Origin of the sequence: Streptomyces sp. MI02-7b, assembly GCF_033793585.1 — a bacterium.
Lineage (GTDB): Bacteria > Actinomycetota > Actinomycetes > Streptomycetales > Streptomycetaceae > Actinacidiphila.
Map to the genome: position 1 here is coordinate 57,672 of NZ_JARAWX010000005.1, position 115,343 is coordinate 173,014.

97 protein-coding genes (2 of these 97 cut by a window edge) are annotated in these 115,343 nt (G+C 72.7%); 33 read left to right on the top strand and 64 right to left on the bottom strand.

Going from position 1 to position 115,343, the window contains the following annotated elements:
- Positions 1-971 carry the 3' portion of an aldo/keto reductase gene (locus PV364_RS09360; RefSeq protein ID WP_319659304.1) on the top strand. The gene continues 37 nt to the left of window position 1, outside the view, so the window shows 971 of its 1,008 coding nt (coding positions 38-1,008); its start codon lies beyond the left edge, outside the window; its stop codon occupies positions 969-971.
- Positions 972-1,032: 61 nt separating this feature from the next.
- Here PV364_RS09360 and PV364_RS09365 read toward each other — a convergent pair whose 3' ends face one another.
- From PV364_RS09365 to PV364_RS09375, 3 genes are all read right to left on the bottom strand, one after another.
- Positions 1,033-1,566, bottom strand: a complete 534-nt coding sequence (locus PV364_RS09365; RefSeq protein WP_319659305.1) for an AAA family ATPase — start codon at positions 1,564-1,566, stop codon at positions 1,033-1,035.
- Between the two features lie 64 nt (positions 1,567-1,630).
- The gene (locus PV364_RS09370; RefSeq protein WP_319659306.1) at positions 1,631-2,245 is read right to left on the bottom strand and encodes an FMN reductase; all 615 of its coding nucleotides are present in this window, start codon (positions 2,243-2,245) and stop codon (positions 1,631-1,633) included.
- Complete coding sequence (locus PV364_RS09375) at positions 2,242-3,315, bottom strand: CE1758 family FMN-dependent luciferase-like monooxygenase (protein WP_319659307.1); 1,074 nt, start codon at positions 3,313-3,315, stop codon at positions 2,242-2,244. The genes PV364_RS09370 and PV364_RS09375 overlap by 4 nt, the downstream gene beginning before the upstream one ends.
- Positions 3,316-3,386: 71 nt before the next feature.
- On the opposite strand from PV364_RS09375, the gene PV364_RS09380 reads away from it, so the two are divergent.
- Positions 3,387-3,863 carry a MarR family winged helix-turn-helix transcriptional regulator gene (locus tag PV364_RS09380; protein WP_319659308.1) on the top strand — a complete coding sequence of 159 codons (477 nt, stop codon included), beginning with the start codon at positions 3,387-3,389 and terminating at the stop codon, positions 3,861-3,863.
- A 50-nt stretch (positions 3,864-3,913) separates the two neighbouring features.
- Here PV364_RS09380 and PV364_RS09385 read toward each other — a convergent pair whose 3' ends face one another.
- On the bottom strand, positions 3,914-5,194 hold the full coding sequence (locus tag PV364_RS09385; protein WP_319659309.1) for an MFS transporter: 1,281 nt from the start codon (positions 5,192-5,194) through the stop codon (positions 3,914-3,916).
- Between the two features lie 269 nt (positions 5,195-5,463).
- On the opposite strand from PV364_RS09385, the gene PV364_RS09390 reads away from it, so the two are divergent.
- The 6 genes from PV364_RS09390 to PV364_RS09415 all read left to right on the top strand — a co-directional run bounded on the left by PV364_RS09390 (position 5,464) and on the right by PV364_RS09415 (position 15,910).
- Positions 5,464-6,468 carry a LacI family DNA-binding transcriptional regulator gene (locus tag PV364_RS09390; protein ID WP_319659310.1) on the top strand — a complete coding sequence of 335 codons (1,005 nt, stop codon included), beginning with the start codon at positions 5,464-5,466 and terminating at the stop codon, positions 6,466-6,468.
- 278 nt (positions 6,469-6,746) lie between these two features.
- Positions 6,747-8,093, top strand: a complete 1,347-nt coding sequence (locus PV364_RS09395) for an extracellular solute-binding protein (RefSeq protein ID WP_319659311.1) — start codon at positions 6,747-6,749, stop codon at positions 8,091-8,093.
- Positions 8,094-8,100: 7 nt separating this feature from the next.
- Positions 8,101-9,048 (top strand): sugar ABC transporter permease, encoded by a 948-nt coding sequence (locus tag PV364_RS09400; RefSeq protein ID WP_319659312.1) that lies wholly within the window; start codon positions 8,101-8,103, stop codon positions 9,046-9,048.
- Positions 9,045-9,902 (top strand): carbohydrate ABC transporter permease, encoded by an 858-nt coding sequence (locus PV364_RS09405; protein WP_319659313.1) that lies wholly within the window; start codon positions 9,045-9,047, stop codon positions 9,900-9,902. Before PV364_RS09400 ends, PV364_RS09405 begins: the two co-directional genes overlap by 4 nt.
- Positions 9,903-10,023: 121 nt before the next feature.
- Entirely contained in the window at positions 10,024-12,762 is a 2,739-nt protein-coding gene (locus PV364_RS09410) for a glycoside hydrolase family 38 C-terminal domain-containing protein (RefSeq protein ID WP_319659314.1), read from the top strand.
- Positions 12,763-12,877: 115 nt separating this feature from the next.
- Positions 12,878-15,910 (top strand): glycoside hydrolase family 2 TIM barrel-domain containing protein, encoded by a 3,033-nt coding sequence (locus tag PV364_RS09415; protein ID WP_319659315.1) that lies wholly within the window; start codon positions 12,878-12,880, stop codon positions 15,908-15,910.
- A 154-nt stretch (positions 15,911-16,064) separates the two neighbouring features.
- Here PV364_RS09415 and PV364_RS09420 read toward each other — a convergent pair whose 3' ends face one another.
- Complete coding sequence (locus tag PV364_RS09420) at positions 16,065-16,670, bottom strand: hypothetical protein (protein ID WP_319659316.1); 606 nt, start codon at positions 16,668-16,670, stop codon at positions 16,065-16,067.
- Between the two features lie 243 nt (positions 16,671-16,913).
- Between PV364_RS09420 and PV364_RS09425 the strand changes: the two genes are divergently transcribed.
- Positions 16,914-18,233, top strand: coding sequence for a M14 family zinc carboxypeptidase (locus PV364_RS09425; RefSeq protein WP_319659317.1), 1,320 nt, complete (start codon positions 16,914-16,916; stop codon positions 18,231-18,233).
- 30 nt (positions 18,234-18,263) lie between these two features.
- Here the strand turns inward: PV364_RS09425 and PV364_RS09430 are convergent, their stop codons facing one another.
- The 3 genes from PV364_RS09430 to PV364_RS09440 all read right to left on the bottom strand — a co-directional run bounded on the left by PV364_RS09430 (position 18,264) and on the right by PV364_RS09440 (position 20,571).
- Positions 18,264-19,013: a YciI family protein gene (locus tag PV364_RS09430; protein WP_319659318.1), complete on the bottom strand. Its 750-nt coding sequence runs from the start codon at positions 19,011-19,013 to the stop codon at positions 18,264-18,266.
- A 55-nt stretch (positions 19,014-19,068) separates the two neighbouring features.
- Positions 19,069-19,503, bottom strand: coding sequence for a protein-tyrosine phosphatase family protein (locus PV364_RS09435; protein ID WP_319659319.1), 435 nt, complete (start codon positions 19,501-19,503; stop codon positions 19,069-19,071).
- Positions 19,504-19,848: 345 nt separating this feature from the next.
- Entirely contained in the window at positions 19,849-20,571 is a 723-nt protein-coding gene (locus PV364_RS09440) for an FAD binding domain-containing protein (RefSeq protein WP_319659320.1), read from the bottom strand.
- Positions 20,572-21,226: 655 nt separating this feature from the next.
- On the opposite strand from PV364_RS09440, the gene PV364_RS09445 reads away from it, so the two are divergent.
- The 3 genes from PV364_RS09445 to PV364_RS09455 all read left to right on the top strand — a co-directional run bounded on the left by PV364_RS09445 (position 21,227) and on the right by PV364_RS09455 (position 25,515).
- The gene (locus PV364_RS09445; RefSeq protein WP_319659321.1) at positions 21,227-21,787 is read left to right on the top strand and encodes an NAD(P)H-dependent oxidoreductase; all 561 of its coding nucleotides are present in this window, start codon (positions 21,227-21,229) and stop codon (positions 21,785-21,787) included.
- Between the two features lie 178 nt (positions 21,788-21,965).
- Complete coding sequence (locus PV364_RS09450) at positions 21,966-24,326, top strand: SpoIIE family protein phosphatase (protein ID WP_319659322.1); 2,361 nt, start codon at positions 21,966-21,968, stop codon at positions 24,324-24,326.
- Positions 24,327-24,357: 31 nt separating this feature from the next.
- Positions 24,358-25,515 carry a methyltransferase gene (locus tag PV364_RS09455; protein ID WP_319659323.1) on the top strand — a complete coding sequence of 386 codons (1,158 nt, stop codon included), beginning with the start codon at positions 24,358-24,360 and terminating at the stop codon, positions 25,513-25,515.
- Positions 25,516-25,605: 90 nt separating this feature from the next.
- Here PV364_RS09455 and PV364_RS09460 read toward each other — a convergent pair whose 3' ends face one another.
- Positions 25,606-26,100: a hypothetical protein gene (locus PV364_RS09460; protein ID WP_319659324.1), complete on the bottom strand. Its 495-nt coding sequence runs from the start codon at positions 26,098-26,100 to the stop codon at positions 25,606-25,608.
- 170 nt (positions 26,101-26,270) lie between these two features.
- On the bottom strand, positions 26,271-27,347 hold the full coding sequence (locus PV364_RS09465; RefSeq protein ID WP_319659325.1) for an adenosine deaminase: 1,077 nt from the start codon (positions 27,345-27,347) through the stop codon (positions 26,271-26,273).
- A gap of 460 nt (positions 27,348-27,807) precedes the next feature.
- On the opposite strand from PV364_RS09465, the gene PV364_RS09470 reads away from it, so the two are divergent.
- From PV364_RS09470 to PV364_RS09485, 4 genes are all read left to right on the top strand, one after another.
- Positions 27,808-28,968, top strand: coding sequence for an acyl-CoA dehydrogenase family protein (locus PV364_RS09470; protein WP_319659326.1), 1,161 nt, complete (start codon positions 27,808-27,810; stop codon positions 28,966-28,968).
- Positions 28,965-29,819, top strand: a complete 855-nt coding sequence (locus PV364_RS09475) for a phosphate/phosphite/phosphonate ABC transporter substrate-binding protein (RefSeq protein WP_319659327.1) — start codon at positions 28,965-28,967, stop codon at positions 29,817-29,819. Before PV364_RS09470 ends, PV364_RS09475 begins: the two co-directional genes overlap by 4 nt.
- Complete coding sequence (locus PV364_RS09480) at positions 29,816-31,033, top strand: ferritin-like domain-containing protein (protein WP_319659328.1); 1,218 nt, start codon at positions 29,816-29,818, stop codon at positions 31,031-31,033. The genes PV364_RS09475 and PV364_RS09480 overlap by 4 nt, the downstream gene beginning before the upstream one ends.
- A gap of 175 nt (positions 31,034-31,208) precedes the next feature.
- Positions 31,209-31,631, top strand: a complete 423-nt coding sequence (locus PV364_RS09485; RefSeq protein ID WP_319659329.1) for a hypothetical protein — start codon at positions 31,209-31,211, stop codon at positions 31,629-31,631.
- A 22-nt stretch (positions 31,632-31,653) separates the two neighbouring features.
- Here PV364_RS09485 and PV364_RS09490 read toward each other — a convergent pair whose 3' ends face one another.
- Together PV364_RS09490 and PV364_RS09495 are read right to left on the bottom strand one after the other, a co-directional pair.
- A complete protein-coding gene (locus PV364_RS09490) occupies positions 31,654-32,025 on the bottom strand; it encodes a ClpX C4-type zinc finger protein (RefSeq protein ID WP_319659330.1) in 372 nt (123 codons plus the stop codon).
- Positions 32,026-32,172: 147 nt separating this feature from the next.
- Positions 32,173-32,376 carry a cold-shock protein gene (locus PV364_RS09495; RefSeq protein ID WP_037915390.1) on the bottom strand — a complete coding sequence of 68 codons (204 nt, stop codon included), beginning with the start codon at positions 32,374-32,376 and terminating at the stop codon, positions 32,173-32,175.
- A gap of 301 nt (positions 32,377-32,677) precedes the next feature.
- On the opposite strand from PV364_RS09495, the gene PV364_RS09500 reads away from it, so the two are divergent.
- Positions 32,678-32,926, top strand: coding sequence for an SCO5918 family protein (locus PV364_RS09500; RefSeq protein WP_319659331.1), 249 nt, complete (start codon positions 32,678-32,680; stop codon positions 32,924-32,926).
- Positions 32,927-32,938: 12 nt separating this feature from the next.
- Here the strand turns inward: PV364_RS09500 and PV364_RS09505 are convergent, their stop codons facing one another.
- Positions 32,939-33,304, bottom strand: coding sequence for a DUF5994 family protein (locus tag PV364_RS09505; protein WP_319659332.1), 366 nt, complete (start codon positions 33,302-33,304; stop codon positions 32,939-32,941).
- A 70-nt stretch (positions 33,305-33,374) separates the two neighbouring features.
- A complete protein-coding gene (locus tag PV364_RS09510) occupies positions 33,375-33,626 on the bottom strand; it encodes a hypothetical protein (protein WP_319659333.1) in 252 nt (83 codons plus the stop codon).
- 911 nt (positions 33,627-34,537) lie between these two features.
- Here PV364_RS09510 and PV364_RS09515 point away from each other — a divergent pair.
- The gene (locus tag PV364_RS09515) at positions 34,538-36,274 is read left to right on the top strand and encodes an MFS transporter (protein ID WP_319659334.1); all 1,737 of its coding nucleotides are present in this window, start codon (positions 34,538-34,540) and stop codon (positions 36,272-36,274) included.
- A 56-nt stretch (positions 36,275-36,330) separates the two neighbouring features.
- On the opposite strand, the gene PV364_RS09520 is transcribed toward PV364_RS09515, so the two are convergent.
- The 8 genes from PV364_RS09520 to PV364_RS09555 all read right to left on the bottom strand — a co-directional run bounded on the left by PV364_RS09520 (position 36,331) and on the right by PV364_RS09555 (position 45,452).
- Complete coding sequence (locus PV364_RS09520; protein WP_319659335.1) at positions 36,331-36,915, bottom strand: helix-turn-helix domain-containing protein; 585 nt, start codon at positions 36,913-36,915, stop codon at positions 36,331-36,333.
- Positions 36,912-37,583: a hemerythrin domain-containing protein gene (locus tag PV364_RS09525; protein ID WP_319659336.1), complete on the bottom strand. Its 672-nt coding sequence runs from the start codon at positions 37,581-37,583 to the stop codon at positions 36,912-36,914. Before PV364_RS09525 ends, PV364_RS09520 begins: the two co-directional genes overlap by 4 nt.
- Positions 37,584-37,641: 58 nt before the next feature.
- A complete protein-coding gene (locus tag PV364_RS09530) occupies positions 37,642-38,067 on the bottom strand; it encodes an OsmC family peroxiredoxin (RefSeq protein WP_319659337.1) in 426 nt (141 codons plus the stop codon).
- Between the two features lie 234 nt (positions 38,068-38,301).
- Entirely contained in the window at positions 38,302-39,582 is a 1,281-nt protein-coding gene (locus PV364_RS09535) for a DUF2201 family putative metallopeptidase (RefSeq protein ID WP_319659338.1), read from the bottom strand.
- The gene (locus tag PV364_RS09540) at positions 39,579-40,808 is read right to left on the bottom strand and encodes an AAA family ATPase (RefSeq protein WP_401977002.1); all 1,230 of its coding nucleotides are present in this window, start codon (positions 40,806-40,808) and stop codon (positions 39,579-39,581) included. The genes PV364_RS09535 and PV364_RS09540 overlap by 4 nt, the downstream gene beginning before the upstream one ends.
- 92 nt (positions 40,809-40,900) lie before the next feature.
- The gene (locus tag PV364_RS09545; RefSeq protein WP_319659340.1) at positions 40,901-42,217 is read right to left on the bottom strand and encodes a hypothetical protein; all 1,317 of its coding nucleotides are present in this window, start codon (positions 42,215-42,217) and stop codon (positions 40,901-40,903) included.
- A gap of 183 nt (positions 42,218-42,400) precedes the next feature.
- A complete protein-coding gene (locus PV364_RS09550; RefSeq protein ID WP_319659341.1) occupies positions 42,401-43,963 on the bottom strand; it encodes a hypothetical protein in 1,563 nt (520 codons plus the stop codon).
- A 304-nt stretch (positions 43,964-44,267) separates the two neighbouring features.
- The gene (locus PV364_RS09555) at positions 44,268-45,452 is read right to left on the bottom strand and encodes an MFS transporter (RefSeq protein ID WP_319659342.1); all 1,185 of its coding nucleotides are present in this window, start codon (positions 45,450-45,452) and stop codon (positions 44,268-44,270) included.
- 73 nt (positions 45,453-45,525) lie between these two features.
- On the opposite strand from PV364_RS09555, the gene PV364_RS09560 reads away from it, so the two are divergent.
- Positions 45,526-46,500 carry a transcriptional regulator gene (locus PV364_RS09560; protein ID WP_319659343.1) on the top strand — a complete coding sequence of 325 codons (975 nt, stop codon included), beginning with the start codon at positions 45,526-45,528 and terminating at the stop codon, positions 46,498-46,500.
- Positions 46,501-46,602: 102 nt separating this feature from the next.
- Here PV364_RS09560 and PV364_RS09565 read toward each other — a convergent pair whose 3' ends face one another.
- The 9 genes from PV364_RS09565 to PV364_RS09605 all read right to left on the bottom strand — a co-directional run bounded on the left by PV364_RS09565 (position 46,603) and on the right by PV364_RS09605 (position 58,624).
- The gene (locus PV364_RS09565) at positions 46,603-48,234 is read right to left on the bottom strand and encodes a glycoside hydrolase family 13 protein (protein ID WP_319659344.1); all 1,632 of its coding nucleotides are present in this window, start codon (positions 48,232-48,234) and stop codon (positions 46,603-46,605) included.
- Positions 48,231-49,448, bottom strand: a complete 1,218-nt coding sequence (locus PV364_RS09570; protein WP_319659345.1) for a Gfo/Idh/MocA family oxidoreductase — start codon at positions 49,446-49,448, stop codon at positions 48,231-48,233. Before PV364_RS09570 ends, PV364_RS09565 begins: the two co-directional genes overlap by 4 nt.
- A complete protein-coding gene (locus tag PV364_RS09575) occupies positions 49,445-50,461 on the bottom strand; it encodes a glycosidase (RefSeq protein ID WP_319659655.1) in 1,017 nt (338 codons plus the stop codon). Before PV364_RS09575 ends, PV364_RS09570 begins: the two co-directional genes overlap by 4 nt.
- A 69-nt stretch (positions 50,462-50,530) precedes the next feature.
- Positions 50,531-51,403, bottom strand: a complete 873-nt coding sequence (locus PV364_RS09580) for a carbohydrate ABC transporter permease (protein ID WP_319659656.1) — start codon at positions 51,401-51,403, stop codon at positions 50,531-50,533.
- Between the two features lie 28 nt (positions 51,404-51,431).
- Complete coding sequence (locus PV364_RS09585; protein WP_319659346.1) at positions 51,432-52,394, bottom strand: sugar ABC transporter permease; 963 nt, start codon at positions 52,392-52,394, stop codon at positions 51,432-51,434.
- A gap of 9 nt (positions 52,395-52,403) precedes the next feature.
- The gene (locus PV364_RS09590; RefSeq protein ID WP_319659347.1) at positions 52,404-53,675 is read right to left on the bottom strand and encodes an extracellular solute-binding protein; all 1,272 of its coding nucleotides are present in this window, start codon (positions 53,673-53,675) and stop codon (positions 52,404-52,406) included.
- 111 nt (positions 53,676-53,786) lie between these two features.
- Positions 53,787-54,818 (bottom strand): LacI family DNA-binding transcriptional regulator, encoded by a 1,032-nt coding sequence (locus PV364_RS09595; RefSeq protein ID WP_319659348.1) that lies wholly within the window; start codon positions 54,816-54,818, stop codon positions 53,787-53,789.
- A gap of 444 nt (positions 54,819-55,262) precedes the next feature.
- Positions 55,263-58,217, bottom strand: a complete 2,955-nt coding sequence (locus PV364_RS09600) for a M14 family metallopeptidase (RefSeq protein ID WP_319659349.1) — start codon at positions 58,215-58,217, stop codon at positions 55,263-55,265.
- Between the two features lie 206 nt (positions 58,218-58,423).
- Positions 58,424-58,624, bottom strand: a complete 201-nt coding sequence (locus PV364_RS09605) for a cold-shock protein (protein ID WP_319659350.1) — start codon at positions 58,622-58,624, stop codon at positions 58,424-58,426.
- Positions 58,625-58,847: 223 nt separating this feature from the next.
- Between PV364_RS09605 and PV364_RS09610 the strand changes: the two genes are divergently transcribed.
- Positions 58,848-59,285 (top strand): hypothetical protein, encoded by a 438-nt coding sequence (locus PV364_RS09610; protein WP_319659351.1) that lies wholly within the window; start codon positions 58,848-58,850, stop codon positions 59,283-59,285.
- A 19-nt stretch (positions 59,286-59,304) separates the two neighbouring features.
- On the opposite strand, the gene PV364_RS09615 is transcribed toward PV364_RS09610, so the two are convergent.
- From PV364_RS09615 to PV364_RS09680, 14 genes are all read right to left on the bottom strand, one after another.
- Positions 59,305-60,309 carry an amidohydrolase family protein gene (locus tag PV364_RS09615; protein WP_319659352.1) on the bottom strand — a complete coding sequence of 335 codons (1,005 nt, stop codon included), beginning with the start codon at positions 60,307-60,309 and terminating at the stop codon, positions 59,305-59,307.
- 54 nt (positions 60,310-60,363) lie between these two features.
- Positions 60,364-61,245, bottom strand: a complete 882-nt coding sequence (locus tag PV364_RS09620; RefSeq protein WP_319659353.1) for an enoyl-CoA hydratase/isomerase family protein — start codon at positions 61,243-61,245, stop codon at positions 60,364-60,366.
- On the bottom strand, positions 61,242-62,066 hold the full coding sequence (locus PV364_RS09625) for an SDR family oxidoreductase (protein WP_319659354.1): 825 nt from the start codon (positions 62,064-62,066) through the stop codon (positions 61,242-61,244). Before PV364_RS09625 ends, PV364_RS09620 begins: the two co-directional genes overlap by 4 nt.
- Positions 62,063-63,601, bottom strand: coding sequence for an SDR family NAD(P)-dependent oxidoreductase (locus tag PV364_RS09630; RefSeq protein WP_319659355.1), 1,539 nt, complete (start codon positions 63,599-63,601; stop codon positions 62,063-62,065). Before PV364_RS09630 ends, PV364_RS09625 begins: the two co-directional genes overlap by 4 nt.
- On the bottom strand, positions 63,598-64,887 hold the full coding sequence (locus PV364_RS09635) for a beta-ketoacyl synthase (RefSeq protein ID WP_319659356.1): 1,290 nt from the start codon (positions 64,885-64,887) through the stop codon (positions 63,598-63,600). Before PV364_RS09635 ends, PV364_RS09630 begins: the two co-directional genes overlap by 4 nt.
- A 4-nt stretch (positions 64,888-64,891) precedes the next feature.
- Positions 64,892-66,268 carry a beta-ketoacyl synthase N-terminal-like domain-containing protein gene (locus PV364_RS09640; protein ID WP_319659357.1) on the bottom strand — a complete coding sequence of 459 codons (1,377 nt, stop codon included), beginning with the start codon at positions 66,266-66,268 and terminating at the stop codon, positions 64,892-64,894.
- Entirely contained in the window at positions 66,265-67,089 is an 825-nt protein-coding gene (locus PV364_RS09645) for an SDR family NAD(P)-dependent oxidoreductase (RefSeq protein ID WP_319659358.1), read from the bottom strand. The genes PV364_RS09640 and PV364_RS09645 overlap by 4 nt, the downstream gene beginning before the upstream one ends.
- The gene (locus tag PV364_RS09650) at positions 67,086-68,000 is read right to left on the bottom strand and encodes an SDR family NAD(P)-dependent oxidoreductase (protein ID WP_319659359.1); all 915 of its coding nucleotides are present in this window, start codon (positions 67,998-68,000) and stop codon (positions 67,086-67,088) included. The genes PV364_RS09645 and PV364_RS09650 overlap by 4 nt, the downstream gene beginning before the upstream one ends.
- Positions 67,993-68,973: a ketoacyl-ACP synthase III gene (locus PV364_RS09655; RefSeq protein ID WP_319659360.1), complete on the bottom strand. Its 981-nt coding sequence runs from the start codon at positions 68,971-68,973 to the stop codon at positions 67,993-67,995. Before PV364_RS09655 ends, PV364_RS09650 begins: the two co-directional genes overlap by 8 nt.
- A gap of 53 nt (positions 68,974-69,026) precedes the next feature.
- Complete coding sequence (locus PV364_RS09660) at positions 69,027-70,055, bottom strand: ketoacyl-ACP synthase III (RefSeq protein WP_319659361.1); 1,029 nt, start codon at positions 70,053-70,055, stop codon at positions 69,027-69,029.
- Complete coding sequence (locus tag PV364_RS09665) at positions 70,052-71,812, bottom strand: CoA-transferase (RefSeq protein ID WP_319659362.1); 1,761 nt, start codon at positions 71,810-71,812, stop codon at positions 70,052-70,054. The genes PV364_RS09660 and PV364_RS09665 overlap by 4 nt, the downstream gene beginning before the upstream one ends.
- On the bottom strand, positions 71,809-73,101 hold the full coding sequence (locus tag PV364_RS09670) for a beta-ketoacyl-[acyl-carrier-protein] synthase family protein (RefSeq protein WP_319659364.1): 1,293 nt from the start codon (positions 73,099-73,101) through the stop codon (positions 71,809-71,811). The genes PV364_RS09665 and PV364_RS09670 overlap by 4 nt, the downstream gene beginning before the upstream one ends.
- Before the next feature lie 710 nt (positions 73,102-73,811).
- Positions 73,812-74,561 carry an enoyl-CoA hydratase/isomerase family protein gene (locus tag PV364_RS09675; RefSeq protein ID WP_319659365.1) on the bottom strand — a complete coding sequence of 250 codons (750 nt, stop codon included), beginning with the start codon at positions 74,559-74,561 and terminating at the stop codon, positions 73,812-73,814.
- 8 nt (positions 74,562-74,569) lie between these two features.
- On the bottom strand, positions 74,570-75,190 hold the full coding sequence (locus PV364_RS09680; RefSeq protein WP_319659366.1) for a response regulator transcription factor: 621 nt from the start codon (positions 75,188-75,190) through the stop codon (positions 74,570-74,572).
- A gap of 1,166 nt (positions 75,191-76,356) precedes the next feature.
- Here PV364_RS09680 and PV364_RS09685 point away from each other — a divergent pair.
- Complete coding sequence (locus tag PV364_RS09685; RefSeq protein WP_319659367.1) at positions 76,357-79,809, top strand: phosphodiester glycosidase family protein; 3,453 nt, start codon at positions 76,357-76,359, stop codon at positions 79,807-79,809.
- Positions 79,810-79,849: 40 nt separating this feature from the next.
- Here the strand turns inward: PV364_RS09685 and PV364_RS09690 are convergent, their stop codons facing one another.
- The 9 genes from PV364_RS09690 to PV364_RS09730 form a co-directional block, all read right to left on the bottom strand.
- The gene (locus PV364_RS09690) at positions 79,850-80,425 is read right to left on the bottom strand and encodes a hypothetical protein (protein WP_319659368.1); all 576 of its coding nucleotides are present in this window, start codon (positions 80,423-80,425) and stop codon (positions 79,850-79,852) included.
- Positions 80,422-81,138 (bottom strand): VOC family protein, encoded by a 717-nt coding sequence (locus tag PV364_RS09695; RefSeq protein WP_319659369.1) that lies wholly within the window; start codon positions 81,136-81,138, stop codon positions 80,422-80,424. The genes PV364_RS09690 and PV364_RS09695 overlap by 4 nt, the downstream gene beginning before the upstream one ends.
- Positions 81,139-81,202: 64 nt before the next feature.
- Positions 81,203-83,386 carry an alpha-galactosidase gene (locus PV364_RS09700; protein WP_319659370.1) on the bottom strand — a complete coding sequence of 728 codons (2,184 nt, stop codon included), beginning with the start codon at positions 83,384-83,386 and terminating at the stop codon, positions 81,203-81,205.
- 93 nt (positions 83,387-83,479) lie between these two features.
- The gene (locus PV364_RS09705; RefSeq protein ID WP_319659371.1) at positions 83,480-84,829 is read right to left on the bottom strand and encodes a sugar ABC transporter substrate-binding protein; all 1,350 of its coding nucleotides are present in this window, start codon (positions 84,827-84,829) and stop codon (positions 83,480-83,482) included.
- Entirely contained in the window at positions 84,826-85,836 is a 1,011-nt protein-coding gene (locus PV364_RS09710) for an acetylxylan esterase (RefSeq protein WP_319659372.1), read from the bottom strand. Before PV364_RS09710 ends, PV364_RS09705 begins: the two co-directional genes overlap by 4 nt.
- Positions 85,830-88,253, bottom strand: a complete 2,424-nt coding sequence (locus PV364_RS09715; protein WP_319659373.1) for a glycosyl hydrolase family 95 catalytic domain-containing protein — start codon at positions 88,251-88,253, stop codon at positions 85,830-85,832. The genes PV364_RS09710 and PV364_RS09715 overlap by 7 nt, the downstream gene beginning before the upstream one ends.
- Positions 88,254-88,282: 29 nt before the next feature.
- Positions 88,283-89,209, bottom strand: coding sequence for a carbohydrate ABC transporter permease (locus PV364_RS09720; protein ID WP_319659374.1), 927 nt, complete (start codon positions 89,207-89,209; stop codon positions 88,283-88,285).
- 11 nt (positions 89,210-89,220) lie between these two features.
- Positions 89,221-90,267, bottom strand: a complete 1,047-nt coding sequence (locus PV364_RS09725; RefSeq protein WP_319659375.1) for a sugar ABC transporter permease — start codon at positions 90,265-90,267, stop codon at positions 89,221-89,223.
- Positions 90,268-90,375: 108 nt separating this feature from the next.
- Complete coding sequence (locus PV364_RS09730) at positions 90,376-92,445, bottom strand: fibronectin type III domain-containing protein (RefSeq protein ID WP_319659376.1); 2,070 nt, start codon at positions 92,443-92,445, stop codon at positions 90,376-90,378.
- A 489-nt stretch (positions 92,446-92,934) separates the two neighbouring features.
- Between PV364_RS09730 and PV364_RS09735 the strand changes: the two genes are divergently transcribed.
- The 3 genes from PV364_RS09735 (at position 92,935) to PV364_RS09745 (ending at position 96,947) form a co-directional block, all read left to right on the top strand.
- The gene (locus tag PV364_RS09735; protein WP_319659377.1) at positions 92,935-94,089 is read left to right on the top strand and encodes an ROK family transcriptional regulator; all 1,155 of its coding nucleotides are present in this window, start codon (positions 92,935-92,937) and stop codon (positions 94,087-94,089) included.
- A 37-nt stretch (positions 94,090-94,126) separates the two neighbouring features.
- Positions 94,127-95,215, top strand: coding sequence for a mandelate racemase/muconate lactonizing enzyme family protein (locus PV364_RS09740; protein ID WP_319659378.1), 1,089 nt, complete (start codon positions 94,127-94,129; stop codon positions 95,213-95,215).
- Positions 95,216-95,432: 217 nt separating this feature from the next.
- A complete protein-coding gene (locus PV364_RS09745; protein WP_319659379.1) occupies positions 95,433-96,947 on the top strand; it encodes a hypothetical protein in 1,515 nt (504 codons plus the stop codon).
- 125 nt (positions 96,948-97,072) lie between these two features.
- Here PV364_RS09745 and PV364_RS09750 read toward each other — a convergent pair whose 3' ends face one another.
- Entirely contained in the window at positions 97,073-97,843 is a 771-nt protein-coding gene (locus PV364_RS09750; protein WP_319659380.1) for an SDR family oxidoreductase, read from the bottom strand.
- A gap of 126 nt (positions 97,844-97,969) precedes the next feature.
- Between PV364_RS09750 and PV364_RS09755 the strand changes: the two genes are divergently transcribed.
- Positions 97,970-98,650 carry an NADPH-dependent F420 reductase gene (locus tag PV364_RS09755; protein WP_319659381.1) on the top strand — a complete coding sequence of 227 codons (681 nt, stop codon included), beginning with the start codon at positions 97,970-97,972 and terminating at the stop codon, positions 98,648-98,650.
- A 226-nt stretch (positions 98,651-98,876) separates the two neighbouring features.
- Here PV364_RS09755 and PV364_RS09760 read toward each other — a convergent pair whose 3' ends face one another.
- Positions 98,877-99,629 carry an SGNH/GDSL hydrolase family protein gene (locus PV364_RS09760; protein ID WP_401976999.1) on the bottom strand — a complete coding sequence of 251 codons (753 nt, stop codon included), beginning with the start codon at positions 99,627-99,629 and terminating at the stop codon, positions 98,877-98,879.
- A 547-nt stretch (positions 99,630-100,176) separates the two neighbouring features.
- Here PV364_RS09760 and PV364_RS09765 point away from each other — a divergent pair.
- Complete coding sequence (locus PV364_RS09765) at positions 100,177-101,028, top strand: GNAT family N-acetyltransferase (RefSeq protein ID WP_319659383.1); 852 nt, start codon at positions 100,177-100,179, stop codon at positions 101,026-101,028.
- 75 nt (positions 101,029-101,103) lie between these two features.
- Here PV364_RS09765 and PV364_RS09770 read toward each other — a convergent pair whose 3' ends face one another.
- Positions 101,104-103,461: an alpha-L-fucosidase gene (locus PV364_RS09770; RefSeq protein WP_319659384.1), complete on the bottom strand. Its 2,358-nt coding sequence runs from the start codon at positions 103,459-103,461 to the stop codon at positions 101,104-101,106.
- Positions 103,462-103,673: 212 nt separating this feature from the next.
- On the opposite strand from PV364_RS09770, the gene PV364_RS09775 reads away from it, so the two are divergent.
- Complete coding sequence (locus tag PV364_RS09775) at positions 103,674-104,894, top strand: threonine synthase (RefSeq protein WP_319659385.1); 1,221 nt, start codon at positions 103,674-103,676, stop codon at positions 104,892-104,894.
- 57 nt (positions 104,895-104,951) lie between these two features.
- Here the strand turns inward: PV364_RS09775 and PV364_RS09780 are convergent, their stop codons facing one another.
- From PV364_RS09780 to PV364_RS09800, 5 genes are all read right to left on the bottom strand, one after another.
- Positions 104,952-105,542, bottom strand: a complete 591-nt coding sequence (locus PV364_RS09780) for a TetR/AcrR family transcriptional regulator (RefSeq protein WP_319659386.1) — start codon at positions 105,540-105,542, stop codon at positions 104,952-104,954.
- Positions 105,543-105,678: 136 nt separating this feature from the next.
- Positions 105,679-105,930, bottom strand: coding sequence for a hypothetical protein (locus tag PV364_RS09785; RefSeq protein ID WP_319659387.1), 252 nt, complete (start codon positions 105,928-105,930; stop codon positions 105,679-105,681).
- A 198-nt stretch (positions 105,931-106,128) separates the two neighbouring features.
- On the bottom strand, positions 106,129-106,956 hold the full coding sequence (locus PV364_RS09790; protein ID WP_401976885.1) for an SAM-dependent methyltransferase: 828 nt from the start codon (positions 106,954-106,956) through the stop codon (positions 106,129-106,131).
- 74 nt (positions 106,957-107,030) lie between these two features.
- A complete protein-coding gene (locus PV364_RS09795; protein WP_319659389.1) occupies positions 107,031-107,939 on the bottom strand; it encodes a helix-turn-helix transcriptional regulator in 909 nt (302 codons plus the stop codon).
- Positions 107,940-108,050: 111 nt separating this feature from the next.
- Positions 108,051-108,656: a helix-turn-helix transcriptional regulator gene (locus PV364_RS09800; RefSeq protein WP_319659391.1), complete on the bottom strand. Its 606-nt coding sequence runs from the start codon at positions 108,654-108,656 to the stop codon at positions 108,051-108,053.
- Positions 108,657-108,824: 168 nt separating this feature from the next.
- Between PV364_RS09800 and PV364_RS09805 the strand changes: the two genes are divergently transcribed.
- From PV364_RS09805 to PV364_RS09830, 6 genes are all read left to right on the top strand, one after another.
- Complete coding sequence (locus PV364_RS09805; protein ID WP_319659392.1) at positions 108,825-109,085, top strand: hypothetical protein; 261 nt, start codon at positions 108,825-108,827, stop codon at positions 109,083-109,085.
- Complete coding sequence (locus tag PV364_RS09810) at positions 109,082-109,855, top strand: polysaccharide deacetylase family protein (protein WP_319659393.1); 774 nt, start codon at positions 109,082-109,084, stop codon at positions 109,853-109,855. The genes PV364_RS09805 and PV364_RS09810 overlap by 4 nt, the downstream gene beginning before the upstream one ends.
- Positions 109,856-110,247: 392 nt before the next feature.
- Entirely contained in the window at positions 110,248-111,087 is an 840-nt protein-coding gene (locus tag PV364_RS09815) for a DUF1684 domain-containing protein (protein WP_319659394.1), read from the top strand.
- Positions 111,088-111,225: 138 nt separating this feature from the next.
- Complete coding sequence (locus PV364_RS09820) at positions 111,226-111,738, top strand: GNAT family N-acetyltransferase (protein ID WP_319659657.1); 513 nt, start codon at positions 111,226-111,228, stop codon at positions 111,736-111,738.
- Positions 111,738-112,229: a nucleotidyltransferase domain-containing protein gene (locus PV364_RS09825; RefSeq protein WP_319659658.1), complete on the top strand. Its 492-nt coding sequence runs from the start codon at positions 111,738-111,740 to the stop codon at positions 112,227-112,229. The genes PV364_RS09820 and PV364_RS09825 overlap by 1 nt, the downstream gene beginning before the upstream one ends.
- Before the next feature lie 427 nt (positions 112,230-112,656).
- Positions 112,657-113,142 carry a hypothetical protein gene (locus tag PV364_RS09830; protein WP_319659395.1) on the top strand — a complete coding sequence of 162 codons (486 nt, stop codon included), beginning with the start codon at positions 112,657-112,659 and terminating at the stop codon, positions 113,140-113,142.
- A gap of 25 nt (positions 113,143-113,167) precedes the next feature.
- Here PV364_RS09830 and PV364_RS09835 read toward each other — a convergent pair whose 3' ends face one another.
- Together PV364_RS09835 and PV364_RS09840 are read right to left on the bottom strand one after the other, a co-directional pair.
- Positions 113,168-114,523, bottom strand: coding sequence for a mycothione reductase (locus PV364_RS09835; RefSeq protein ID WP_319659396.1), 1,356 nt, complete (start codon positions 114,521-114,523; stop codon positions 113,168-113,170).
- 165 nt (positions 114,524-114,688) lie between these two features.
- On the bottom strand, positions 114,689-115,343 hold the 3' end of the coding sequence (locus PV364_RS09840) for a carboxypeptidase regulatory-like domain-containing protein (RefSeq protein WP_319659397.1). It continues 2,294 nt past the right edge of the window; the window shows 655 of its 2,949 coding nt (coding positions 2,295-2,949); the start codon falls outside the window, past its right edge — the gene reads right to left on this strand; its stop codon occupies positions 114,689-114,691.

The window sequence follows — 115,343 nt, forward strand, 5'->3', positions numbered from 1 at the left end:
TCACCGTCGGCGCCATCGGCTACGGAGCGATGAGCTTCGCCCGCCCCTACGGGCAGAGCGCGGAGCAGGCCACCGGCGGCACCGCCGACGCCCTGATCGGCCGGGCCGTCGAGCTCGGCGTCACCCTCATCGACACCGCCGACATCTACGCCGGCAGTGAGGAGATCATCGGCAAGGCGATCGCCGGGCGCCGCGACCAGGTGACCGTGGCGACCAAGTTCGGCATCGTCCGGCCGGTGACCGCCGAGGGCCCGCCCGTCATCAACGGGCGGCCCGAGTACGTCCGCGAGCGCATCGAGCGGTCCCTGACCGGGCTCGGCACCGACCACGTCGACCTGTACTACCAGCACCGCGTCGACCCGGACGTCCCCATCGAGGAGACCGTCGGCGCCATGGCCGAGCTCGTGGCGGAGGGCAAGGTCCGCCACCTCGGCCTGAGCGAGGCGGCCCCGGACACGATCCGCCGCGCCCACGCCGTGCACCCGATCAGCGCGGTCCAGACCGAGTGGTCGCTGTGGTCGCGCGACATCGAGCACGAGGTCTTCCCGCTCTGCCGCGAACTGGGCATCGGCGTCGTCCCGTACAGCCCGCTCGGCCGCGGCATGCTCACCGGACGGATCACCTCGCGCGAGGACCTGCCCGCCGACGACTACCGCCGCAAGATGCCCCGCTTCTCCCAGGAGGCCTTCGACGCGAATCTCGCGGCCGTCGAGACCGTGCGCGAGATCGCCGGGGCCCATGACGCCGCCCCCGGCCAGATCGCCCTGGCATGGCTCCTCGCCAAGGCCCCCGGAGTGGTCCCGATCCCCGGCACCCTGCACGTCTCCCGCCTGGAGGAGAACACCGCGGCTGCCGGACTCACGCTCACCGGGCAGGAGATCGCCCGCCTCGACGCACTCCCGGTCACCGGCGAGCGCGAGACCGAGATGGGCCACAACTGGTCGTACGGCGTCACCCCTCCCCGGAGCTGACGCCGCTCCCCCCCGCCTCCGGTCCGGGCCGCCGCCCGGGGCCCGGACCGTGACCCGCCCGTCAGGGCTCGAGCGCGGGAAGGCCGGCCAGGCCGCTGTCGAGCATGACGCGCTCGACGGTGGCGTCCAGGGCACTGCCGGCGTCGACGACGGTCTCGACGCCGCCCGGCAGGAGGTCGAGCGGCCGGTACCAGGACCGCAGCATGTCCGGCGGCACGTCGGCGGCGATCGGCTTGGTGGCGTGCCGGACGAGCGTCTCCTCGAACGGGACGTCGAAGTAGTAGCCGTGGGTCGGGCCACGGTGGTCGTCGCGGAGCCGGGCGAGCATCGCGCCGTAGTGGTGGGCGTAGAGGATGCCTTCGAGGACGACGTGGTACCCGGCGTCCAGGGCATAACGGGCCGTCAGATCGATCAGCCCGATGTTCGCCGCGCCGGGCCGGTCGCGGTCGCGCAGGACGACCCGGCGCAGGTTGTCCTGCCCGACCAGGGCAACGCCACGCCCGAACCTCTCCCGGATGCCGGCCGCGACGCTCGACTTCCCCGAGGCGCTGTTGCCGCGCAGGATCACGAGCCGGGTCTCTTCGGTGCCCACCATCACGGCGGTCACGCTACCGGCAGGCGCCGGCACCTCCCGCAAGAGCGCGCCGGTCCGGGCGGGTTCACCCTCCCTGGAGCATCCGGTCGAACGGCGTCGGGTCGTCGTACGGGTCGGTGACGGCCGGGCCGTCCCGCCGGTCCACCTCGCGCGCGAGTTCCCCGGCCGCCCGCGCGATCCGGTCCGCCAGCGACGCCTGGCCGGCGTCCCCGCCGCCCCAGTCCTCCGGCGCGGCGAAGACGCCGGTGGGCACGGCCACCGCGTGCAGGTACGCGAACATCGGGCGCAGCGCGTGCTCCAGGATCAGCGAGTGCCGTCCGGTGCCGCCGGTGGCGGCGACCAGCACCGGCGTGTCCGTCAGCGCCGTGTCGTCGAGGCAGTCGAAGAACATCTTGAACAGCCCGTTGTACGAACCGGTGAAGGTGGGCGTCACGGCGATCACCCCGTCCGCGCGCGCGACGGTGCCGAGCACCGCCTCCAGTTCCGGCGCCGGGTAGCCGGCCAGCAGGTGGTTGACCAGGTCGTGCGCGTGGTCGCGCACCTCGATGACGGTGATGTCGGTCTCGGCGCCGAGCCGTTCCAGCTCGCGCCGGGCGGCCTCGGCGAGCCGGTCGGCCAGCAGGCGGGTCGAGGAGGGCAGCCGCAGCCCGGCGGTCACGACGGCGAGGCGGCGTGTCATCGTGCCTCCGCGGTGAGGGTCGCGTGGGTCGGGGCGTCCGGGACGTGGGCGGGGCGGCCGACGGCGAACTCCTTGCGCAGCACCGGCACGATCTCGCCCAGCGTCTCGATCTGCTGGAGCACGGTCTTGCGGGGTACGCCGATGCCGTCCACGACGAACAGCTGGCGCTGGTAGTCGCCCACGGCGGCGTCACGGAAGGCCAGCACGCGGTCGATCACCTCCTGCGGGCTCCCGACGAGAACGGCGGTCCGGGCCGTCGTCTCCTCCAGCGACGGACCGTTCCCGTACGCCTGGGAGTTGTCGAAGTAGGGCCGGAACTCGCGCACGGCGTCCTGCGAGTTCTTCCGGACGAACAGGTGCGCGGCGAGGCCGACGATCGCCTGGTCGGCCGCGCCGTGCCCGTAGTGCTCGAACCGGCGCCGGTAGAGGCCCACCAGCCGCTGGACGTGCTCCTTGGGCCAGAAGAGGTTGTTGTGGAAGAAGCCGTCGCCGTAGTACGCGGCCTGCTCGGCGATCTCCGGGCTGCGGATCGAGGCGTGCCAGACGAACGGCGGGGTGCCGTCCAGCGGGCGGGGCGTCGAGGTGAACGACTGCAAGGGGGTGCGGAACCTGCCCTCCCAGTCGACGACGTCCTCCCGCCAGAGCCGGCGCAGCAGCGCGTAGTTCTCCACCGCGAGCGCGATGCCGTCGCGGATGTCCTGGCCGAACCAGGGGTAGACGGGCCCGGTGTTCCCGCGGCCCATCATCAGGTCGAGCCGGCCGTCCGCGAGGTGCTGGAGCATCGCGTAGTCCTCGGCGATCTTCACCGGGTCGTTCGTGGTGATCAGCGTGGTCGACGTGGACAGCACGATGCGTTCCGTCCGCGCCGCGACGTATCCGAGCAGCGTGGTGGGCGAGGACGGAACGAACGGCGGATTGTGGTGCTCGCCCATCGCGAAGACGTCCAGCCCCACGTCCTCCGCGAGCTTCGCGTACTCGACCACGGCCTTGATCCGCTCGTGCTCCGAGGGCGTCCGCCCGGACACGGGGTCGCGGGCCACGTCCCCCACACCGAAGATCCCGAACTGCATCTCACACCTCACATTATTTGCTGCGCAAAGCAAGCATAGAGCGTCCTTTGCCGGTCAAGTAAAATGGCGTTATGTCACAGGTCACACCGCCACCGGCGTCGCCCCCTCGAGGGCAGCAACCGCTCACCCCGGACGAAGAAGCCCTCGTACGGTCCCTCGCCCGGGTCATCTACGCCCTGCCGCGCGCCCTGGACACGGACCTGGTCCGCGAGCAGCGGATGCCGCTGATCGAGTACCTGACCTTGATGCACCTGTCCGAGGCTCCCGGCCGGCAGCTGCGGATGAGCGATCTCGCCGGCGTCTGCGAGCTGTCGCTCAGCGGCATGACACGCGTCGTGCAGCGGCTGGAGAAGCAGGGGATCGTGCAGCGGATCAGGTCCGAGCAGGACGCCCGCGGCTGGAACGCGGTCCTCACCGACTCCGGCTTCACGCGCCTGACCGAGGCCTGGCCGACCAACCTGGCCTCCGTGCGCCGGCACTTCCTCGACCACCTGGACGGACTCGACATCAAGGTGCTCGCCGCGGCCCTGGAGAACGTCGCGACCTGAGCGGGAGGGGTGCGCCCCACGGCCGCACCCCTCCCGCCCCGGCCCCGGCCTCAGCCGGCCGCGCCCGCGGCCTCGGCGGCGGCGCCCGGTCCGGTCCGTGCGATCGACCCCGCCCGCGGCGCCTGCCGGACGGCCCGGTTGGCCGTGGTGAGGACGGCCAGGGCGAGCAGCCAGGCCCCGCAGAGCCAGACCAGGGGCTTGGCCCCCACCGCGGCGATCAGCACGCCGCCCGCGAGCGTGCCGAGCGACAGGGCCCCCGTGGTCAGCGTCGCGACCGCACTGGTCGTCCGGCCCCGCAACCCGTCGGGAGTGATGGCCAGCTGATGGGCCGTCATGGCCACGGTGTACACCGGGGCCACCAGCGACTCGGCGGCCGCGACCACCGCCAGCAGCATCGGGTGGGGGGCCAGCGCGTACAGCGGGAACATCAGCGCCTCCAGCCACAGCATCACGATGGCGATCCGGCCGAGCGGGAATCGCCGCGTCACCCGGTCCGCCACCAGCGCCCCCGCCATCGCGCCGACGGCCGCGCCGCCGAAGACGACGCCGATCCACACCGGCGACGAGCCCAACTGCTGGGCCAGGGTGATGATCAGCAGGTATCCGGCGCCGTAACGCACCTTGTCGGCGGCCGACACCAAGGTGAGGAACCGGATGACAGGCCGGCGCCAGAGCCAGCCGAGCCCCTCCCGGATCTCCGAGGTGAGCCGGGCCGCCGGCCGCGTGTCCTGCCGGTCCGCCTGGAAGCGGACGCGCATCAGACGCAGCGACGCGGCGGACACCGCGAAGGACACCGCGTTGACGGCGAACGGCACGGTCCGTCCGGCGGCGTAGAGCGCACCGGCGAGCGGTGCCCCGAAGACGCCGACCGCGCCGACCGCGGACTGCTGCAGGCCCAGGGCGGTGGACAACTGCCGGGGATCGACCACGTTGGGCAGCGCCGCGGTGCTCGCGACCTGGAAGAGCGTGCTCAGGACACCGGTCAGCAGGGCCGTGGCGTACAGCTGGGGCATCGCCAGCCGGTCCAGCCACAGCGCGACGGCGACGCCGGCCGTGAGCACGGTCCGGCCGAGTTCGCACACGATCATCGTGCGCCTGCGGTCCCACCGGTCGGCGAGGGCGCCCGCGACCAGCCCGAACGCGAGGAAGGAGAGGGTGCCGAGGCCGAGGACGAAGCCGGCCTGGGCCGCCGACCCGGTGAGGGCCAGCACGATCAGCGGCAGTGCCATGAAGTGGGCCTGGTCGCCGACGGCGGATATCAGCTGGCCGCTCAGCAGCAGGGAGAAGTCCCGGTTCCGAAGCAGGCCGGGACCACGAAGGGTGTTGATCATCACTACGCTCCGTAACAGCTCTAGGACACAAGGGTGGCGTCGAAGCTGGTGTCCGAGCTAGGAGACACGGGGCGGCATGACCATGCGCGCGACCGTACCGAAGGCCCGAGCACGGGCGCAACGGAATTCACCGCGCGTGGCGAACGCGGGCCCCAAGCGCCCTGAGACCCAGGTCACGCCCCCGAGCGCGGATCGCCTCGCCGCGCGCGGGACAGGCATACTCGGGCCCTGCGGGAGCATCGGCACCCGCTGTCAGCGGGAGGTGCGCGATGGTGTCGTCGTCGGGGACGGAGCCGCGGAGGGTCACGATCCATGACGTCGCCCGGTCCGCCGGGGTGTCGCGGCAGACCGTGTCGCGGGCACTGAACGACAAGGACGAGATCGAGGGTTCCACCAAGCAGCGTGTGCTCGACGCCGCCCGCGAGCTCGGCTACCGGCCGAGCCGGTTCGCCCGGGGGCTGGTGCGGCAGGACACCACGACCATCGGCCTGGTGATCCCGGACCTGCTCAACCCGTTCTTCACCGAGGTCGCCGCCGCGGCGCTGGAGGCGGCGCGCGCCCGGGGCTGGCACGTCGTGGTCTACGACACGGCCGACCGCCCCGAGGAGGAACTCGGCACACTGCAGGTGATCGGGTCGCAGGTGGACGCGGTGGTCGGCTACTTCAGCTGCGCCGAGGACACCCTGGAGCGGTTCACCCGCGGCGTCCCGGTGGTGCTGATCGGCCGTGAGCACCACACGGCGCGGTTCAGCTCGATCCGGATCGACGGCGAGCGGGGCGTCCACGCCGCGGTCGCGCACCTGGTCGCCAAGGGGCACGCACGGATCGGCATGCTCGACCACGGCGGCCGGGCCGAGCCGAGCATCCGCCGTGACTGGTTCACCGCGGCCGCGGCGGCGTACGGGGTCGACGCCGGCACGGTGGTCGGCGCCGACCAGTCGGCCGACGGCGGCGGAGCGGCGCTCAGGACCCTGCTGGCGGCCCACCCGGACGTCACCGCGGTCTTCACCTTCAACGACATCATCGCGATCGGCGCCCTGCGCGAGGCACGCCGGCTGGGCAGGAGCGTGCCGGGCGAGTTCGCGGTGATCGGCTTCGACGGGCTTCAGCTCGGCGCGCTCGTCGAGCCTCCGCTCTCGAGTGTCGCGCTCGACACACGCAGACTCGGGGCGCTCGCCATCGACCAGGCCGCACGGTTGCTGACCGGCGCCGAACCGCTCGACGCGGACGCCCTGGTGGTCCGGGCCGAACTGCGGCTGGGCGGGTCCGCGTAACCTCCAGGACACATGTGTGACCGAATGTCTTGACACTCGACCGCGCCGGAGCGCACACTCTCGAACAATTCAGAACGTTCCCGTGAGCGTTCACGTGAACGCTCACGGGAGCGCTCACGAGAATCGAATGCTTGACTTGCTGATTTCCGCCACGGCGCCCGGCAGTTGCACCGCCGGCACCGTCGCGACCTGTCCCTTCCAGCCAGAAGGCATCCCGCCTGAGGTGTCAACGTCGACCCGCCTAGCGTCGTCGCTAGTCGTTCTCTGGTAAGGAAATAATGAGCACCACAGTCACGCGCATCCGCCTCGCGGCCATCGCCGCCGTCGCCGCGACCGCCAGCGTCGCCGTACTCGCCGGGTGTTCTTCGTCGCCCGACACCAAGGCCGATGCGGCCGCGGGCTCCTGTGAGCCGGCGAAGGGCAAGGTCACCCTCCAGTACTGGAACACCGTTCCGGGCATGGACCAGGTCGTCGCCCTCTGGAACAAGAAGAACCCGGACATCCAGGTTCAGATGAAGAACATCTCCAACGACCAGTACGGCACGATCGGCAACGCCCTCAAGGCGGGCAAGGCGCCGGAGCTGGCCCAGGTCGGCTACGACGAACTGCCCTTCCTGCGCACCCAGAACGCCTTCGTGGACGTCTCGGCCTGCAAGGACGCCACGGCCGCGAAGTCGAAGTTCGTGCCGTGGACCTGGTCGCAGACCAGTTTCGGTGACACCGGCGTGTTCGCCTTCCCGCAGGACACCGGTCCGATGGCCCTCTACGTGCGCAGCGACATCTTCAAGCAGCACAACATCGCGATACCTAAGACCTGGGACGAGTACGCCGCGGACGCCGAGAAGCTGCACAAGGCGGACCCCGACCTCAGCATGACGTTCTTCGACCCGAACAACGCCGAGTGGTTCAACGGGCTGCTCTGGCAGAACAACGCCGAGATGTACTCGTACGCCGGCGACAAGTGGCACGTCACCGTCGCGTCCGACCAGAGCAAGCAGGTCGCCGACTACTGGCAGAAGCTGATCGACGACAAGGCCGTCCGCACCGACCTCGCGCACGGTTCGACGCAGATGTACGCCGCGTACCAGAAGAACCAGATCGCCACCTACGTGGGCGCCGCCTGGGGCTACAGCATGTTCCGCGACAACCTGCCCAAGCAGTCAGGCAAGTGGTCGATCGTCCCGATGCCGACCTGGGGCTCGAACCCCGCGTCCGGCGACTGGGGCGGCTCCACCGTCGCGTTCATGAAGGGCAACACGCACCTGTACGAGTCGGTCAAGTTCAACGACTGGCTGAACACCGACCCCGAGGCGCTCGCGCTGGAGAACAAGCTCGGCGGCCTGTACCCGGCGGCCACCGCCGGCGCGCAGCTGCCCGCGCTCTCGGAGGGTGTGCCGTACTACAACAACGAGAAGATCTTCGACGTCTTCGCCGAGTCGTCCAAGAACATCGACACCAAGTTCTCCTGGGGTCCGACCCAGAAGACGGTGAACCTGGCGCTCCAGGACACGCTGGCCAAGGCGGCGGCCGGTGACGGCAAGCTCACCGACGCGCTCGACGCCGCCCAGGCGGCCGCGCTGAAGTCGATGAAGGATCAGGCGATCCCGGCTGTCGCGGGCAAGTGACCGCGGCATGACTGATATCGCGACCCGCGCGACGCGCGTGGTGGCGGCCGGAGGGGGCCGTCGTCGTCTCAACGGCGGCGGCCCCCGCGCGGGCACCATCATCGCGTTCCTCACCCCGTTCTTCCTCCCGTTCGTGCTCTTCTACCTGGTGCCGGTCGGCTACGCGGTCTGGCAGAGCTTCCTGGTCGTGCGCCGCACCGGGGGCCAGTACGGCACGTCGTACACGACCTTCGGCGGCTTCGAGCAGTACGTGCAGGTCTTCCAGAACACGGAGTTCTGGAACAGCATCGGGCGCATCGGGCTCTTCGGCGTCGTGCAGGTGCCGGTCATGCTCTTCGTCGCCCTGATCATGGCTCTGCTGCTCGACACCCCACTGCTGAAGCTCAAGTCGTTCTTCCGCATCACGGCGTTCATGCCGTACGCGGTGCCCGGCGTCATCGCCGCGATCATGTGGTCGTACCTGTACTCCCCACAGCTCAGCCCGCTCGTGGACGCGCTGAAGGGCATCGGCCTGCAGCCCGACTTCCTCGGCCCGGGCGCGGTGCTGTGGTCGGCGGCGAACGTCTCCACCTGGCTGTGGACCGGCTACAACATGCTGATCATGTACTCGGCACTGCAGTCGATCCCGCAGGAGCTCTACGAGGCCGCCAAGCTCGACGGCGCGAGCAACTGGGCGATCGCGTGGAAGATCAAGGTCCCGATCATCGCCCCGTCGATCATCCTGACCACGGTCTTCTCCATCATCGGCACCCTGCAGCTCTACGCGGAGCCGGCCGTGCTGCGTCAGATCTCGTCCAACATCTCCAGCACGTACACGCCGAACATGCTCGCCTACGCGGTGGCCTCCGGGAACAACTACCAGCAGGCTGCGGCGATCTCCGTGGTCATCGCCGTCATCACCTTCGTGTTGAGCTTCGGGTTCATGCGACTCACCTCGAAGAAGGCGGGACTGTGAGCAACCAGACCCTGATCCGCGAGAGCCGCGTCAGCCGCACGGCCGTCATGGCGTTGATGTTCCTCCTGGCGATCTACTTCCTGCTGCCGATCTACTTCCTGATCGTCGCGGCGACCAAACCGCAGGGCGACCTCGCCTCCACCAACGGACTGGCGTTCTCGCACTTCGACCTGTTCAGCAACCTGGGCACCCTGTTCAGCCGCAGCGACGGCATCTTCGGCCGGTGGGCCCTGAACAGCGTCATCTACGCGGTGCTGGGCGCGGCCGTCGGCACCCTGATCTCCGCACTGTGCGGCTACGCGCTCGCCAAGTTCAGGTTCAGAGGCCGCGAGTTCCTGTTCTCCGTCATTCTGGGCGGCGTCCTCGTTCCCACCACGGCGCTCGCGCTCCCGCTGTTCCTGCTCTTCTCGGCGACCGGGATCGTGAACACCTACCTCGCGGTGTTCCTGCCCAGCATCGTGAGCCCGTTCGGCGTCTACCTGGCCCGTATCTTCACCGCCGCCGCCGTCCCCGAGGAGATCCTCGAGTCGGCGCGCCTGGACGGCGCGGGAGAGTTCCGCACGTTCTTCTCGGTGGCGATCAAGCTGATGGCGCCGTCGCTGGTGACCATCTTCCTGTTCCAGTTCGTGGCCATCTGGAACAACTTCTTCCTGCCCATGGTGATGCTGCAGAAGGAGTCGCTCTTCCCGATCACCCTCGGCCTCTACGAGTGGAACGGTCAGACCGCCCGCGCCCCTCTGCTGCAGGAATCCGTGATCACCGGCTCACTGGTCTCGATCGTGCCCGTGATCATCGTGTTCATCCTGCTCCAGCGGTTCTGGCGCACCGGGCTCGCCTCCGGCTCGCTGAAGTAATTCGCGGCGCAGCTCCGGGGAATCGCCCGGTGTTCCTGCCGTTCCCGCTATTCCCGCTGTTCCCGCTGTTCCTGCTGTTCCTGCTTTTCCTGCCACCCCGCAACAGAAGGTCCCCCGCGCTATGCAGAACTCCGCCGACTCTGCCGTTTTTGTACCCCATTTCCACTGGGACCGGGAATGGTATGAGCCCTTCCAGGTGTTCCGGCACCGGCTGGTCGCCGCTCTCGACACCGTGCTGGAGACGGCCGAATCGAACCCGGACTTCCGGTTCACCGTCGACGGGCAGATGGCCGCGATCGAGGACTACCTGGAGATGCGGCCGGAGAACCGCGACCGGGTCAAGGCCCTGGTCGCCGACGGCCGGCTCGCCATCGGGCCGTGGCTGATCCTGCTCGACGAGTTCCTCTGCTCCGGCGAGACCATCGTGCGCAACCTGCAGATGGGCTGGGCGGCGGCGGCCGAGCTCGGCGGCTCCATGCCGATCGGCTACCTGCCGGACATGTTCGGCCACGTCGCGCAGATGCCGCAGATCCTGGCGCGCGCGGGAATCGAGCACGCGGCGCTGTGGCGCGGTGTCCCCGGCTCCGTCGACGGCCACGCCTTCCGCTGGCGCGCGCCCGACGGCTCCGAGGTGCGCACCGAGTTCCTGTTCGACGGCTACGACAACGGCCTGGACGTCCTGCTGGTGCCCGACCAGATCAGGCGCGCGCTCGGCGAGTACGCGGAGATGACTGCCGGGCGCTGGGGCAACGACCCGGTGCTCGCGATGGCCGGCACCGACCACAACGCCCCCGACCCGCAGTTGGCGGCCTGGCTGCGGCGCGCCTCCAGCGACGAGCGCGCGATCACCATCGCGACGCTCGACGAGTACATCCGCGAGCACGTGCGCGACGAGGTCTCCGCCGTCGTCACCGGTGAGCTGCGCAGCCACGTGCGGGGCAACATCCTGCCGGGCGTGCTCTCCGTACGGCTCGCGCTCAAGCAGCGGATGGCCGTCGCCGAGCGCACCGTCGAACACGCCGAGCGGGTGAACGCCCTGTGGTCCGGGCGGGACGACTCGCCGTTCCTCACGCTCGCCTGGCACAAGATCATCGAGTCCTCCGCGCACGACTCGGTCGTCGGCTCCGGCACCGACGAGACCTCCGACCAGGTCGAGGCGCGTCTGGCCGAGGCCGCACAGGCCGCGCGCGCGGTGCGGGACGCGGCCCTGGCCGAGCCCGCCGCCCTGGTGCCGAGCGACGGCTACCTGGTGGCCAACCCGCTGCCGTTCCCGCGCACCGCCCTCGCCGAGGTGGATGTCGTGGCCCCGCCCGAGGGCACCCATCTGGTCGCGACCGCCGCCGACGGCTCGGCGCACCCCGTGCAGCTGATCTCCCAAGCTCCGACGGTGCTCAGCGACGAGCGCATGGACGCCTCGCAGCTCGAGCGGGTGCTGCGCCGCATCCACCGCCGCGAGCTCTTCGGCCGGCTGATCGACCACTACGAACTCACCCCGGGTTCGCTGGTCTTCCACCTCGCCGAGGTCCCTGCCAGCGGGCCGTTCGACCTGCTGATCCTGCGCCGGGAGGTCGCCGCCGCGGCCGCCGCGCACCCCGGTGAGTGGCGGGTGCTCACGCTGGAGGAGGCCCGCGCGACGGCACTCGTGCCCGTGCGGGTGCCCGCCTCCGGGCTGGCCGGTTTCCGTGTCGCGCCGAGCGAGCGCACCGCGCCGCGGTCGACGGCGTACGCCCCCGCGACCGCCACGGACCGCACCCTGTCGAACGGCCTGGTCGAGGTGGCGGTCGCCGCCGACGGCACCCTGGACGTGACCGGGGCCGACGGCACCGTGCTGCACGGGGTCGGGCGCCTCGTCGACGGCGGTGACCGCGGCGACAGCTACAACTACGCTCCCCCGGCCCAGGACGTGCTCGTCTCCGAGCCGGCGGACGTCACCGCCGAACTCCTCGAGGACGGCCCGCTGCGTTCGAGGATCCGCGTCACCCGCGTCTACGAGTGGCCCGCCGAGCTCTCCTCGGAGCGCGACATCCGCAGCGCGCGGACCGTTCCGACCCCGGTCGAGACGCTGGTGGAGGTGCGCGCGGGCGAGCCGTTCGTGCGCGTCTCGACGTCCTTCCTGAACCAGTCCGCCGACCACCGCCTGCGCTTCCACGTTCCGCTGCCGCAGCCGGCCACCACCTCCGCCTCCGCCGGGCAGTTCGCCGTCACCGAGCGCGGGCTCACTTCCGAGGGCGGTTGGGGCGAGTATCCGATCCCGACCTTCCCCGCGACCGAGTTCGTGTCGGCCGGGGCCGCCACCGTCCTGCTCGACCACTCCAGCGAGTACGAACTCGTCGGTGACGGCTCCGAACTCGCCATCACCCTGCTGCGCGCGATCGGCTCGATCAGCGTCAACATCCACCCGCTGCGCGACGAGCCCGCGGCGAGCGAGATCCCGGTACCGGGCGCGCAGGACCTCGGTGTGCGCATCGAGAACCGCTTCGCCGTCGTGCCCTCGGCGACCGGCTGGCGGGGCGCCCACGCGGTGGCGCTCGCCGAGGAGTTCCGCAACGACGTGCTGGTCGCCCGGGGCACCGCGCCCGCCGGGGGCCAGCTGCCCCCCGACGCCACCGGACTGCGGGTCGAGGGGACGGACGTCCTCGTCTCCGGCATCCGCCGTGTCACCGGCGACGAGCGCGGTGCCGGCACCGAGGTGCGCCTGGTGGCCATGAGCGACACGGCGGCGACCGCGCGCGTGACCGGCACCTTCACCGAAGCCACCACGGTCGACCTGCTCGGCCGGCCGCTGTCCACGACGCGGGCCGAGGGCGAGCTCGAACTCCCCCTCGGCCCCTGGGAGATCCGGACGGTCGTGGTCCGGTAGCGGCCTCCTCCGCACCACGCCGGGTGACCGGGGCCACCGGGCCCCTGTCACCCGGGGTCGGCGCACCCCCTCCGGCGTCCGGATCGTTCTGTGAGCAAGAAAGAGTTGTGACCTCGTGCCCTCCCCCATTTCCGCGTACGTCACGGACACCGCGCCAGGGCGTGGAACGCTGCGCCCGGCGCGCTCGTGGCTGCACTCCGACGCCCCCTCTCTGTCGCTGAACGGGACGTGGCGTTTCCACCTGTCGCCGACGGTGCCCGCGGCGGAGGACTTCGCGGCCGAAGGCTTCGACGACGGCGGCTGGGACAGCATCCCCGTGCCCTCCCACTGGGTGCTCCAGGGCGACGGAGCCCACGGCCGGCCCATCTACACCAACGTGCAGTACCCCTTCCCGATCGACCCGCCCCACGTCCCCGACGAGAACCCCACCGGCGACTACCGCCGCCACTTCGAGGTCCCCGCCGACTGGTCACGGGCCGAGCGCGTCGTCCTGCGCTTCGACGGTGTCGAATCGCTCTTCAAGGTGTGGGTGAACGGCCAGGAGATCGGCGGCGCGAGCGGCAGCCGGCTGGCCCACGAGTTCGACGTGACCTCGTCCGTGCGCCCTGGCGACAACGTCATCGCCGTGCGCGTGCACCAGTGGTCGGCCGCCAGCTACGTCGAGGACCAGGACCAGTGGTGGCTGCCGGGCATCTTCCGTGACGTCACCGTCCTCGCCCGCCCGGCCGGCGGCATCGAGGACGTGTGGCTGCGCACCGGGTTCGACGGTGGACGCGGCCGGGTCGAGACCGAGATCACCGCCGAGGCGGCGGCGTTCCCGGTCACCCTGCGCGTCCCCGAACTCGGCGTCGAGAAGGTCTGGGCCTCGGCGGCCGACGTGGCACGGTTCGGCATCGACGACGTGGAGCCCTGGTCGGCCGAGCAGCCGCGCCTGTACGACGTGACCGTGTCGACGGCCGCGGAGACCATCGCCCTGCGCGTGGGCTTCCGCACCGTCGAGATCCGCGGCGACCGGTTCCTGGTCAACGGCCGCCGCGTCGTCTTCCACGGGATGAACCGCCACGAGACGCACCCCGAGCGCGGCCGCGTCTTCGACGAGGCGCACGCCCGCGAGGACCTGGCCCGCATGAAGCGGTTCAACGTGAACGCGATCCGCACCAGCCACTACCCGCCGCACCCGCGGCTGCTCGACCTCGCCGACGAACTCGGCTTCTGGGTCGTCCTCGAATGCGACCTGGAGACGCACGGCTTCGACAAACTCGGCTGGGTGGGCAACCCCAGTGACGACCCGGCGTGGCGTGCGGCCTACCTCGACCGCATCGAGCGCACCGTCGAACGGGACAAGAACCACCCCAGCGTCGTCATGTGGTCGCTGGGCAACGAAGCGGGGACCGGCTCCAACCTCGCCGCGATGTCCGCGTGGGTCCACGCCCGCGACCCCGAGCGGCCGGTGCACTACGAGGGCGACCACGCCGGCGAGTACACCGACGTCTACTCGCGCATGTACGCCACGGTGCCCGAGACCGAGCAGATCGGCACCGACGGTTCGCAGGCTCCGCTGCTCAACTGCACCCCCGCGCAGGGAGCCCGGCAGCGCACCAAGCCGTTCCTGCTCTGCGAGTACGCGCACGCGATGGGCAACGGCCCCGGAGCGCTCGACCAGTACGAGGAGCTGGTGCACCGGCACCCGCGGCTGCACGGCGGCTTCGTCTGGGAGTGGCGTGACCACGGCGTCCTGACGAAGACCCCGGACGGTACGCCCTACTACGCGTACGGCGGCGACTTCGGCGAGGTCGTGCACGACGGCAACTTCGTCATGGACGGCATGCTGCTCAGCGACGACGTCCCGACACCCGGCCTGCACGAGTACAAGGCCGTCGTGCAGCCGGTCCGCTTCACCTTCGACGGGCTCGACGGGCTCGGTGGGCTCGGTGGGCTCGAGGGCATCGACCCGCTCGACAACGACCACGTCGCGATCACCAACCTGCGGCACTCGGCCGACACTTCCGACCTGCGCTTCCGCTGGCGCGTCGAGCACGACGGGACGCTCGTGGACTCCGGGGAGCTGGACGTGCCGGTCGTCGCGGCGGGCGAGTCGGCGCGTGTGCCGCTGCCGGCGATCGCGGTGGCGCGGGACGCGGAGACCTGGCTCACGATCGACGCGGAACTGGCGGCCAAGACCGACTGGGCGCCCGAGGGGCATGTCATCGCGACCGCCCAGCTGGACCGTTCGGCACCGCGTCCCGCGCCCGCCGTTCGGCCGCGAGCCGACTGGCGGCCGGGCGACGGAACCCTGACGCTCGGTGTCGCGGAGTTCGAGGGCGGGTCCCTCGTACGCCTCGCGGGCCGCGACGTGGTGGGCCCGCGGCTGGAGCTGTTCCGTGCTCCCACCGACAACGACGAGGGCACGTCCGGGGAGAACGAGGAGAGCGACAGCACTGTCGCCGGCATCTCCCACGCCGAGCTGTGGCGTCGTGACGGCCTGGACCGGCTGACCTCGCGGCTGGTGTCCGTGGAGCACGCCGACGGGGCGCTGCGCACCGTCGCCACGGTCTCGGCGGCGGACTCCGCGCTGTCGGTGACGGTGGAGACCGTCTGGACGCTCGAGGGCGGAGAGCTCGATCTGCGTGTGGAGATCGAGCCCTCACGCGGCTGGTCGACGGTGTGGCCGCGGATCGGGATCCGTCTCGACCTGCCCGACGGCACGGCTCCCGTCGACGGCGCCGAGTGGTTCGGCCTCGGTCCGCTGGAGTCCTACCCCGACAGCATGCGCGCGGCACGCACCGGGCGTTTCTCCGCCACTGTTCGCGACCTGTCCGTCGACTACGCGCGGCCGCAGGAGACGGGGCACCGTTCCCAGGTGCGGGAGCTGACGCTGTCGAGCGGCGGCACCGGGGTCCTGCGCATCACGGCGGTCCCGGACGCGCGCGGTCGCCGGCCCGGCTTCACGCTCAGCCGCCACACCCCGCAGCAGGTCGCACGGGCCGCGCACCCCTTCGAGCTGCCGGATTCGACGACCAGTCACCTGTTCGTCGACGCGGCACAGCACGGCCTGGGTTCACGGGCCTGCGGGCCCGACGTATGGCCCGACTTCGCGCTCCGGCCCGAATCCCGCACGATCAGGCTGCGCATCGCGGCAGGTGCGTGACCGAGCCTGAGCGACGAGGGGCGCCCGCGCGGAACGGGCGCCCCTCGTCGTTCCACGACCGGCAACCGTGCGGAGCGGGGATGCGCCGGGTCGCACCGGCCACCGTCCACGAGTGCGGCGGCCCGGACTCAAGGTCGTCGCCCACGGGTCGCGGTCACGCCCGGCGCGAGGCTTTATGGCTGTTCGGTTGCCGGAGCAGTTTGGTGATTTCCTCGACATTGACGAGGTTCTGCGCGCGATCCACGGGCGCGCCATGAAATCGCGGACGACTTCGTACTTCGACCGTCGACAAAGGACCGGCCGAACGGACTGTGACTCTTATCACCTGCGCGTAGCCCTCTCCATCATGGGCCTTGCGCACTGCCGAGACCCGCCCCGAACCGGGGTACTCCGCGAGGAAGCGCACACCTTCGAGCCCTTCGAGGACCTTGTGTACGGCCCCGGCCGCGTAGGCGCTGCCGCCCCGCACCGACACGGTCCGCACCTGGCGCGGTGAGACGTTCGCGGGCGTCACCTCGTAACCGAGATCACGCACCCGCCGGACCTGGACGAAGAATCCGGCGCCCACATGGAGCGACAGGAACCCGGCGAAGACGATGCCGAAGGCCAAGCCCGCCGCCATCAGGTTCCCCCCAGGGGACCGCCCCGGGGAGCCCTCGGTCACGGCGGTGAAGCAGACGATGAGCGCCGTGATGAGCAGGGCGTGCACGGCGGCGTACACCGTCGAGTGGAGCAGAACGAAACGTACGGCCTTCTTCACGACTCTCTTTTGTGCTGCGCTAGGAGTGAGAGGGCACGGCCGGTGGCCGCGCCCCCACGGCGGAGCCCACCACCGACCGGATCGACCGAGCCTACGGCGACAGCGGACCGGGCCGCGAATCCCAGGACCGCGCTCTCGGTTTCATGCGCGGCGGAAAGCACCCGCTCCCTATTCTTCTCGTAACAGGAATGTCGCCCCGGCCGACGATCGACCCCGAATTTCCACCGGAGGAGGAGGCGTCGCATGAGAGCGCTTCCGGGACCGGAGGGGATCGACCTCGCGCCGTGGGCCGCGCGGCACGCGTTCCCGTCGCCGGGGGAGGTCGATGACGAACTCGCCCGTATCGCCGCCACCCACCCCCGTTGCCGTCTGGAGCGGCTCGGCCTGTCGCGCGGCGGCCGCCCCGTGACGATGCTGATCGTCCCCGGCGGCCCCCGGCACGTGGTGGTCGTCGGCGGTCCGCATCCCAACGAACCCGCCGGCCACCTGACGGTCCTCGCCCTCGCCCGCCTCCTGACCCGCGGCGACAACCTGACCAGCGGCATCGGCTGCACCTGGCACCTGGTGGGCTGCATCGACCCGGACGGTGCCGCCCTCAACCCGTGGACCGGGATGCCGTTGGACCTGACCGCCTACCACCGGCACTTCTACCGGCCGCCGCTGGCGGCCCAGCCGGAGTGGACGTTCCCCGCGCCCGGTTTCTCCCGCCCGCTGCCGGAGACCACGATCCTGCACGAACTCCTGACCGCGGTACGCCCCGAGGTCTACGTCGACCTGCACAACGCGGACTTCGGCGGCGCGTTCTTCGTGGTGAACCGCCCGCACCCCGCCCTCTCCGGGGCGCTGCGCGACGCCGCCGCCCGGCACCGGATCCCACTGGGCCACGAGGGGATCGACACCATCGGCTGGGCCAAGGACGGGCCCGCCGTCCATGTCATGCCGCCGGTCGGCGAACTCGTCATCACCCCGCCCGGCGCCGACGGGCCCTCGCACGGCGCGAGCAGTCTGCACCACCTCCCGCCGGGTGCGATCGGTGTCATGCCCGAAGTACCGCTGTGGCCGGCCCGCACGCTGCCCGCCCCGTCCACCGGCCCGGGCACCCCCGGCTACCCGGAGCTGATGCGGCGGACCGCCGCCTTGCTGCACGAGCGCTGCCACCTCCTTGAGGAGCTCCTGGACCGCGCGCTCCCCCATCTGCCCGGCGACGCTGCGGTGTTCACCGACGCCGCCGCCGACACCCTGAAGGCCGCCGCCTCATGCGCGGAACTGTGGCGCACCATGGCCGCGGGGCCGGTCACCCGCGACCAGTACGCGGCCGCGGCCGACGGCGCGGCATGCCTCCCCCTGCGCGCCGCCGGCATGCTGCTGCGCGCCACCGCGACGGTGCCCGTGCCCCTGAACTCCCGCCCGGCCTTCACGGGGGCCGAACGCACCGTGCCGACCGAGGCGTTCGAGAGCTGGGACAAGGACCTGCGGGCCACCGCACCCGCCCCGTACCCCCTGCACGCTGTCGTCGGCCTGCAGACCGCCACCGCCCTCACCGCGGCCGCGATCGGCCCCTGACCTGCGGGGACACGCCCGGTGCCTCTGGGGTCATTGAGGCGGGCGGGGCCAATGAGGCTGAGGCGGGCGGACCGGCACATTGCGCTCACCCCTCGCCCGGGTGCGGGCGCCATACGTGCGGGATAGGGTTTTGACGGCAAGCAAGGCGCTCCGCCGGCCGTTCCGGACGGACGTCACCACCGGACGCACCGACGGGACGCATCGAGCGGACGCATCGACCGCGGAGCACCTGCCCGGCTCGGAAACCTGCGAGTTCGCAATCCCACGTTCTCCATCGGGCAGGTGCTTCCGTGCGCGTTCAGTGAGGCGTCGCGCCTCGGGAGTTCGCCGGCCGGGACGGTGCTGGAGGGGGCACGGCACAACGGGCAGGGCAGGAGCGGCGTCGCGGTCCCGGGAACCCGCTACACAGCAGCCCGCGTCCATGCCGAACGCGTCGTGGACGGCCCGCACTTCGACCGCCACGACGTGGAAGTCCACGACCCGTGGGGCGATCTCCCGCGCCCGCTCCGGGCTCGCGCATTCGATCACGTAGTAGGCGGTCGGCTGCTCGGCCGCTCCCGTGAACGGCCCGTCCGTCGCGGCCGATCCCGATCCGTCCCCCCGCCACCGGATCGTCGTGGTGTCCTTCGGGTAGGCCGGCCCGGCTCCGTTCAGCATCTCACCGGTGCCCGCCAGGTCCTGGTGGAGCGCTTCGTGCCGGCGGACCACCTCGGCGCGCTGGGCCGCCGACATCGCCTCGGTCGCCGCGGGATCGGCGTACATCAGCGCCACGTACTTCATGCCCTCACACTGACACCGTACGCAGGCGCCGCACCAGACCGGGACGGCTCGTCCGTCACAGGTCCGGGAAGCGCCGTACGAACCGGCGTTGCCAGGGGGTCTCCACCGCGCGGCGGTCGTAGTGCCGGCGGACGTACGCCACGGCCTGGCCGGCCGGCACTCCGTCGAGGACCGCCATGCACGCCAGGGCCGTTCCCGTCCGGCCGTACCCACCCCCGCAGGCGATCTCGACGCGTTCGTGCGCCGCCCGGCTCAGGGCCTCCCGCAGCACCTCCCGCGCTTCCCCCGGGTCCCGGGGCAGCCAGAAATCGGGCCAGCCCAACCACCGGGCGTCCCACGCGGTCGGCGGAGGCCGCTTCCCGAGCAAGTACACGGCGAAGGCCGGCGCCGGCCCGGACGGCAGCGGACGACGCAGCCCCCGGCCCCGCACCAGCACGCCCGAGGGAAACCTCATGACCCCGCCCCCGGTCGGGCTCCAGCTCTGCGTCATGCAGGCACTGTAGCGACGTCCGACGCGGCGTCGGCTCCGATCCCGGATCGCCCGGTCGGCGAGGTGCGGGAAACGCCGTCGCGCGCCGCCACCGGCCCGGTTGCCCCTCGCCATCCGGGCACACGATCTGCGTCGGCTGGGCGCGTGCGGCTGCGGCGACGACTTCTGTCAGAGCATCCGGACGCAGACCACCCGCAAGGGCAGCCGTACGGAGCCGGGCACCGCTGCGTGCCGCTCCTGGCCGCCACCGGCGTGCTGCTGCTGGACGTCGTGGAACGCTGGATCGTGTACGCCGAGAACCTCGACCGGCCGCCCATGCGGCGTCAGGACGCGGCCGTCGCGGCCTCAGCCGCCGGCGGGCCGGGTGACGATGTCGCAGACCTGTCGGCGGACGACGTCCCGGGCCGCCGGGGGCAGCGAGCCGATCCCGGTCGGTTCCAGCGCGTGGAGGGCCTGTTCGGGGTCGGTGCCGCACGGGGTGGTCGCGGTCAGGACGTCGTAGCCGTCGCGGACGGCGACGCGGAGGTGGGTCCGCCCGGCGGTGTCGGCGTGCACCGCGGTGGCCACGACGAGGGGTGGCGGGCCACCCGCTTCGGCGGGCTGCTTGTGGTAGCCGCTGGTGACCGGTTCGCGCCAGCGGATGCCGAGCAGCAGGTGGCGCTTGCCGAGGGCGTCGGACAGGCCGGTCTCGTAGGTCCCGTCCGGTTCCAGGGTGACGGCGCGGGCGTCGAGGACGAGTGCGGCGGGCAGCAGGCAGCGCAGGGCGCTGCCGACGAGATTGCCGCCGACGGTGGCCGTCCGGCGAACGGCTCCCGTGCCGACACTCGCGGCCGCCCGTCGCAGTGCCTCCGGCACGCGGTCGTCGATCCGGTGCAGTACCACCGCCGCGCCCAGTGCCTCCCGTTCGATGGCGTTGGCCTCGGGCAACTCCCGCAGTGACATGGCGTGTTCGGGGAAGCCGTCGCGCTGCCAGCCGGCCCACACGAGCGTCGCCCCGCCGATCGGCACCGCATCCCGGGCCATGCACTCCTGGGCCTCGGTCACAGAGGTGGGCAGATGCAGGAGCACGGCGGTCGACCTGCTTTCCTGGAGAGCCGGCGATGGAAGGAGATCGCCTCACCTGTCCGATCGCCTCGCTTGCGTATTCTCCCCCGACATGCCGGAGCGCGTACAGGGCACGGGAGTTGAGCGGCCCGGTGCGGCTCCGTGGCGGCAGGCCGAGGTCGAGCGCGGCGCAGCGGGTGCCGGTGCCCTCGGCGACTCGGCCGCGCCGGGACGCCGTTGGCGGCCGGCGGTTCCTTCACCGGTGCGACGACGAGAGGGGGCCGCCACGGCTCGGCACGGTCGCCATGGAGGACGCCGGGCCCGGGGAGAATCGCTTCCCGCGGCGGGGGCGATGCTCCGCCCGGACCGCCCGCGCTCGCACGACCGGCATCGGGCACGAGGACCGCGCGGCAAGCCAGGTGCCGCGCTCGGCGCGCCCCGGTGATCACTGATCCGCTCCAGGAATGGCCGAGCACGAACGGCCACGCCCCCGGCGCGTCGACCGCGTCCGGGGCCGCGGCCGTGCCAGCGGGTCAGTGAGCACCAGGCGTCACACCGTCCGAACCAAGTACTTGCTTGACGCATCAAGCACATCCGACGTACTTTCCTTTCGCAAGCATCTACTTGATGAGGCAAGCATATGTTCAAGCTGTTCAAGACGAAGGAAACAGAGGCGCCCATGACCAGGATCGGCATCATCCTCGGCAGCACCCGCCCCGGCCGCAACGGCGAGGCCGTGGCCCGCTGGGTGCACGAGATCGCCGCGCAGCGCACCGACGCCGAGTTCGAGCTCGTGGACCTGGTGGACTACAAGCTGCCGCTGCTCGACGAGGCGTACCCGGCGGCGATGGGCCAGTACTCCCAGCCGCACACCCACGCCTGGGCGCAGAAGATCGCGTCCTTCGACGGCTTCGTCATCGTCACCCCCGAGTACAACCACTCCGTGCCCGGTGCGCTGAAGAACGCCATCGACTTCCTGCACGCCGAGTGGGTCGACAAGGCCGTCGGCTTCGTCAGCTACGGCTCGACCGGCGGCACCCGCGCCGTGGAGCACCTGCGCCTGATCGCCGGCGAGCTGCAGATGGCCGACGTCCGCTCCCAGGTGGCCCTCTCGCTCTTCACCGACTTCGAGAACTTCAGCACCTTCAAGCCGGCCGAGGGCCAGCGCGACACCCTCGCCACCACCTTCGACCAGGTCGTCAGGTGGGCCAACGCGCTCGCGCCGCTGCGCGCCAGCTGACCCGTCGCCGGCGGCACCGCGCGGAACCGGCGGAGGACCACGGGACGCTGCCCGTGGTCCTCCGCCGCCCCGCTTCGCCCTGGTGGGAACGGGGCTGAGCCGATCGGTGTAGCTGTCGGCCGGGCGGGCCTGCCGCCGGAAGGGGATGGGCAGGCATGGGGGGCGGAGGTGCTTTCGGATGCCCAGCGGTGACGTGCTCGCCCTCGTCGACGAGGGTGGCCGGGTGGTCGAGTGGGGGCCCGCAGCCGAGGAACGGTTCGGGCGGACCGCCGACGAGGCCGTCGGGCGGTCCGTGACCGCGCTCATGAGCGCGGTCACCGGGCCCGGCGCCGAAGGGCCACGACTCGAAGGGCTCGCCGACACCTCCGGGGTACTGGTCAGGCCGGTGCTGCGCGGCACGTCCGTCGCCTGGCAGGTGTTCTCGGCGGGCGGCGCCCGCCCGGGGCAGGACGCGGCGGTCCTGAAGGCCCTGTTCACGCACGCGCCGGTGGCGCTGCACGTCCTCGACGTCCGGCTGTGCGTGGTGCGCGCGAGCACCGCCGTCCGCGGGCCGCGTCCGGTGCCCGAGGATCGAGTGGTCGGGCGGCACTTCACCGAGGTGTGCGCCTTCGAGGCCCCCGGCGACGAAGCCGTCGTGGCGCAGGGGGTGCTCGACAGCGGGGTGCCCGTGGTGGACCGGCTCGTGCGGGGCGTCAGACCCTCGCCCGGACTTCGGCGCCCCATCCGCTCCGTCTCCTACTTCCGGCTGGAGGGCGCCGACGGCGAGGTGCTGGGCCTGGTGGCGTCGGCGGTGGACGTCACGGAGCGGGAGAACGCGCAGAATCGCCTCGCCTTCCTGGAGACGTTCCGTACCCGGGTAGGGCACCGCCTCAGCGTGGCCGCCGTCTGCTGGGAGGTGGTGGAGGCCCTGGTGCCCGCCTTCACCGGCATCGCGGTCGTCGACGTGATCGACGACGTCGTCCGCGGAGAGGAACCGCCCTCGATCCCCGTCCGCGAGGACGTTCCCCTGCGCCGGGCGGCCTTCAAGGGGCTCGTCGCGGGTCACCCGGTCGGAGACGTCCGCCCCCTGCCGGCCGGCACCCCCTTCTCCCACGTCCTGTCGGACCTGCGCCCGCGCCTCGTTCCGATCGACGAGGACAGCTCGTGGCTGGACACCGACGCGGACCGGGGAGATGCCATCCGGCGGTCCCTCGCCCACTCGCTGATCGTGGCGCCACTGCAGCTGCGCGGCCAGGTTCTCGGCGTGGTCAGCTTCTTCCGCCACGGGGACGAGGACCCCTTCGAGGACGACGACATCACGGTGGCGTCCGCCGTGTGCGCGCACGCCGCGCTGTGCATCGACAACGCCCGCCAGTACATGCGCGAGTGGATCATCGCCTCGACCGTCCAGCACCGGCTGCTCCCCCGGCAACCCGTCGCACCGGCCACCCTGGAGATCTCCCCGCTGCACCTTCCCGATCCGGAGGACGCCGGCGCGTGGTTCGACGCGATTCCGCTGCCCGGCGCCCGGACCGCGCTGATCGTCGGCGACGTCACCGGGCAGGGCATCACGACGCCCATCATGATGGGGCTGCTGCGCACGGCCGTGCACACGCTCGCCGCCCTGGACCTGCAGCCCGACGAGTTGCTGGCCCGCCTGAGCGACACCGCGTCGCGGCTCTCCGCCGCCGATGCCGCGCTGCCCCCCATGGACCCCATGCACCGCGGCCCCGTCACCGCCGGCTGCACCATCGCGATCTACGACCCGGTGGACCTCACGTGCACCGTCGCCCGCGCCGGCCTGCCGGAACTCGTCGCCATCCTTCCCGACGGCACCCCGGCCGGCCTGTCCGTCCCCCCGGGCCCGATGCTCACCGGGTCGGGCAGGGCCCCGTTCCCGGCGACCACCGTCAGCCTCCCCCAGGGAAGCACTCTGGCCATGGCCACGGGCGCGCTCGCGGACCAGGTCCTGACGCCGGCCGGCGCACTGCGTCCGCTGCTGGACCGCGCCCACACACGGCCCCTGTCCGACCTGCGCGACACCATCGCGTCGGCGGCCGCGGACGGCCACCTCTCCGGCGAGACCCTGATGCTGCTCGCCCGTACCAAGGCACTGCCCCCGGAACGGGTGCTGATCCTCCCGCTGCCCGCGGACGCCGGGGCCGCGCCGGTCGCCCGCGCCGCGACGCAGCGGCAGATGCGGCTGTGGGGCCTGGACGAGGAGACGGCGTTCACCACCGAGCTCATCGTCAGCGAGTTCGTGGGCAACGCGGTCCGCCACGGCGCGCCGCCGCTGCGTCTGCGCCTGATCCTGGACCGGATGCTGACCTGCGAGGTCAGCGACGGCGCACCCAGCTCGCCCCGGGTGAAGCACGCCCGCACCATCGACGAGACGGGCCGCGGGCTGTTCATCGTCGCGAGCCTCGCCGACCGGTGGGGCACCCGCCACCACGGGCGGGGAAAGACGGTCTGGGCCGAGCAGCCGACCGGGCGGTCCGCACCGGCCGCACCGGCCGCACCGGGGCCCGGAACGCCGGGCCCGGGGCCCGCGGGCGGGTGACGGTCCGCGCAGCCCGTACGCTGAGGAGGCGATGAACGTCTTCAGCACGCCGTCGGGCGCACTCGAACTGACACGCTTCCCGGCGGACCCGCGGGAGTCCCTGCGGGCATGGGACGCCGCGGACGACTATCTGCTGCGGCACCTGGCCGAGACCGGAACGGACCTGACGGGCGAGGTCACCGTGCTCGGGGACCGCTGGGGGGCGCTGGTGACGGCGCTGGCCGCGCACCGCCCGGCGCAGATCACCGACTCCCACCTCGGGCAGCAGGCCACCCGGGCCAACCTGCGGCGCAACGCGCCGCGGGCACAGGACGGGGTGCGGATGCTGACCACGCGCGACGACCCGCCCGCGCGCATCGACGTCCTGCTGGTCAGGGTGCCCAAGAGCCTGGCCCTGCTGGAGGACCAGCTGCACCGGCTGGCACCCGCGCTGCACGCCGGGACCGTCGTAGTGGGCACCGGCATGGTCACCGAGATCCACACCTCCACGCTGAAGCTTTTCGAACGGATCGTCGGACCGACGCGCACGTCGCTGGCCGTCCGCAAGGCCCGGCTGATCTTCAGCACACCCGACCCCTCGGCCCGGCACGGCGCGAACCCGTGGCCGCTGCGGTATGCGCTCCCCGACGGCATCGGCGTGCTGTCGGGCCGCACGGTCACCAACCACGCCGGGGTCTTCTGCGCCGACCACCTCGACATCGGCACCCGGTTCCTGCTCCGGCACCTGCCGGACCGGCACGGACCCGACAGCGTGATCGACCTGGGCTGCGGCAACGGCGTGGTGGGGACCGCGGTGGCACTCGCCAACCCCGGCGCCGACGTGCTGTTCGTCGACGAGTCGCACCAGGCCGTGGCCTCCGCCGAGGCGACGTTCCACGACAACGCGGGGCCCGGGGCAAAGGCCCGGTTCCTCGTCGGTGACGCCGCGGACGTCCTGACGGCGGTCCCGCCCGGCGGCGCCGACCTGGTGCTCAACAACCCGCCGTTCCACTCCCACCAGTCGGTCACCGACACCACCGCCCGCCGTATGTTCCACACCGCCAAGGACGCGCTGCGCACCGGCGGCGAGCTGCTGGTCATCGGCAACCGGCACCTGGGCTACCACGTACGGCTGCGGCGGCTGTTCGGCAACTGCGAAGTCCTCGCCTCCGACCCGAAGTTCGTCATCCTGCGGGCCGTCAAGAGCTGAGCGCCCCCGGCCGGGCCCCGGTGACGTGCTCACGCTCCGCGGCCCGCGCCGGTACGGGCCGCACGGCCCGCGGCTGAGGGCGCCGCCGGCTCACGCGAAGGCGGCCTCGTCGAACGAGCAGCCTCCGCGGTCCGCGGGCGGCAGGGCGTAACGGGACGTCAGCCGGGGCGTGCGGCGGAAGTACTGCCGGTAGCCGGACGCCCGGAACGCCAGGTCGAAGGCGTGGCCCTCGACATGCCAGTGCGGCAGGTCCTGCCGGTCGTCCTCCGGAGTCAGCCGGTGCAGGGCGTCGATCTCCAGGTCGGGCGACCGGCCCTTGAAGCCGAGACCCCCTTCGAGGTCCTGGACGTCGTCGAAGACCAGCGTCGCCGGGGACACCCAGAAGGTGAAGTGCTTCTCCGGCGGGAGTGGCTGGACCCAGCGGACGATGTAGTCGAGGTCGAGCAGGAGCCGTGGCGGGCCGGCATCGGTCTGCTGCAGGTGGAGTCCGTGCACGGTGGCGTAGTGCCACCCCATGTCCTCGAAGTCGGCGTCGCTCCACACACTCTTCGAAAGACCTGATTCCTGGTGATCATCTGCGCTCATGGCTGCATCCAACCAAATCCTTGCCCGGCCGCGACAACGAGGGGACAGCCTGACTGGCCGGGGTCCGGGGCGTGTCGGCCAGGGTATCGCGGCTGGACCGGGGGCCGGCGAAGCCCCGGACGGCCCAGCCTTTGCGCACGTTCGGGTGGTCGGCGGTCGGCGGCGGGGCGTCAGGACCGGCGTCCCGCCGCCGCGTAGGCGTCTATCTCCGCCACGATGCGCTGCTTGCCTGCGTCGTCGAGGAACGACGCGCGCACCGCGTTCCTCGCGAGGTCGGCGAGTCCCGCCTCGTCGAGGCCGAGCAGCCGGGCGGCGACCGCGTACTCGTTGTTCAGATCGGTGCCGAACATCGGCGGGTCGTCGGAGTTGACGGTGACCCGGACCCCGGCCCTGACGAACTCCCCGAGGGGGTGGGCGTCCAGCGTGCGGACCGTCCGCGTGGCGAGGTTGGACGTCGGGCAGACCTCCAGCGGGATGCCGTGCTCGGCGAGGTACGCGAGGAGTTCCGGGTCCCGGGCGGCGTGGGTGCCGTGACCGATCCGTTCCGCGCCGAGGTCGCGCAGCGCCTCCCACACCGCCTCCGGTCCGGTCGTCTCGCCGGCGTGCGGCACGGACCGCAGGCCGGCGGCGACAGCGCGGTCGAAGTACGGCTTGAACTGGCGTCGCGACACACCGGTCTCGGGTCCGCCGAGCCCGAAGGAGACCAGGCCCTCGGGGCGAATGCGGTCGTCGGTGGCGAGCCGCGTGGTCTGCTCGGCGTACACCCCGGGCCGGCCCGGAATGTCGAAGCACCAGCGCAGGATCACCCCGAACTCCTTCTCCGCCGCCGAACGGGCGTCCTCGATCGCGTCCATGAAGGCACGTTCGTCGATGCCGCGCCGGACGGAGGTGTACGGGGTGACGGTCAACTCCGCGTACCGCACGTTCTGCCGGCCCATGTCCCTGGCGGCCTCGTACGTCAGGAGGCGGACGTCCTCCGGCGTGCGGACCAGACCGGCCACGGCGACGTACACGTCGATGAAGTGGGCGAAGTCCCTGAAGGTGAAGTATCCGGCCAGCGCCTCGGGGTCGGCGGGCACTCCGGCGCCGGGATGACGGGCCGCCAGTTCCGCCACGATGCGGGGGGAGGCGGAGCCGACGTGGTGCACGTGCAGTTCGGCCTTCGGCAGTCCGGCGATGAACGCGCCCAGGTCACGGCCGGGCCCCTCGTCGCCCGTGAACGGGTCGCGCTTCTCGGTACCGTCCAATTGATGCCGCCCGGAGAGTCGACGCAGCCCCCACGGCCGCCGGCCTTGCCTGAAGGATAAGGCGGCAGACCGGCCGCCGCGCCCCGGCATCGCGAGGAATCCGGGCAGCGGAACCACGACGGGGCCCCGTCCCCCGTGGCCGCCGCAATGCATCCGCCGGCCCCGGGCGGTCGTCGCTCGGGAATTCGGTATTTCCCTGAATGCGGTCCGGAATTTCCGTGACGCGAACCGGCGGTGATGCCGGAACACCGTGCGGACTTGTCAGGGGAAACCATGTTCCTCGGGCACCGCCGGCGCGGGCCCCGATCAACCCGATGATCACTCTTCCGGAGCGGGCGGCGCGCGCTCCCACCGAGACCACGGGCGGACTGCTTGGGTGTTGACCGGCCACACCGTCCATGTCCGTGTCCGTGTCTGCGTCCGTGTCTGCGTCCGGATCTCGTATCTCCATGGGGAACACATGCTGCAAACCACCGAGGCGACGCCTCCCGGCACCGTGCGACCGGATGTCGGCGCCGTTCTCCGCGACCACGTCCGGCCGCTCGCCGACGAGGTCGACCGCGCGGGCCGCTTCCCCCGCGAGAGCGTGCGCGCACTCGCCGACGAGGGCGCCCTCGGCCTGCTCAGCTCCCCGGCGCACGGCGGGGGCGGCGGGGACCTGCGGCAGGCCGCCGCGGTGATCGAGCAGGTGGCGGGGGCCTGCGGCTCCACGGCGATGGTCCTGCTCATGCACTACTCCGCCGTGTCCGTCATCGAGCGCCACGGGCCGGACGACGTACGGCGGGCGATCGCCGAGGGCCGCCACCTGAGCACGCTCGCCTTCTCCGAGCGCGGGTCGCGCAGCCACTTCTGGGCACCCGCGGGCACGGCCGTTCCGGCCGGCGCGGGCGACGTGCGACTGGACGCGGTGAAGTCGTGGGTCACCGCGGCGGGCGAGGCCGACAGCTACGTCTGGTCGAGCCGGCCGCTGCGGGCCGACGGCCCCATGACGCTGTGGCTCGTCCCGGGTGACCTCCCCGGCCTGTCGGTGCGCGGCGACTACGACGGGTTCGGGCTGCGCGGCAACGCCTCCTGCCCGATCACCGCCGAGGGCGTGACCCTGCCCGCGCGGGCCGTGCTCGGGACCGACGGACAGGGCCTGGCCACCGCCCTGGAACTGGCACTGCCGTGCTTCCTCGTGCTGAGCGCCGCCTTCTCCCTGGGGGTCATGGAGACGCTCGCGGAGCTGACCGCCCGGCACTTGCGCACCGCCCGCCTGGAGCACCTGGGCGAGACGCTGGCGCAGCAGCCCGTCACCCGCCGGCAGTACGCACAGCTGCGCCTGCGCACGGACTCCGTGCGCGCCTTCCTGGACGACACCCTGGACGCGATGGCGGCGGGGAGCCCGGGGGCGCCGGTGCGGGCGCTGCAGGTGAAGGCGCTGGCGGGCGAGGCCGCGGCCGAGGTGGCCGACGGCGCCATGCGCCTGTGCGGAGGGTCGGCCTTCCGCCGGGACCTGGGCGTGGAGCGCCGTTTCCGGGACGCCCTGGCGGCACGCGTGATGGCACCGACCACCGAGGCGCTGCACGACTTCTGCGGCCGCGCCGGACTGGGCCTGCCGCTGTTCGAGGAGGCCGGATGACCGACATCGTCCTGGGCGCCGTCGCGTACGACCCGAAGGTCGTCACGATCTGGTCCGGTTTCCGCTCGTGGCTGCGCGAGCACGGCCTCGACATGGACTTCGTGCTCTACGCCCACTACGAGCGGCAGACCGAGGACCTGGTCCGCGGCCGTATCGACGCGGCGTGGCAGTCCCCCCTCGCGTGGCTGCGCACCCGCCGTATGGCGGAGGCCGCGGGCACGGGGGTCAGGCCGCTCGTCATGCGCGACACCGACCGCGACCTCACCTCGGTGATCGTGGTGCGGTCCAACGGGCCGGTCGTCACGGTCGCCGACCTCAAGGGCGAGACCGTCGCCGTGGGCGCGATCGACTCGCCCCAGGCGACCCTCCTGCCCCTGCGTCATCTCAGGGACGCGGGCCTGATCCCGGGGACCGACTTCCGCGTCCGGCGCCACGACACCGGCGTGGGGCTGCACGGAGACCACATCGGGGGCGAGCGCGAGGCGGCCCGCGCGGTCCTGGCCGGGGAGGTCGCGGCGGCCTGCATGAGCGACGCCTCCTACCTCACCTTCGGTCTGGAAGGGTCCCTGCCCGCCGGGACCACGCGTCTGCTGGCGCGCACCGCCCCCTTCGACCACTGCGTGCTCGCCACCGGGCCCTCGCTCGGCACGGAGCGCGGTGAGCGGCTGTCCGAGCTGCTGCAGTCGATGTCCTACGCCGACCCCGGCGTGCGTCATCTGCTCGACCTGGAAGGGCTCAGGCAGTGGCTCCCTGGACGCGACAGCGGCTTCGCAGACCTGGCGGCGGCCGTGGACGAGACGGGGTTCTACGACGCCGAGGGCAACGTCACGATCGCCGGCTACCGACCGTGACCGCGGGCGGGGAGCCGTCCCACCTCGTGCTGGACCTGGCGGGGACCGGCTTCGACGAGGGCGCCCATCTGCTGCTGCGCCGCTCGTTGAGCCAGGTGGCGGCCGGCGGCAGGGTCGCCGTCACCGGCATGGGTCCCGCGCTTCTCGCCCCCCTCACCGCCTGGTGCCGCCGCGAGGGCCACACCGTGTCCCTCGCGGCGCCGGAGGAGGCCCCGGTGCGTGCCCATGTGCGCCGTGGCGACACCGCCGTGGCCCGGTGGGAGGGCGCCGAGCGTGCCGGGGGCCCAGACGCGCGCGAGGTGGCCAGACGGCCACCGCTGCACTGGGGCCTGGCCGCGCGCGGCGCCCTGGTGGAGGCCGGCGGGCCGGAGGTGCCCTTCGCGGTCACCGATCAGGACGTCGCCTGGACGGACCTCGCGCCGCGGCTGTACCGGCAGGCGGCGGCCGCGCAGTGGGACCCGCTGACCGCCGTCCCGTGGGACACCGCGTTCGCCCTGCCGGACGAGGTCGAGGCGGCCGTCGTACAGGTCATGACGTACCTGGTGGAAAACGAACAGGCCGCGCTCATCGTGCCGGCCCGCCTGCTCGTGCAGGTGCACCCGCACTTCCGTGAGGTGCTCCAACTCCTGGCCGTGCAGGCCGCGGACGAGGCCCGGCACATCGAGGTGTTCACCCGGCGGGCGCTGCTCAAGGGCGGCACCATGGGAACGTCCACGGTCGGCGGCCGGGCGTCACTGACGACACTGCTCACCGAGCCGGACTTCTCCATCGCCTCCTTCCTGCTGTCGGTGCTCGGCGAGGGCAGCTTCCTCAATCTGCTAGCCTTCCTCGAACGGCACGGCCCCGACCCGGTGACCCGGCGGATCAGCCGCCTGGTCCGCCAGGACGAGGCACGGCACGTGGCCTTCGGCCTGGGGCACCTGGAGCACCGTGCGAACGTGGACCCGCAACTGCGCGGCCTGCTGCGGGCCGCGGTGGAGCGCCGGCACGACGCGCTGGCGGGCTCCGCCGGTCTGAACCAGGACGTCTTCGACGCCCTGGTGCTCCTGGCCGCCGGTTCGTGGGCCCCGGCGGCGATCGCCCGCGGCTGGCGGGCGGTGCAGCGCCTCCAGGCGGACATGGACGAGGCGCGCCGTCACCGGCTGTCCCGGCTGGGCTTCCCCGACGACGAGGCCACCGCCCTGTCGGCCCTGCACACCCGCAATTTCATGTGACGGCGCCGCGCGCGGGCATGACACGACGGTGCGTCCTACGATGGGACAAAAGGCCCTTCGAGCCCACGGCCACCTCACGGCCACCCCATCGGGCGCGGACACCGCGCCGTTACGCCGCGCGGCCCGCCATCGGGAGGCCGCCGCGCGGAAGTTCGCCGGTCGAGGAGGCAGCACCATGTCGCGTCGTCCCCTGTCGTGCCTCCTGCTCGCACTCGCCGGCGCCCTCGTTCCGGCGGCCGCCGCGGCGGGCGCGGATCCGCCGATGCTGCTGGACGACGTGACCCAGCGGCCGTCGGTCATGCCGCCGACCTTCGAGGCGACGAACACGGCCGCCCTGGTGGGTCTGCGCTGGTCCCATTGGGGCTCGCCGGAGGCGACCGGCCGGGGCACCCTGAGGATCAACACCTGCGAGCCCAACTGCGCGGAAGGCCACGTCCGCGTGCTGCCGGGCTCCGATCTGCAGGTGCGGGGCGTACGGATCGACCAGGGCCGCCACTACTACCGGCAGTACCGGATCCTGAACGCGTCCTTCTCCCCGTCGGACCGTGCGGCCTACGCGCACTGGACGGACACCTACACGCCCAGGGACTTCCGCTGAGGCGGTCGCCCGTCGCGCGCGCTCACTCCTCGCCGGAGAACCGCTCCCACGCGGACTGGCGGGTGATCCCGAGGGTCTCCCCGATCCTGCTCCAGGTGACGCCGCGTCGGCGCAGTTCCCGCACCCAGGCGGTGAGGTCGGCCTCGGCCGCGTCGATGTGCGCGGCGACGCGCGGAATGTGACCGAGCATCTCCTCGTCCGTCATCGACTCCCAGACGGACACGGGCCGCCCCGCGGGGCTGCCGAGGCTCCCGTCGATGATCGAGGCGGACAGGGCCACGCACTCGTTGCAGATGTACACACCGGGACCGGCGACCAGCTTGTCGACCTCGGTGTTCGGCTTGCCGCAGAAGGAGCAGCGGGTGAGTTCCGGCAGAGTCTCGGACAGTGTCACGGTGCGCCCCCGAACGGTCAGGATTTTCCTGAACCCTAGGCCGTCAGGGCGAACCTGACAAGGCCTCAGCCGCGCGCCCGCGGTACGACAACAGACCGGGGCCGGCACCCGTGAGGGTGCCGGCCCCGGACCGCGATGCCGTCGGCGTCAGGCGGGAACGATGTTCTCGGCCTGCGGGCCCTTCTGGCCCTGCGTGACGTCGAAGCTCACCTTCTGGCCCTCCTGCAGCTCACGGAAGCCCTGGGTCGCGATGTTCGAGTAGTGGGCGAAGACGTCAGCGCCGCCACCGTCCTGCTCGATGAAGCCGAAACCCTTTTCCGCGTTGAACCACTTCACGGTGCCAGTTGCCATGATGAAACTCCTTCGGGAGCAGTACACCAAGTCCGCACTGTGCGGACTTCTGTCGCCGCAATGACCCTCCGGAAGGACCGGAAAAACAAAAATGCACCTGTGGGTCACATCCCGTCAGGCGCACATAAAGTTCATGGGTACCAAAACTGCAACGTAACCAACGTAACACAGAATTCACGGCGGGGGTGGGAGGCGCGACGAGGAAGGTTCGCCCCGTTTCCCCTCGCCGCGCTGTCGTTCTGGGCCCCGTCTTGTGCGAGGCTGGCTGTGCCAGCTCATCCGTCCACCGTGTGGAGACCCAGTGCGCTGCATCATCGCCGGTTACCCCTTCGACCTCACCGCGAGCGAGGTGCAGCGGGCCATGAGCGGTATCGCTCCCGAGCCTGCCGCCGGCGAGTGCGTCCTCATCGGTCAGCGCTCCTACCCCGTCAAGCAGGTGGGTGCGGTGATCACCCGCCAGGACCGGCGTGACTTCACCGCCGCGGAGGTCACCCGGGCCATGAAGCGCCTCGGGTTCACCTGTCACCCCACTCCCCCCGCCGACGTCTGAGCGCGCGGGCCCTCACCCCGGCGGGGCGGCGGCGCGGACGTCCTCGGACGCCACGACGCAGTCCATGAGGACGCGGGCCTCGTCGGCGGTGGCTCCCGGCGGTACCACCAGCAGGTCGCAGCGGCCGACGCCGTAGGACAGCAGGCAGATCGTGTTCGAGCGCGCCGCGGCCGGTGACCGGTTGATGTGCACGTCCCGGTCGGCGAACCGCAGTTCCTCGGGCCCCGTGCGCCACATCGGCCCGCTCACCGTCACCCGGCTGATGCCGGGCCAGCGTGCGTCCAGAGCGGCCAGCAGGCCGGGCAGTCCCTCGCGGAGATCGTGGGACCGCGGCCACCAGACCCCGTCCAGCCCGTGGGGACCGAGTTCGCGGCGCACCAGTCTGACCCGGGTGGGCGGATCGGGAGGACCGGGCGGAAGATCCCGGGGGCCGCGGCCGGGGGGCATGTCAGCCGCCCGTCCGCGGAGGCACGGCCAGCCACGCCTGGAATCCGCCGGGGTGTTCGGGTGTACGGGCCGTGTTCACCGTCAGATGGAGCCGGGTGCCCTGGCCGGTGCGACCGGCCGGGTAGCTGCGCTGTTCCGAGCTGGCGAACCAGGCACGGAGCACTTCCGCCACTTGCCGCGCCACTTCCGGTGAGGCGGCGGTGATGCACACGTCGGCGAGGGGGGATGCCGGAAGCGCCGACTCGGCTCTCACGGTGTCTCCTTGGCCGCGCGCCCCGCGTCGGCGGGCCGCGACGACCGTGGCGCGGCCGTGGGGACAGCGGTGGGTACGCGGTATGCGCGAGGGGGCAGGCCGGGCATCGTCGTCGCGGCCATGACGCCGCCTTCCAGCCTGTCGAACCACCAGGCGGTCACGTTCCCGATGACGACGCCAACGCTGATGCCAACGCACGAAATGCCTTCGGTCCCCCCACCGTACTCCTCATAGGTGATGACCGTTGGCGCGCCCGCGGCCTGCCGGCGCCTGCGCCCGGTGACCGGATGCCACCCGTCGCCACCGCGGGGACAGTTGCGGCGGGGGCGGACACGGGGCGGTGCGTCGTGTCTGGGACCGGGTCATCAGGGGAGGGGCAGAAGCCGGGCGGTCATGGCGGCGACCGCGGCCACGACCGCTGCCCGGTGCCGGTGGCGGCGGGCCGTCTCGTCGCCCCCGCCCGGGTTCCGGTTCCCGGGGGGCGTGAGGAGCCGGGACCGCGTGGCGGCCAGGGCGACCATGACGTCCTGCGCTCCGGAACAACCAGACGGCTGGATGTGTGCCGCGAGCGCCATGCCGGTCGGGCGAAGGCCCGCGCGTCACCGGGGAGGACGCGTTCCGCGCGCGGCCGCCGCGGGGCCGGGACAGGCTGAGGGCGGGCGAAGGGCCGTGGTGCGGAACCCGCCACAGCCCTGACGCCTTGAATGGGCCCCCGCCGCGGCACGGTGGCGGGGGCCGACAGCCGCGGGGCCCCCGCCCACCCCGCGCAGGAAGCCCTGCCGGAACCCGGCCGGTCCGCCCTCGGTTTTTCGTCCGAGCCGCCGGAATAGTTGCCTCGACATACGGGTTTGCAAGGGACGTGGTGTGACGAACGACGCCACCTCCTCTTCCCGGCCCGGAGGCCCCACTCAATGACCCACACGACGACCGACCAGCCCACGCGGAGAACCACCGCGGCCGTCGTCCCCGTTCTCGCCTTCGCAGGCATCGTTGTCGCGGTCATGCAGACGCTGCTGGTCCCCGTCATCAAAGACCTGCCGCAACTGCTGCACACCGCTCCCACCAACGCCACCTGGGTCCTGACCTCGACCCTGCTCTCCGGTGCCGTGGCCACCCCGATCATGGGCCGCCTCGGCGACCTCTACGGCAAGCGCCGCCTGCTGATCACCAGCCTCTCGATCATGGTGATCGGCGCCGTGATCAGCGCCGTCACCAGCGAACTGCTCACGATGATCGTGGGGCGCACGCTGCAGGGCTTCGCCATGGGCGCGATCCCGCTCGGCATCGGGCTGATGCGCGACATGCTGCCCCGCGAACGGCTCGGCTCGGCCATGGCCCTGATGAGCTCCTCGATCGGTGTCGGTGGCGGCCTCGCGCTGCCCGGCGCGGCCCTGATCGCGCAGCACAGCGACTGGCACGCCCTCTTCTACGCCGCCGCCGGTCTGGGCGTGCTCGCGATCGCGCTCACCCTGATCGTCGTGCCCGAGTCCCCGATGCGCGCGAAGGGCTCCTTCGACCTGCCCGGCGCGATCGGCCTGACCACCGGCCTGGTGCTGCTCCTGCTGCCGATCACCAAGGGCAGCGACTGGGGCTGGTCCTCCGGCACCACGCTCGGCCTGTTCGGCGCGGCCCTCGTCATCCTGGTGCTGTGGGGCCTGATGGAGCTGCGGCTGAAGGCACCGCTGGTCGACCTGCGGACCACCGCACGGCGCGAAGTGCTGCTCACCAACCTCGCCTCGATCATGGTCGGGGTCAGCTTCTACGTGGTCTCGCTGGTCCTCCCCCAGCTGCTCCAGCTGCCGGCCGCCACCGGCTACGGCCTCGGCCAGTCGATGGTCGTCGCGGGTCTGTGCGTGGCGCCCCTGGGCCTGACGATGATGCTGACGGCCCCGGTCTACGCCCGGCTCTCCGCACGCTTCGGCCCGAAGGTCACCCTGATCGTCGGCATGCTGATCATCGCGCTCGGCTACGGCGGCGGTCTCGGGCTGATGGACGCCGCCTGGCAGACCGTGATCACGGCGGTGGTCCTGGGCGCCGGCATCGGCCTGGCGTACTCCTCCCTGCCCGCGCTGATCGTGAGCGCCGTCCCCGCCTCCGAGACGGGCGCCGCGAACGGCCTCAACACCCTGATGCGGTCCATCGGCACCTCGGTGTCGAGCGCCGTGATCGGCATGGTGCTCGCCAACACCGCGAACCACGCCGACGGCCTCACCATCCCGACCATGCACGGTTTCCGCGTGTCGTTCGTCATCGCCACCGGCGCGGTCGTCATCGGCGTGCTCCTCGCCCTGGGGCTGCCGGGACGGCGGGCGGCCACGCTCCAGCTGCGGACCAGCAGCGAGGAGGAGGCCGGCCTGGCGAACGCCGAGGAGGTGCTGCGGGGCTTCCGCGGCCGGGTGCTGGCGGCAGGGGGCGCGCCCGTCGCCCGTGCCAAGGTCACACTGATCGACCGCCGCGGCCGTCAGGCGGGCGCGACGATATCGGGCGAGGACGGGACGTACACGCTCACCGTCCCGGCCGAGGGCCACTACGTCCTGGCCGCACGTGCCGCCGGGCACGGCCCGCTGGCGTCCTCGGCGACCCACCCCGGCCACGAGCACCTGGTCGACCTCGACCTGTCACTGCCCGGCGAGACGGTCAGCGCCTGAGTCCGAGCGCCGAGCGACGGCGGCCGGGTGCCCCGGGCACCCGGCCGCCGTCCGTGTCAGCGGGGGCCCAGCGCCGCGCGCGCCAGGTGCGACAGGCAGCGGCGCGTCCGGTCCTCGCCCACCTCGGGCAGCAGCGCCGTGATGTGCACGGCGGACAGGTTGGCCAGCAGGACGTGGGCGGAGGCCTCCGGGTCGGCCGCGCCGTCGAGCAGGCTCACCAGGTGGCGGTGCCAGAAGCGGTAGGCGCCCGCCCGGTGGCGGGAGCCGGCGGCCGCGGTCTCGTACGCGCGCACCAGGGCGAGGTGCCGCATCAAGTGATCGACATAGGCGTCGACGAACGCGGCGAGGCGGTCGCCGGCCGGCGCCCCGGGGCCCAGCGGTGGCGGCCCGTGCGTGACGGCCTCCCGCAGGTCGTGCTCCCGCTCGGCCAGCAGGGCCGCGGCCAGCCCCGCCCTGTCGCCGAAGCGGCGGAACACGGTTCCCTTCCCGACCCCCGCGGCCGCCGCCACCTGCTCCATGGTCACGCCGTCCATCCCGCGCTCGGCGAACAGCCCGGCCGCCGCTTCGAGGATCGCGGCGCGGTTGCGCGCTGCGTCCGCCCGTTCCCGCAGCGGCCAGGGCCGCGCCGGGGCGCCGGTCACGTACCCACGCGCGGCGGGGTGGACGTGCCGTACACACGCCTGGCGTGGCTCGCGTACAGCCGGGGCCCGATGATCGGCATGATCAGGCGGGCGGCGAACGGGGCGTGCGCGAGCACCGCCTTGACCACCTCGGGATCGCCCTCGTACATCACCATGCCGAAGGCGAGCGGCAGGACCTTCTTCGGGCTCCCGGCCATGCCGTGCTCCCCGAGGAGCTGCCACTCCGCGGCGGTGATGTACTTCTCCGCCAGCGGCAGGATCTCCTTCTCCTCCAGCGCCATGTGCTCCAGCAGCGCGGTGAGCAGCCGGTCGAGTGCGTCAGCGAGCTCCTCGCCGCCGTGAGCCGTCGTACGCCAGGGCGACAGGAGCTCCGTCGCCTCGTGGAGGGCGCTCTCGATCACATGATGCTGCCCCTCCATCGTGGGCACGATCGCCGCCGTCTCCTCCCCGCCCCGCTCGAGGAGGCGCGGCCACACGATCGCGTCCTCGCCCTCGTGGTGGAGGTGCAGGATCAGGCAGACCTTGTCGGCGTGGGCCGCGACGACCTCGGCGCGCCCGGTGTCCCCCGGCGCGACGTCCCGCACGAGCTGCGGAAGCAGCCGGAACTCCCGCCGCATCATGGTGTGGGCCATGTACATGTCCCGTACATCGGCCATCGGCTCGTTCACTGCCGGACTCACTCGAACCCCGTTCTCACGTTGTGGATGCCGCGACGACCGCGGCCGGTCAGACCAGCCGGGCCGACAGCGTGATCGCCGTACCGGCGAGCGCCTGGCTGACGGGGCAGTTCTCCTTGGCTTCCTCGGCGGCGGCCACGAACGCGTCGTTGCCGATGCCCTCGACGACACCCTCGACGCTCAGGTGGACACCCGTGATGCCCGTCCCCGGCCGGAAGGTCACGTCGGCGGAGGTGACCAGCTGGGTGGGAGGGGTACCGGCACCCGACAGACCGTGGGAGAGCGCCATCGAGAAGCAGCTGGAGTGCGCGGCGGCGAGGAGCTCTTCCGGGCTGGTCCGGCCGTCGGCCTCCCCGGCACGCGCAGGCCACGACACCGGCTGCGCACCCAGGTCCGAGGAGTCGAAGGTGACGACTCCGCTGCCCTCCAGAAGGTCGCCGTCCCAAACGGTGTGAGCGCTTCGTACGGTTGCCACGATGAACCCCTCGCATGCTTGCCTCGGCCCGGCGGCACGGTCCGGTCGCGGACCGGCCCGGTGGACCACCGATCACGTTCGGGGACCGATGCTGTCAGGACGGGGGGCCGCGGCCATCGGGAGGATTGCGTATCTTGCCGCCGGTCGCGTGCACCGGCACTCCTGCCGCGGGCCCGCGGGCATGGGGAGAACTCCCGACCCCGCGGTCCTGCCGGACGGACCCCGGTGGCCGGGCTATCCGATCTCCACCACGCGCGCCCAGTCCGGCGGCGTGTCCGGCACGTAGTCCGGATCGTCCTCGTTCACGGACGAGTGCCGCCGGGGGAACAGTCCCACCACGGTGCGGCAGGCCGGGCTCGTTGCCGGCCACGGGGTCTGACCGTCCGTCAGAACCACGATGACATCGGGGTGGGGCCGCGTGCGGAGCGCCGTGGCGAAACCGGTCCGCAGGTCCGTGCCCCCACCGCCCACCAGGGGAATGCCCTCGCCGCGGCACAACGGGTGCACGATGCGGGCCGACGCGTCGCACGGCACGACGGTGACCATGTCCCGACGGCCGCCCACGGCACGGGAGATGGCGGCGACCTCGAGGAGGGCGCTGCCGAGTTCGGTGTCGCTGACCGAGCCGGAGGTGTCGATGACGACGCAGACCCGTGGCGGCCTGCGCCGCAGGCTCGGCAGGACGACCCCGGGGACACCGGCGGAGCGGCGGGACGGGCGACCGTAGCTGTAGTCCTCCCCCACCCCGGGGCCGGAAGCCGCCGAGCGGACGGCGGCGCCCAGCAACTCCCGCCACGGCTGCGGCGGGTGGAAGGCGTCCTCCGCCCACCGCCGCCACCCACTGGGGGCGCTCCCCGGCCGGCCGGTGATGCCTTGCGCGACGCGGAACCGCACGGCGTCCCGTTCCTGTTCGCCGAGGCCGTCCGCGCCCTCGGGACCCAGGTCCCAAGCGCGGTCGAGGCCGTCGGCGCCGCTGCCGCAGTCCAGCCAGGCGATGCTCTGAGTGAGCGGGACGAGTCCGAACCTGCGCAGGTAGTCCTCCATGAGGAGGCCCGCGGGCAGGCCCAACGACGCCGGCACGACGGCGCCTTCGGGCCGCACCAGGCCGTCGCCGTAGATGTCGTCGTTGATCTCGCAATCGGCCGCGATGTTCATCCGCAGCCGTTCGCCCGGACCGGTCAGGCCGCGCTCCCTCGCGACGCGGTCGCCGCGCCCGTGGTGGTCGCGCAGCAGATGGGAGACTTCGTGCACCCATACCCCGGCCAGTTCCTCCACCGGGGTCCGGTCGACGAACGCGGGCGAGACGTAGCACCGCCAGTGCCGGTCGACGGCCATCGTCGGCACTCGCCGGGACTCCACGGTGTGCAGGGCGAACAGCGCCGTCGCCAGGTAGGGCCGGGCACGGGCGGCGTGCAGCCGGGCGGCGAAGAGCTTCTCGCGGTCCAGGGCCGCGGGGGTGGCGGGTGCCGGTTCGGGCGTGGGTGCGGGGGCCGGCCCCGGCGCGTCGTGCCTCATCGGGCCGCCTTCTCGGCCCGCGCGGCACGGACGGCGGCCTGGTCGGCCCGGCGGGACAACGTCACCGTTCCGGCGAGTCGTTCGATGGCGGCGGGCACGTCCCAGTCCTGCCGGCGCAGCGCGGCGAGGGTGGTCGCGGGGACGACCACCAGGTCCGGGGCCCCGGTCTCCAGCGCCAGGACCAGGAGCGCCCACGCCGCGTCCCAGCGGGACTTCTCGGGGCGCCTGCGGACGGCGTCCACCACGCCGTCGAGCACGGCCTGGCGCAGATCGCCCCGTTCGGGCAGGACGGCCGCCGCGGGATCGGCGAGCAGGTCCTCGGGGTCGGGGAGGTCCATCCGGTCCAGGCTCGCCAGCAGCTCCAGGCCGGGCCCGTCCCCCACCGTTCCCCTGACCAGGAGGGACAGCACGTCCCGGGAGGATCCCGCGGCGGTCGCGAAGGCGGTGAGGTGCAAGGTCATCTCCCAGCTGCGGGGGGACGGCCAGGCGCCGCCGCGGCGCGTCTCGTTGGTGGGCAGCTTGTGCACGAGACCGGGGCGTACGGCCAGCAGCCCGCACACCGCGCGCCGGGCGAAGTCCACGGCCTCGGGCAGCCGTCGCGGGTCCAGCCGCGGCAGGGCCGCCCGGGGCCACGTCCCGCCGAGTCCGCGGACCACGACCTCGGGGTCGTGGGTCCACTGCAGATGAACGAACCGGTTGGCCAGGGGTGGGCTCAGTTCCCAGCCGTCGGCCGCCGAAGAGCGCGGATTTGCTGCGGCCACGATCCGTACGCCCGGAGGCAGTTGGAGCGCGCCGATCCGCCGCTCCAGTACGAGGCGGAGCAGGGCGGCCTGGACGGCCGGCGGCGCGGTGGACAGTTCGTCGAGGAACAGCAGGCCCCGGCCGGCCCGCACCAGGCGCACGGCCCAGTCCGGCGGCGCCATCGGGACACCGTCCGCAGCGGGATCATCGCCGACGACGGGCAGGCCGGAGAAGTCGGACGGTTCGTGCACGCTGGCGATCACCGTGGTCAACGGGAGGTCCAGCGCGGCGGCGAGCTGCGTCAGGGCCGCGCTCTTGCCGATGCCGGGTTCGCCCCAGAGCAGTACGGGCAGGTCGGCGGCCACGGCCAGGGTCAGCGCCTCCAGCTGCGGGTCGGGCCGCGGTTCCGTGGTCGTGTCGCGCAGCAGGTCCAGCAGCGCGCCGGCGACGTCGAGTCGGGCGGGGCCGTCCGGACCGGCGGGCATGTCGGGCGCGGGCGGCAGGGCGGTGGCGGGCATGGGTGATCACCTTTGGATTCGTGAAGGGTGGTGGAAGGACGGGCAGTCCGTGAACCGGGTCAGCGGAAGGTCGCGGCCCGGGGGCGGGAGCGGCGGTCGCGGGGACGGCGCTGGTCCGGGGCGCGGCGGGGTCCGGGGTCGGCGAGGCCCGCGCGGAACAGCCCGTGGGCGATCCGCCGTTCCGCGGCCGTCTCCAGTGCGTCCCGCAGCGGGCCGTCCCGCAGCACGGCCTCGGGACCGAGCAGGCCCTCGACGACCGCCAGGGCACCGGCGGTGTCGCCGTGGTCCAGGCGCTCGCGGACGCCCGGGAGGCAGTCCGGCCGGCGGTGCGCCTCGTCGATCGCCTGAAGGCAGGGAAGGGGGGTGCCGGTCAGCGCGGCCAGCAGTTCCTCCCTGCGGATCTCGTCCTGACCGTGGTCCAGCGGGACGAGGACCCCGTCGACCTGACCGATCCGGTGCCGGGCACCGCGGCACTCCACCATGCGCGGTCGGCCTGCCGGGTCCGGGAGTCGGCGGGACGCGGACGGCGCGTGACCCGGCACGAGGGCCGCGGCGACCAGCGGGTGCAGCCCGCCGGCCGTGAGCGCGCCGGCGCGCAGCAGCTCCAGGTCGGGCAGCACCCAGGTCGCCGCGTCGGGCAGCACCGGCAGCCGGTGGGCGCTTCCGTCCCCGGTCGCGGCCGGGTCGGCCACGTGCACCAGCATCCGGTCCCGCGTGCCCAGTCGGACCAGGACGGTGCCGCCGCGCCGCCCTTCGGCGCGGAGCACGATCTCCGCCTCGGCGGACCATCGGTCGACGGCCCAGCGTGGGTCGGCAGGGGGCGGGCCGTCAGCGGGTGGTCGGTCGGCGCCCGACCGGGTTCGCAACTCGGCCGCCCTGCGGGCGTCCCACAGGTGCCGGTGCAGGTCGAGACGGAACCGGCGGTGCGGACGGGGGTGGGGGTGGGCGCCCGCCGCGGCCGGCGTTCCGTCCCACAGGGCGAGGCTGATGCGCTGGCCGGCATCGGCCCAGGCCGGAGGGGTCCGCACCACGAGGTGCACGGAACGCCCGTCGTCCTGGTACCGGGCCAGGGCGATCGTCAGCCCGGGCCGCAACAGCCCGTCGGGCGCGACCCTCGGCATGTGCCAGCGCAGCAGATCGGGAGCCAGATGGCGCAGATCCGCCCGGACCCGGGCCGCGAGCCGCGCACCGTGAGTGCGCGCCAGCGCACGCAGATCGAGGTCGACGTCGACACCCGCGGCGGCGCACGCGCCCGCCCAGTCCCCCGCTCGGCGGCGGACGGTCGCGGTCTCGATCATCGAGGGGGGCACGGCGTACTCGCGTACGCGCAGCCACAGGGAAAGTCGGGAATCCCCGTACGCGTTCTGAGTGAGCATCAGCACTCACCTTGCGCGGACGGGACCCCCGATCTGTACGAGGAGTGAGTCGTCATCGCGGGGATCCTAGCGCTCCTCGCACGGACGTGCCAGGCGTTTTCGACTCCGATGCGCAGGTGAACAGGCGCCCGTGTCCGACATGGGCGGCCTGCGGCAGGCCGGGGGCGCGACCCACGGCCGGTGTCAGACAAGGAACTCGGCAAGGGGGAAGGAGCGATGGCGACGTGGTGGAACGAGGTAGTTCTGCCGGTGGGTCGTGTGCAGGACCGAGTTGATGCCGGCGTGGGGGCTGCGCGGTGCGACGGGGAGTGTCCTGTCGGGATAGTGGCCGTCCATCGAGAGCCGGACGAGATTGAAAATTGCCGTCGTCGGCTGGAACTGGATGAAGTGCAACCCGGCCGCCGGTGTCTTGCTGTAATGGTCCGCCGCCGGATCGGACGTGTAGTGGAACGGATTGTCCAGCGTATCGAAATCGCCGCGCACGGGGATGGTGGTCCCCGAGGGGTAGTCCTTCCCGTAGTTGCCGGTCATCGGCGACGTGGTGCTGTCCACCTCCGACATGCTCCCCGTGTGACCGTAGGCGTGGTACCTCCGGACCCCTTCCGCCACTTGGGCTTTGCTTTGACCCGGCGGTTGGAGGGCGAACGTACCCGGCGCGGGCGCGGGCGAGAGGCCGGGGTGAAGCATCGCCTGGACGCGATCCGCGTACTGGGGGAAGTTCTTCTCGTACCACGTCACCAGATCTTGGAACAGGTGCGAGAGATGCATGGTGGTCCCCTGTTTGAAGTAACCATTGGGCCACTGATCCGTGAGGCCGGGGAGGGTCTCCAGATTGGCGATGACGCCGGGGCCCATATTCGAGTCCAAAGTGGTGGCGAAGCCGAGGAAGCCCTGCGCCTGTCGAGGAATCGACTCCGCACCGGGGATACCGGCTGCCAGCGCCAGTTTGCTCGGCAGGCCCTGTTGCCCGTAGAAACCGCCCCCGGAGAAGCCCCGGCGGATACTCGTCACCTTGAACAGGCTGCCCGCCCGGCTGCCTCCAGGCCCGAAAAGGGCTTCCTGTGCTGCCTTGATATGGGCGAGCGAGTCACTGCGGAGGAGCACGGCCACGTCATTCTGTTCCAAGCGGACCGGCCCGAAGCCCGGCGGGGACTGGTCGCTGGGGAACGTCCTGGCCTCCTGCAGCGCGTACACGGTACGGCCCTCCTTCTTGGAGGTCGTCACATCGACCGGCAGATACGCCGGGTAGCGTGTTCCCGCCTTGAAGAATCCCGACGCCTTACCCAGGGTGGGAACGTAGTGGTGGAAGTAGGGAAGTCCCCAGGCCACCGTGGTAGCCACTCCCGTCGGAGTGGCCGGGAGTTTGCGTTCCACATCCAAGAGGACGGACTCGAAGTGGTGCTGCGCCTCCTGCAACGCCTTGGCGTTCCCCGGCACATTCAGCCTTGCGGTGATGACATGATTGTGCAGGGCCGGTACCCGCACCGCGATCGTACCCCTGCGGCTCTTCACGCCCGAACCATCGACCATGACCACCTGCTCGTTCTGCAGGATGTACTGCTCCTGGAGGGGCGAACTGTCGGCGGCAACGGGCCGGGAGGGGGGTTTTGCGAGGGTGTCGATCATCTCGTAGATGCCGGCGGATGCCAGTGCGGCACCGACGCCCGCTGTCCCTTGAAGAATGCGTCGCCTGGTCACGTTCCCGCGTGGCCGTCCCGCAGGTGCGTGGTCGTCGCCGTCTTTCATGAAAAGCAGACTCCGTGGAATAGGTGTCCGAGTGGTCAGGGGTTGAAGGGGAAGATGAGGACCACGTGAGTGCGCCGTCGCCGGGGCCGGCACCCGATCAGCCTTCTGCCACGTCTCCCCATGGGGTCTGCTCGCCGAGCGGGATTAGCGGACCGACACGGCCTTGCGCATGCGCCACCGCGGAGCGATGACGGCGAGTGTGTCGGCTCATTGCCATCGTCATTGCCTTCGCTTTCGCGATAAAAACACACGCGGCCCGGGCCGGTGAAGGCGACGCGCGGCCTGAGCGGTTAATTGCCGCGCTTCACGTGACGGCGGGGTGGACGGGCGCCGGGACCGGGCGGAGGCCGGGGGCCAGGAGGAGGGTGACGGTGACGGAGGCGACGGCCAGTGCGGTCATCGCGGTGGCCGGGGAGGTGTGCTGGGCGACGGTGCCGGCGAGGACGGCGCCGAGGCCCTGCCAGGCGAGCATGCCGGAGGAGTGCAGGCCGAGGGCGTGGCCGCTGAGTTCGTCAGGGGTGAGCGACATCAGGCGTTCCTGGAGCACCAGGCTCGCCGCGTAGCCGACCGAGGCGAGGGCGACGACGCCGGCCGCGAGGGGCAGCCCGGGGTGCAGGGCGAAGATCAGGTAGGGGGCGGCGAGGAGGAGCCGGAGAACCGCGCCCGCCCGCTCGCGCCATCGCGGCGGAAGGAACCGGCCCGCCAGTGTGTCGCCCACGAGCATGCCGCAGGCGGCGGAGGCCAGCAGCGCCCCCGCGTGCGCGGGCGTGTACGGCACGAAGAGCGACTCGCAGCCGACGATGAGGCCGTTGGGCACCCAGAGGGCGAGGTACACGGTGCGGCGGGGCCGGGCGGACCAGAGCAGGACGTTCGTCCGCCAGGTCTCCGCGGGCGACGGGCGCCCGACCGCGCGCGGCGGTCTCGCGCCGATGCCGAGCCGGGCGGCGGCCGCCGCCGTGAGGTACAGGGCGGCGCCGACGAGCAGGACTCCGCGCGGTGACAGGGCGGAGAGCAGGAGGCCGCCGACGGCGAAGCCGCAGATCTGCATGGTGCCGGTCGACATGTTGAGTACCGAACGGCCCAGCAGGAAGCCGCCCTTCGGGAGGATCTGGTGGAGCAGGCCGTACCGGACCCCGCCGCCCACGGAGGCCACCAGGCCCTCGGCGCACAGGATGGCGAAGACGGCCCACAGGGGCAGCCCGGGGACGGCCAGGGCGCCTGTGCCCAGGGCGAAGAACAGGGACACCGCGCTCAACGCGGCCCGCGGCGGCAGGCGGTCCGCCGCGGACAGCAGCAGCGTCGCCCCGACCACCTGCGCGAGGGACGGACCGAACATGGCGACGGCGGAGAGCAGCGGCGAGCCGGTGGCGTCGTAGACGAGGGTGCTCAGGGCCAGCCCGCCCACCGTCTGCGCCGCCACCTGGGCGGTGGCGATGAGGAACAGCGGCGTGAACTCCGGTGTGCGGAAGAGCTCTTGGTAGGTGCGCATGACACGGAGTCTCGATGGCGGCTCGCCGGGCGTTTAATGTTTCGCGCGGACGCGAAACGACGGGAGGTACGCGGTGGGCTGGTGGCTGGTGAACACCGAGACGCTGGTGGGCAGCCGGTTCGTCGTCTCGCCCCTGGCGGAAGCCGTCGCGAGCCTGAAACTCCTCGACCGGGGCACCCCCGCCCACCCCGGCGAACGGGCCTGGCTGGACGCCCATCTGCCCGCTTACCGGGAGCGGCTGGCCGGCGACCCGGTGACCGCGCTGCTCGTGCGCACCGCGCTCGGACGCGCCTGGAACGCCGACTTCCTGACCCCCACGCCCGCCGGTGAGGGCAACCCCGGGTTCGAGGAGGAACTGTCCCGGATCCGGGACACCCCGCCGGACCTCGCCCTCGCGCATCTCGCGGTGTCGGCGGACGGCCCGCTCCCCCCGTCGCTGCGCCGGCCGGATCTGCCGGAGCGCGCCGCGGAGATCGTCACGTGGGTGTGGACGCGCTCCGTCCTGCCGGACTGGCAGCGGCGCCGGCGCGTCATCGAGGCGGACATCGTGGCGCGCACCGCGCAGTTGAGCCGCGGCGGCTGGGCCGCGGCGCTGGACGAGATCCGTCCGGGCATGCGCTGGCTCGGCGACGGCCGCTTGCAGGTCAACACCCGCGACTACCCCCCGCGCGACCTGTCAGGCGCCCGGCTGATGTTCGTGCCCGTCACCCCCGCCGCGGGCTGGGTCTCGTGGGACGAGCCGCGGCGGTACGCCGTGGTGTACCCGTGCTCGGGGGCCCTGGCGGAGGCGGGCCGGCGGCCGCGGGTCCCCGAGGCGCTGGGCGCGCTGCTCGGTCCCGGGCGGGCGGCGGTCCTCGTACTCCTCGGCACTCCGAAGAGCACGACGCAGCTGGTCGCCCTCACCGGCCAGGGCCTGGGGTCGGTGGGGCGCCATCTGAAGGTGCTGCTCGACGCCCGTCTGGTTCGGCGCAGGCGCGCCGGCCGGTCCGTGCTGTACTACCGGACGGAGACCGGAGACGCCCTCGTCGTGGCCCAGCAGGACGGCTGAGCGGGCGGGCGAACCGCCCTTCGACGTCGTCCGGCGGCGGACGGAGCGCCGGCCCGCCCACCGCTGCGGCGGATCGTTCACCTCCGCGACCACCGCCGCCCCTCAGGACGGCCGGCGCAGCCAGACCGTGGTGTCCGCGGGCACCGCGGGGCCTTCCAGCGGGGCGCTGGCCAGCAGGACCTCGTCCCCGGCCGCGAGGGGAACGGGGTCGGGGCCGAAGTTGGTCAGGCAGCGCAGTCCGGGTCCGCGGTCGAAGGCGAGCCAGGAGCCGTCCGCCGGGCCCTCGACCTCGGGGGCAGCGGCCACCGGGGCGGGCGCGGCGTGCCGCAGGCGCAGCGCGGCGCGGTAGAGGGCGAGCATCGAGGCCGGGTCGTCCTCCTGGGCACGGACGGTGAGGTCCGCCCAGTCGCCGGGTTGCGGGAACCAGCAGTCGTCCGCGGGGGCGGTGCTGAACCCGTAGGGCGCGGCCGTCCCTTCCCAGGGCAGGGGCACGCGGCAGCCGTCGCGGCCGCGTTCGCGGTGGCCGGACCGCTCCCAGAGCGGGTCGCGGAGCCGGACGTCCGGTATGTCGGCCTGCGGCAGGCCCAGTTCCTCGCCCTGGTAGAGGTAGGCGGCTCCGGGCAGCGCGAGCATCAGCAGCGCCGCGGCCCTGGCCCGGCGCAGCCCGAGGGGGCCGCCGCCGTAGCGGGTGACGGGCCGGACGGCGTCGTGGCTGGAGGCGACCCAGGTGACCGGGGCCCCGACGGCGCGCATGGACGCCACCGAGCGCTCGATGACCCCGCGCATCTCCGTCCCGTCCCAAGGGCTCTCGAGGAAGGCGAAGTTGAAGGCCTGCTGCATCTCGCCGGGGCTGACGTAGCGGGCCAGCCGGGCGGGGTCGAAGACGGCGGCCTCGGCGACCATCACGCGCTGCCCGGGCGGGACCGCCCCGGGCGGCGCCGGGTGGGTGTCCAGGAGCCGCCGCCAGGTGCGGAACAGCGGGTGCAGTTCCTCCTGGTCGTAGTACGGCATCAGGTGGTTGCGCAGGATGTCCTGGTGCTGGCCGGGTCCGGCGTCGGGGAGGCCGGGGGCCTTGAAAAGGGTGTGGGCGACGTCCACGCGGAAGCCGTCGACGCCCCGGTCCAGCCAGTGCCGCAGGATCCGCTCGAAGTCGGCGACGACCTCGCGGTGCCGCCAGTCGAGGTCGGGCTGCTCGGGCGCGTGCAGGTGCAGGTACCACTCCCCCGTGCCGCCGTCCGGTGCGGGGACGCGGGTCCACGCGGGGCCGCCGAACGCGGACTGCCAGTCGTTGGGCGGCAGTTCGCCGTGCGCGCCGCGCCCGGGGCGGAAGAGGTAGCGGCTTCTGGCCGCGGAGCCCGGCGCGGAGGCCAGCGCCTCGCGGAACCAGGGATGGGTGTCCGAGGTGTGGTTGGGGACGAGGTCGATGAGGACGCGCAGGCCCAGGGCGTGGGCGCGGGCCACGAACGCGCCGAAGTCGGCCTCGGTGCCGAGGTCGGGGGCGACGGCGGTGTGGTCGGCGATGTCGTAGCCGCCGTCGGCCAGCGGCGACGGGTAGAACGGGGTGATCCACACCGCGTCCACGCCGAGCCGGCTCAGGTGGTCCAGCCGCGCGGTGACGCCGGGGAGGTCGCCGACGCCGTCGCCGTTGCCGTCGGCGAAGGAGCGCGGGTAGATCTCGTAGCAGACCGCGTCGCGCCACCAGGGCGTGCCGGACTCCGGTTCCGGGGTGCTCACAGGGTCCTCTCGAAGGTCGGCGGAGCGGGGACAAGCACGGTGCGGCCGGTCTCCGCGGACCGCGTGGCCGCCTCCGCGACGGCGACCGCGGACCGGCCGGACGCGGCGTCCGCCACGGGCGTGCCGCCGTCGGTCGCGCAGCGCACCAGGTCGGCGAAGGCCGCGCGCACGCTCTCGGCGTACACATGCTGCTTGCGGGCCTCGCCGCCCAGGTCGACCACGCAGGTCACCCGGTGGGGCACGGTACGCACCACGCCGCGGCCCCGCGCGGGCCCGGCTGAGCCCGCGTCGCGCTCCACGAAGACGGCGATCCGCTCCTCGCCGTGCGGCCGCAGGCCGGGGACGGCCAGCAGGTCGGCGGCGCGGCCGGGGAGTCGCTCCCAGCGGCGGGCTCCGTCCTCGTCCGTCCAGGCGGTGATCGTGGCATAGGTCGGGATCCAGCCGGTGACGCGGGCCTCGGCGAAGCCGTAGTCCAGGCGCATCAACTGGCGTTCCGCACGGTGGGCGTGGGTGAAGGAGTGGGTGTGGGTGGCCACGGCGCCGCCGGGGTGCGTGGCGGTGGCGACCACGATGTCGACGACGCCCGCCGGATCACCGCCGTCCCTGCGGACGGCCGTGCCCTGGACGGCGACGGGGTCGCTCCCCATGAGGGCGCGGGCGGCGTCGAAGAAGTGCACGCCGTGCTCGATGTGGATGCCGCCGCTGTGCGCGGGGTCCCAGAACCAGTGGCCGGGGTCCAGTGCCTCGTCGGCGGCGTCGTTCTCGAAGGCGAACCGCACCAGCGGGTCCAGCAGCCCTTCCCCGCGCAGCCGCTCCAGCACGCGCAGCACGGGGTTGTAGCGCAGGACGTGGTCGACGACGAGCACACCGGCGGAACGGCCGGCCTCCGCCTCCACGCGCAGCGCGTCGTCGAGGGTGGTGGCCATCGGCTTCTCGCTGAAGACGTGCCGTCCGGCACGCAGCGCGCCGACCGCCAGGTCGGCGTGCGTGACGGGCGGGGTGGCCAGTGCCACCACGTCCACTCCGGGGAACGCCGCCAGTGCGTCCGCGTCGGGGCAGACGGCGGCTCCGTGCCGCCGCGCGAGGGCGGCGGCACGGTCGCGGTCGGCATCGGCGCACGCCACGATCCGTACGTCCGGAAGGCCGGCGATCGCGTCCAGCAGGTAGGCGCCGAAGGCGCCGCAGCCGGCGAGGCCGACACCGAGGGCGGTCACTGCACGCGGTCCAGACGGGCGACGCCGATGTGGGCGTCGGCCATGCCGTAGAACACGTAGCGGACGCCGTCGATCTCCTCGATGGCGGTCGGGAACACCACGTTGGGCACGGTGCCGGAGCGCTCCTCCTCGGTCTCCGGCGCCATCAGCGGCTCGTCGGTGCGGGCCAGGATGCGCGCCGGGTCCTGCGGGTCGAGGATCATCGCGCCCGCGGCGTAGCTGACCTTCTGCTGCTGGGCGAACGGGTCGTCGATGCTGCCGGACACGCCGTGGTGGATGAGCAGCCAGCCCTCCTCGACCCGGATCGGGGCCGGACCGGCGCCGATCTTCAGCTCCTCCCAGGGGTGCTCGGACAGGGCCACCAGGCGGTGGTCGCGGGGGCGGGCCAGGGCGCTGAGGTCCTTCTCGACCTCGGCGACGGGCACGTAGGAGATCCAGATGCCGGGGCGCTCGTCGGTCACGCCGGCGGGCAGGTGCACGCCCTCGCCGGGCCGGAACCAGCCGAGGTCCCACATCGGGCGGTGCAGCATCGCGAAGGCGGGCTCGCCGTCCGGGCCCGGCACGGGCTCGGGGAAGTGCACGACGTCCTTGTTCGGGAAGAGGTTGAGGTCGGTGTCGAGGTCGGCCTGGTAGGCGAACTGGATCGGGCCGAGGCGCTCCCAGGTGACCAGGTCCTTCGAGACGGCCAGCGCCGGCTTGGGGCCGAGCGGGCCGTAGGCGACGTAGGACATGACGTGCAGGCCGAGGGCCTCGATCCAGGTGGTGCGGGGGTCCTCGACGCCCGCGTTGTTCTTGCCGCGCTCCCAGCCCGCGTCGGGGGCGAGGACGACGCCGCGGCGCTCGACGCCGGTGGGCACGCCGTCCTCCAGTACGACCTCGGCGAGGCCGACGCGGGAGATGTTGCCCTCCGCGACGAGGCGGGGCAGCAGGTGCAAGGTGCCGTCGGGGGTACGGCCGGAGGCCGGGTTGAGCACGCCCTCGGCCTCGGTGGCCTCGCCGGGCAGCGGGGACATCACGACGCCGACGCGGGTGAGGCGGTAGGGGACGGAGGTGGTGCCGGTGGTGCGGTCGTTCACAGGGGTTCAGCCCTTCGTGGCGGAGTCGATGTCGGTGGAGGTGAAGCGGCTCTGGAAGACGAGGTAGAGGGCCACCGCGGGCGCGGCCAGCACGCAGGCGCCGGCCAGGATCGCGCCGAACGGGTTGGCGGCGGCGGAGGAGACGGTGCTGATGTAGTTGGCCAGGGACACCGCCAGCGGCTGCATGCTCTGCTCCTTGGTGACCAGGAACGGCCAGAGGAACTCGTTCCACGGCCCGGTGAAGCTGAGCAGCACCACCGAGGCGATCGCCGGCTTGCACAGCGGGATCGCGATGCGGAGCAGGATCTGCAGTTCGCTGGCGCCGTCGATGCGGGCGGCCTCGAACATCGCCTGCGGCAGTTGCAGGAAGAACTGCCGGAAGATGAACACCGCGCTGGTGTTGATGGCGAACGGCAGGATCATGCCGAGGTAGGAGTCCGCCAGGCCGTAGTCCCGCACGATCAGCACGTACAGCGGGATCATGAGCAGCTGGAACGGGACGACCTGCACCAGCAGCACCATGGCGAAGGTGGTCCCCTTGCCCCGGAAGTGCAGCCGGGCCAGGGCGTATCCCGCCAGCAGGCCGAAGACGGTGGTGCAGATGATGACGCCGCCGGTGAAGATCCCGGAGTTGACCAGGGAGCGGCCCAGCGAGATCGCCGAGTTGATCTCGGAGTAGTTGTGCAGGGACAGGTTCCCCGGGCGGGGGAACGCCCCGGCCGGGCTGCTGTCGGGCTCACGCTGGAGGGAGCCGATGAGCATGTAGTAGAAGGGGAAGAGGAAGGCGAACGCCCCGAGGAGGAGCGCCAGGCGCGACAGGATGCGGCGCGCGCGGGTGTGCGTGTGCCGGTGCGGCGTGTGACGCACCGGAGCGTGCATCAAGGTGGGGGCGTGGGCGTCGGCCATGTCAGTCCCTCTCCAGCACGCGGCGGTAGACCAGGGAGACGGCGGTGATCAGCACCACCAGGATCACGCCGATCGCCGCGGCCTCGTCCGGGTGGCCCTGCTGCAGACCGCGCTGGTACATCAGCAGTACGGGCGAGGTGGTCGCGCCGTCCGGACCGCCGCCGCTGGTCAGCAGATACGGCTCGGTGAACAGGTTCGCGCCCGTCACCGTCGCCATGACCAGCACCAGCAGCGTCGCGGTGCGCACCGCCGGGACGGTGATCGACCAGAACATCCGCACCTTGCCGGCGCCGTCGAGCGAGGCCGACTCGTAGAGCTCGCCGGGCACGTTCTGCAGCGCCGACAGGTAGAGCACGATGAAGAAGCCCAGTTGCTTCCAGGCGACGAACACCGCGATCGTCGGCATCGCCAGGTGCGAGTTGACCAGCCACGACGGGCTGGGGGCCAGCGGTCCGAGCGCCTGGTTCACCAGTCCGTTGGAGTTGAACAGGAACAGCCACACGCCGACGACCGCGACGCTGGCGGTGATGTACGGCACGTAGTAGGCGGTGCGGAAGAACGCGCGCCCGCGCAGCTTGGAGTTGAGGGCGGTGGCGAGCACCAGGGACGCCCCCACCGTCAGCGGCACGTTGATGACCAGGAAGATCGCGATGTTGAGGAAGGAGTGCCACACCGCCGGGTCGGTCAGGACGCTGGTGTAGTTGGCGAACCCCACGAAGGGGCGGTCGACCTGGGCGCCCGGCGCGGCGAAGAAGTAGTCGTGGAAGGACATCCACACCGCGAAGCCGAGCGGGTACAGGAAGATCGCGGCCAGGTAGAGCACGTACGGGGAGACGAAGGCGATGCCGATCGGGTGCCGGCCGGCGAACCGCAGCCCGCCGGCGCGCGGCCCGCGGCCGGCCCGGGGGCGCGCCCCGGGCCGGGCCGGCCCGGGGCGGACGAGGTCATGCTGCGTGGAGGACATGGCGTCGGCTCACTGCTTCGCGAGGCCGTCGACCTTGCCCGCAGCCTCGTTGAGGGCGCTGCTCACATCGCCCTTCCCGAAGATGACGGACTTGGTGTACGCGTCGCGGAAGGTCTGCCAGATCTCGACGGAGTTCGGGACGTTCGGGGCCTCGACGGTGTGGTCCGCCTGCTCGGCGAAGGTCTTGTACTCGGGGTGCGAGGCGAAGTACGCGGGGTACGTGGTGACGAGGTCGTGACGCATCGGCATCTGGCCGGTGGCCTCCAGCAGCTTGCCGTCCTGCTCCTTGCTGGTGGCGAACTTCAGGACGTCCCAGGCCGTGCCCTTGTTCTGGCAGGCGGTGAACATACCGATCGACTTCTCGTCGCTGAAGGTGCCCTTGGCGGCCGCGCCGGTGGCGGTGGGGACCGGCACGGCGCCCCACTTGACCTTGTCGCCGTACACGGAGACCGCCCACGGGCCGACGATCGCCATGGCCGCCTTGCCGTCGGCGAAGGAGTCGCCGTTGTACTGCTCGTTGGGCGCCAGGTGGTCGGCGTACATGGTCTTCCAGAACTCGGCGGCCTTGACGCCGTCGGGCGAGTTGAACTGGGCCTTGCCGTCCTCGACGAGCTGCTTGCCGGTCTGGGCCGCGAACAGCGGGTAGAAGTCGAACCAGGACTGGTAGAACTCGGAGGTGGGCGCGGGCCAGATGGCGGCGTGCACACCGCTCTTGACCAGGGTGCGCGAGGTGTTCAGGAAGTCCTGGTAGGTGGCGAGCTCGGGGTGCTCGGGGTCCAGGCCGGCCTTCTTGAACAGCTGCTTGTTGTAGAAGATCATGACGGGGTTGCTCTTCCAGGGCATCTGGTAGTGCTTGCCGTCGGGCGAGGCGTACTGGGAGAGCCGCTCGCCGGTCCGCTCCTGGAGGTACTTCTCGGCACCCGGGAAGTCGTCGAGGGCCACCAGGCCGCCCTGCTTCTGGAAGCCGGGAACCGCGGCGGGGGCGGTGTTCAGCACCAGGCACGGGGCGTTGCCGGCCGTGATGGCCGCGCCGATGACCTCCTCGGAGCTCTTGCCCGCCGGTATCTCCTGCGCCTTCACCTTCTCCTTCGGGTGGGCGGCGTTCCAGTCGGCGACCATGCTCTTGCCCCAGGCGACTTCCTGGGCGTTGTTGGAGTACCAGACGGTGATCGGCCCGTGGGCGTCCTGACCGCCGCCGGTGCCGGAGCCGCCGCTGCCGCACGCGGCGAGCGGCACGGTCAGGGCCACGGCGGAGAGTACTCCGAGGAGGGTCTTCTTCATTGCGGTGTGCTCCATCTTCTCAAATGCGGATGAAACGGCTGTTCCGAGGCGTCGTCCGGCCACGGTGACTGCCTTCAGGAGAGAAAAACGTCGGGGGCGCGCGGGGCGCGGTCAGAGATGCGGTCTCCCACTGGGCGCCGGACCCGTGGAACCGCGCAGCATGAGCGCCGCGGGTTCCAGTTCCACATGCGGGGTCGCGCCGGTATCGATCGTCTCGATCAGGGCCAGCGCGGCGGCACGGCCCCAACGGGCGGCGTCGGCACGTCCGGTGGTGAGCGAGGGGCGGGTCCAGGAGGCCAGCGGCACGTCGTCGAAGCCGACCACGGAGAGGTCCTCGGGCAGTCTCAGGCCCGCCTCCTGCGCGACCGCCATGCCCGCGGTCGCCGACAGGTCGTTGGCGTACACGATGGCGGTGGGCCGGTCGGGGCGTGAGATCAGCGCCTGCGTCGCCAGCGCGCCGCCCTCGGCGGTGAACCCGCCGGGCAGCACGGGGCACGGGGGCAGGCCCGCCTCGGCGAGAGCGTCCTGGCAGGCCCGCAGGCGCCGCTGGGCGTGCAGGTACTCCTCGGGGCCGGCGACGTAGGCGATGTTCCGGTGACCGAACTCGACCAGGTGGCGTACGGCACCGGCGACCACGGGACGGTCGTCCAGGTTCACCGTGGCCAGGCCCTCGATGCCGCCGTCGGCCCCCACGGCCACGCCGGGCAGACCCAGTTCCCGCAACAGCCCCGGCCGGGGATCGTCCACGCGGAGGTCGGTGAGGAAGACCCCGTCCACGCGCTGGTCGTCCACCAGGCGGCGGTAGGTGTCCATTTCGCGCTCGGGCCGGCAGACGTGCAGCATCAGTCCGTCACCGGAGTCGGCTATCACCGACTCGATGCCCGCCATGAAGGCGGGGAAGAAGGGGTCGCTGCCGATCAGGTCCGGCTCACGGGTCAGCACCAGGCCCACCGCGCGGGCCCGGCCCGTCGACAGGGCGCGGGCGCTGCGGCTCGGTGTCCAGCCCAGCTTCTCGACGGCCGCGCGGACCCGTTGCTGGGTCGCGGCGGCCACTCCGGGGCGGTCGTTGAGGACGAACGAGACCGTGGCCCTGGACACGCCGGCCAGCGCGGCGACATCGGCGATGGTGGGGCGTCTGGCCATGGCGAACTCTCCGGGGACGGCTGCGGACGGGCGCCACCTCGGCATCGTGGGCTCCGTCGGGCGGCGCGCGTCGAGGCACGCCGTCCGGCGGCACCTTCGACGCCGGAAGCAACACGTTCTGTGCTCGCATAACGGTGCAATAACGGCGAAGCGCTTGCGTCACTTGGCGTTTGAACCGGTTTAAACGAGCGATGTCAGGAACCATGGCCGCGATGACGCCGGGTGTCAAGAAGTTGTTTGGAAACGCACGTCGATACGCGTTATTTTGAGCGAAATGTCCTAAATGCCATCAAGGGCACCGACCACCCCTCGGCCCGGCAGGCATGACGCGGCGTTACCGGTGCCCACGCCTGCGAGATGCGCACTCAACGGACAAAAGGGGCGGGCGGCCCGCCCCCGTAAGGGATGCGGACCGCCCGCCGGACGATCAGTGTGCGGTGCGCCTCACCGACGCAGCGCGCCGAGTGCCTTTCCGAGCAGTGCCGCGCGGTCGGCCGCCGAGGCCAGGTGCTCCAGGCCGAAGCCCAGCAGCACGGTGTCCTCCGTGGTGACCGCTCCGTACGTCTGGAACAGCGCACCCGTGCGCGCCCAGTCGTGGACGAGGGCGGGACTGCCCGGGGGCGGCCCCGCGACGGTCCACGGGCCGAACGAGGTCTCGAAGCCCTCGGTCTCGGTGACCGCGCCGCCGATGACGAGCGAGGCCTCGTCGACCTGGAGACCCTGGCCGCCGGAGTTCGGGTCGGTGACGTAGCTGAGCGAGACCTCGACCGTCTTGCCGGCGTAGGCGCTGAGGTCGAAGTTCACCGGCTGCCAGCCCGCGGAGGAGCCGGTGAAGCTGTTCCACTGCCCGGTGGTGCCGGTCGCGGTGCAGCCGTCGGTCCCCGGGGTCAGGTAGTGCTTCAGCCACGGGTGCTCGTCGATGTAGAAGCCGGCCTCGCACTCCGCGGGCACGTCGGTGCCGGTGGCGCCGCCCGTCTCCGGGAGTGTGGTCCAGTCGTCCGCGCCGACGGTGTGGATCTCCAGCAGCGCGTTGTCGTAGCCCGGCTCGGTGCTCCACAGTAGACGGGTGCGGAGCGCGGGCGCCTGGGCCGCGCTCACCCCGGTCAGGTCGATGGTGCGGGTGAGCCGGTTGTACGCGTCGTCGGCGTGGACGGCGGCGGCCATGAAGGAGCCCGCGTACGGCGCGTTCGGAGGCGCGGTCCCGTCGAACTTGCCCGCGCCCGCGCTCGTGAACTGCGGGTAGTCCTCGGGCGCGAGGTTGTCCGAGGTGACGCGGTACGTGCCCGCCCGGTCCAGCGGATTGCCCGGCGCGGCGCCGAGGGGACCGCCGACGCCGCCCAGCGCGCCGGACCCGGTGAAGGCGGTGGGCCCGGCCGTCGACGTGCGCGAGTAGGCGCCCAGGTAGTACTGGCTGAAGTCGTTGGACAGGTTGCCGCCACCGAGGTCGACCGACCCGCCGGCCTGCTCGCCCGCCTCGATCACCTTGCCGCGCTCGTTGAGAAAGGCGCGCAGCTGCAGCTGGGTGGCGTTGCGGGGCGCGGCCGCGCCGGTGTAGTGCACCACCGTGCGGAAGTGCCCGAGGACACCGAGCGCGTCGGGCACGCCCTGCGTGGCGACGTCCCAGACCGCCGCCTTCTGGCCGTTGGCCTTGAGCGCGTCGACGTAGACCTGGGTCTGGGTGGCCGCGGCGCCCTCCTCGGCGACGACCAGCACGTCCGCCTTGGGCCGGTCGGCCACGGTGTAGCTGAAGTGCGTGCTGGAGACCCGCTCGCCGCTCTTGGTCTCCCCGGTGTACCAGACCTCGACCGTGTCGCCCGGGTCGCCGTCCCTCACCTTGGCGCGGTACTCGTCGAAGTAGAGGTTGTCCTCGCCGCCGTAGGTCTCGCCGCCGTTCCAGGAGTGCAGGGCCTCACCCTTCGCGGGGCCCCCGTTGACACGGTAGTTGAGCCTCTTGTCGCGCAGCGCCTCACGGACGACGACCGAGACCTCCTGGTCGGAGCCGCGGGAGTACGACGTGGTGAAGGTCGCCGGCGTGAAGTCGGCCGCGTCCAGGCCCACCGAGGAGGACGGGGTGTCCGGGTGGGAGGCGGTCTCCGCGACGGAGAGCGCGAAGGGGATGTTCTTCTCGAACTCCTGCTGGATCAGCGTCTCGTCGTCCGGGAAGTTGAAGACGGACTGGCAGTCGGCCGCCCGCCACTGGTCGTCCGGGTCGCTGTTGGAAGCGGTCTGGCAGGTCGACATCTCGGGCGTGAACATCGCCATGCCGTTGACGTTGGAGGCGTGGCCGTCGGCCTCGCCATTGGTCGTGTACAGCTCCGAGGAGACCTGCGGGTGGTAGCCGGGGATGGCGGAGTTGTCCGGCGTGCCGGCGAGCGAACGGTACAGGACGTCGTCGGGGGTGTCGGTCGCCACCTGCCAGCCGACGCCGTACAGGAGCAGTTCGGCGGCGGAGTGGTAGTTGATGCCGTAGGTGAAGTCGACGTGCTTCTCGAAGGCGTCCAGCGCGCGCGTCTCGGGCTCGGAGGCGGGACTCGCGCCGCGGTAGGTCTCGCTGGCGGGGCTGGGCGAGGAGCCCTCGTCGTCGTAGCCCCACTTGTAGCCGAAGTTGCGGTTGAGGTCGACGCCGTCGCCGGCGGATATCACGCCGTCGTTGTTGACGTCCCGCAGGTTCTTGCGCCACAGGCGCTTGCCCGGGTCCTGGAAGGTGTAGTCGTAGCCGTCCGGGTTGGCCGAGACGACGAACCACAGCTCGGTGGAGTCGACGAGCTTCTTGATGCGCGCGTCGGTCGCGTAGTGGTCCAGGTAGTAGTGCATCAGCCGGCGGGTCATCTCCGGCGTGATCCACTCCCGCGCGTGCTGGTTGGACATGTACAGCACGGAGGGCTTCGAGCCGTCCTTGGACCTCTTCGCGTCCTTGGTGAGCTTGAGCGCCAGGATGTCCTGGCCGCGCACCGTCTTGCCGATGGAGACGACCTTGGTCAGACCGGGGTTCGCCTGGCCCGCGGCCAGGATCTCCTCCTTGATGCCGCCCGCCCCGCTGTACGGCCGGAACACGCCTTCGGCCGCGCTCTGCACGCGCGCCTCGGACCTGGCGGCGAGGGCGTGCTCGGTGAGGGGCACGCCCTTCTCCTCGAGCTGCGCGGCCTGCCGGTCGGTGAGGTAGACCTCGACCGTGGCGGTGCCGCTCTCCGGCGCCTGCTCGCTCAGTTCGTGGCCGTCCTGCCCCGCTTCGAGCAGCAACGGGATCTGGCTCTTGGTGACTTCCGCGCGGAACACCTTGACCTCGTCCGCGTCGCCGCCGGCCGGGATCGGGCCCCGGGCCTGGGCGACGGGCGCGATGGCCGCGCTGCAGAGTATGAGAGCGCCGGCGATGACGGTCGTTAAGACTCTGGGTCTCACGACTCTCCTTCACATGGGTCTCGACAAGAACGCCAATACCATAAGAAGTTCACGCGCCAGTCAAGGGTGTCTCAAGGCGCGCTCTCGTCACCGCGACCCCGCGGGCACCAGCGCCCTGTGTCGGCCGGAAGCACGACGAGCGGGGCCGTCCTCCCGGCGGAGGGCGGCCCCGCTCGTACGGGCACGGCCCGCGAGCAGAGGGCGGATCAGCCGCGAACGATGTTCTCCGCCTGCGGGCCCTTCTGGCCCTGCGTCACCTCGAAGGTGACCTGCTCGCCTTCCTGGAGCTCGCGGTAGCCGTTACCGACGATGTTGGAGTAGTGGGCGAACACGTCCGGCCCCCCGTCCTGTGCGATGAAGCCGAAGCCCTTTTCGGCGTTGAACCACTTCACGACTCCAGATGCCACCGTGTCCATCCCTACATGTGCCGACGTGGCAGCGCACCCAGGTGCGCCGACGGGCCCCCGCGGCTGCGGGCCCCCGAGCCTGCTTACCCGAGGATGCGGACGTCTATCCCCCGACGGACCCCCCAACCGCGCGGATGTCCTCCCACCGGCCCGCTCGGCGGCGGGACTTGGCCGGCAGGCCCGCGAGTGGACCCGGAGCCCCGGTTCCGGGCACCATGCCGGCGTGAGCGTCATCGTCAGGTTCTTCGCCGCCCCGGACCACCAGGCGGCCGCCGCCGTCGTGGAGCGCGGCCCCGAAGGGGTCTTCGAGTCGTCGTACTTCGGCAACTTCGACCCGGACGAGGCACTGGTCGAGTGGCAGGGCATCCTCACCGGCCGCGGTTTCGAGGAGCTCGTCGCCGCCGGTGAACCCGAGGTCGTCGCCGGCCCCGACGACGGGGAAGGCCCCCTGCTGCTCGCGGTGTCGACGGCTCTCACGGAGGCGCTCGCCGTCGCGGGCCCGGACCGGATCGCCGAGGCCGGCCGCACCCGGTCCCTCGATCGGGCGGCGGACGGCGAGGTGATCGACCCGGAGACGGCGGTCCTGATCCTGGGCGACCTGGCCGCTCTCGCCCGCGGCATCGGCGGGCGGGGACACCGCCTGTACTGCTGGACCGCCTGAGCGCGGTCGCGTCCGGGGCTCAGACCTCGCCCTCGCTGCGGGCCAGCAGCGCTCGGGCGTTGCCGTGGAGCCACGCCGCGGTCACGTCGGAGGGCAGCCGGAGCGCGGTGAGTTCGTCGGCGAGGACCGCGACGGGGACGGGGTTGACCCAGGTGGACGTGCCGAACAGGACCCGGTGGCGGGCCAGGCTGGTGGCGTGGTGCAGGAGCGGGGCCCAGCCGGAGCCCGGGGCGGGCATGCGGCGCGGGCGGTGGGAGGAGAACTCCAGGTACACACCCGGGTGGCGGGCGGCGGTGAGGAGCATGTCCTGGACGTCGGGCCAGCCAGCGTGGCCCGCGACCAGCAGCAGGTCCTGATGGCGGGAGGCGAGGGTCTCGACGGTCCGCCAGCTGCCGAGGCCGGTCGGGTACCGTGCGGCGAAGTGGTGGCCGGTGTGGAGCCACACCGGCAGGCGCAGCGCGGCGGCGGCGTCGAACACCGGGGCGTAGCGCGGGTCCAGCGGGTCGGTGCCGTCCAGGAACGGGATGACGCAGAGCCCTCGCGCTCCCCCGGCGACGGCCCGCTCCAGCTCCCTCAGTGCCGCTGCCGGGTCGCGCAGGCCGATGCCGGCCCAGACGTGAACACGGTCGCGTACGGCGGCGGTGGTGTCGAGGAGCCATGCGTTGACGGTGCGCCCGTCCGGGCGCAGCTCCTGCGATCCCATGGCGAACTCGGCGACCACGCCCTGCCGTTGCCGCGCGGCGAGATGGGCGTCGAGGTCGAACCGCGGCCGCCCGGGCGGCAGCAGCACGTCGACCGCGTCCTGCCAGCGGCGGGCGAGCGCGTCGCGGTAGTCCTGGTGCGCGGCACCGAAGGTGCGGCAGAAGGCGCCGGAGAAGACGTCCAGGTACTCGGGGGCGTTGTGTGCCAGGCGGGCGAGGTACAGGCGCCATCCGATGTCGTCGTAGACCAGCGAGCAGGCGTCCACGACGGGCGGGCGGTCGCCCGGGGCGCTGTCGGCGGGGGACGTTGCGGGCGTGTTCACATCGCTCCGGGGGTGTGGGCGGCCTGGCCTTCCGCCCGCCGGGCGGGCAGGGGGTCAGGCGCCGGTGAAGCGGGGCCGCCGCTTCTCGGTGAAGGCGGCCAGGCCCTCGGCGGCGTCGGCGACGGTGGCGTGGGTCCGCAGGTGGTACGCGTCCTGCAGCCGCAGCCCGTACTCCGCCGGCTGGCCCCAGCTGCGTTCGCGCAGCTCCTTGAAGAGGCCGACGGAGGCGGTGGGCAGGGCCGCGAACGCCGCGGTGAGCGCGCCGAGTTCACCGTCGAGCTCATCGGGCGCGCACAGCCGGTCGAACAGGCCCAGCCGCAGCGCCTCCTCGCCCGCGACCATCCGTCCGGTCAGGTAGATCTCGGTGGCCCGGGCCGGCCCGGTGAGCCGCGACATCAGCACGACGTTGCCGACGTGCCCGACACCCGCCAGGCAGCTGCCGATCGCCGCGTTGGTGTCCGCCAGCCGGTAGTCCGCCGCGCAGGCGATCTCGGCCCCCGCCCCCGCCGCGGCGCCGGTCAGCGCGACGACGACCGGCTTCGGCAGGTGGAGCATCGCCTCGCAGACGCGCAGGTAGTGCGCGTCGGAGGTGAGCGGGTCGAAGGGGGCGTCGGCGCGGTCGCCGAGCCTCCAGCGCCGGACGCTGTCGACGTCGTCTCCGGCGCAGAAGGCCCCGCCGTTGCCGGTGATGACGACGACGCGCACGCTGGTGTCGTCGCCGGCGCACAGCAGCCCCAGCAGCAGGTGCCGGGAGAGCCCGGCGGTCAGGCTGTTGCGGCGGTGCGGCCGGTCCAGGGTGAGGGTGGCGACGCCGCCGGACTGCCGGGCGCGCAGCGGCACGCCGTCGTCGCCGTCGACCCGGTCGGCGAAGTCGGCGAACGACTGCGTGGCCGCGCCGGCCCACTCGTCCACGGGCCGGGCGCTGTGCGGGCTCATGGGGTGGTCTCCCTGACCGGACGGGCGTGGGCCGGCGTATCGGGGGTGCCGTTGATGTGGTCGGTCATGGCGTGCCGGGTGGCGGCCCGGCTCGCGGTCGGCTCGATGCGGATGACCGGTCCCACGCAGGCCCGTGCGGGGCGTTGCAGCAGCCAGTCGACGGTGTCGGCGATGTCGTCGGGGGTGAGGACGTCGTCGTCGGACACGCCGAGGTCGGCGGGGCGGGCCGCGAGCCGGGTGGCCACCCAGCCGGGGGCGACGGTGACCGCGCGGATGCCGTGGTCCCGGTTCTCCTCGTGGATGAGCTCGGTCAACCGGTTGAGGGCGTGTTTGCTGACGCCGTATCCGCCGGTGCCCGGGACGACCTCCGCACCGGCGCCCGAGCCGATGGTGACGACCCATCCGTAGCCGCGCTCGCGCATACCGGGCAGCACATGGCGCGCGAGCAGGAACGGCACGGTGAGGTTCACCTGCAGCTGCCGGTGCCAGTGCCGCTCCTCGCTCTCGTGGATGGGCGCCAGCCGGACGGTTCCCGCGCTGCACACGAGCAGGTCGACCGGGCCGAGGACCCGCTCGGCCCCGGTCACGGCCCGTTCCGCGGCGCCGGGCCCGGCCAGGTCCATCGCCAGCGGCAGGGCGACGCCGCCCGCGGCACGGATGCGGTCGGCGACCGCGTCCAGTTCCGCGGCACGGCGCCCCACGAGTGCCACGGCGGTGCCGCGTGCGGCGACCCGCTCGGCCACGGCCGCGCCGATCCCGGACGACGCGCCCGCCACCAGGGCGACCTCCGGGTAGAGGGCGGTGCTCAACGGGTCGTTCACGCGGGCTCCTTGGTGGTGTGACCGGGACGCAGAGGGGCGATGTCGCCGAGTCCGAAACCGCCGTCGACGCGCAGGACCGCGCCGGTGACCCGGGCGGCCGAGGGGCCGAGCAGGTGGCCGCAGACCGCGGCGACCTCCTGGGGCAGGCCGACCCGGCCGGCCGGGATGCGGCTGATCCAGCCGCGCCGGTGGGCGGGACCGGCGGCGTCGCCCATCGGTGTCTCGATGATGCCCGGCGCGACGCAGTTGGCCCGGATGCCGTGGCGGGCCACCGACACCGCCAGGCAGCGGGTGTACTGGACCATCGCGGCCTTGCTGGCCCCGTAGTAGTCCAGGCCCGCCACCGGGCTGAGCGTCGAGCTGACCGAGGCCACCGCGACCAGCGACCCGGGCACGCCGTCCTGGCGCCAACGGCTCGTCAGGTCCTCGGCGACAGCGATGTAGCTGTGCAGGTTGACCGCGAACGTGCGGCCGGCGGAGGCCGGGTCGCCGCCGGGCGGGCTGAAGCCGAGGTGTCCGGCCGCGTACAGCAGTCCGGACACCCCGCCCGCGGCTTCCTGGGCGCGCTCCCCCAGCGTGGCGGCGTCGAGGGGGTCGGCCAGGTCGCACCGCAGCGTCCAGGCCCGCCGTCCCAGGGCGGTGATCTGCGACGCCACGTCGTCCAGGGCCTCGGTGCGGCGCGCGGCCAGCACGAGGTCGGCGCCGCGTTCGGCCAGGTGCAGCGCCGCGGCCCGGCCGATGCCGCTGCTCGCGCCGGTGACGAGCACGCGGGCGCCGGCGGTGCCGGGTCCGGTCACCGGCGGTGCCGCGGACGGCTCCTGGGACGGTTCACGGGACGGCCGCGCCGGGGCGGGGGCCGCCGCCGCGTCGGCGAGGGCGGGGATCTGGCCGAGGCCCGCGCCGCCGTCGACGGGCACCGTCTCGCCGATCAGGTAGGAGCAGCCCGCGGACAGCAGGAATCCCACGGTGCCGGCCACGTCGGCGGCGGTGGTGGCCCGGCGCTGCACCAGGTAGCGCAGCAGCCCGGCCTCGGCCGTGGCCGGCAGCGCGTGGCCGAGGGCCGGGGCGTAGCCGGTGCGGACGGTGTTGGCGGCGACGCCGTACCCGGCCATGCCGGTGGCCAGGTGCTGCCACCAGGCCAGGTCGGCGGCGAGCCGGGCGTGCCGCTCGGGGTCGGTGCCGGTGTGGGTGCCGCTGCCGGCGTCGGTGACGAGTACCAGCCGGCCCCGGCCGGCGGCGGCCATGGCGTCGGCGGCGGCCAGCACGCGGCCCCGGTCGAGGCCGCGCGCGGCGTCCGCGCCGTAGGCCTCCTCGCCGATCAGCAGCGCGCAGTAGGCACCGGGCGGCCCGGGGTGTTCGTACGGGGCCTCGGGCGCGAACCCGAGGCCGGCCAGGGCGCCGGACAGCGCGTCGGCCGCGGCGGGGCCGGCGCCGGAGGCGTCGATGACGACACGGGCGCCGAACGGCGCACGGGGCGCGTCGTGCCCCGCGTCGGCCGCGGCGGGCAGCTCGGCCGCGCTGTGGACGTCGGTCATGGCAGGTCGCCGCCTTCGTGTTCCAGGAGCATGCTCGTGGCGTCGCCGCCCGCCCCGGAGGACAGCACCAGGGCGCTGTCGCCGGTGGTCGGCCGCCCCCCGGCGAGCACGGGGGTGCCCGGCAGGTGCCGGTAGGGCACGACGGTGTTGGCGCTGGGCGCGATCCGGCCGTGGTGCAGCATGAGCAGGCTGCCGAGCAGTTTCACCAGACCGCCGGTCCCGGCCACGTGCCCGAACACCGCCTCCTGGTTGGTCAGTACGAGCTCGCCGCGGTAGCCCGTCGCCTCCCGGGCCCAGGTCAGCGCCTGGCACAGGTGGTCCTCGACGAATCGGTTGCCGTCCGCGTAGTCGTTGACGAAGGCCACGTCGCCGGGTGTCCGGCCGGCCGAAGCGAGCACGGCGCGGATGTCGCGCACGACGTTGTCCGGGGGGCCGGTGGCCACCGTGGACGGGCCGTTGCTGCGGGAGCTGCGCAGATGCGCCCGGTGCAGCAGTCCCGGTCGTGCGCCGGTGGCCGCGGGGTTCTCCAGGACGAGGGCGACGGCGCCCTCGCCGGTGGCGTTGCCGGTCTGCGTCTCGTCGTGCGGCCGTACGTCGGCGGGGTCGCCGGACAGCGAGGACGCGCGGTAGCCGCTGCGCCCGGTGTGCGCGGTCCCGGCGACGAAGACCGGGTCGACGGTCTGGTCGACCCCCACCACGACGGCCCGGTCGATGTCTCCGCAGCGGAACATCTGCTGCGTGACCTGGAGCGCGCGCAGCGCCACATTGCACGAGCCGGCCACGCTCAGGGTCTGGCAGGGCAGTTGGAGCGCGGAGGCCACCGTGCCGACGACGCTGGGCGGGGTCCCGGTGAGCCAGTAGTCCATGCCGATCGCGGTCATGCCCTTGGCCTGGGCGGTCGCGTAGTAGCGCTCGGACTCGGGGAACGCGAACTGCAGCGACGCGGCGACCAGCGCCGTGCGGTCCGGGTCGAGGTCCGAGGCGGTGAGGCCGGCGTGGGCCAGCGCCTGGCGCACCGCGGCGGTGGCGAGCAGCCCGGCCCGGGAGGAGCGGCGCAGGGTCCGCTCCGGCAGCGGCAGCTCCGTCAGCGGGTTCCAGCCGTTCACGGTTCCGGCCAGCCGCAGCGGCAACTCGGGGTGCGCGTACGGCGACAGGCAGCTGACACCGTCGCGGATCAGGTCCCAGAAGGTGCCGATCCCGGTGCAGGCGGTGCCGTGCGGACCGGGCAGGACCATCCCCGCACCGGCCAGCCGCAGCAGGGGCGGCGGCGAGGGTTCGGCCGACATCGGTTCAGCAGACATCGGCACCGCCCAGCAGCAGGGCGCTGTTGACCCCGCCCACCTGGTAGTTGAAGCTGAGCGCCCGGGAGAAGCTCAGTGGCCGGGCAACGGTGCCCGGCACCGGGTCGAAGGTGCACACCGGCGACGGGGTACGGCAGTTGGCCGTCGGGCAGACCTGGCTCTCGCGCATCATCATCAGCGTCAGCGCCGCGCCCAGGTTCCCCAGCGGTGCGCCGCTGTGCCCGAAGCAGGCCTCCTGGGAGCTGAGCAGCACCTCGTGGGAGCGGTCGCCCCACAGCCGGCGCACCGCGTTGGCCTCGATGCGGGTGAACAGCGGGTCTCCCTCGCCGCCCCCGTTGACGTACGGCACCTGGTCGAGCGAGGTGTGGTCGCCCAGGCAGCGGCGGGCCGCCTCGGCGAGCCCGGTGCCCTCGGTGTCGATGGCCACGGCGCTGTCGAGGCCGCCCCTGGTGGTGGCCTGGCCGAGCAGCGCCCCGTGTGCCCGGGCACCGCGGGCCGCGGCGTGCTCCCGGCTCTCCAGGACCAGGGTCACCGAACCGTCGCCGTAGTTCATGCAGTCCCCGGCCGCGTCGTAGGGCCGCATCGGCCGGTCGTGGCGGGGGTCGGCCGGCGGGTCGCTGTTGTGCCGGACGGCGACGGCGCCCTCGCGCTCGACGACCTCGCGCAACCGGTGCCCGTGCAGGACGCGTTCGGTGTCGAAGCGGTCGACCCCGGTGACCACGACCAGGTCGGCCGAGCCGTCGGCGATCATCATGCGGGCCAGGCCGAGCAGCACCGACGAGGAGGCACAGCCGCAGCTGACCGTGAAGGAGGCGCCGGTGCTGGCGAGCAGCGCGGCCTGCACCGGCCCGACGTCGCTGGAGGTGCCGGCCACGACCAGGCGGACGAAGAGCGACTTGGCGTCGGCGGGGCTGATCGTCGCGGGGTCCGCGTCGTGCCAGGCGCGGTAGCTGTCGTAGTTGCTGTCGACACCGGCGCGGGCGGTCAGCACGGCGGCCTGCCGCAGGTCTCCCGCGCGGTGGTCGAGTCCGGCGTCCGCGCAGGCCTCGGCGAGCGAGACCAGCCCGTAGAGGTGGACGTCGGCGTAGCTGCGCAGGTAGCGGGTGGGCATCTCCGGCAGCAGTTCGGTGAACGCCTCCCGGGCGCCGCGGACGACGCCGTGGTGGAAGCCGTCGCGTTCCACGTGGCTGGTGCCCGTGGACGCGGTCTCCCAGACCTGTTTGCCGGTGCGCACCGGTTCCTCCCCCGCGCCGGGCAGGCAGAAGCCCCAGCCGGTCACGAGGGTGTCGCGGGGGCCCGGCGTGAAGGGCCGGGCGGGCGGGCCGGGCAGGCGTCCGGCCTCCGCTGCGCGGTACGTGTCGTTCACAGGGCGCCCGCGTCCACGTTGACCGCCTGCCCGGTCATGCCGCCGGACAGGTCGGAGAGCATGAACAGCACCTGGGAGGCGACCTCCTCGGGCCGGACCAGGCGCCGCAGGATGGTGCTGCCGACCGCGCGCCGCAGGTACCGCTCCCAGGTGAGGTCGGGCGGTCCGTGGTGCTTGGCGACAGCGGCCATGAAGGCGTCGCCGTAGCGGTCGCCGTCGGTGGCGGCCGGGCTGTCGGTGAGGCCCGGGCACACCGCGTTGACGCGGATCCCGAAGGCGCCGAGCTCGGCGGCGAGCGCCTGCGTCATCCCGTTGAGGCCGAACTTCGCCGCGCAGTAAGAGGTGTTGGCCGGCAGTCCGCGCTTGCCCGCGACGGAGGAGACCATCACGACGCCGCCCCTGCGGCGCTCCATCATCCCCGGCACGACCGCCCGGGCGACGCGGAACGCGCCCACGAGGTTGCTGTCGAGGGTCGCCGTCCACTGCGCCTCGTCCTGGTCGCACAGGAACGCCTGGTTGCGGGCCTCGCCCGCGCAGTGCACCAACTGGTCGACCGGGCCGAGGGCTTCCTCGGCCGTCCGGACCGCCGACCGTACGCCCTCGGCGTCGGTGAGGTCGGCGGGCACGGCCACCGCCCGGCCGCCTGCGGCCTCGATGTCCTCCGCCAGCAGGCGCAGTTGCTTCTCGTTGCGGGCCAGGAGCGCGACCTGGGAGCCGTGGGCGGCGAGCGCGGCCGCCAGGACGGCGCCGATGCCGCTGCTGGCACCCGTCACCAGGGTCGTCCGACCCGCCAGCAGGGTGGGTGCGAAGCCGCTGATCATGCTGAGTCCTCCACCGTCGTCGGGTGAGTCGTGGGCGTGGCTGCGGGCCGGGGCGTGGCCGCGGGCCGCCGGGCGCCGGCCGCGGGCGGCGGGACCCGGGCGGGCAGTCCGCCGCCGTCGACCTCCAGCACCGTGCCGGTGAGCGAGGGGTTGTCCGCGGCGAAGACGACGGCGTCGGCCACGTCCCCCTCGTCGCACCAGCGGCCCAGCGGCACGTGGCGGAGCAGGTCGTCCATGTACGCGGCGTGCCGGGGGCTGGCCGCGGTGCGGCGGCGCAGCGCCTCGCCGTCGAGCACACCCGGTGCCACGGCGACCACACGGATGCCGTACTCCCCCAACTCGACGGCCCAGGTCCGGGTCAGCGACTCCACGCCCGCCTTGGCCGCGCAGTACGCCGACTGCCCGTAGGCGCCGTGCCGGACGGTCGAGGAGATGTTGACGACGACGCCGTGCGTCCCCGCGGCCAGCATCGCCTGGGCCGCGTGGCGGCCGACGAGGAAGGTGCCGGTCAGCAGCAGCCGTACCGTGTCCTCGAAGTCCGCCAGCGGGTGCGGTGACAGCAGGGGCGTGCCGTCGCCGCTGTCGCGGACGCCGACCAGCCGGCGGGAGAAGTTGTGCCCGGCGTTGTTGACGCACAGGGCGAGCGGCGGCGCGTCCGCGGCGAGCCGGGCGAACAGCGCGGCCACCGACGCCTCGTCGGTGACGTCGGCGGGTACGGCGTGCAGGGTCAGGCCGTCGCGCGCGGCCTCCTTCACGCACAGCTCCAGGCTGTCCCGGTCGCGTCCGCAGATCACGGTGTGCCGGCCCTCGGCCGCCAGGCGCCTGGCGATGGCGGCGCCGAGTCCGCGGCTGCCGCCGGTCACCAGGGCGGTGCCGCGGGCGCCCGGGCCGGAGCGGTTCACGTCAGACACGGAAGAGCAGACCTCCGTAGTACCAGCCCGAGCCGACGGCCGGGGTGTAGCACAGGTCGCCGGGGCGCAGCCGCCCGTCGCGGGACATCTCCGACAGCACGATCGGCACCGAGGCGCTGCCGGTGTTGGCGCGCGTCTCGTAGTTGGTGACGAACCGCTCCTCGGGTATCGCGAGCAGCTCGCGGACCGCGGTGTGCAGCTGGCCGGTCCCCGGGTGCGGGACCACCCAGTCGATCTCGTCCATCGTGATGCCCGACCGCGCGAGCACGCGCTCCGCGAGGTCGGCGTGCGACTCGGCGGCGACCTTGATCAGGTCCGCCTGGCTCTTGATCCAGCCGTTCGGCGGGTAGACCGTGACCGTCTCCCGGGCCGATCCGTCGCTGATCACCAGCGAGTCCCAGAGACCGTCGTCGTCGCCCGCGGCGGTGTCCCGCGTCAGCACGGCGGCGCCGGCCGCGTCACCGACGATGAGTTCGCCCTTGCTGCCCGGGCGGACCCGGCGCGAGAAGCGCTCGCTGGACATCACCACGGCCGTGCGCCAGTGCGGATGCGTGGCGAGCATCGCCGACGCGGTCTGCACCCCGTGGACGAAGCCGACACAGGCGGCGCACACGTCGAAGGCCAGGGCGCGCCGGGCTCCGAGCAGCCGGGCCGCCTCCGGGCCCCACTCGGGCACGAACTGCCGGTCGGTCCAGTTGCTGAAGACCAGCAGGTCGACCTCGTCGGCGTCCTTGCCGGCCTGTTCCAGGGCGGCCCGGGCGGCCCGCACCCCCATGTACGGCGGCGTCTCCTCCTCGTCGGCCACGTGCCGGCCGCGCACGTCGAGCCGGCCGATGACGGCCGCGTCCACCGCGTTGCCGCCGCCCCCGTCCGCGTCGTCCATCGCGTTCTCCACACGGTGGCGCGGGTAGTAGTGGCCGTACCCGGCCAGGCGCAGGCCGCTGCCGCGCCACAGGGGGATCTCGTCGTCCATGCCTCGTCCTTCGGGGGATCGGATGTCTCAGCTGGTCGCGCCCGGCGGAGCGGTCACGAGTGGCGCAGCAGCATGGCGCCCCAGCTGTAGCCGCGGCCGATGCCGATGGTGACGATCAGGTCGCCCGGGCGGATCGTCCCGGCGCGGACGTTCTCGGAGATGCAGCTCGGGATGGACACGCTGGAGGTGTTGCCCCGGTGCTGGATGTTGGTGAGCACCTTCTCCCGCGGGATGTCCAGCGTGGCGCACACCTGGTTGATCATGTTCAGGTTGCCCTGGTGGGGCACGAACCAGTCGACGTCGTCGACCGTGAGCCCGTTGCGCTCCAGGATCTCCCGGCCGACCTGCGAGAGCAGTTGCGGCCCGACCTCGCCGACCTGGCGGCCGCGCATGACCATCTTGTCGTTGTCGTCGATGTCGAACGCGTCGAAGTACGAGCCGTCCGCGTGCAGCGCGACGTCCAGCAGGCCCGGCCCCTGGGTGTCGGCGGACCACACGGCGGCCGCGGAACCCGCGCCGAACAGCACCGAGTAGCGGTAGTCGAAGTTGAGGATCGGGCGCGGGTTCTCGGCGCAGACCACCAGGGCGTTGCGCATGCCGAGCGCGGGCAGCATCGAGGCGGCCACGGCCGTGCCGTACATGAAGCCCGCGCAGGCCACGGAGGTCACGTCGAAGCAGGTGGCGTGCCGCAGTCCGGCCTGCCGCTGCAAAGGCAGTGAGATGTCCATGTAGTTGTTGGTCGCGCTGGACGGGTTGGTGCGCGGCCGGGTGGTGGAGGTGGTGCCGATCACCAGGTCGATGTCGTCCGGCTCCAGACCGGCGTCGGCGAGCGCCGCGTCGACGGCCAGCGCGGCCATCTCGACCGCGCGCTCCTTCTCGTCGCCCGGCCAGTGGCGGCTGACCACCCCGGTGTTCTCGCGGATCCACGCGTCGTCGATGCCGAGGGCGTCGATCCGCTCGAAGTGCTCGTTGGTGATGGGCTCACCGGGGAAGTAGTGGCCGATGCCGGCCAGCCGGACGGGCGCGATGGCCGTCGGCGGCAGCGGACGGCGGAGTGCGGTGACGTGCTCGGTGGCGGTCATCGGTAGTGGCCTTCCGGGTCCATGCTGCGCAGCAGCGTGAGTTCTTCGGTGGTGACGGCCTTCTCGTCCACGAGCCGGTCGCCGACGCCGCCGGCGGCCGTGGGGTCCTCGGGTCCGGGGAAGGACCAGCCGGTCAGTTCGCGGACCGCGCGGGCGGGTGTGTCAGGCGGCTCCGCGGCGCCGCGGCCGGGCACCGGCGGCAGCCAGGTGGTCAGCCGGAAGGGGGTGCCGGGTCCCGGCCGGCTGAACCGGCCGAACTGGCTGACCACGTCGCGCACCCGCTCACCCGGACTGGTCAGGTGGGCGAGCCGGGGAACGTACCGTCGCGGCGAGGCGGCCGCGACGACGACGCAGTCCACGGTGGAGGCGATGTCATTGGCGCCGCCGGAGCCGGTGATCCAGCGGCCGTCCGGCAGCAGGGTGGTGTTGATGTTCCCGTCCGCGTCGAGTTCGGCGGCCGACAGCACCCCCAGGCAGCGCGGGTTGGCGGCGACGGCGGCGCCCAGGGTCTCGGCCACTCCGGCGAGCATCCGGGACCGTTCGGCGTGCCGCTGGCTGAAGAGGAACACGTCGCCGGGCTCGGGGGCCATCTGCTGCAGGCCGAGTTCGGCGACCGCGTCGACGGTGATGCCCCGGTCCGCCAGCAGGCGGACGGCCAGCCATGCCGCCATGTGCGAGGTGCCGATCCCGGCCAGCAGCGTGTCGTAGCCGCGCTCCTCGACCAGGTCGGCGACCGCGCGGGCGGCGAGCACGATCAACTGCTCCTGCTCGGTGGGCGGGGCCGCCTCCGCCGCCGTGACGCGACGGCCGGTGTCCCGCGCGGTCGCCGCGGTGGGCGGGTAGGCGAGAGAGTCGCGGCGGCCGGCGCCGAGCCGTTCCAGGTACTCCTCGTGGCCGCTGACGCCACCGACCCAGGTGTCGTACCAGCCGGCCGCCGTCCCGGGGTCCTTGCAGGCGTTCACGATGTCGGTCAGGAAGGCGTAGTCGTCCAGGTAGCCGCTCACTCCCGCCAGGCCGCCGGTGCGCAGGGACTGCGGGTGCGCGCCGAGCGGCGCCTCGCACAGGCCGAGCACCCGCCGGGCCGGGATCACCACCCGGTCCGGCATCGCGGCCACCACCTCGTCGTCCACGATCGCCTCCACCGAGACCAGGACGCCCTCGGTGGCGGCGTAGGCGGCCCAGGCGCCCTCGCCGAGCGGCGGGACGGCGACAACGTTGCCGTGCCGGTCGGCGCAGACACCGTGGAAGAGGGTGACGTCCGGCCGCAGCGGGCTGAGCAGGGTCACCGTGCGGCCCGGGTCCTCCGGGTGGGCCACCACGTGCAGGGTGCCCTCCTTGCCGTGCCGCAGGTCGGTCTGCGCCAGCCGCGAACCGGTCGTGGCGAACGGCTGGCCGAGCGCGGCGGCCATCAGGCGCTGCGTGTAGCCGAGCAGCGACCACAGTTCGACCTCGAAGGGCTCGCCCGTGGCCAGGTCGCGGTAGAGCCGGTTGGGGCGGGGCGACGGATAGGTGTCGCCGACGAAGCCGGTGATGACCTTGCGCACCGCGCCGGACAGCGCGAGCGCGTGCGCGTTGGAGTGCACGGCGGTGGTGCTCACGGTGAGGCTGCCGGTGCCCGCGAAGACCCGGCAGACCGCGTTCAGCAGGGCGTTGGGCCGGGACATGGTCGCGGCGGCGTGCACGTGCGCGCCCTGCCGGACGAAGCGCCGCACCAGGTCGTCGGGGTCGGCCGCCAGGTACGGCCGCACCGCGGTCACACCCGCTCCAGGGCGATCACGGACGTCTGGCTTCCGAAGGCGAACGACAGGGACACCGCGAGGTCGAACTCGGCGTCCCGCGGGCCCTCGGCGACATGGTCGTACGCGCACTCGGGGTCCGGCGTCGTGTGGTTCGCGGTCCGCGCCAGCCGCTGGTGACGGAGCATCAGCGAGGTCGCCGCGACATTGATGATCCCCGCCATGCCGAAGGTGTGGCCGTAGACGGGCTTGTTGGAGCCGTGCGGAGGCAGGTCCTCGTCGGCGTGCCCGGGCAGCAGCCGGCGCAGCGCCCGGCTCTCGGCGATGTCGTTGTAGCGGGTGGCGGTGCCGTGGCCGCAGACGTAGCCCAGCTCCTCGGGCTTGCGCCCGACCTCGTCGAGCAGTCCGGAGACGACCGACGCCGTGACGTCGCCGACCAGGTCCATGCTCGTCGCGTGGTGCGCCTCGTTCAGCGCGCGGTGGCCGAGGACGCGGGCGTAGATCCGGGCGCCGCGCTCGCGGGCCGAGGACTCCCGCTCCAGGCAGAGCGTCATCGCGCCCTCGCCCAGGGCGAAGCCGCGCCGGTCGCGGTCGTACGGCCGGACCGCGGTCGCCGGGTCCTCGCTCTCCGGCGAGAGCACGCCGTCGCCCAGTGCCAGGTAGCAGCGGGCGACCTCGGGGACGATCGGGAACTCGTGGCCGCCGGCCAGCACCACGTCCGCCGCGCCGGAACGCAGCTCGCGCAGGGCGAGTCCGATCGCGTGGTGGCCGCCCACGCAGGCGCTGCTGATCGTGGTGACCAGGCCGCGCGCGCCGACGTCGATGGCCGCCAGCGTGGCCGGGCAGCCGGCCAGCCCGCGGAACATGCCGGTGCCCTTGCCCTGGTAGGGGTCCGCTCCCGGCTCGGCGTGCATCGCCTCGCGCCACCAGGACAGGGGGCCGCGGGAGGACGACTGGACGATGCTCAGCCGCTCGGGGGCGACCTCGCCGCGCGCCAGCCCGGCGTCGTCCAGCGCGTCGCGGACGGCGGCCATCGTCGCGAGGATCTCGCGGTTGTACTTGGCGGCGTGCGCCTCGGGCAGCCCCGGCAGCCGCGTCGGGTGGTCAAACGCGCCCAGCTGCGCGGCGGCGTGGACGGGCAGGCCCGCGGCGGCGAACTCGGGCCGGTCCAGCCCGGTGACCTGGGAGGTACCGGTCTCGATGTGGCTCCAGAACACCTCGGCGTCCGGCGTGCCGGGCAGCGCACACCCGATGCCGGTCAGTACGACGGAGTCGGAAGGGTCGGGGACGGAAGCTGTCCTGCTGTCCATGCGACGAAGCTACGGCCGGCCCCGACGGCGGTGGAATTGCCGCCGGGTACTCTCAGGTCCCCCTCACCCATGACCCCCGGTACCCATCGGGCGAAGCCCGCCACCCGGGCGGCACCGGACCGCCACCTCCACGTCATCGACGGGCACCTCCGGCCCGGGCGAAGCGGGCGCACGATGACTCGCCGGCGGTCTGCCGATGCCTCCGGGGCACGCGGCCGGGACCGTCCCCCGGCGGCGCCGACGGGAGTACGGGCGAGGCGCGTCAGCGCACCGGGCCCCCTTGTTCCGGAGAGCTCCCGGACCGGGAGGACCGTCGCGCCGACCGCTCGTCAGTGGTCTGCCGATACCTCCGGCGCTGTCACGGTGGGGAGGTCCCGCCTGACCCCAAGTCGCCGACACGCGACTGTGGGCCACAACGGCGCAAACGCCCAGAGCGCTTGGCACCGCACCCGGTCCCTCGGCCACCGGTGCGCGAGCGCGGACACGCGGTCCCGGAGCCCCCTCCCCACCGCGACGGCGGAAACACGAAGCAAGGGAGTCAGCCGCCGCCCACTAGCGCGGCCGCACGCGCCAGACGACCGCGCTCAGGACGCCCCAGCAGGGCAGGCCAGCCCTCAGCCCAGCGCTGCGCACGCGGGCGCGGACACACGGTCCCGGAGCCCGCAGCCCCCACCCCACCCCACCGACGGCGGAAGCACGAAACAAGGGGATCAGCCGCCGGTCTGCGGCCGGCCCATCGCCGCCGCCCACCAGTGGCCGTCCTCCACGGCGAGCGCGGCCGTACGGTCCAGGTGCCCGGAGTCGCGCAGCAGGCGCACGCCCGACGTCAGGAGGTCCGCGCGCCGGCCCGCCACGCGGGCCGCCAGTTCCCGTCCCGCCGCCAGCGCGGTGCCGTCGGGCACGACCGCCTCCACGGCCCCCAGCCGGCCCAACTCGGCGCCGGTGACCCGCAGTCCGGGCACCAGGAGCAGCCGCGCGGCCGTGCCGCGCCCGGCCCTGCGGATCAGCGAGTGCACCGCCCCGCCGCCGGGCACCGCGCCGACCTCGAGTTCCGGCAGGCCGAACAACGCGTTTTCGCCGGTCACCACCAGGTCGCAGGCGAGCGCGAACTCCAGGCCGCCGCCGAGGGCGTACCCCTCCACGGCGGCGATCAACGGGAACGGCGCCTGGTGCAGCGACGCCAGCACTGACCGGAAGTGGCGGCGCCGCACCGCCCGCCGCGACAGATCCCGCCAGTCGGGCTCCCGCGTGTCCGCACCGCTGGAGAACGTGCCGCCCGCGCCCGCGAGCAGCAGGGCGCGCGGCGCCCGACCCGCCGGGGCTCCGGCGAAGCCGCCCAGCACGCCGTCCAGTTCGGCGAGCAGCCCCGTCGACAGCGCGTTGCGCACCCGGGGCCGGTTGAACGTGACAACGACCACCGCGCCGTCGTCCTCGACCAGCAGTTCCGCGGCCTCCGTCATGTCCCCCGTCACCCTGCCTCGATCAACTGGAACAGCTCCTTGCGCCCCGAGACACCCACCTTGCGGAAGACCCGGCTGGCGTAGTTCTTCACCGTCTGGCGGGTGAGGACGAGTTCGTCGGCGATCTCCTCGTTGGAGCGCCTGCGCAGCAGCAGCGCGAGCACCTGCTCCTCACGGCCGCTCAGCTGCCACGTGCCCTGCGGCGGGACGTCCGCGCCGGGCACCGGGCGCCCGGGCCGGTCCTCGTCCCCCAGGTACCAGAAGGTGCCGCCGCCGAAGACATCGTGGAGCGCCTTGACGATGACCTCCGGCGGGCACGACTCGTGCACAAAGCCCGCGACTCCGCTGCGGATGCCCTCCACGACGAGGCGCGGCGTGTTGTCCCGGCTGTAGAGCACCACCCGGGTTCCGCTCCGGCGCATCAGGGCGTCCCGCCACCTGGGCCACTGCTCGTGCTCCACCAGCATCACGTCCGGCCGGCCCGGGGGGATGTCGTGCGCGGTACGGAACGCCGGTAAGGCCCCCAGCACGGTGATGCCCGGGTCGTCTTGGAAGAGGTCCAGAAGCGCTTTCCTGATCAGGGGAGAAGAATGCAGGACGAACAGGGTCAGTCCAACCGCTTGCGCCATACCAGGGTCCCCACCCTCCGGTGCCGCCGGACCGCATCCGGCTCGTTGTCACTGGCTACGTCGTCGATCCGGCGTACACCGTGGCCACGCGTGCGGGAGCGACGCCTCTGCTCGGTTCCAGGGCAGCCCGGGCACGCCCGCCGGGCACGGGGACCCGTCCCGTCACGGCCGGCGAAACGCGCTCTCGGGAATCCTCGCCACGCAGCGCGAAAACCCCCGGCACAACAGCCACGTTGCTGCCGGCATTCATCTTCCCGGAGGACCGGCAACAGGCCGGAGCCCCCGCGTTAAGCTTCGATGACCTTTCCGACCCGACGGCTCGGTAACAATTAACCGGAGTCGATCGCGTCGTCGGGGGCGCGCCCGGCCGGGCGCGCCCGTACCGCCGGGACCTGGCCACATCGTCCCGCACCTGCTGTATACGGTCATGACTTCCGCCTCCGCCGACCGGAGTTCGCGGCCAGTGATCACTGGCACGAATATGAACCCGCCGCGATGGGGAGCCGCACCACGGAATGGCCGAATACGGCACGTCTGCAATGACCGGTGGGCGGCACGGTGCGACGTCGGAAAACCTGCGAACACGCGCGCCATTCGCACAATTTGATGCCGTAGCCGCCGGAACCCGACATGCACGGCCGGCGGGGGCGATGGTGCGGCGGCCCCGGACACGGTGCCGTCACTACCCCCCTCCGGGGAACAGGCGCGACAACCTACGAAGGGGGCAGGCGAGTTGGGGGCACCCCCGGCCGGAGGCTGGGGGAGGGTGGGCGTTCTGGACTGTGGAGCATATGTGGGTGCACAACCCGGGATGAGATGAGCAGGTACCCGAGGCACCTAAATGTGCTGTCCAGAATGCCCAGCCCCGGAGGCTCCGCACCCGTTCCCCACGAAACGCGCGCCGGGCGCGTGACTTCACAGGGCTGGGGGCACCCCCGGCCGGAGGTTGGGGGAGGGAGGGCGGGCGGGTAAACACCCCGGCACAGCGGCCACGCGCCCACCGCACAGGAGCCGGGCTCTACACCAACACGCCCGCTCACAGCGGGACACGTCACAGGAAGTTCACAGCGAACATCCCCGATGATCATCTGTTTCGGGGCACGGCGACACCAACGGCACATCGACTGAGCCTGACCCCGACCACCCGCACGGAAAGAAGCCGGCCAGTGCCCCTCCCCCTTGACTCCGTCGTCGCGCGGCCGCGTGCCGCGGCCCGGCGCGGTGCCGTCGTCCTGGCCTTGGCCACGGCGCTCAGCATCGGCGCCGGGATGATGACGACCGCCCAGGCGCTCACGCCCGTGCATCTGATGCCGGCGTCCGTCGACGCGCCGAAGCCCGCCGGTTCCGTTCAGGAATTGATCCCGAGCACGCCCGGCCAGTCCATCGTCACGCGCGAGGACCGCACGCCGATCGCGCCCGGGCTGAACCTCACCCGATTCGACCGCTTCGAGGCGGACGGATGGGTGCGCGGGCAGGTGCTCGTCGCGGACCTCGCCGACGACCGGGTCAAGGTGGACTACATCTCCTCCGGCACCGTCACCGGCAAGGCCCCGGTGACCGAGCAGGCCAGGCACGCGGGAGCGGTCGCCGCCATCAACGGCGACTACTTCGACATGAACGACACCGAGGCCCCGGTCGGCGGTGCCGTGTCGCGGGACGGCGGCCTGATCAACTCGCCGACCGAGGGCCGCAGCCAGACGGTCGCCATCGGCGCGGACGGTCTCGGCAGGCTCGCCCAGGTGTTCCTGGAGGGCGAGGTCACGGTCGGCGGTTCGCAGCACCTGAAGCTGTCCAGCGTCAACTCCCCGGTCCTGGCGGCCGGCGGCATCGGCCTGTTCACCGACCAGTGGGGCCCGTCCCCGCGCACCAAGCCCGTGAGCGGTGCGAGCCGTGTCGCCGAGGTCTGGCTGCGCGACGGCAAGGTCACCGAGGTGCACACCTCGGTCAGCGGTGGCCCCGTACCGGCCGGCACCAGCGTGCTGCTCGGCCGTGAGGCGGGCGCCGACGCGCTGGCCGGCCTCGTACCCGGTGACTCCGTGAACGTCGCCTACCGCCCGCGCGCCGACTTCGGCGACGTGGCGGTCGCGGTCGGCGGCGGCCAGGTCCTGGTCGCGGACGGCGTGGTGAAGCACTACACCGACGGCGACACCGTCACCGCCACCTCGCGCACCAGCGTGGGCTTCTCGGGCGACGGCCGCACCATGTACCTGGTCGCGATCGACGGCAAGCAGACCAACAGCCGCGGCATGGACCTCAATGAGCTCGGCGCCTTCATGAAGGGCCTCGGCGCCGTCAACGCCCTCAACATGGACGGCGGCGGCTCCACCACCATGGCCGCGCGGCTGCCCGGCGAGAGCGTGACGGGCCTGGTCAACAGCCCCTCGGACGGCTCGGAGCGCCAGGTCGCCAACGGCCTCGGCCTGTTCGCCGCCCCCGGTTCCGGCGAGGCCCGCGGCTTCCGGGTCCTGCCCGCCCTGACGGCGGACGGCTCCGACAAGGTCTTCCCCGAGCTGCACCGCACCCTCAAGGCCCTGGCGCATGACGAGACCTACGCGCCCGCGCCCACGCCGCGCGTGCACTGGCGGGACGACTCCCTCGCCGCGGTCAAGGGCGGCGACGGCACCATCGCCGTCGTGACCGGCAAGCACTCCGGCACCAGCGAGATCGAGGCGACCTCCGCCCACGGGGTGAGCGGCACGACGAAGCTGACCGTGCTCGCGCCCGCCGTACGGATCACCCCGAGCAGCAGCCTGGTGGCGCTCGACGGTCCGGAGGACTCCGCCCGCCTGACGATCACCGGCTACGACGCGCTCGGGGACTCCGCCCCGATCGAGGCGTCCGACATCGAGGTCACCGGCGGCGACGGCGTCGTCTCGCTGACGCCCGCGGGCGACGCGACCTTCACGGTGCGCGGCCTGGCGGACGGCGCCTCCACCACCCTGCACCTGACGGTCGGGAAGATGACCACCGACGTGGCCGTCACCGTAGGCCTGGCGGAGAAGAGCTTCGCGGACCTGTCCGACGCGGCCGCCTGGACCTCGGCGAACGACCGCGCCCCCGGCGGCTCGGTCACCCCCGCCGCCGGTCACGACGGCGCGCCCGGCCTGGCCCTCACCTACGACTTCACCAAGTCGACCGCCACGCGCGGCCAGTACGCCGTGCCGCCGCAGCAGATCCAGCTGCCCGGTCAGCCGCAGGCCGTCACCATGTGGATCAACGGCGACGGCAACGGCGAGTGGCCGCGGCTGCAGTACCGCACGGGCGCGGGCGTGACCGCCAACCTCGACGGCCCGCTGATCACCTGGACCGGCTGGCGCAAGGTCGAGTTCCCGGTACCCGTCGGCACCCCCTACCCGCTCACCTTCCAGCGGGTCCGGCTGCTGGAGACCAGTGCCGCCCGTTCGTACACCGGCAAGGTGACCGTCAGCGACCTGCGGGTCAAGGTCGCACCGGACGTGGAGCTGCCCGCCCGGCCGACGGTCGCCGACCCGGTGGTGGTGACCAACGGCACCGTGGACGGCCGTCCGCTGCGCGTCGCCGTCATGTCCGACGCCCAGTTCGTGGCCCGTGACCCCGGCAGCCCGCTGGTGGAGGCGGCCCGCCGGACGCTGGCCGAGATCGCCGACGCCAGGCCCGACATGCTGGTCATCGACGGCGACTTCGTCGACGAGGGCTCGCCGGCCGACTTCGCGCTGGCCCGCACGCTGCTCGACGAGTTCGACGCCCGCACCGGCGGCACGGTCCCGTGGCACTACGTCCCGGGCAACCACGAGGTCATGGGCCCCGGAACACCCGTCAACTTCACGGCGGAGTTCGGCGCCACCACGTCGGTCTTCGACTCCGAGGGCACCCGCTTCATCACCCTCGACTCCTCCAGCGGCACCCTGCGCGGCGGCGGCTTCGCCCAGCTCCAGCTGCTGCACGACCAGCTCGCGGACGCGGCCGCGGACGGCTCCGTCAGCGGCGTCGTGGTGTTCGAGCACCACCCCACCGAGGACCCGCTGCCGGACAAGGCCAGTCAGCTCGGCGACCGCAAGGAGGCCGCGCTCGTCGAGCGGTGGCTCGCCGACTTCCGGGCCGACGGGCACAAGTCCGCCGCGTTCGTCGGCGGTCACGTGGGCGCGTTCTCGGCGTCCTCGATCGACGGCGTCTCTTACCTGGTCAACGGCAACTCCGGCAAGAACCCTGCCAGTACGCCCGACAACGGCGGCTTCACCGGCTGGACGATGCTGGGCATCGACCCGGCCAAGGGGAAGGTCCCGGACGCGTTCGCCGTCCCCGCCCGTGACGCCGACGCCTGGCTGCGCGCCGAGGTGCACGTCCGCACGGACGCGGTGGACCTCAGCGCGCCGGACAGGCTGACGGTCGGCGACCGGGCCGAGGCGTCGGCGACGGTCACGCAGGACGGCACGCGTGTCGTCCCCGTGGCCTGGCCGGTCAGCGCCTCCTGGACCGGCTCGCGTGTCGAGATCGCCGGCCGCACCGAGGACGGGTCCGCGGTCGTCTCCTACGACCCGGCCACCGGCGACCTCACCGCGCTCCGCGCCGGCACCGCGGTGCTCCGCGTCACCGTCAACGGCATGAGCACCGAGCGCACCATCACGGTGGGCCGCCGCTGATCCCCGGCCCGGCGACCGTGCCTCCCGCACGGTCGCCGGGTCACGGCGCGACCGCCCCGCCGGACGCCACCTGGGTCCTGCGCCACTCCACTTCCCGGGTGGTCATGGGGACGTGGATCTTGTACACGTCACCGACCCGCAGACGGTCCGGCGTGCTGTACTCGCCGTGGGTGCCGATGACGGAGATGCCCACCTGGGCGCGGGGCTGCCAGAAGGTACGGAAGTACGGTGCGTTCGCCGTGTGTTCCGGGATCTCCACCAAGGACACGCCGCGTCGCTCCAGCAGCCGTCGCAGCTTCTCGAACCGGAGCCGCGGCGCGAATCTTCCGTACCGGGCGCGCAGCGTCTCGTTCACGAGGCGGCGGTCCCGGTGCGCGAGCCGGTGCACCTGCAGGGTGACATGGTGCCCCTCCCACGGTTCGCCGCGGGAAGCGCGGGTCCAGTGGAACTCGGCGAGGCCGTAGTCGCGGACCATGCTGTACCTGCCGATGACGTTCTCGGCGACATCCGGTCCCAGCACCTCCGTCGCACGGTCGGGGGACTCCGTCGGGCCCACGCCGAGCACGGTGCCGGTCGTGACGACGTCCAGGTAGAACGCCAGGGAGTGCGGGGTCACGGACCGGCCACCCGCGGGGGAACCTCGTCCCGGCCCTGCCAGGTCGTCACGCAGGCCTCGTTGCCCTCCGGGTCGGCGAGCACCCAGAAGGCCGGGGCGCGGCTCGCGGACACGAGCCGCCCCCCGGCCGCCAGCGCCGCGTCGATCCGGCGGGACGCCTCGTCGTGCGGAACGCTGATGTCGAGGTGGATGCGATTGCGCTGCGGGCGCGGCCGGTCCATCTGCTGGAACCAGACCGCCGGGCCCTGCCAGTGCGGATCGACCAGCGCGTCCTCGGGACCGTCGGCGCCCGCCTCGTCGGCGTAGCCGAGCACCGCCTTCCAGAACGGCCTGATCCCGGCGATGTCCAGCGCGTCGATCGCGACCTCCAGGAGCTGCACCGATCTCGGCGCCCCCGCGCCGGCTTCGGAAACCGTCGCGAACCCGGCCGCACGCAGCGCGGCGGTGATCCGCCGCGCGAGGTCGACGTCCCGGGCGGTGACCGTCGCGTGCGCGACCGACTGCAGGGCGAGCAGCACCCGCCCGGGACGGATGTCGACGCGCAGGTGACGGTCGGCGTCGTCGCCGCACGCGGCGACGGCGTCCGCCGCCAGGCCGGTCCCCCGGGCCATCGACCCGACGGGGACCGACGTCTGCAACGTGCCCAGCACATACCGCCACCCGTGGTCCTCGACCGCGTCCGAGGCTTCCTGCCGGCTCAGTGTCCGCTCCATGCGCACATCCTCGCAGCCACCACCGACAGACAGGGCGCTTCCGGTGCTCGGGCGTCCCCGGGCCTCAGCCCGCGCGCCGCACCTCGATCAGGAGTGCCTGCTCCGGGTTGAGTTGGGGCATCGGGAGGCCGGCGGAGGCGAGGACCGCCCCCGGGAGGGGGAGCCAGCCGTCGATGGCCGCGGGGAGCCAGGCGGGACCGCTGGTCTGATGGAAGGAGGGCAGACCGAGGTCGGTGCGGACGCGCACCTCGTAGGGGTGGGCGACATCGAGGCCCGGGAACTGGACGCGGCCGGACTGGCCCTCGGAGGAGGTCGCGACGCGGGCCCAGCAGTAGACGGCGGCGGTGCCGTCGTGGGCGACGACGCCGTGCAGGAGGGTGGCGTCGTCGGGGAGGTCGGCGCGCACCGTGCGGCCGCCGTGCAGCAGGGGACGCAGTTCGCGGTAGAGGGCCGTCCACGCGCCGAGCCGGGCGATCTCCTCGGGGGTGCAGCGGGTGAGGTCCTGCTCGATGCCGGCGTGACCGAACAGGGCGGTGGCCATCCGGAAGGCGTCGGAGCTGACGCGTGCGGTGGTGTGGCTGGGAGTGGCGCCCACATGGGCGCCGACGAGCTCGGGCGGCAGCAACTGGCCGGTCCACCGCTGGATGGACTGCCGCTCCACGGGGTCGTTGCAGTCCGAGGCCCACACGCGGTCGGTCCTGGCGAGGATGCCCAGGTCGACACGGCCGCCACCGCTGGCGCAGCTCTCGATCTCCAGCGCCGGGTGGCGTTCCTTGAGCGCGTCCAGCAACCGGTAGAGCGCCACGACCTGGGCGTGGCCGGCGGGGCGGTCCCCGGGGCCGTGCACGGCCTCGTACAGCTCCCGGTTGTGGTCCCACTTCAGGTAGGCGATGCCGTACCTGGTGATGAGGGTGTCCAGCGCGTCCAGCAGGTACGCGGCGAGGCCGGGCTGCGACAGGTCGAGGGCGTACTGGTGCCGGGCCGTGGGGCCGAGGCCGGCGGCGGGGCCGAGGACCCACTCGGGGTGTTCGCGGGCCAGGTCGGAGTCGAGGTTGACCATCTCCGGTTCGAACCAGAGGCCGAACTCCATGCCGAGGGACCGCACGTGGTCGACGAGCGGGGTGAGCCCGCCGGGCCACACCTTCGGGTCGACCGTCCAGTCGCCGAGTCCCGCGTGGTCCGAGCGGCGGCCGCGGAACCAGCCGTCGTCGAGCACGAACCGTTCCACGCCGACCTCGGCGGCGCGGTCGACGAGCCGCAGCAGGTGGTCGAGGTCGTGGTCGAAGTACACGGCCTCCCAGCTGTTGAGGATGACCGGGCGCGGGCGCCGGGGGTGGCTGGGGCGGGCCCGCAGCAGGGTGTGGAAGCGCTCGGCGAGGCCGTCCAGGCCCGCGCCGGACCAGGCGTAGTGGCACACGGGGGTCTGGTAGCTCTCGCCGGGGGCGAGCCGGATCTCGCCGGCGCGCAGCAGTTCGCCTCCGCCGAGGACCGCGGTGTGGCTGCCGGCGCCCTCGGGCAACCGCTCGACCAGGTAGCGCTGGTCACCACTCCAGGCGACGTGCAGGCCCCACACCTCGCCGTCGCGGAAGCCGAAGCCGGGCACGCCGACGGCGACGAGGTACGGGGAGTCGAGGCCGGGCTTGCCTCGGCGGACCTCGCGGGCATGGGTGCCGAAACCGACCGGGCGCCGCTGCGGGGAGCGTTCACGGCTCCACTTGCCGGTGAAGTCGAGGATCTCGCCGGCCCGCCGGGGCAGCGGCAGCCACACGGTGGCCTGGGCGAGGTCGTACGGTGCCGGGTCGGCGGTGGTGTGCCGGGTGATCCCGGCGTGGACGGCCAGCACCCCGGACGGGTCCAGCCGGTACGTGACGGCGATGTCGAGCCCGGCGGCTCCCTCGGTGAGGGAGACGGTCAGCTCGCCGCCGCCCTCGGGGTCCTCCCGCAGGGACATGCCGGTGGTGGTCAGCCGCGGCGCCGCGGAGCCGCCGTCGACGTGCCCGTTGTGGGCGGGGGTACCGGCCCATCCGTCGGCCTCAGTGGGCCAGATGGTGTACCGGCGCGGGATGTCCACGGCGTTGTTGAGGACCGCGGGTTCGGCCGTCAGGGCCAGCGCGGCGAGGTCCGCGGTGGACAGGTCGCCGAGGTCCTTCCCCCAGTGCAGGACTCTGGGCACCGGCTCGGTGAGCTCCAGGACGAACGCGGTGCCGGCCGCGCGCAGGGTGACGATCCGCGCGGTGGTGTCTGCCATGGGGGTCCTTCCTTTCGATGTGCCCCGCCGCCCGGAGGGGCCCCGAGGAGGGGCCGCGTCCGGGCGGCGGTTCTGCGGGTCACTGCAAGTGGATCAGTTTTTCGCGAGCAGCGTCTTGCTCTGATCCTGCATGCCGGTGAAGACGGAGTCGTCCTTCTGCCCGGCGAAGTACGCCTCGAAGAGCGGGTTCATCGCGTCCTGGACGGCGGCACCGTTGCCGTAGACGGGAGAGGGGTAGAGGACCTTGTTCTTCAGCATGTCGGTGAAGACCGTCAGGTCGACACCCTGGGCGGACAGCGCCTTGGCGGAGGCGTCCATGGAGGCCGGGATGGACGGGAAGAACGTCCCGGTGAGCGAGGCCTTGCTCTGGCAGGCCTCGGAGCCCATGTACGAGACCCACTTCCAGGCCAGGTCGGGGTTCTTGGTGCCGGCCCAGATGTTGTTGCCGTTGGAGTTGCTCATCACGGCGCGGGTCGTGCCGTCGGGGCCGTACGGGGGCGCCGCGATGCCCGCCTTGATGCCGGGGATCTTCGCGAAGGTGGAGGCCTCCCAGGAGCCGCCCATCTCCAGGGCGACCTTGTGGGAGGAGAGCAGGTCGACGTCGCTGACACTGGAGGTGAACTCGCCGATCTTGGGCGCGTAGCCCTTGTCGGTGAGGGAGCGCACCCACTTCATCGTCTTGATGAAGCGCGGGTCGCCGTAGTTGAACACCGTCGGCCAGCTCTGCTTGTCGCCCAGGCGCCACCCGGTGCTGGAGACGAAGGGGCTCCAGGTGGTCTGGCCGATGAAGTCCTTGGCCGCGATCTGGCCGAAGCCGAAGGTCTTGACGTGGGCCTTGTCGAAGCCCTTCTCGTCGCCGCGGTGCCCCTTCTCGTCGATGGTGAGGTGGGCGATCAGCTTGCCGAAGTCACCGCCGTCGTCGGGGTTCCACTTCAGCGAGTCGAGCTTCTCCTTGGTGTAGCCGGCCTTGGTCAGCGCGTCCTGGTCGTAGTACAGGGCGGCCGCGGCCCAGTCGAGCGGCAGCGCGTACTGCTTGCCGTCGGTGAACTTCCACGCGTCCACGCCCACGGAGAACCGGGACATGTCGAACTTGTCCTTGGCGATGAAGTCGTCCATCGCCAGGAGCTGGTGCTGCGTGGCGTAGGCCTGGAAGAACTGCACGCTGTTCTGGAAGGCGTCGGGGGCGTTGCCCGCGACGAAGCCGGCCGTCAGCTTGGTGAAGTAGTCGTCGACGGCGTACTGCGAGATCTTGACGGTCGTACCGGGGTTGGCCTTCTCGAAGTCCGTGGCGCAGACCTTGTACGCGGCCGCCTGCTTGTCGTCCCAGGTCCACCAGTTGACGGTCTGCGAGCCGCCGGCCGAGGACGAGCCGGACGAGCAGGCGGAGAGCACCGCCGCGAGGCTGAGCGTGGCGCCCAGCGCGACGACCTTGCGTATTCTCATGATTCCTTCTTTCGGGACGGTTCCGGGTGGGCGTGGGACGACGTCTTGAGGAGCGCGCGGAAGGCGCTCAGGGTGATGGCCAGGTCCTCGGAGCCGCCGGCGTCGTGGCCGTTGAACTCCCACAGCCGCATCTGCTTGGGCCCGCCGTAGGCGTGGTAGGCGGCGATCGCCGTGGCGGGCGGGCAGACCTGGTCGCGCAGCCCGGCGGAGAACCAGGCAGGGGCGGTGGCGCGGCGGGCGAAGGCGAGGCCGTCGAAGTAGCCGAGCGTGCGGAAGGTCTCCTCGACCCGGTCACGGCGGGCCGCGAGGTAGCCGACGATCTCCGCGTAGGGCTGCTCGCCGGTGAGGCGGGTGGCCTGGCGGATGTCGCAGAGGAACGGGGACTGGAACTGTGCGGCCGTCAGGTCCGGTACGAGCCCGGCGACCGCGAGCGCGATGCCGCCGCCCTGGCTGGGGCCGGCGACGGCGACCCGGGCGGGGTCCACGTGCGGCGAGCCGCGCAGCGCCTCGACGGCGCGTACGGCGTCGGTGAACACCCGCCGGTAGACGTACGTGTCCTTGTCCTCGATGCCGCGGGTGAGGAACCCGGGGTGGGAGGGACCGCTGCCGACCGGGTCGGGCGTGGCGCCGCCGCCCGCCCAGGCGCCGCCCTGACCTCGGGCGTCGACCAGCAGGTGGGCGTAGCCGGCGCAGGCCCACATCAGGTCGTCGACGGGGGCGCCGCGGCCGCTGCCGTAGCCGTGGAACTGCACGACCGCCGGCAGGGGGCCGCCGCGGTGCCGGGGCATCCGCAGCCAGCCGCGCACCGGGTGGCCGTCGAATCCGGGGAAGACGGCGTCGAAGACGTCCACGGCCTCCAGTCCGGTGTCGACCGGGGTCAGTTCGAGGCGGGCGTCGTGGGTCCGTGCGCTGTCGAGGGTGTCCTTCCAGAAACCGTCGAAGTCGGCGGGCTCCTGGTACGTGCTGCGGTAGGACCACAGGTCGGGGACGTCCTTCTCCGTCAGCACGGCCGGCCCTCCCCGTGCTGCCGCAGGTCGGCGCCGAGGGTGACGGCGGTGCCGGCGGGAACGCGCAGTTCCACGGTGCGGTCGCGGTGGCGGACGCGGACCGGCGCCGCGTCGTCCCCGGTGTGCCGGCGGATCGTCACGGCCGTCAGCTCGCCGTCGCGCCAGGTGAAGTCGGCGCCGAGCCCGCCGCGGCAGCGCAGGTCGGCCGCCTGGCCGTCGGGCCACCCGGAGGGGAGGGCGGGCAGCAGGTGGACGGTGCCGGTGTGGCTCTGCAGCACCATTTCGGTGAGGGCGGCGGTGAAGCCGTAGTTGCCGTCGATCTGGAACGGCGGGTGGGTGGAGAAGAGGTTGGGCAGCAGTCCGCCCCACTGCGATCCGTCGACGGGCGCGTCGGTGCCCGGGTCGCCGGCGAGCGGCCGGGTCGCCTCGTCGAAGAGGGAGCGGGCCGCGGCCGCGTCGCGCAGCCGGGCGCGCAGGGCCATCTTCCACGCCCAGGACCAGCCCATCGCGCCGGGTCCGCGCCGGTCCAGCAGGGCGGTGGCGGCCGCGGCGAGTTCCGGGGTGGCGTCGGGGTCGATCCGGCCGAGCGGGTGGACGGTGACCATGTGCGACAGGTGGCGGTGGTGAGGGTCCTGCTCGGGCAGGTCCTCGGCCCACTCCTGCAGCCAGCCGCCGGCGGCGATGCGCGGCGGGTGCAGCTTCGGCAGCGCCTCGCCGATGCGCGCGGTCAGCGGGGTGCCGAGGCCGAGCAGTTCCGCGGAGCGCAGGGTCCGTTCGAACACCGCGCGGATCAGTGCCATGTCCATCGCCGTGGAGCGGGTGACCGAGGCCGGGGCGCCGCCGGGGGTGAGGAAGTGGTTCTCCGGCGACGTGGACGGCAGGGTGTCGAGCCCGCCGGCGCCGTCGTCGACCAGCCAGTCGAGCAGGAACTCCGCGCAGCCGCTGAGCAGGGGCCAGGCCCGCTCGCGCAGGAAGGCGCTGTCCTGCGTGAACTCGTAGTGGTCCCAGACGTGCTGCACCAGCCAGGCGCCGCCCATCTGCCAGATCGCCCAGGACGCCGCGCCGTGGCCCATGCCGACGGGCAGGGCCCAGCCCCACATGTCGGTGTTGTGGTGGGCGACCCAGCCGCGGGCGCCGTACAGGTCCCTGGCCACCTCCCTGCCGTTCGCGGCGACGCGGTCCAGCAGGTCGAAGAGCGGTTCGTGGCAGGAGCCGAGGCCCGCGGCCTCGGCGGCCCAGTAGTTCATCTGGGTGTTGATGTTGATGGTGTAGTTCGAGGACCAGGCCGGCCGCAGGTCGGCGTTCCAGATGCCCTGGAGGTTGGCCGGCGGACCGGCCTGCGGGCGGGAGGCGGAGGCGAGCAGGTAGCGGCCGAGCTGGAACAGCACGGTGGCGGTGAGGAGCTCGTCGTCGCCGCCGAGGATGTCGCGGGCCACGTCGTAGGTGCCCGAGCGGCGCGGACCGATGCGCAGCGACGTGCCGCCGAGGAGGCCGCGCAGGTCGTTCTCGTGCCCCTTGAGCAGTTCCCCGGTCCCGCGTTCCGCGGCCCGGGCGGCGCTGCTCGCGGCGGTGTCCAGATGTCCGGCGCGGTCGGCGGCTCCGGCCAGGCCCCGCCAGTGCCGCAGTGCCGCGGTGGAGCTGGCCACCACCGCCAGGAGCCGGGTCGCGCCGGTCACCCGCAGTCGGCCGGCGTCCGCGGTCACCTCGCCGTCGGTGTCCACCCGCAGAGCGAGAGCGCCGAACGGGTCGTAGCCGTCGACAGGGCCGTCGCCGTACCGCAGCGGCTCCTGGACACCGGGTTCGTGCGCGGGCGCGCCGTCGACGGGGATCTCCACGCCCAGGACGACGCCGTTCGCGTCCGCGGCGCGGTGGACTTCCTTGAGCGGGCTGGTGAGTTCGAGCCGCAGGTCCAGGCTGCCGCCCTGCGCGACCAGGTCGGTGCACAGGGTCCCGGTGCCGGCGTCGGCCCAGGTCCTGCGGTGGACGACGGTGCCGGAGGCGAGCTCGAAGGCGTCCTCGGCGAGGCCGTTGTCGAGGTTGAGGGTCCGCCCCCGGTACGTGGCGTCCGCTCCCCCGGAGACGGTCAGCCACAGGTCGGCGTAGGGCAGGTACTCCTGACTGTAGGGCCCCTCGAAGGCCATCAGCAGTTCCTCGGCGCGGTGCGGGTCCCCGGCGCGCAGGGCGGCGCGGACCTCGGCCAGCCGCTCCGGGCCGGCACCGGCGGCGACGACGTCGGCCAGGGCCCTCGCCGGTCCCGCGGGGGTGCCGGACCACACGGTGGAGTCGTTGATCTGGACCCGGGCGCGGTGGGCGCCGCCGAAGACCATCGCGCCGAGCCGGCCGTTGCCGACCGGGGCGGCCTCGTTCCAGGCGGCCGCGGGCGCGGGCCAGCCGAGCAGGAGATCAGTGGGGTTCATGAGGGTGCCGTCCAGGTGCGCTTACGCGGTTACTTGAGGCCGGAGAAGCCGATGGAGTTGACGATCCGCTTGCCGAAGGCCAGGAAGAGCAGCAGCATCGGCAGCGCCGCGATGAGCGCGGCGGCCATCAGCCCGGCCCAGTCCGGGGCGGCCTGCGGCGAGGACTGCTTGAACACGCCCAGGGCGAGGGTCAGCGGCTGCACACTCGCGTCGTTGGTGACCAGCAGCGGCCACATGTAGTCGTTCCACGCGTTGACGAACATCAGCAGTGACACGGTGGCGATCGGGGCCGCCGACATCGGCAGGACGATGCGCACGAGGATCCGGAGCGGCCCCGCGCCGTCGATGATCGCGGCCTCCTCGATCTCGCTGCTGAGACCGAGCATGAACTGCCGCAGGAAGAACAGGGTGAACGCCTGGAAGAGCCCGCCGGGCAGGATGAGGCCCGCGAAGGTGTTGGTCAGGCCGAGGTCCTTGATGAAGACGAAGTTCGGCAGCAGCGTGAAGACGCTCGGCACCATCAGCGCGCTGATGAGGATCGAGAACACCAGGTTCCGGCCGCGCCAGTGCAGCCGCGAGAACGCGTAGGCGGCGCAGGCGGAGAACAGCACGATGAGCGCGGTCTGCACGGAGGCGTAGATCAGGGAGTTGCGCAGGTAGAGCGCGATGTCCAGGGAGGCGCCGGAGCCGCCCTGGGCCTGGGCCTCGGCGAGCGAGGCCAGGCCCAGTGCCCGTTTGAAGGCGCCGAGGGTGAAGCCGACCGGCAGCGGCGACGAGGGGTTGGTGGCCAGCTGGTAGTTGTTGGACAGCGCGGTGCGCAGGATCCAGTAGAAGGGGAAGACCGTGACCAGGGAGATGATCCCGAGGTAGGTCCAGGCCAGGATCCGGCCGGGGCCGGCCTTCCGGGTGCGGGGGCGCCGCACGGACTTCGTGCGGGGCGCGAGAGCGACCGTCATCGGGGCCTCCGTCAGTTCAGGTCGGATTCGTCGGCCCGGGCGAGCCGCAACTGGGTGAAGGTGACCGTGATGAGCAGGACGAACAGCGCCAGCGACATCGTCGCCGCGTAGCCGAAGTCGAACTGCCGGAAGGCCTTGTCGTAGATGTACATCTGCAGCACGTTCGAGGCGTTGGCCGGTCCGCCCTTGGTGGTGACCGCCACGATGTCGAAGACCTGGAAGGCGTTGATCACCGTCAGGACGACCACCATCACCAGGATCGGCCGCAGCAGTGGCACGGTGAGCCGGCGGAACATCTGCAACTCGGACGCGCCGTCGACCCGGCCGGCCTCGTAGATGGTGGACGGGATGGTCTGCAGTCCGGCGAAGATCAGCAGCGCGTAGTAGCCCATCCACTTCCACACGCTGATCGCGGCGAGCGAGGGAATGGCCCACGGGCCGCTGCCGAGGAACAGGATCGAGTGGCCGATGACATGGTCGAGCACGATGTTGATGACGCCGAGGTGCGGGTCGAGCATCCACTGCCAGACCAGCGCGGCGATCACGTTGGAGATCAGGAACGGCAGCAGGATCACGCCGCGCAGCGTCGAGGAGCTGGTGACGCGGTGCAGGATCACCGCCGTCACCAGGGACACCAGGGTGCCGAAGACGACGGACAGGACCACGAAGTAGACGGTGACCAGGAGCGAGTGCCAGAAGACGTCGTCGCCGAACATCTCACGGAAGTTGGCCAGTCCGACCCAGTTGGGCGGGGTGAGGACGTGGAAGTCGGTGAACCCGAGGTAGATGCCGCGGAGCGTCGGATAGGCGTAGAAGATCGCGAAGCCGACCACCGAGGGCAGGATCAGCAGGAGGGCGACCGGCAGGTCCCTGCGCCGGGCCGCCACCGACCTGGTGGCGGCCGTGCGCCTGGTCCTGCCCCCGTTCCTGCCCGGGGACTTCGTGGTGCGGATCCGGCGGGTCGCGCTGGATGAGGCGGCCGTGGTGGCCTCCGCGCCGGCTGCGCCGGACGGTGGTGTCACCGGCGTCGTGTGGTTGCCCTGCGATGTGACCACCACGGCACTCTCCTTTTCCTGCATCGGTCGAACGGGTGGTTCGGTGGTGCGTCCGCCCAGTGGTGCGGCGGATCGGCGGTCCGGTGGTTCGGAAACGGGTTCCGCCGCCGGTCAGACGGTGATGCGGTCGATGTCGGACACGTAGTCGGACGGGTTGCCGAAGCTGACCGTGTTGGCGCCGGCCTTCAGCCGGACGGGCACGGTGACGGTCCGCGGCCGGCCCCACTGGTTGTCGTTGCCGCCGGGCAGCGGGAGCTGGAACGCCGTCCCGTTGACCGTGACGACCACCGTGCGGCCGGAGGAGCCGTCGGTGTAGTCGAGCTTCATCAGGTAGGTGCCGTCCTCCGGCGCCGCGACGTTGTTGATCGCCACCGATCCGTTGCCGCCGCCGAGGTTGCCGACCTTCTTGCCGCCGGAGCAGGCCGAGCAGTCGTTGACGCTCGCGTTGCCGGTGAGGGTGTTGCCGGACGCCTCGGCCTCGTAGGCCACGGGTCCGTCGGCGGCCGGGGTGGTCACCGGGACGGCCTTGCCCGCCGCGGACCGACGGCCGCGGGAGTCGTGGGCGACCACGGTGAAGGCGTAGCCGGTGGCGGCCTTCAGGCCGGTCACGGTGGCGGAGGTGCCGCTCGTGGTGGCGACCTTGGTGCCGTTCGCGTAGACGTCGTAACCGCTGGTGGCGGTACCGGTGTTCACCGGCAGCCAGGCCAGCGAGACGGTGGTCGCGGTGGAGGCGGTGGCGTGCGCGGCCAGCGGGACGCCGGGCCTGCCGGTGACGGCCTCCGGGGTGACGCGCAGCAGGCGCGAGCCGTGCGGCGGCAGGTTGTCGGTGAAGCTCCCGTTCACCTTGCCGAGGTTCTTGTGGCTCCACAGGTCACGGACCGCGGCCTTGCCGCTGATGCCCAGGTCGCTCCAGTCGGCGGTGACGTCGGCGTAGCCCTTGCCGAGGTTGAACAGCGCCACGGTGTAGCTGCCGTCGGTGTTGCGGGCGTACCAGACCTGCTCGGGGCTGTCCTGGCTGACCGGCCGGGCCGGGTTGCCGGCCTGGTCGACCGCGATGACCTCGTCGTTGGTGAGCAGCGACAGACCGTACGGGTCCAGGTGGGTGAGGTCGTCACCGATGTACAGCGGGGCGCTCTCGATGGCCCAGAGCGTCATGTGGCTCTGCCGCTCCACCTCGTTGAGGCCGTCCAGGGGGCCGGCGCCGACGTCGAGGGAGTCGAGGTTGTTCCAGTGGCCGGGACCGGCGTCGTCGATCCACGGGACGACGTCGTTCCAGCGCTGCTTGACGGAGTTGTTCCAGGTCACCAGGGTGTCGCAGTAGCACTCGACGTCGGTGTCGATCCGCCAGCCGTTGGAGTTCTGCTTCCAGACGTCGGCCTTGTCGTGGCTGAGCGACCAGGACAGGATGAACTGGATCGGACGGCCGGTCTTCTCCAGCGCGCTGTGCCAGGCCTGGATGTCGGGGACGTTGTTGTGTGCCTCGTCGCCCTGGTTGGAGCCGGGGCCGACACCGTCGATCTTGAGGAAGTCCACGCCCCAGTCGGCGTACTCCTGCGCGATCGAGTCGATGTACTTCGTGGTGCAGGGGCTGGAGAAGTTCAGCTGGTAGGAGACGTTGTCCCAGCCGCTGGTCTTGCGCAGGTCGGGGTAGACGATGTCCTTGGTGGTGCAGCCCGGCGCGTCGAGGATGGGGCTCTTGCCGTCGTTGTACGCGTCGATGTAGAGGCCGACCGCCATGTAGATGCCGAACTTCAGGCCCTTGGCGTGCAGCTTGTCCCCGAGGTACTTCATGCCGTGCGGGAACTTGACGGGGTCCGCGGCCGGGCGGGCGTACTCGTCGACGACGTTCTTCTGCGTGTTCGGGTTGACGTTCCAGCCCGCGTCCACGTTGACGTACTCGTAGCCGTGCGACTTCAGCTTCGAGGCGAGGATGTCCGCCTGCTGGAGGACGTGCGACTCGGTGAGCCAGGGACCGCCGTAGCCGGGGAAGTTGGTGGACTCCAGGCTCCAGCTGCTCCAGCCCATGTACGGCTTGGCGGCGAGCACCGGCGCCGTCGTCGTGCCGGCGGTCCGCGCGACGGCCGGGGCCGGGGCGGTGGCGGGGGCGGCGACGGCGGGGGCGACGAGGGGCGCGGCGAGGGCGCCCACCGCGAGGGCGGGGAGGATGAAGGCCCTGCGCATGCCGCTGCGCGTCCGGGGCCTGGGCCATCTCAGACGTGCGCGTGCAGCTGAACGAGCCATGGGTGTACTCCATTTCGGCGCGACGGGGTACGGCAGAACGCTGCGGCGCGCGACCGGGTGGGCCGGCGCTCGGCGTCCGCTGGGATATCGACGGTGGTGCGGGAGGACAGTCCTGCCCGCGGAGCCTTCCTCGGTGGCGGTCGTCCCGGAACGCCACCGAGGCCGGAAAGTGCTGCGACCGGGGGCCGGTCGCACTCCTCCCCCATGAGGACCGTCTCGTCCGCACCGACGAGGAGTGCGGCGAATGTAGCCAGGGTTTCCTTCCAGCGTCAACATATCCGGCGGGAGAAATCCGATGTCTTGCCCCGCCACCACCGGTGATCACCCGGAGATGCCCAGCAACTCCCCAGCAGATCAAGGAAAAGGTGGGATCATTGAGGTTCGCCGCGCCACTTTCTTACTTTCCATTGGAAAGGTATGGTCCCGGCCATGAGCCTCGCCGACCAGCCCCCCGCCGCTGTCCTGGTCTTCCAGACACTCCTCGCGTACGGCCCCCTGACCCGGGCCGAGATCGGACGGCGCACGGGGCTGTCGGGCGGGGCCGTGACCAAGGCCGCCACTCCCCTGCTGGCCGACGGATGGATCACCGAACTCGGCCGGCCGTCCGGGGAACGGGCCCACGGCCGCCCGCCGACGCTGATCGCCGTCCACGCCGAGCGCGCGCGCTTCGTCGGCGTGAAGGTGACCGGCGACGAGCTCATCGGCGTCGTCACCGACCTGACGGCCCAGCCGCTGGCCTCGCGGCGCGCCGCCCTCGACTCGCGCGACGTCGGAACGGTGGTGCTGGCCATCTCCCGGCTCATCGCCCAGCTGCGCACCGCCGCCGGTGCGGAGGACGACGGCGCGATCCACAGCGTCGGCGTCACCATCTCCGGGGACGTGGACGGGCAGACCGGCATCGTGCACTTCTCCCCCTTCCTCAACTGGCGCCGCGTCCCGCTGGCCCAGCTCGTGGAGACGGCCACCGGCATCCCGACGGTGATCGAGAACGACGTACGGGCCCTGACCGTCGCCGAGCAGTGGTTCGGGGCCGGTGTCGGGCTGTCGTCGTTCGCCCTGGTCACGGTGGGCGCCGGGATCGGCTGCGGGCTGTCCATCAACGGGCGGGTGGTCTCCGGCGCGCACGGGGTGTCCGGTGAGGTCGGGCACCTGCCGGTGGGCGGCACCGACCGCACCTGCACCTGCGGCAACACCGGCTGCGTCGAGACCGTCGCCTCGACGCACGCCATCACCGAGCAGGCCCGCCACGCCACCGGCAACCCGGCCCTGACGATGGAGGAGGCGGTCCGCCTCGCCCATGCGAACGACACCGCGGTCCGCGCCGTCTTCTCCCGCGCCGGACATGTGATGGGGCTCGCCATGGCGTCGGTGGCCAACCTCATCGGCCCGGAGCGCATCATCATCTCCGGTGAGGGCGTCGCCTCGTACGACCTGTTCGCCGACCAGCTCCGGCAGACCTTCGCCGGCCACGCGTTCGGCGCCGCGGCCGACTGCGACATCGAGGTCCGTCCGCTGCCCTTCGAGGAGTGGGCCCGCGGGGGTGCGGCGGTGGCCGCGCAACGGGTGTTCGCCCCCACGAAGTGACCCTCTCCGTGATCCCGAAAGGTACGTGGTCGTCCCCATGAGCAGGATCAGTCGCGTCGAGTGCCGGATGGTCTTCCTCGAACCGGAGGTGCTGCGCACCGACGCCCTGCAGACCTTCGTCCGCCAGGAGACGATCCTGGTCTCCCTCACCACGGACGACGGCCTGACGGGCACCGGCTACGCGTACACCATCGGCACCGGCGGCAGTTCGGTGCTCGCCCTGCTCCGCGACCACCTGGCCGGGCTGCTCGTCGGGGCCGACGCCCGCAATGTCGAGGCGCTGTGGCAGCGGCTCCTGTCGGTCACCCGGGCCACCTCGGTCGGCGCGATCACCTCGCTCGCCCTGGCCGCCGTGGACACCGCCCTGTGGGACCTGCGCTGCCTGCGCGCCGGCGAGCCGCTGTGGCGGCTCGCGGGCGGCGCCCACGAGCGGCTCCCGCTGTACGACACCGAGGGCGGCTGGCTCCACCTGACCCCCGACGAGCTGGCGAGCAGCGCCGTGCGGGCCAGGGAACGCGGCCTGCGCGGCGCGAAGGTCAAGGTCGGCAAGCCCACCGTCGGCGAGGACACCGAGCGCCTGGCCGCGGTCCGTGCGGCGGTCGGGCCCGACTGGGTGCTCATGGTCGACGCCAACCAGTCCATGACCGGCGCCGAGGCCGTCCGCCGGGCCCGCGCGTACGAGCCGTACGACATCGCCTGGTTCGAGGAGCCCCTCCCCGCCGACGACCTCGCGGGGCACGTCCGCCTCGCGGCCTCGACCTCGATCCCCGTCGCGGTCGGCGAGTCCCTCTACGCCGTCGGCCGCTTCGCCGAGTACCTGTCAGCGGGCGCCGCCGGCATCGTCCAGGTCGACGTCGCCCGCGTCGGCGGCATCACCCCGTGGCTCAAGACCGCCCACACCGCCGAGGCGTTCAACGTCCAGGTCGCCCCGCACTTCCTCATGGAACTGCACGCCAGCCTGGCCTGCGCCGTGCCCGCGGGCATGTACGTCGAGCACATCCCGCAGCTGGCCGCGATCACGCGCACCCCGCTGAGCATCGTGGACGGCTGCGTGGTGCCCCCCGAGTCCCCGGGCATCGGCATCGACTGGGACGAGGACGCGATCGACGACCTGCGGGTGGCCTGAGCGACGGTCACCGCCGGGCAGGGCGAGGTAGTGCCGAGGCGGGCGTCGGCCAGGACTTCGGGGTCCGGGCAGGCGTGCCGGGCCGGTGTCGACGTCCTCGTGGCGTCGTTCATCCGCGTGGCCCTCGGCCCCCAGGCCCGGCGCCGCGGTCGCCGGAAGGACGGCGCCCGGGTAATCCAGGGGCCGTTCGGACGTCCTTCGGGCAGCATGTACCCCCGTGAACCCTGTACTGCACGGCCTGGCCGTCAACCCGCTCCTGCCGTCAGGGCTGATCGACCGAATGGTCGCCGGTGCGGACGACGACCTCGCGGAGGCCCTCGTCTGCCGCCCGGACCTGAGCCGCGCTCAGGTGCGCGCACTTGCCGCGCGGTTCGAGGGAGCGGGGATCCGGCTCGCCCATGAAGGCAGGCTGACCGCCGACGACATCGACCCGGCAGCGCAGCCGCGCGCGGCCCTGGCCCTGCTGGAGGAAGGCAGGGGCCGCCAGGAGTGGGCGCGCATGCTGGCCGCCGACCCCGGGGCGCAGTACCGGGAGAAGCTCGCCGCCTGCCCGGATCTCCCGCCGGACGTCGTGGCGGCGCTCGCCGAGGACCCGGACGTCCAGGTCGCCGCGGAACTCGCGCTGTGGACAACGGTCCCGGAGGACGCCGCCCGTCTCGCGGCGCATCCGCACGCCGACGTCCGCTGCTCGGTGGCGGCCAACGAGGCGACACCACCGGGCGTGCTGGAGTCTCTGCTCACCGGCTCCGGACTGCCCCCTGCCCGTTCCTGCCGGGTCTGCGACCGCGAACCGATCCCCTTCGTCCACGACCCGAACTGTGCGAGGCCCCACTGCGAACTGCCGCCGGGCGCCGCCTGCGACGGCTCCCACGAGTCCACGCTGCACGAGATCCGGCAGAAGGCCCTGGACAACCCGGCGACGCCGCCCGCGGCGGCGGCGCGCTTCGCCGGTCACCCCTCGGTGCTGCTGCGCCAGGCACTGGCAGCCCGCACGGACCTGCCGCACGAGGTGTACGCACGTCTCGCCGAGGATCCGGTCCCCTGGGTCCGCGAGCGGCTCGCGGACAATCCCGCGATCGGCGAGCCCCTGATCCGCTCGCTGGCCGACGACCGTGGCCACGATGTCCGACGGCGGCTCGCGCACCATCCGCGTCTGCCGCTCGACGTCCTCGACCACCTCACCCGGGTCGCCCGGATCGGGCCGACACGGCTGCCGCGCGTCGAGGCGGCCTCCCGGGCCGAGGTCGACGAGATGGCGGCGTCCCGGAACCCGGTCGTCCGGATGCTCGTGGCGGAACGACGCGACCTGCCGGACGCCGTGCGCGACGCCCTGGCCGGCGACCCCGACGCCAAAGTGGTCAAGTCCGTCGCCCCGCACCCGGGTCTCTCCGAGGCCGGCCTGCGGGCGATGATCGGACGCCACGGCGTGCGCGTGGTCGCCAAGGTGGCGACGAATCCCGGCGCGACACCGGCCCTGCTGGAGGAACTGACCCGGCACCGGCCACCGGTCCCCAAGGCGCTGCGCGCGATCGCCCGGCATCCCGCCGCCCCGGCCGCGGCGCTGCTGGCCTGCCTGTCCGACCGGCAGGCCAGGCCGATCGCCGCCGGCCATCCCGGCCTGCCGCCCTCCGCGATCACCGAGCTGCTCGGCGACGACGACGGGCAGGTGGTGCGGCAAGCGGCGGCCAACCCGTCCCTGCCGACGGACGTCATGGCGCAGCTGGTGCCGTGAGCCCGACGGCCGCGGCCTTCTCGCACCGACCGGGCGCAACCGCTCATGTGCCCAGGGAATCGCGGGGCCGGCCCGCCGGCGGCGGCACCGTCCCGAGCGGTTCCGGCCGCCCCGGCCCCGGGCGTTCAGCCCGGGCCGTTCCCGGCGGGCGGCCGGCGCTCGAAGTCGACGGCGACGATGCGCTCGTCGTGCACGCCCGCCGCGGCGTCGGACGCCAGCCAGACGATCGGCGGACCCATGACCGAGGGGTCCAGGATCGTCATGCTGCCGGGCGCGGCGTCCCGGGGCAGCATGCCGGTCGCGGTCGCTCCGCCCGGCAGCAGGAGGTTGACGGTGACGCTCGTGCCGCGCAGGTCGGCGGCCATGATCCGGGACAGCGCCTCGCTGCCGGCCCGCGAGGGCCCGTAGGGGACGAACCCGGTCCTGAGCATGGTCGACTCGTTCACCGCGATGTTGACGATGCGTCCGCCGCCCGCGGCCAGCATCCGCGGCGTCACCTCGCGGGCCACCAGGAAGTAGCCGGTCAGATTGGTCTCGATCACCGCGCGGAATCCGTCGGCCGGCACGTCCCAGAAGGCCTGCGGTTCCGTCATGAAGCGCGGGTTGACCGTGCGCATGCCGATCCCGGCGTTGTTCACGAGCAGGTCGATGCCGCCGAGCCGCGACCACACCCGGTCGACGGCCCGGGCCACGGAGGACTCGTCGCGCACGTCCATCGCGACGCCGACCGCTCCCGGCAGCCGCCCGGCGACCTCGTCGGCACGCGTGCCGGAGCGGCCGGTCAGCGCGACCGTCGCGCCCGCCTCGGCCAGGGCCGAGGCCATGGCCAGGCCCAGGCCGCTCGTCCCGCCGGTCACCAGCACCCTCACCGGGCGGTCCGCCCGCAGTTCGCTCATGCCGCACACGCTACGGATGCGAGCGCACTCGAAGTCAAGGCGCGTCGAAGCGGCGGAAGAAAGCACTTGGCGACGATCGTTGCACCAGAACCGAACGCATTGGACTGTGAAGGACGAGGTCACACCATGGCAACTCTTGGACTGATCGGCAGCGGATCGATCGGCGGCACTCTGGCGCGGCTCGCGACGGACGCCGGGCTGGACGTCGTCCTCAGCAACTCCCGGGGGCCGGAGACGCTCGCGGACCTGGTGTCCGAGCTCGGCCCGCGGGCCCGCGCGGCGACCCCGGAGGAGGCCGCGGCGGCGGGCGACTGGGTCGTGGTCACCATCCCCCTCAAGGCCGTCGACCAGGTCCCGGTGGCACCGCTGGCCGGGAAGACGGTCATCGACACCGGCAACTACTACCCGCAGCGGGACGGTGAGATCGCCGTGCTGAAGGACGGCAGCAGCACCGACAGCCAGCTGCTCCAGAGCCACCTCCCCGAGTCCCACGTGGTGAAGGCCTTCAACAACATCTTCTTCCGCCACCTGGCCGCGCTCGCCCGGCCGAAGGGCTCACCCGACCGCACCGCGCTGCCGGTCGCGGGCGACGACCCGGCCGCCGTGGCGCACGCCGCCGAGCTCCTCGACCTGCTCGGCTACGACGCGCTCGCCTACGGCACCCTCGCCGACAGCTGGCGCTCGCAGCCGGGCACTCCGGTCTACGGCCCGCCGTACGCGGGCGGCTCCGCCGACTTCGCGAACGCGGCGGCCACCCCGGCCTCCGCCGACACCATCCGCGCGCTCGTCGACGCGGCCACCCGCTGACCTGAGCCCGTTCCGGCGCGGCGGACCGCCGTCCGCCGCGCCGACGCCCGCCGAGGCCCCCGGGAGCTCCGGACGAGCGGCTTCCCCGCCGCCGGCTCCGTCGTCGTGACAGGGCGCGCGACGGGCCCGGCACCGGCACCTGACGACCAGTGCGGCCGGGGTCCCGCCCGCGACTTCTCGCGGGCGGGCTCCCGGCCGGACGCCGGTGCTCGGTACCGGTGCGGGGTCAGCTGTTGGCGTTCAGGACGGGGTAGTAGCCGCTCGAGTGGCCGGTGGCGGTGGGGTGGTAGGACTCCCAGCTCGGCGAGATGACGAGGGAGTGCAGGTAGTCGTCGCCGGAGCAGAGCTCGTGGTTGTTGAAGGTGCCGCGGACGTCGCCGAAGACGAAGCCGTGGGCGGCCGCCCGGGCGGCGATGACGCTGTCGAGGACGTCGGCCGCCTCGTCGATCTTGCGGTGCTTGGTGTCGGAGAGGCCGACGCAGAAGACGTTGAGGGTGTAGACCCGCGGGTAGCCCAGAACGACGACCTTCGCGTTGGGGGCCTTGGCACGGATCGCGTCGTAGGTGGCGTCCAGGCGGGCCGGGAGGGTGTTACGCGCGTAGTTCTCCGCCGTGTTGACCCGGTTGACGCAGGTGGTGTCGGAGCCGGTCACACAGGTGGTCATGACGTCGGAGAAGCCCGCGTCGTTGCCGCCGATGGTGATCGAGACCAGCCCGGTGGAGGCGTTCAGCGGACCGAGCTGACTGTTGGTCACGTCGGTGGTCACCGCGCCGGAGCAGGAGGTGTCGGCGAACGAGGACGGGGCGTGGGCGTTCTTCCACAGGTACGGGTACGCGCTGAAACTCCGGTGGCAACTGCCGCTCGCACTGTCGTAGTTGCCCGCGCCGTTGCCCGCGGAGTACGAGTCTCCGAGCGCGACGTAGGCAGGGCCGGCGGCGTGTGCCGGACTCGACAGGAGCAGGCCGAACACCATGGCCATGATCAGGGTAGCCAGGGCCGACAACGACTTCGTGGGTCTCACGGAACCTCCCTGAGCGGTGAACTGACTACCACTTAGTAGCGCCAGTTCCGGCACCTTGGGAAGTGTCCATGACAATAATTCTTCCCGCGTAGATCTCGCGTTCGCCGGACGCCGAGCCGGCGTTGGCCCGGGCGTCACGCTGCGGAGCGGCCCCGCCGCGGGACCGGCACGCGGAGCTGTCACAACAACCGGTGCACACCGTGGGGTCGACGGTTCAGGACGCCCTCCCGTCCGACCGCAGGTCAGGGACGCACACGGTGTGCAGCGCGACAGGACGGCACGGCAGGAAGCGCGACAAACCGGCGCACCGTGTGTCCGTGGGTCATGGTGGGAGGACGCGACACACCGGAACCCGACGAGTGGTCCGCATCACAGGGACCGGTTCGAACTTTCCGCCCGGCGGCGACGTCATGTCGGTGTCCGCCGCCGCGCCCCGCGCGGCGCCGGGCCCCGTGCAGTCCGAACCGTCCGTACACGCACCAGACCCGAAAGAGCCGGTAGCCCCATGAACACCCTGGTCCACCCGTCGGTCGCCGAGCAGTCGGAGGCAGAGGCGCTGTTCCGTTTCGAGACCGGCGCTCCTGAGTCCCTCCGCGCCGCCATGGGCATGAACGCCGCACGGGTCGGCGGCGGAGTCGTGCTGTCGGTGCGCAATGACCCCACCCGCTTCTGGAGCAAGGCCCTGGGCTTCGGCACGACCGGCCCCGTCACCGCCGAGCTGATCCGCGAGGTCTGCGACTTCTACCGGGCGGAGCGCACCCCGTACGCCGTCCTCCAGATCGCCCCCGCGTTCCTCCCCGAGGACTGGGACGCCATCCGCGCGAGGGAGGGCATCACCGCCGGGTCGTCCTGGGTGAAGCTCGTCGGCGCGACGCAGGACGTCATCGCCCGCGCCGACGCCCTGGAGACGGCACCCGCCGGCATCACCGTCACCCCGGTGGAGCCGCAGCACGCCGCGGAGTGGGGCACGGTCCTGGTCCGCGCGTTCGGGATGCCCGAGGAGCACTACGCCGAGCTGTCCGCGTCGTCGGCCACCCAGCCGGGATGGCACGCCTTCGCCGCCTGGCTGGACGGGGAGATCGTCGGCACCGGCACCATGCACGTCCACGGCGACACGGCCCAGTTGTTCGCGGGCGCGGTCCTCCCCCACGCGCGCAACCGCGGCGGCCAGACCGCCCTCCTGGCCGCCCGCGCACGGGCGGCGCGGGACCTCGGCTGCCGTTTCCTCATCGCCGAGACCGGCACGGAGGACCCGGGCACCCGCAACCCCTCCCTGCACAACATGCTCCGGCTCGGCTTCGAGGTCGCCTACGAGCGCCCCAACTGGAGCTGGCAGCCCGCACCCGGCGCCGCCTGAGCCGGCACGCCCGGCCCCGCGCCCTCCTCCGGCGAAGGCGGGCGCGGAGAGGGCGCGGGGCCGGCCGGGGGACGCTCAGTCGTGCCAGGCCACCTTGAAGACCCACACGTGCTCCCCCGCCCTGCGGGCCGCCTCGGGGACGTCGATCACCAGGGCCCTGTTCCGGACCGTCCAGTGCAGGGGCCGGTCGTGGCCGAGCATCGTCACCGTGTCTCCGCCGCGGACGGGCACCGGCGCCTCGACGGTGAGCCGGGCGCCCGGCCGGACCAGGCTGTGGATGTAGAAGGCCCGGTTCGGCCGGACCGTGAAGCGCAGGTCCTCGCCGAGCTGCGCCATCAGCGACCAGTACGTCGTGTCGTAGATCGCCTCGCCGTTGGTGCGCAGCCAGCGGCCGGTCTCCCGCAGCCGCCGCTGCATGATCTCCGGGATGGTGCCGTCGGCGCGCGGCCCGATGTCCAGGAGGAAGTTGCCGTTCTTGGAGACGATGTCGACGAGGCTGTGCACGACCTCCTCGGCGGTCATGTAGGCGTCGTCCGGGGTCGCCCGGTTGTATCCGTAACTGCGCGGGTCCAGGCCGCGGCTGGCCTCCCACTTGGCGACGACGGTGGTGTCGTACGTGGTGTACTCGGGCGTGGTGTAGTCGTGGAACCCGATGCCCGAGCGGTCGTTGACGGTCACGTCGACGGGCCGGTGCCGGTTCTTGGCGTGGTTGAAGTACTCGGCCAGCACGTGGACGCTGTCGTTGTCGCCGCCGATGTCGCACCAGAGCACGTGCGGGTCGTAGTGGTGGATCAGCTCCAGCATCTGCGGGGCCTGGTAGTCCCTCACGAAGTCCTTGCCGGCCGTGTAGCCGGTGTACGGCACGGACGCCAGGGTGTACGGATTGCGCGGGGCATGGCCCATCCAGGGGCTGTCGGGGTTGAACCACTCCGGCATCGAGAAGTACAGGCCGCGGCGGAGTTCGGGGGCGTACCGCCGGGAGGCGTCGAAGAGTTCCCTGATCAGGTCGCGGCGCGGGCCCAGCTTCACGGCGTTGCGGTCGGAGACCGCGCTGTCCCACAGGGCGAATCCCTCGTGGTGCTTGGAGGTGAGCACGTGGTACTGGGCGCCGGCGTCGCGGAACAGCTCCACCCAGGCGCGGGGGTCGAACTTCTCCGCCGTGAACATCGGGATGAAGTCGTCGTAGGCGAAGTCCTCGCCGTAGGTGGCCCGGTGGTAGGCGTACACCTCGTCGCCCGGGTCCTGCATGCTGTTCCAGTACCACTCGGCGTACTGCTTGCCGACCGGTGACCAGGCGGGCACCGAGTACACGCCCCAGTGGATGAAGATGCCGAACTTCGCGTCCTGGAACCAGTACGGCGCCTGGTGGCCGGACAGCGAGGTCTCGGTGGGTTCGTAGTCGGCGGTCCCCAGGGTCAGGCCGGCGCCGGCCGCGGCCGCGCGGGTGCCCCGGCCGTGCACGGTGACCGTGCCGTCCTGCCGGGTGCCGGGCGCGGTGCCGGGGCGGTTGCGGATGCCGACGCGGACGCGGGCCTGCTCGCCGGGGCCGAGGCGCCGGATACGGGCGGGCTCGACGGTCCTGGCGCCGGGGACGTCCACGGTCACGGAGACCGCGTCGTCGGCGAGGACCGCCACGGTGCCCGCGTTCAGGACGGTGGCCTCCACGCTCTGCGCGCCGGTGGACTCCAGCAGCGAGTGCGTGGAGTGCGCGTCCCTGACCAGCAGCGCCCGGCCCTCGGCCGGCGCCTGGAGGGAGAGGGCGAAGACGTGCAGGGCGGTGCGGCCCTCCTCTGCGGGGCCGACGTCGGGGAGGGTGACGGCGACGGCCTCCCGGCCCGCGTCGATCCACACCTCGGCGACCCCGATGCCGACGCTGTGCCGGTCGGTTCCGCCGCCGGGCGTGTAGCGGTACGGCGCCGACAGCGAACCGCCGGTCGCGTACCAGTCGGCGCCGCCGAGTCCCGCGGCCGTCGTCGAACCGTCGGCGTAGTGCACCGTGGCCGTTCCGGAGGCGTTGCCGTAGCTGCCGGACGTCAGGAACAGCGCGGACAGGTAGCGGCCCCTGGGCAGGTCGATGCGCTGGCCCCTGGCGACCACGTTGTTGTACGTCCCCGCCCCGGCCGCCGGGAACAGGAAGGGGATGCCGCCGACCTCGATCCGGCCCGAGGGCAGCTCCTCACCGGGGAAGGTGTAGCCGGAACCGTCGAAGCTCCCGCCGCCGGCGGCCGCGGTGTCGATGCCGTCGTTGTCGAAGAGCGCGTCGAGCGGGACGGGCACCGGATCCGGGACGGCGGCCCAGGGGCCGGTCCCCCGCTCCCCCGCCTCCCCCGCCGCTCGCTCCGCGGCAGCGGCCGGGCCGGCGAGCGGTACGGCGGCCAGGGCGGCGGCACCGGCCGCGGCTCCCAGCACCTGGCGTCGTGGATACATGGCCATGATCAGCCCCCAAAGAAGGCGACTCGATTCATCGGACGTCTGATGATTGAGCCGTACATGATTGACTGTCAACGGGGCTGACGTTCAAGGATTTTCGCGCATTGATCCGATGACAGCCGACTGACGGCGCCTTCCGGACAACGACCGCGAAGCCCTCACCCGCACCCGGCAGGTGTTCCCCCGGGCCGCCCTCCCGGGGTAGGAAGGGAGTCATGACCTTGCCCTTCAGCACGCTGACACACCTCGAGTGCGCGCGGTGCGGCCGTCGCCACGACGCCGACCGGGTGCAGAACCTCTGCGCCTGCGGCTCACCCCTGCTGGCCCGCTACGACCTGGAGCGGCTGCGCGCCTCGCTCACCCCCGCCGACCTGGCGGGGCGGGAGCCGTCGCTGTGGCGGTACCACGAGCTGCTGCCGGTCCGTGACCCCGGCAACGTTGTCAGCCTGGGCGAGGGCATGACCCCGATGGTGCCGCTGCCGCGCTACGGCCGGTCCATCGGCGTCCCGGGACTGGTGATGAAGGACGAGGGACTGGTGCCCACGGGCAGCTTCAAGGCCCGCGGCGCGGCGGTCGGCGTGGCCAGGGCCCGTGAACTGGGGGCACGCGGCGTCGCCATGCCCACCAATGGCAACGCCGGTGCGGCCTGGGCCACGTATGCCGCGCGCGCCGGCCTCGACGCGCTGATCGCCATGCCCGTGGACGCGCCCGCCATCACCCGGGCCGAGTGCGCGGCCGCGGGCGCCGATCTGTACCTGGTGAACGGACTGATCGGGGACGCGGGCCGGCTCGTCGCGGAGAAGATCAAGAGCGACCCCGGGACCTGGATGGACGCGGCCACGCTCAAGGAGCCGTACCGCATCGAGGGCAAGAAGACGATGGGCCTGGAGATCGCCGAACAGCTCGGCTGGCGGGCGCCGGATGTCATCGTCTACCCGACCGGCGGAGGCGTCGGCCTCATCGGCATCCACAAGGCCCTGCTGGAACTGCGCGAGCTCGGCTGGCTCCAGGGCCCCCTTCCGCGCCTGGTCAGCGTCCAGTCCACCGGCTGCGCCCCCATCGTGCGCGCCTTCGAGCGGGGCGAACGGACCAGCGAGCCCTGGCAGGACGCGCGCACGGTGGCGTTCGGCATCACCGTTCCCAAGGCACTGGGCGACTTCATGGTGCTGGACGCGCTCTACGAGACCAAGGGCCACGCCGTGGCCGTCAGCGACGAGGAACTGCTCGCCGACCGGGACGCGTGCGCCGCCGCGGACGGCGCCCTGCTCTGCCCCGAGGGAGCCGCGACGCTGTCGGCGGTGCGCGTCCTGCGCGAACGGGGGTGGCTCTCGGGCGAGGAGGAGGTCGTGGTGCTCAACACCGGCGCGGCGGCCAAGTACCCGGAGACCTTCAGGACCGATCCCCCGGTCCTGGAACTCACCGACCGCATCCCGTAGGACCGGCGGGCTCGTCCACCGGGGTCCCTGACCAGGGGCCCCGGGGACCGGGGCGGCCTACGGGCGGGGCAGCAGCGACAGAGCGGTGTCGGCGATGGCGTGCAGGGACTCGGGGCTGCTGCCGCCCTTGCCGAGGGCCTCGATGCCGCGGATGACGGCGAGCAGCAGGGCGGCCAGGTGCCCCGGGTCGGCGCCGGGGGCGATGTCGCCCGCGCGCTGGGCGGCCGCGACACTGGAGGTGAAGAGCTCCTGCAGGGCTGCGAAGGTGCGGCGGGCGATCGCCTGGACCTCCGGGTCGCGGCCGGAGAGCTCCGCCGCGCCGTTCGCGAGCAGGCAGCCGCGCAGGGCCACGTCGGCGGCGGTGGCCTCGGCGATCTCCCGCACCTGGGCGCTCAGGCGCTCCAGCGCACCCTTGTCCGGTCCCTCCAGCCGGCCGCCGATGGCCGTGACGAGCCCATCGCAGTACTCGCGGAAAGCGCGCAGGAACAGTTGGTGCTTGTCGCCGAAGGCGCCGTACAGGCTGCCCTTGCCGAGTCCGGTGTCGCGCAGGATGTCGTCGACGCTGGTCCCCGCGTAGCCGCTCGACCAGAACCGGTCCCTGACAGCGCGCAGTACCTGGTCCTCGTCGAAGCTTCGGGGTCGTGCCATGGCCCTACCGTACCAATTCTTGACGGCGCGGTCCAGAAAGGGGTGCGGCCGGAGCGACCCCCGCACACCGCGGGGGTCGCTCCGGCTTCCCCCGCAAGGACCCGCGAAGCCCCCATGGACGGAAAGACAGCCCCGGTCACACGGAGCCTCCGGCGGCGCCGGACGCACGACCGCCCAGCGCCTCGCCGGCCACCGCGGAGACGGCCGCGCCGCGGTCGCCGTGCGGTGCGACGTGCCAGGGGCCGCCGGCCTCGACCGCGCCGGCGGAGGGCACCTGGACTCCGTGATCGCCGATGCCGGCCCAGGCGTCGCGGGCGGCCTGGCGGAGGCCGTGGCGGGAGGACGACGACCTGGTCCTCGGCGTCAGCGTCCAGGGTGTCCCGGGCACGGGGAACTCCTCACCCCGGGCCCGACGGCCGGACGCGGCATCGAGGACCCGGCCGGGCACCGGGCCGACCACGAGTCCTCCACCCGGCGCCGCGGACCGGACACCGCTCCAGCGGGCCGGCCGGCCCGAGGAGGTCGCAGCGGCGGCCGGGTCCAGGCCCGACCGGCGGACCGGCGCCCGCCGGTCCGCCGTCGCGGACTACGGCTTCCGGGCCAGCCCGGCCGAGATCAGGTGCTCCCAGACCGTCAGTTCCCGCTCGGCCTGCCCGATCCGGGCGGTGTCGGCCGCCTCGGGCCGCCACAGGGCCGCGGGGACGATCCCGGGCTCCAGGATCTCCAGACCCTCCAGCAGGCCCTCGATCTCCTTGTCGGTGCGCCACCGGCCGCGGCCGAAGGTCTGCTGCAGGACCCGCTCGGCCTCCACGGTCTGCGGGTTGTTGCCCGACCGGAAGTGGCTGACGAAGAAGTAGCTGCCCGACGGCACCTGGTCGCGCCAGTAACCGACGATGCTCGCGGGGTCCTCGTCATCGTTCACATGGTGCAGGATCGCGCTGAAGATGACGGCCACCGGGCGGCTGAAATCGATCAGTTCCAAGGTGTCCGCGTGCTCGCGGATGCCCTCGGGCTGCCGCACGTCCGCCTGGATCACCCGGGTGTCGTCGTTGTCCTCCAGCAGCGCCCGGCCGTGCGCCAGCACGATCGGGTCGCTGTCGACGTAGACCACCCGGGAACCCGGCGCGTGCCGCTGCGCGACCTGGTGGACGTTGTCCGCCGTCGGCAGACCGCTGCCGAGGTCGAGGAACTGCCGCACATCGGTGGTGGTCGCGATCTCCCGGATCGCGCGGACCAGCGCGGCGCGGTTGGCGAAGGCGATCGCCACCGAACCGGGCATGTCCCGCTTGAAGACGTCACCGATCTCCCGGTCGACGGCGTAGTTGTCCTTGCCGTCGAGCAGGTAGTCGTACACGCGCGCGATGCTGGGTCTGGTCTGGTCGACCCAGGAATCCTGATCCGTCATGCCGGCCATCCTTCTCCACACCGCCGCTGCCCAACCACCCTTGTGCGCAAGGATAGTGTGCCGATCCGACGGCGTGCCGGCCGTCAGCCGAGACGGTCGATCAGGCCCGCCAGCAACCGGGCGGAGTTGCGCGGCGGCTCGGCCTCGGCCGCCAGCCGGTCCATGACCGTCAGGTAGTGCTCCACGTCCTCCTGCTTGTCCAGATAGAGGGCGCTGGTCAGCTGCTCCAGATAGACGATGTCGGGCAGCGCGGGCTCGGAGAACCGCAGGATCGTGACCGGGCCGCCCGCCGCGGCCAGGCCGCCGACGTCGAACGGGGCGATCTGCAGCGTCACATGCGGCAGCCTCGCGGCCTCGATCAGGTACTCCAGCTGACCGCGCATCACCTCGACACCGCCGAGCGGCCGGCGCAGACACGCCTCGTCCAGCACCACCCACAGGCGCGGCGCGCCCGGCCTGGCCAGCAGCTTCTGACGGGTCATCCGCATGGCGACGCGACGCCCGACCTCGCTCTCCGTCGCCCGGGGGTGGCCGAGCCGGGTGACCGCCCGGGCGTAGGCCTCGGTCTGCAGCAGCCCGGGCACGAACTGCACCTCGTACGTCCGGATGGTGTGCGCGGACTCCTCGAGACCGATGTGCGTCTCGAACCAGCCCGGCAGGACGTCGGCGTACTGGTGCCACCAGCCCGGGGTGTTGGCCCGGCGGGCGAGGCCGAGGAGCTCACCGCGCTCCTGCTCGTCACTCACGCCGTACAGGGTGAGCAGATCCGCGACGTCGCGCTCCTTGAATCCCACCCGGCCCAGTTCCAGGCGGCTGATCTTCGCGTGCGAGGCTCGGATCGCGTCCCCCGCGGCCTCGCGGCTGATGCCCCGTTCCTCGCGCAGCCGGCGCAACTGCGTTCCCAGCACGATGCGCAGCACCGTCGGGCCGCCCTGGGGCGTGTCGGTCCAGGAACGGGCCGCGGCCTCGCCCCCCGGCCCAGCAGCGCTCATCTCGACTCCCCTGAACGACTCTTCAGGACCCAGTGTTCCACTGCCGGGCCCGCGCCCGCAGGCCCACCGCGCAGAACGGGGGCGCGTTCCGGGGCACGGCTGCCCGACCGGTCAGACCAGCTCCGCGCGGTAGACCAGCAGGGCGATCTGGACCCGGTTGTTCAGGCCGAGCTTGGTCAGGATGTGGGAGACGTGCGACGTGACCGTCGGCAGGCTCATGAAGCACGAGGCGGCGATCTCCGCGTTGGTCATGCCCTGGGCGACGGCGAGGGCGACCTCCCGCTCGCGCTCCCCGAGCAGCCGCAACAGCCCCACGAACGGCCGCGCCGGTACCGGCAGCAGCGCGAAACCGCTGACCGCCGCGGTGACCCGGCCCGGACAGCCGGCGGCGACGGTGAACAGTGCCACCAGCAGCGGGACATCGGTCGGCCATACGACGGCCAGGACGACGAGCGTCACAGCCAGTGCCACCGGAAAGCGCCTGCGCCAGTACAGCGCCACGCACGCCAGCAGCGGCACGGCCGTGCCCCGGGCTCCCACCCCCCAGCCGGGCGGCAGGAGCCAGGACAGCGCGGCGTGCGCCGACAGATGGGGATAGACCGGCGGACCGGCCGCGTCGGCCCGCGCCACGAGCACGGTCAGCGCCGCGGCCGCGGCCGCCACGAGCCCGTCCCCGAGACGCGGCCGCTCGCGCCACACCTGCCGAAGATCGATCACGCTCGCCACGGTAATTGCGCCGCGCCCGCCGGCCAACTCCCGACGACACGCGCGGGGAATTCCTGTACCAAAGGATGAAGGCCGCCAGGACCTGGTGGTTCCTTCGGCCGCGACACCGTCTCCCCCTGGCCGAATTCCCCGGTCCCGCATTTCCGTAATGTGAAGGCCATGAACCTCGAGCAATTCTCCCACCGCCTTTCCCGGACCGAGATCGCGGCCATGGTGGCCGCGCTGCTGGGAGTCGTCGTCACGGTCTACGCGGCCGCGCACATCATGGAGCGGATCTGGGCCCACGCGACCCTGGCCCTGATCCAGGTGCCCGGACTCGGTGCGGGCGTCGTGCTCGCGGCGGGCGTGGTCCTGCTTCTGGCCGCCCCGGCCCTGCTCCGCCGAGGGGTCCGGCGCGCCCACCCGGACCTGGACTCGTGAGGCTGCGGACCGGACGCGCCGTCCGTACCGCCCTCGCCCTGGTCACCGCGGCCGTCGCGGCATCGGCCGCGGCGTGCACGTCACTCCACGGGGTGACGTCCCCGCGCGGCGCGCGGGAGGCCGCGGAGGCGGCCGGGACGCCGGGCCCGCAGCGGCCGGTGGACTGCCGCACCGACAAGTGCGTCGCGCTCACCTTCGACGGCGGCCCCAGCAGACCGACCCCGGCACTGCTGGACGTCCTGAAGGAAAAGCACGTCCACGCCACCTTCTTCCTCCAGGGAAAGGGCCACACGGACACCTATCCGAAGACGGTGCTGCGCATGGCCCGCGAGGGCCACGAGATCGGCAACCACACCTGGTCGCACAAGAACCTCACCACATTGGACGAGAAGGGGATCACCGGCGAACTCGTCCCCGTGCAGGAGGAGGTGCGGGCGATCACCGGACACACCCCCACGCTGATGCGTCCCCCGCAGGGCCGTACGGACGACAAGGTGTCGGCCGTCGTGAAACGGCTCGGTCTGGCGCAGGTGCTGTGGAGTGTCACCGCGAAGGACTACGCCACGACGGACACCAAGACGATCATCCGCCGCGTCCTGGACCAGACCCACCGCGACGGGGTCATCCTCCTCCACGAGCGGTACAAGGGAACGACTCCGGCCGTGCCCGTCATCATCGACACCCTCCGCGAGCGGGGATACACCGTGGTCACCTTCTCCCAGCTGCTCGCCCCGGCGGTCCCGCTGCCCGGCGTCGTCTACCGCCCCTGAGGCGTGCGGCGGCTCGTCAGGACCGGTCGCCGACGAGCCGCCGCGGTCGTTCCCCGCCCGTGCCGCCGGGTTCCGAACTCGGGGCCGGCGGCGGCGGGCAGCGCGTCCGCCAGGGCGGAGACCCCGGGGTCGCCGTCGACCCTCGGCGCGGGTGTGTCCCCAGGTCGTCCCGGGTCGTGCCGGATCCGCCGGATGCCGGGGTCGACGCGGTCGGTCTCCGGGTCGCGGCGCGGCAGGACGTGGCCGGCGAGGCGCTCCCGTCACCGTGCGACCCGCGGCTGCCGCGGAGCGTTCCGGGGCCGCCGGATTTCCCGTCGCTCCGGGGATGACGCGCCGGGCCGGCGGGGTTGTACGGGGTGGGACGGAACACAGCGCCTGGCCAAGGAGCGGACATGACCGTGCAGGACACCGACCGGACCGACCTCGGCGATCGGGCGGCCTTCGCCGAGGAGTGGGAACGGTGGCACCGCGCCAAGGAGGACAACCTCGCCGGGCCGCACGGCTTCCTGGCGATCACGAGTCTGCGCTGGCTCGGCCCGGAACCCGAGCGCTTCGACGACGCCCCCGGCACGTGGTCCGCCGCGGGCGACCGCGTGGTGGTCGATCTCGCCGAGGGCGAGGAGCTGACGGTCGACGGCACTGCGGTGCACGGCCGCCACGACTTCGGGGTCATCGGTGAGCGGGACAGCGTGTACGCGGGCCACGGCGACGCGGTGATCGAGGTCGCCAAGCGGGGCGGACACAACATCGTGCGCCCCCGCCATCCCGGCAGCGCCCTGCGGACCGCGTTCACGGGCACGCCCGCCTATGCCCCCGACCCCCGCTGGGCCCGCGAGGGCCGCTTCGTGCCGTTCGACACCCCGCGCGCGGTCACCGTGGGCGCCGCCGTCGAGGGCCTGGAGCACGTCTACGACTCCCCCGGCCAGGTGGAGTTCGAGCTGGACGGCGCGACGCACCGGCTGACCGTCTTCAACGGCGCCCGGCCCGGCAGCCTGATGGCGCTCTTCACGGACGCCACCTCCGGGGTGACCACCTACGCCGCCAACCGCTCGCTCCAGATCGACGCGCCCGGCCCCGACGGCCGCGTCCACCTCGACTTCAACCGCGCAGCCAACCTGCCCTGCGCCTACACCGACCTCGCCACCTGCCCCCTCCCGCCCGTCGGGAACCGCCTTCCGGTGGCCGTCGAGGCGGGCGAGAAGATCCCGTTCGAACGCGGCGGCCGGGGCTGAGCGCGGTCCCCTTCAATTCGCTGGACGTGCCGGGGGCCGGTCGGCGACCATCCGCGGGTGGCCGATGACGTCGATGACCGGGGACCGCTCGCGCGCGGCCCGCAGCACGTCCGTTTCGTGGAACTGTCCGGCGCCGTGATGTCCGCCCTGCTCGAAGGAGACCTCTCCGGGGCCGGCGCGGTCGCGGGCGTTCCCCTGACCGAGTACTTCCTGACCGACCGGGCACGGTGGCTGTGGCGGTACCGGCTCGGTCAGATGGCCGCCGATCCCGGCCGCGCGCGGTGGATGGTGCGGCAGGCGGTCGTGGCGGACGGCGGTCCGGTCGTCGGACACGCCGGTTTCCACGGACCTCCCGACGAGACCGGCATGGTCGAGATCGGCTACGCGGTCGCCCCTCCCTTCCGTCGCCAGGGATACGCCCGCTCCACCCTGGCCGAGTTGCTGCGCCGCGCGGCGGCGGAACCGTCGGTCACGACCGTGCGGGCGGCGATCGCCCCGGACAACGTGGCGTCCCTGGCCACGATCGCGGGTTTCGGCTTCGTCGAGGTCGGCGAGCAGTGGGACGAGGAGGACGGGCGCGAACTCGTCTTCGAGGTCCCGGCCCGCCCGGTCCGTGGGACCGCGACGCCGGCGCCGGGGGGCCCGGCATGATGACCGCCGCCGACGTCCTGTCCGTGCTCGCCGTGCTCCGGCGGGCGGGGACGGACGTCTGGATCGGTGGCGGCTGGGGGGTCGACGCGCTGGTCGGTGAGCAGACACGTCCGCATCGCGATCTGGACCTGATGCACCGCGTGGAGCAGGAGCCGGCCGTCGTCGCGGCCCTGGCGGACGCGGGGTTCGCCGAGACCCTGGACTGGCGGCCGGTGCGGTTCGTCGTGACGGACCCGCTCGGGCGGGAACTCGACCTCCACCCCCTGTCCTTCGCCGCGGACGGGTCCGCCGTGCAGTCCTCCCCCGACCCGGAGCACCCCTTCCGCTATCCCGCCGCGAGCTTCACCACCGGCACCGTCGGGGGAACAGCGGTCCCCTGCCTGTCCGCCGAGCAGCAGGTCCACTTCCACCAGGGCTACGAGCCGGCCGACCGCGACCGCCACGACATGGCCCGACTCCGGCGCGCCTTCGGCATCGAGACCCACTTCTGACGCCCGCCCGCACCGGTGGCGCCGCTGCCGCCGGCGGTCCGCCGACCGTCAACAGTGTCAAACGGTGTTATGGAGATTCGGTGTGCACATCGAAGTGTCCGGACACCGAACACGCTCAGCACGCCCCCCATATCATCCCCTATGCGGTCAAAGCATGACTCCCGCAGCCTCTTGCGGGCGGGGACCGCGCCGCGGGCAATCAACACTGTCTGCTACGTTCCCCATGGCTCGACAGTGAGGTCGGGCCCGGGCGGTGGATGACAGCGGTGCGAACGCCGGGCACCACCACGTGCCGTGACCAGTCCGCACGCCCTCCCCGCACGCCCTGTCGTGTCACACCACCGCTGCGGCGGGCGGATCGACCCGACCGATCAAGCCCCCGGCGACCCGCACCACCGATCCACAGCACGACCTTGGGAGCACATCCGTGCGGAAAGCACCCCTGCCCGCCGTACTCGTCACCGCCGGCGCCGCCGCACTCGTCTCGGCCGCCGCGCTCGGCGCCTTCGCCGTGGCGCGTTCGCACGGCTCGGCCTCCGGACCCGGCGACGGGGCGGACGCCGCGGGCGGCCTGCGCGTCGGCGCCACCTGCACGTCCGACTTCGCCTTCGCCACCGAGGTCTCGTGCGGGCTGGCGCACTTCGGGGACGTCCGCCGGCACTGCTCCGGTACGAGCACCGCGAACTGCCCGCGGACCCGCTCCGTCACGCTGAAGAACACCGGCAGGACGCCGGTGCGGCTCGTGGCGATCAGTGGATCGGCGCCGGGCGAACGCCACGAGACCGTCTCCCGCACCCTCCCCGCCGGCGCGTGGGAGGTCCTGGGGCCGCGCGCGGGTGACGCCTTCCTCTTCGACATCGTCCTCCGGTCGGACGGCGGCCGGGCGACGGTGTCCGTCACCGGCGTGTCCTGACCCGTTCCCGACGTGACACGAGACGTCACAGGGCCAGCAGCGCCTGCTCCACGACCTCGGTGAGGGCGGGGTGGATGTACAGCGCGTCCTGCGCGACGTGGTCCACGCTCTGCCCCAGGGTCACGGCCTGGATGAGGGGCTGGATGAGCGTCGCGGCCTGGGGTCCGATGATGTGGGCACCCAGGAGGGTGCGGTCGGCCGGGTCCGCGAGGAGTTTGACGAAGCTGGTGGTGTCCTCCAGCGCCCAGCCGTAGGCCGCGTCGCCGTAGTCGCGGACGCTCACGAGGTAGTCGATGCCGCGGCGGCGCGCCTCCTGCTCCGTCAGGCCGACACTCGCGATCTGCGGATGCGTGAACACCGCGTGCGGCACGCCCTTGGTGCCGAGGGTGCGGATGTCGTCGGGGTGGAGCAGGTTGTGGCGCACGAGGCGCACCTCGGCGTTGGCCCGGTGCTTGAGCTGGAAGTGGTTGGCGACGTCTCCCAGCGCCCACACCCCCGGTACCGACGTGCGGCATGCGGCGTCGGTGGCGATGTGGCCGTCGCAGTCCAGTTCCAGTCCGCCTGCCTCGGCGTCCAGCCGGTCGGTGTTGGGCCGGCGGCCCACGGACACCAGCATCGCCTCGGCCTCGACGACCTGTTCGCCCTGCGGGCCCCGCACGGTGACCGCGACACCGTCGGCGGTGCGTGCCACGGAGACGGCTTCGGTGTCGAGCAGGACCCGGTGGCGTCGCGCGGCGAGTTCGGTGAAGCGTGCCGACACCTGCTCGTCCTCGGCCATCAGCAGCCGCGGCCTGTGCTGAATGATCGTCACCTCCGCCCCGAACGCGTCGAGGACGTGGCCGAACTCGGCCGCGATGAAGCCTCCGCCGAGGACGACCAGGGACGCGGGCACCTCGTCGATCCGCATGATGGTGTCCGAGGTGTGGAACGGCACGGTGTCGAGCCCGGGGATGTCGGGGATCACCGGCCGGGACCCGACCGCCACGACGATCGTCTCCGCGCCGATCCGCTCGGAGCCGACCTGGAGCACCTTCGGCGCGACGAAGCGGGCCGCGTCGGTGTACACGTCCACGCCGCTGCCTCGACGGTAGTCCACCGCGGCCTTGTGGAGCGGGTCGATCCGTCCGAACACCCGGTCGCGGACGGCGCGCCACTCCACGGGCTCCACCGTGGCGTGCACGCCGAGCCGCGCGGCCTCCCGCGCGTCCATCACCGCGTCGGCGGCGACGACCAGCATCTTGCTGGGGATGCAGCCCCTGTTGAGGCACGTGCCGCCGAACCGGCCGGGATCGACGGCCGCGGACCGCAGATGGGCGAGTTCGTCGCCGAACAGCATGTTGCCGCTGCCCATTCCCAGAACCACGAGGTCGTAGTGGAGCACGTCCGTCCGCCTTCCCTCACCGCCGAGTCCTTTTCGTCCCGATTCTCGCCCCTGCGGTGCCGTCCGCGCAGCGGACCACACCGCCCCTGGGACACGTTGTCCCCGGCCGGGCCCCGGCACGAGTGCCGAGGCCCGGCCGGGGACGGCCGCGGGGATGACGGGTGATCAGGCGCCGTGTCCGTGGGCCGCGGTGACGTGCAGGGTCACCGGGACCGGGGCGACGGCGTAGGGGGTGTCGCCGGTGAGCGTGATCTGCGTACGGTAGTCGCCCGGCGCGGTGACGTCCGGGGAGGCGGAGTCGAGGACGAGGGTGACGGTGGTGCGCCGGCCCGGCTCCAGCGTCACCTGGAAGACGCCCGGCGTCAGCCAGCCGGTGCCGGAGGCCTGGGCCAGACGGACGGTCACCGGCGCGGTGCCGGTGTTGGCCAGGCGCAGCCGTGCGGTCGTGTGCCGCCCCTGGACGACGGTGCCGCTGATCGTCTGCGGGGTGGCGGTGACACGTCCGGCGCCGGGGGCCAGGTCCGTGCGGGTCACCCGGTCGGCACGCACCGTGGTCCGCTCCGTCGCCGTGGCGTAGCCGGACGCCGTCGCGCCGAGGGTGTGCTTGCCGGGACCCGCGGCGAACAGGGTGTAGAAGCCGTCGCCGACGGCCGGGTCCTCCGGGGTCGCGGTGGTGGTGGCGGTGGACTGCGGGTTCCCGAGGTCGGTGACGGTGGCGCCGACCAGGCCCGCGTGGGTGTTGGCGTCACTGACGGTGCCGACGGCCAGACCGCCGGGGGTGGGCACGAGGGTGCGGGTCGCGACGAAGACGTCGTCGATC

Coding starts and splice junctions, on each gene's coding strand:
- PV364_RS09365 (WP_319659305.1), bottom strand. CDS start 1,566: ATGGTGGGCACCGAAGAGACCCGGCTCGTGATCCTGCGCGGCAACAGC.
- PV364_RS09370 (WP_319659306.1), bottom strand. CDS start 2,245: ATGACACGCCGCCTCGCCGTCGTGACCGCCGGGCTGCGGCTGCCCTCC.
- PV364_RS09375 (WP_319659307.1), bottom strand. CDS start 3,315: ATGCAGTTCGGGATCTTCGGTGTGGGGGACGTGGCCCGCGACCCCGTG.
- PV364_RS09380 (WP_319659308.1), top strand. CDS start 3,387: ATGTCACAGGTCACACCGCCACCGGCGTCGCCCCCTCGAGGGCAGCAA.
- PV364_RS09385 (WP_319659309.1), bottom strand. CDS start 5,194: ATGATCAACACCCTTCGTGGTCCCGGCCTGCTTCGGAACCGGGACTTC.
- PV364_RS09390 (WP_319659310.1), top strand. CDS start 5,464: ATGGTGTCGTCGTCGGGGACGGAGCCGCGGAGGGTCACGATCCATGAC.
- PV364_RS09395 (WP_319659311.1), top strand. CDS start 6,747: ATGAGCACCACAGTCACGCGCATCCGCCTCGCGGCCATCGCCGCCGTC.
- PV364_RS09400 (WP_319659312.1), top strand. CDS start 8,101: ATGACTGATATCGCGACCCGCGCGACGCGCGTGGTGGCGGCCGGAGGG.
- PV364_RS09410 (WP_319659314.1), top strand. CDS start 10,024: ATGCAGAACTCCGCCGACTCTGCCGTTTTTGTACCCCATTTCCACTGG.
- PV364_RS09425 (WP_319659317.1), top strand. CDS start 16,914: ATGAGAGCGCTTCCGGGACCGGAGGGGATCGACCTCGCGCCGTGGGCC.
- PV364_RS09430 (WP_319659318.1), bottom strand. CDS start 19,013: ATGAAGTACGTGGCGCTGATGTACGCCGATCCCGCGGCGACCGAGGCG.
- PV364_RS09435 (WP_319659319.1), bottom strand. CDS start 19,503: ATGACGCAGAGCTGGAGCCCGACCGGGGGCGGGGTCATGAGGTTTCCC.
- PV364_RS09445 (WP_319659321.1), top strand. CDS start 21,227: ATGACCAGGATCGGCATCATCCTCGGCAGCACCCGCCCCGGCCGCAAC.
- PV364_RS09450 (WP_319659322.1), top strand. CDS start 21,966: ATGCCCAGCGGTGACGTGCTCGCCCTCGTCGACGAGGGTGGCCGGGTG.
- PV364_RS09455 (WP_319659323.1), top strand. CDS start 24,358: ATGAACGTCTTCAGCACGCCGTCGGGCGCACTCGAACTGACACGCTTC.
- PV364_RS09460 (WP_319659324.1), bottom strand. CDS start 26,100: ATGAGCGCAGATGATCACCAGGAATCAGGTCTTTCGAAGAGTGTGTGG.
- PV364_RS09470 (WP_319659326.1), top strand. CDS start 27,808: ATGCTGCAAACCACCGAGGCGACGCCTCCCGGCACCGTGCGACCGGAT.
- PV364_RS09475 (WP_319659327.1), top strand. CDS start 28,965: ATGACCGACATCGTCCTGGGCGCCGTCGCGTACGACCCGAAGGTCGTC.
- PV364_RS09485 (WP_319659329.1), top strand. CDS start 31,209: ATGTCGCGTCGTCCCCTGTCGTGCCTCCTGCTCGCACTCGCCGGCGCC.
- PV364_RS09495 (WP_037915390.1), bottom strand. CDS start 32,376: ATGGCAACTGGCACCGTGAAGTGGTTCAACGCGGAAAAGGGTTTCGGC.
- PV364_RS09515 (WP_319659334.1), top strand. CDS start 34,538: ATGACCCACACGACGACCGACCAGCCCACGCGGAGAACCACCGCGGCC.
- PV364_RS09535 (WP_319659338.1), bottom strand. CDS start 39,582: ATGAGGCACGACGCGCCGGGGCCGGCCCCCGCACCCACGCCCGAACCG.
- PV364_RS09540 (WP_401977002.1), bottom strand. CDS start 40,808: ATGCCCGCCGGTCCGGACGGCCCCGCCCGACTCGACGTCGCCGGCGCG.
- PV364_RS09545 (WP_319659340.1), bottom strand. CDS start 42,217: ATGCTCACTCAGAACGCGTACGGGGATTCCCGACTTTCCCTGTGGCTG.
- PV364_RS09550 (WP_319659341.1), bottom strand. CDS start 43,963: ATGAAAGACGGCGACGACCACGCACCTGCGGGACGGCCACGCGGGAAC.
- PV364_RS09555 (WP_319659342.1), bottom strand. CDS start 45,452: ATGCGCACCTACCAAGAGCTCTTCCGCACACCGGAGTTCACGCCGCTG.
- PV364_RS09575 (WP_319659655.1), bottom strand. CDS start 50,461: ATGTCCCCGCTGCCCGGCGAGGCCACCGAGGCCGAGGGCGTGCTCAAC.
- PV364_RS09580 (WP_319659656.1), bottom strand. CDS start 51,403: ATGCACGCTCCGGTGCGTCACACGCCGCACCGGCACACGCACACCCGC.
- PV364_RS09585 (WP_319659346.1), bottom strand. CDS start 52,394: ATGTCCTCCACGCAGCATGACCTCGTCCGCCCCGGGCCGGCCCGGCCC.
- PV364_RS09590 (WP_319659347.1), bottom strand. CDS start 53,675: ATGAAGAAGACCCTCCTCGGAGTACTCTCCGCCGTGGCCCTGACCGTG.
- PV364_RS09595 (WP_319659348.1), bottom strand. CDS start 54,818: ATGGCCAGACGCCCCACCATCGCCGATGTCGCCGCGCTGGCCGGCGTG.
- PV364_RS09620 (WP_319659353.1), bottom strand. CDS start 61,245: ATGAGCCCGCACAGCGCCCGGCCCGTGGACGAGTGGGCCGGCGCGGCC.
- PV364_RS09630 (WP_319659355.1), bottom strand. CDS start 63,601: ATGACCGACGTCCACAGCGCGGCCGAGCTGCCCGCCGCGGCCGACGCG.
- PV364_RS09635 (WP_319659356.1), bottom strand. CDS start 64,887: ATGTCGGCCGAACCCTCGCCGCCGCCCCTGCTGCGGCTGGCCGGTGCG.
- PV364_RS09645 (WP_319659358.1), bottom strand. CDS start 67,089: ATGATCAGCGGCTTCGCACCCACCCTGCTGGCGGGTCGGACGACCCTG.
- PV364_RS09655 (WP_319659360.1), bottom strand. CDS start 68,973: ATGGACGACGAGATCCCCCTGTGGCGCGGCAGCGGCCTGCGCCTGGCC.
- PV364_RS09660 (WP_319659361.1), bottom strand. CDS start 70,055: ATGACCGCCACCGAGCACGTCACCGCACTCCGCCGTCCGCTGCCGCCG.
- PV364_RS09670 (WP_319659364.1), bottom strand. CDS start 73,101: ATGGACAGCAGGACAGCTTCCGTCCCCGACCCTTCCGACTCCGTCGTA.
- PV364_RS09675 (WP_319659365.1), bottom strand. CDS start 74,561: ATGACGGAGGCCGCGGAACTGCTGGTCGAGGACGACGGCGCGGTGGTC.
- PV364_RS09680 (WP_319659366.1), bottom strand. CDS start 75,190: ATGGCGCAAGCGGTTGGACTGACCCTGTTCGTCCTGCATTCTTCTCCC.
- PV364_RS09695 (WP_319659369.1), bottom strand. CDS start 81,138: ATGGAGCGGACACTGAGCCGGCAGGAAGCCTCGGACGCGGTCGAGGAC.
- PV364_RS09700 (WP_319659370.1), bottom strand. CDS start 83,386: ATGGCAGACACCACCGCGCGGATCGTCACCCTGCGCGCGGCCGGCACC.
- PV364_RS09705 (WP_319659371.1), bottom strand. CDS start 84,829: ATGAGAATACGCAAGGTCGTCGCGCTGGGCGCCACGCTCAGCCTCGCG.
- PV364_RS09715 (WP_319659373.1), bottom strand. CDS start 88,253: ATGAACCCCACTGATCTCCTGCTCGGCTGGCCCGCGCCCGCGGCCGCC.
- PV364_RS09720 (WP_319659374.1), bottom strand. CDS start 89,209: ATGACGGTCGCTCTCGCGCCCCGCACGAAGTCCGTGCGGCGCCCCCGC.
- PV364_RS09730 (WP_319659376.1), bottom strand. CDS start 92,445: ATGCGCAGGGCCTTCATCCTCCCCGCCCTCGCGGTGGGCGCCCTCGCC.
- PV364_RS09735 (WP_319659377.1), top strand. CDS start 92,935: ATGAGCCTCGCCGACCAGCCCCCCGCCGCTGTCCTGGTCTTCCAGACA.
- PV364_RS09740 (WP_319659378.1), top strand. CDS start 94,127: ATGAGCAGGATCAGTCGCGTCGAGTGCCGGATGGTCTTCCTCGAACCG.
- PV364_RS09750 (WP_319659380.1), bottom strand. CDS start 97,843: ATGAGCGAACTGCGGGCGGACCGCCCGGTGAGGGTGCTGGTGACCGGC.
- PV364_RS09755 (WP_319659381.1), top strand. CDS start 97,970: ATGGCAACTCTTGGACTGATCGGCAGCGGATCGATCGGCGGCACTCTG.
- PV364_RS09760 (WP_401976999.1), bottom strand. CDS start 99,629: ATGGCCATGGTGTTCGGCCTGCTCCTGTCGAGTCCGGCACACGCCGCC.
- PV364_RS09765 (WP_319659383.1), top strand. CDS start 100,177: ATGAACACCCTGGTCCACCCGTCGGTCGCCGAGCAGTCGGAGGCAGAG.
- PV364_RS09770 (WP_319659384.1), bottom strand. CDS start 103,461: ATGGCCATGTATCCACGACGCCAGGTGCTGGGAGCCGCGGCCGGTGCC.
- PV364_RS09775 (WP_319659385.1), top strand. CDS start 103,674: ATGACCTTGCCCTTCAGCACGCTGACACACCTCGAGTGCGCGCGGTGC.
- PV364_RS09780 (WP_319659386.1), bottom strand. CDS start 105,542: ATGGCACGACCCCGAAGCTTCGACGAGGACCAGGTACTGCGCGCTGTC.
- PV364_RS09790 (WP_401976885.1), bottom strand. CDS start 106,956: ATGGCCGGCATGACGGATCAGGATTCCTGGGTCGACCAGACCAGACCC.
- PV364_RS09795 (WP_319659389.1), bottom strand. CDS start 107,939: ATGAGCGCTGCTGGGCCGGGGGGCGAGGCCGCGGCCCGTTCCTGGACC.
- PV364_RS09805 (WP_319659392.1), top strand. CDS start 108,825: ATGAACCTCGAGCAATTCTCCCACCGCCTTTCCCGGACCGAGATCGCG.
- PV364_RS09815 (WP_319659394.1), top strand. CDS start 110,248: ATGACCGTGCAGGACACCGACCGGACCGACCTCGGCGATCGGGCGGCC.
- PV364_RS09820 (WP_319659657.1), top strand. CDS start 111,226: ATGTCCGCCCTGCTCGAAGGAGACCTCTCCGGGGCCGGCGCGGTCGCG.
- PV364_RS09825 (WP_319659658.1), top strand. CDS start 111,738: ATGACCGCCGCCGACGTCCTGTCCGTGCTCGCCGTGCTCCGGCGGGCG.